The sequence below is a fragment of the Pseudomonadota bacterium genome, assembly GCA_027624955.1.
In the GTDB taxonomy this organism is placed as follows: Bacteria; Pseudomonadota; Alphaproteobacteria; order UBA828; family UBA828; genus PTKB01.
Genome location: JAQBTG010000012.1, coordinates 1 through 85,759, shown reverse-complemented (window position 1 = coordinate 85,759; position 85,759 = coordinate 1). Strand labels below are relative to the sequence as shown.

Annotated in this window: 81 protein-coding genes and 4 tRNA genes; 18 read left to right on the top strand and 67 right to left on the bottom strand. The window is 55.6% G+C overall.

Going from position 1 to position 85,759, the window contains the following annotated elements; all coding sequences use genetic code 11:
- From lpxB to dnaE, 16 genes are all read right to left on the bottom strand, one after another.
- A partial coding sequence (gene lpxB, locus O3A94_06790) for a lipid-A-disaccharide synthase (protein MDA1355959.1) occupies positions 1 to 1,113 on the bottom strand: 1,113 nt, incomplete at its 3' end.
- Complete coding sequence (lpxI, locus tag O3A94_06785; protein ID MDA1355958.1) at positions 1,110 to 1,928, bottom strand: UDP-2,3-diacylglucosamine diphosphatase LpxI; 819 nt, start codon at positions 1,926 to 1,928, stop codon at positions 1,110 to 1,112. The genes lpxI and lpxB, both read right to left, overlap by 4 nt.
- A complete protein-coding gene (lpxA, locus tag O3A94_06780; protein ID MDA1355957.1) occupies positions 1,918 to 2,718 on the bottom strand; it encodes an acyl-ACP--UDP-N-acetylglucosamine O-acyltransferase in 801 nt (266 codons plus the stop codon). Before lpxA ends, lpxI begins: the two co-directional genes overlap by 11 nt.
- Complete coding sequence (gene fabZ / locus O3A94_06775) at positions 2,715 to 3,185, bottom strand: 3-hydroxyacyl-ACP dehydratase FabZ (protein MDA1355956.1); 471 nt, start codon at positions 3,183 to 3,185, stop codon at positions 2,715 to 2,717. The genes lpxA and fabZ overlap by 4 nt, the downstream gene beginning before the upstream one ends.
- 4 nt (positions 3,186 to 3,189) lie before the next feature.
- Entirely contained in the window at positions 3,190 to 4,209 is a 1,020-nt protein-coding gene (lpxD, locus tag O3A94_06770; GenBank protein MDA1355955.1) for a UDP-3-O-(3-hydroxymyristoyl)glucosamine N-acyltransferase, read from the bottom strand.
- Positions 4,210 to 4,218: 9 nt separating this feature from the next.
- Complete coding sequence (locus O3A94_06765; protein ID MDA1355954.1) at positions 4,219 to 4,788, bottom strand: OmpH family outer membrane protein; 570 nt, start codon at positions 4,786 to 4,788, stop codon at positions 4,219 to 4,221.
- Positions 4,785 to 7,109, bottom strand: a complete 2,325-nt coding sequence (bamA, locus tag O3A94_06760; protein MDA1355953.1) for an outer membrane protein assembly factor BamA — start codon at positions 7,107 to 7,109, stop codon at positions 4,785 to 4,787. The genes O3A94_06765 and bamA overlap by 4 nt, the downstream gene beginning before the upstream one ends.
- Entirely contained in the window at positions 7,106 to 8,215 is a 1,110-nt protein-coding gene (locus O3A94_06755; GenBank protein ID MDA1355952.1) for an RIP metalloprotease, read from the bottom strand. Before O3A94_06755 ends, bamA begins: the two co-directional genes overlap by 4 nt.
- Before the next feature lie 225 nt (positions 8,216 to 8,440).
- Positions 8,441 to 9,331: a patatin-like phospholipase family protein gene (locus tag O3A94_06750; protein MDA1355951.1), complete on the bottom strand. Its 891-nt coding sequence runs from the start codon at positions 9,329 to 9,331 to the stop codon at positions 8,441 to 8,443.
- Between the two features lie 3 nt (positions 9,332 to 9,334).
- Positions 9,335 to 10,189, bottom strand: coding sequence for a phosphatidate cytidylyltransferase (locus O3A94_06745; GenBank protein ID MDA1355950.1), 855 nt, complete (start codon positions 10,187 to 10,189; stop codon positions 9,335 to 9,337).
- Entirely contained in the window at positions 10,173 to 10,946 is a 774-nt protein-coding gene (locus O3A94_06740) for an isoprenyl transferase (GenBank protein MDA1355949.1), read from the bottom strand. Before O3A94_06740 ends, O3A94_06745 begins: the two co-directional genes overlap by 17 nt.
- Entirely contained in the window at positions 10,912 to 11,472 is a 561-nt protein-coding gene (gene frr, locus O3A94_06735) for a ribosome recycling factor (GenBank protein ID MDA1355948.1), read from the bottom strand. Before frr ends, O3A94_06740 begins: the two co-directional genes overlap by 35 nt.
- Before the next feature lie 4 nt (positions 11,473 to 11,476).
- Positions 11,477 to 12,202, bottom strand: coding sequence for a UMP kinase (gene pyrH / locus O3A94_06730; GenBank protein MDA1355947.1), 726 nt, complete (start codon positions 12,200 to 12,202; stop codon positions 11,477 to 11,479).
- A gap of 184 nt (positions 12,203 to 12,386) precedes the next feature.
- A complete protein-coding gene (gene tsf, locus O3A94_06725) occupies positions 12,387 to 13,310 on the bottom strand; it encodes a translation elongation factor Ts (GenBank protein ID MDA1355946.1) in 924 nt (307 codons plus the stop codon).
- A 73-nt stretch (positions 13,311 to 13,383) separates the two neighbouring features.
- Entirely contained in the window at positions 13,384 to 14,268 is an 885-nt protein-coding gene (gene rpsB, locus O3A94_06720; GenBank protein MDA1355945.1) for a 30S ribosomal protein S2, read from the bottom strand.
- Between the two features lie 206 nt (positions 14,269 to 14,474).
- Positions 14,475 to 17,942: a DNA polymerase III subunit alpha gene (gene dnaE / locus O3A94_06715; protein ID MDA1355944.1), complete on the bottom strand. Its 3,468-nt coding sequence runs from the start codon at positions 17,940 to 17,942 to the stop codon at positions 14,475 to 14,477.
- Between the two features lie 147 nt (positions 17,943 to 18,089).
- Here dnaE and O3A94_06710 point away from each other — a divergent pair, with 147 nt between their 5' ends.
- Positions 18,090 to 18,740, top strand: a complete 651-nt coding sequence (locus tag O3A94_06710) for a pyridoxamine 5'-phosphate oxidase family protein (GenBank protein MDA1355943.1) — start codon at positions 18,090 to 18,092, stop codon at positions 18,738 to 18,740.
- A gap of 60 nt (positions 18,741 to 18,800) precedes the next feature.
- On the opposite strand, the gene O3A94_06705 is transcribed toward O3A94_06710, so the two are convergent.
- From O3A94_06705 to O3A94_06535, 35 genes are all read right to left on the bottom strand, one after another.
- Positions 18,801 to 19,490, bottom strand: a complete 690-nt coding sequence (locus tag O3A94_06705; protein MDA1355942.1) for an ABC transporter ATP-binding protein — start codon at positions 19,488 to 19,490, stop codon at positions 18,801 to 18,803.
- On the bottom strand, positions 19,483 to 20,727 hold the full coding sequence (locus O3A94_06700; GenBank protein ID MDA1355941.1) for a lipoprotein-releasing ABC transporter permease subunit: 1,245 nt from the start codon (positions 20,725 to 20,727) through the stop codon (positions 19,483 to 19,485). The genes O3A94_06705 and O3A94_06700 overlap by 8 nt, the downstream gene beginning before the upstream one ends.
- A gap of 21 nt (positions 20,728 to 20,748) precedes the next feature.
- On the bottom strand, positions 20,749 to 22,056 hold the full coding sequence (locus O3A94_06695) for a proline--tRNA ligase (GenBank protein MDA1355940.1): 1,308 nt from the start codon (positions 22,054 to 22,056) through the stop codon (positions 20,749 to 20,751).
- A 126-nt stretch (positions 22,057 to 22,182) separates the two neighbouring features.
- Positions 22,183 to 22,617 (bottom strand): hypothetical protein, encoded by a 435-nt coding sequence (locus tag O3A94_06690; protein MDA1355939.1) that lies wholly within the window; start codon positions 22,615 to 22,617, stop codon positions 22,183 to 22,185.
- 36 nt (positions 22,618 to 22,653) lie between these two features.
- Entirely contained in the window at positions 22,654 to 23,196 is a 543-nt protein-coding gene (locus O3A94_06685; protein ID MDA1355938.1) for a DNA-3-methyladenine glycosylase I, read from the bottom strand.
- Between the two features lie 4 nt (positions 23,197 to 23,200).
- Positions 23,201 to 23,434: a DUF1467 family protein gene (locus O3A94_06680; GenBank protein ID MDA1355937.1), complete on the bottom strand. Its 234-nt coding sequence runs from the start codon at positions 23,432 to 23,434 to the stop codon at positions 23,201 to 23,203.
- Between the two features lie 9 nt (positions 23,435 to 23,443).
- A complete protein-coding gene (mce, locus tag O3A94_06675; GenBank protein MDA1355936.1) occupies positions 23,444 to 23,848 on the bottom strand; it encodes a methylmalonyl-CoA epimerase in 405 nt (134 codons plus the stop codon).
- A 33-nt stretch (positions 23,849 to 23,881) separates the two neighbouring features.
- Entirely contained in the window at positions 23,882 to 25,558 is a 1,677-nt protein-coding gene (locus O3A94_06670) for a ribonuclease J (protein MDA1355935.1), read from the bottom strand.
- Positions 25,555 to 26,334, bottom strand: coding sequence for a type III pantothenate kinase (locus tag O3A94_06665; protein ID MDA1355934.1), 780 nt, complete (start codon positions 26,332 to 26,334; stop codon positions 25,555 to 25,557). Before O3A94_06665 ends, O3A94_06670 begins: the two co-directional genes overlap by 4 nt.
- A 3-nt stretch (positions 26,335 to 26,337) precedes the next feature.
- A complete protein-coding gene (locus O3A94_06660; protein MDA1355933.1) occupies positions 26,338 to 27,102 on the bottom strand; it encodes a biotin--[acetyl-CoA-carboxylase] ligase in 765 nt (254 codons plus the stop codon).
- Between the two features lie 13 nt (positions 27,103 to 27,115).
- Positions 27,116 to 28,579: an NADH-quinone oxidoreductase subunit NuoN gene (gene nuoN, locus O3A94_06655; GenBank protein MDA1355932.1), complete on the bottom strand. Its 1,464-nt coding sequence runs from the start codon at positions 28,577 to 28,579 to the stop codon at positions 27,116 to 27,118.
- Between the two features lie 7 nt (positions 28,580 to 28,586).
- Entirely contained in the window at positions 28,587 to 30,128 is a 1,542-nt protein-coding gene (locus tag O3A94_06650; GenBank protein MDA1355931.1) for an NADH-quinone oxidoreductase subunit M, read from the bottom strand.
- A 4-nt stretch (positions 30,129 to 30,132) separates the two neighbouring features.
- Positions 30,133 to 32,055 carry an NADH-quinone oxidoreductase subunit L gene (gene nuoL / locus O3A94_06645; protein ID MDA1355930.1) on the bottom strand — a complete coding sequence of 641 codons (1,923 nt, stop codon included), beginning with the start codon at positions 32,053 to 32,055 and terminating at the stop codon, positions 30,133 to 30,135.
- 9 nt (positions 32,056 to 32,064) lie between these two features.
- Positions 32,065 to 32,373 (bottom strand): NADH-quinone oxidoreductase subunit NuoK, encoded by a 309-nt coding sequence (nuoK, locus tag O3A94_06640; GenBank protein MDA1355929.1) that lies wholly within the window; start codon positions 32,371 to 32,373, stop codon positions 32,065 to 32,067.
- Positions 32,358 to 32,987, bottom strand: a complete 630-nt coding sequence (locus O3A94_06635; GenBank protein MDA1355928.1) for an NADH-quinone oxidoreductase subunit J — start codon at positions 32,985 to 32,987, stop codon at positions 32,358 to 32,360. The genes nuoK and O3A94_06635 overlap by 16 nt, the downstream gene beginning before the upstream one ends.
- 39 nt (positions 32,988 to 33,026) lie before the next feature.
- Positions 33,027 to 33,515 (bottom strand): NADH-quinone oxidoreductase subunit NuoI, encoded by a 489-nt coding sequence (gene nuoI, locus O3A94_06630; protein ID MDA1355927.1) that lies wholly within the window; start codon positions 33,513 to 33,515, stop codon positions 33,027 to 33,029.
- Between the two features lie 16 nt (positions 33,516 to 33,531).
- Positions 33,532 to 34,548 carry an NADH-quinone oxidoreductase subunit NuoH gene (gene nuoH / locus O3A94_06625; protein MDA1355926.1) on the bottom strand — a complete coding sequence of 339 codons (1,017 nt, stop codon included), beginning with the start codon at positions 34,546 to 34,548 and terminating at the stop codon, positions 33,532 to 33,534.
- Positions 34,541 to 36,598, bottom strand: a complete 2,058-nt coding sequence (nuoG, locus tag O3A94_06620; GenBank protein ID MDA1355925.1) for an NADH-quinone oxidoreductase subunit NuoG — start codon at positions 36,596 to 36,598, stop codon at positions 34,541 to 34,543. Before nuoG ends, nuoH begins: the two co-directional genes overlap by 8 nt.
- A gap of 12 nt (positions 36,599 to 36,610) precedes the next feature.
- Complete coding sequence (gene nuoF, locus O3A94_06615) at positions 36,611 to 37,915, bottom strand: NADH-quinone oxidoreductase subunit NuoF (protein MDA1355924.1); 1,305 nt, start codon at positions 37,913 to 37,915, stop codon at positions 36,611 to 36,613.
- Positions 37,915 to 38,505, bottom strand: coding sequence for an NADH-quinone oxidoreductase subunit NuoE (nuoE, locus tag O3A94_06610; protein ID MDA1355923.1), 591 nt, complete (start codon positions 38,503 to 38,505; stop codon positions 37,915 to 37,917). The genes nuoF and nuoE overlap by 1 nt, the downstream gene beginning before the upstream one ends.
- Entirely contained in the window at positions 38,502 to 39,680 is a 1,179-nt protein-coding gene (locus O3A94_06605) for an NADH-quinone oxidoreductase subunit D (GenBank protein ID MDA1355922.1), read from the bottom strand. Before O3A94_06605 ends, nuoE begins: the two co-directional genes overlap by 4 nt.
- Entirely contained in the window at positions 39,677 to 40,306 is a 630-nt protein-coding gene (locus tag O3A94_06600; GenBank protein ID MDA1355921.1) for an NADH-quinone oxidoreductase subunit C, read from the bottom strand. The genes O3A94_06605 and O3A94_06600 overlap by 4 nt, the downstream gene beginning before the upstream one ends.
- A gap of 20 nt (positions 40,307 to 40,326) precedes the next feature.
- The gene (locus O3A94_06595; GenBank protein MDA1355920.1) at positions 40,327 to 40,884 is read right to left on the bottom strand and encodes an NADH-quinone oxidoreductase subunit B; all 558 of its coding nucleotides are present in this window, start codon (positions 40,882 to 40,884) and stop codon (positions 40,327 to 40,329) included.
- Positions 40,875 to 41,249: an NADH-quinone oxidoreductase subunit A gene (locus O3A94_06590; GenBank protein ID MDA1355919.1), complete on the bottom strand. Its 375-nt coding sequence runs from the start codon at positions 41,247 to 41,249 to the stop codon at positions 40,875 to 40,877. Before O3A94_06590 ends, O3A94_06595 begins: the two co-directional genes overlap by 10 nt.
- Before the next feature lie 124 nt (positions 41,250 to 41,373).
- Positions 41,374 to 41,450 (bottom strand) — tRNA-Asp (locus O3A94_06585).
- A 125-nt stretch (positions 41,451 to 41,575) separates the two neighbouring features.
- Positions 41,576 to 41,651 (bottom strand) — tRNA-Val (locus O3A94_06580).
- 152 nt (positions 41,652 to 41,803) lie between these two features.
- On the bottom strand, positions 41,804 to 42,076 hold the full coding sequence (locus O3A94_06575) for an HU family DNA-binding protein (protein ID MDA1355918.1): 273 nt from the start codon (positions 42,074 to 42,076) through the stop codon (positions 41,804 to 41,806).
- A 237-nt stretch (positions 42,077 to 42,313) separates the two neighbouring features.
- Positions 42,314 to 44,728, bottom strand: a complete 2,415-nt coding sequence (gene lon / locus O3A94_06570) for an endopeptidase La (GenBank protein ID MDA1355917.1) — start codon at positions 44,726 to 44,728, stop codon at positions 42,314 to 42,316.
- Positions 44,729 to 44,848: 120 nt separating this feature from the next.
- On the bottom strand, positions 44,849 to 46,117 hold the full coding sequence (clpX, locus tag O3A94_06565) for an ATP-dependent Clp protease ATP-binding subunit ClpX (protein MDA1355916.1): 1,269 nt from the start codon (positions 46,115 to 46,117) through the stop codon (positions 44,849 to 44,851).
- A gap of 197 nt (positions 46,118 to 46,314) precedes the next feature.
- Positions 46,315 to 46,968: an ATP-dependent Clp endopeptidase proteolytic subunit ClpP gene (gene clpP / locus O3A94_06560; protein MDA1355915.1), complete on the bottom strand. Its 654-nt coding sequence runs from the start codon at positions 46,966 to 46,968 to the stop codon at positions 46,315 to 46,317.
- 29 nt (positions 46,969 to 46,997) lie between these two features.
- On the bottom strand, positions 46,998 to 48,530 hold the full coding sequence (gene tig / locus O3A94_06555) for a trigger factor (GenBank protein ID MDA1355914.1): 1,533 nt from the start codon (positions 48,528 to 48,530) through the stop codon (positions 46,998 to 47,000).
- Between the two features lie 86 nt (positions 48,531 to 48,616).
- Positions 48,617 to 48,701: transfer RNA gene (locus O3A94_06550), tRNA-Leu, on the bottom strand.
- 127 nt (positions 48,702 to 48,828) lie between these two features.
- Positions 48,829 to 50,262, bottom strand: a complete 1,434-nt coding sequence (locus O3A94_06545) for a malonyl-CoA decarboxylase family protein (protein MDA1355913.1) — start codon at positions 50,260 to 50,262, stop codon at positions 48,829 to 48,831.
- On the bottom strand, positions 50,259 to 51,758 hold the full coding sequence (locus tag O3A94_06540; GenBank protein ID MDA1355912.1) for an NAD(P)H-hydrate dehydratase: 1,500 nt from the start codon (positions 51,756 to 51,758) through the stop codon (positions 50,259 to 50,261). Before O3A94_06540 ends, O3A94_06545 begins: the two co-directional genes overlap by 4 nt.
- A gap of 18 nt (positions 51,759 to 51,776) precedes the next feature.
- Positions 51,777 to 52,490, bottom strand: a complete 714-nt coding sequence (locus tag O3A94_06535; protein MDA1355911.1) for a class I SAM-dependent methyltransferase — start codon at positions 52,488 to 52,490, stop codon at positions 51,777 to 51,779.
- A gap of 193 nt (positions 52,491 to 52,683) precedes the next feature.
- On the opposite strand from O3A94_06535, the gene O3A94_06530 reads away from it, so the two are divergent.
- From O3A94_06530 to O3A94_06520, 3 genes are all read left to right on the top strand, one after another.
- Complete coding sequence (locus O3A94_06530) at positions 52,684 to 54,000, top strand: amidase (GenBank protein ID MDA1355910.1); 1,317 nt, start codon at positions 52,684 to 52,686, stop codon at positions 53,998 to 54,000.
- Positions 54,001 to 54,058: 58 nt separating this feature from the next.
- Positions 54,059 to 55,180 (top strand): FIST C-terminal domain-containing protein, encoded by a 1,122-nt coding sequence (locus O3A94_06525; protein ID MDA1355909.1) that lies wholly within the window; start codon positions 54,059 to 54,061, stop codon positions 55,178 to 55,180.
- A 381-nt stretch (positions 55,181 to 55,561) separates the two neighbouring features.
- Positions 55,562 to 56,020, top strand: coding sequence for an Hsp20 family protein (locus O3A94_06520; GenBank protein ID MDA1355908.1), 459 nt, complete (start codon positions 55,562 to 55,564; stop codon positions 56,018 to 56,020).
- 70 nt (positions 56,021 to 56,090) lie between these two features.
- On the opposite strand, the gene O3A94_06515 is transcribed toward O3A94_06520, so the two are convergent.
- From O3A94_06515 to parE, 3 genes are all read right to left on the bottom strand, one after another.
- Positions 56,091 to 56,333, bottom strand: a complete 243-nt coding sequence (locus O3A94_06515; protein MDA1355907.1) for an Lrp/AsnC ligand binding domain-containing protein — start codon at positions 56,331 to 56,333, stop codon at positions 56,091 to 56,093.
- On the bottom strand, positions 56,330 to 57,892 hold the full coding sequence (locus tag O3A94_06510) for a DEAD/DEAH box helicase (GenBank protein MDA1355906.1): 1,563 nt from the start codon (positions 57,890 to 57,892) through the stop codon (positions 56,330 to 56,332). Before O3A94_06510 ends, O3A94_06515 begins: the two co-directional genes overlap by 4 nt.
- Before the next feature lie 270 nt (positions 57,893 to 58,162).
- On the bottom strand, positions 58,163 to 60,250 hold the full coding sequence (gene parE, locus O3A94_06505) for a DNA topoisomerase IV subunit B (protein MDA1355905.1): 2,088 nt from the start codon (positions 60,248 to 60,250) through the stop codon (positions 58,163 to 58,165).
- Positions 60,251 to 60,514: 264 nt separating this feature from the next.
- On the opposite strand from parE, the gene O3A94_06500 reads away from it, so the two are divergent.
- The 6 genes from O3A94_06500 to O3A94_06475 all read left to right on the top strand — a co-directional run bounded on the left by O3A94_06500 (position 60,515) and on the right by O3A94_06475 (position 65,987).
- Complete coding sequence (locus O3A94_06500) at positions 60,515 to 61,414, top strand: hypothetical protein (GenBank protein ID MDA1355904.1); 900 nt, start codon at positions 60,515 to 60,517, stop codon at positions 61,412 to 61,414.
- 73 nt (positions 61,415 to 61,487) lie between these two features.
- Positions 61,488 to 62,792 (top strand): aspartate aminotransferase family protein, encoded by a 1,305-nt coding sequence (locus O3A94_06495; protein MDA1355903.1) that lies wholly within the window; start codon positions 61,488 to 61,490, stop codon positions 62,790 to 62,792.
- Position 62,793: 1 nt separating this feature from the next.
- Complete coding sequence (locus tag O3A94_06490) at positions 62,794 to 63,408, top strand: DsbA family oxidoreductase (protein MDA1355902.1); 615 nt, start codon at positions 62,794 to 62,796, stop codon at positions 63,406 to 63,408.
- A gap of 48 nt (positions 63,409 to 63,456) precedes the next feature.
- Positions 63,457 to 64,674: an MFS transporter gene (locus tag O3A94_06485; GenBank protein MDA1355901.1), complete on the top strand. Its 1,218-nt coding sequence runs from the start codon at positions 63,457 to 63,459 to the stop codon at positions 64,672 to 64,674.
- Between the two features lie 37 nt (positions 64,675 to 64,711).
- Positions 64,712 to 65,104, top strand: coding sequence for a RidA family protein (locus O3A94_06480; GenBank protein ID MDA1355900.1), 393 nt, complete (start codon positions 64,712 to 64,714; stop codon positions 65,102 to 65,104).
- A 169-nt stretch (positions 65,105 to 65,273) separates the two neighbouring features.
- Entirely contained in the window at positions 65,274 to 65,987 is a 714-nt protein-coding gene (locus tag O3A94_06475; GenBank protein MDA1355899.1) for an urease accessory protein, read from the top strand.
- Positions 65,988 to 66,074: 87 nt separating this feature from the next.
- Here the strand turns inward: O3A94_06475 and O3A94_06470 are convergent, their stop codons facing one another.
- Positions 66,075 to 66,440, bottom strand: coding sequence for a helix-turn-helix domain-containing protein (locus O3A94_06470; protein MDA1355898.1), 366 nt, complete (start codon positions 66,438 to 66,440; stop codon positions 66,075 to 66,077).
- 305 nt (positions 66,441 to 66,745) lie between these two features.
- Between O3A94_06470 and O3A94_06465 the strand changes: the two genes are divergently transcribed.
- Complete coding sequence (locus O3A94_06465) at positions 66,746 to 67,453, top strand: thioredoxin family protein (GenBank protein ID MDA1355897.1); 708 nt, start codon at positions 66,746 to 66,748, stop codon at positions 67,451 to 67,453.
- Positions 67,454 to 68,253: 800 nt separating this feature from the next.
- Here O3A94_06465 and O3A94_06460 read toward each other — a convergent pair.
- Together O3A94_06460 and O3A94_06455 are read right to left on the bottom strand one after the other, a co-directional pair.
- Positions 68,254 to 68,330: transfer RNA gene (locus O3A94_06460), tRNA-His, on the bottom strand.
- A gap of 112 nt (positions 68,331 to 68,442) precedes the next feature.
- Entirely contained in the window at positions 68,443 to 69,618 is a 1,176-nt protein-coding gene (locus O3A94_06455; protein ID MDA1355896.1) for a pyridoxal phosphate-dependent aminotransferase, read from the bottom strand.
- A 319-nt stretch (positions 69,619 to 69,937) separates the two neighbouring features.
- Here O3A94_06455 and O3A94_06450 point away from each other — a divergent pair, with 319 nt between their 5' ends.
- Entirely contained in the window at positions 69,938 to 70,276 is a 339-nt protein-coding gene (locus O3A94_06450; GenBank protein ID MDA1355895.1) for a P-II family nitrogen regulator, read from the top strand.
- Between the two features lie 47 nt (positions 70,277 to 70,323).
- Positions 70,324 to 71,733, top strand: coding sequence for a type I glutamate--ammonia ligase (gene glnA / locus O3A94_06445; protein ID MDA1355894.1), 1,410 nt, complete (start codon positions 70,324 to 70,326; stop codon positions 71,731 to 71,733).
- Positions 71,734 to 71,913: 180 nt separating this feature from the next.
- Here glnA and O3A94_06440 read toward each other — a convergent pair whose 3' ends face one another.
- From O3A94_06440 to O3A94_06405, 8 genes are all read right to left on the bottom strand, one after another.
- A complete protein-coding gene (locus O3A94_06440; GenBank protein MDA1355893.1) occupies positions 71,914 to 72,258 on the bottom strand; it encodes an iron-sulfur cluster assembly accessory protein in 345 nt (114 codons plus the stop codon).
- A 30-nt stretch (positions 72,259 to 72,288) separates the two neighbouring features.
- The gene (locus tag O3A94_06435) at positions 72,289 to 72,645 is read right to left on the bottom strand and encodes an SUF system Fe-S cluster assembly protein (protein ID MDA1355892.1); all 357 of its coding nucleotides are present in this window, start codon (positions 72,643 to 72,645) and stop codon (positions 72,289 to 72,291) included.
- A 167-nt stretch (positions 72,646 to 72,812) separates the two neighbouring features.
- Complete coding sequence (locus O3A94_06430; GenBank protein ID MDA1355891.1) at positions 72,813 to 73,274, bottom strand: SUF system NifU family Fe-S cluster assembly protein; 462 nt, start codon at positions 73,272 to 73,274, stop codon at positions 72,813 to 72,815.
- A complete protein-coding gene (locus O3A94_06425) occupies positions 73,274 to 74,524 on the bottom strand; it encodes a cysteine desulfurase (protein MDA1355890.1) in 1,251 nt (416 codons plus the stop codon). The genes O3A94_06430 and O3A94_06425 overlap by 1 nt, the downstream gene beginning before the upstream one ends.
- The gene (sufD, locus tag O3A94_06420; protein MDA1355889.1) at positions 74,524 to 75,885 is read right to left on the bottom strand and encodes a Fe-S cluster assembly protein SufD; all 1,362 of its coding nucleotides are present in this window, start codon (positions 75,883 to 75,885) and stop codon (positions 74,524 to 74,526) included. Before sufD ends, O3A94_06425 begins: the two co-directional genes overlap by 1 nt.
- A 1-nt stretch (position 75,886) precedes the next feature.
- Positions 75,887 to 76,645, bottom strand: a complete 759-nt coding sequence (sufC, locus tag O3A94_06415) for a Fe-S cluster assembly ATPase SufC (GenBank protein MDA1355888.1) — start codon at positions 76,643 to 76,645, stop codon at positions 75,887 to 75,889.
- Between the two features lie 27 nt (positions 76,646 to 76,672).
- Positions 76,673 to 78,136 carry a Fe-S cluster assembly protein SufB gene (gene sufB, locus O3A94_06410; GenBank protein MDA1355887.1) on the bottom strand — a complete coding sequence of 488 codons (1,464 nt, stop codon included), beginning with the start codon at positions 78,134 to 78,136 and terminating at the stop codon, positions 76,673 to 76,675.
- Positions 78,137 to 78,155: 19 nt separating this feature from the next.
- Positions 78,156 to 78,635: an SUF system Fe-S cluster assembly regulator gene (locus O3A94_06405; GenBank protein ID MDA1355886.1), complete on the bottom strand. Its 480-nt coding sequence runs from the start codon at positions 78,633 to 78,635 to the stop codon at positions 78,156 to 78,158.
- 71 nt (positions 78,636 to 78,706) lie between these two features.
- On the opposite strand from O3A94_06405, the gene O3A94_06400 reads away from it, so the two are divergent.
- The 3 genes from O3A94_06400 to O3A94_06390 all read left to right on the top strand — a co-directional run bounded on the left by O3A94_06400 (position 78,707) and on the right by O3A94_06390 (position 82,058).
- Positions 78,707 to 79,117 (top strand): hypothetical protein, encoded by a 411-nt coding sequence (locus O3A94_06400; protein MDA1355885.1) that lies wholly within the window; start codon positions 78,707 to 78,709, stop codon positions 79,115 to 79,117.
- Positions 79,118 to 79,231: 114 nt separating this feature from the next.
- Positions 79,232 to 81,184 (top strand): acetoacetate--CoA ligase, encoded by a 1,953-nt coding sequence (locus tag O3A94_06395; protein MDA1355884.1) that lies wholly within the window; start codon positions 79,232 to 79,234, stop codon positions 81,182 to 81,184.
- A 73-nt stretch (positions 81,185 to 81,257) separates the two neighbouring features.
- The gene (locus tag O3A94_06390) at positions 81,258 to 82,058 is read left to right on the top strand and encodes a hypothetical protein (GenBank protein MDA1355883.1); all 801 of its coding nucleotides are present in this window, start codon (positions 81,258 to 81,260) and stop codon (positions 82,056 to 82,058) included.
- 44 nt (positions 82,059 to 82,102) lie between these two features.
- Here the strand turns inward: O3A94_06390 and O3A94_06385 are convergent, their stop codons facing one another.
- Positions 82,103 to 82,567 (bottom strand): YtoQ family protein, encoded by a 465-nt coding sequence (locus tag O3A94_06385; GenBank protein ID MDA1355882.1) that lies wholly within the window; start codon positions 82,565 to 82,567, stop codon positions 82,103 to 82,105.
- Positions 82,568 to 82,907: 340 nt separating this feature from the next.
- Between O3A94_06385 and O3A94_06380 the strand changes: the two genes are divergently transcribed.
- Positions 82,908 to 83,600, top strand: coding sequence for a DsbA family protein (locus tag O3A94_06380; protein ID MDA1355881.1), 693 nt, complete (start codon positions 82,908 to 82,910; stop codon positions 83,598 to 83,600).
- A gap of 11 nt (positions 83,601 to 83,611) precedes the next feature.
- On the top strand, positions 83,612 to 84,070 hold the full coding sequence (locus O3A94_06375) for a RidA family protein (GenBank protein ID MDA1355880.1): 459 nt from the start codon (positions 83,612 to 83,614) through the stop codon (positions 84,068 to 84,070).
- Positions 84,071 to 84,098: 28 nt separating this feature from the next.
- On the opposite strand, the gene O3A94_06370 is transcribed toward O3A94_06375, so the two are convergent.
- Positions 84,099 to 85,283 carry an acyl-CoA dehydrogenase family protein gene (locus O3A94_06370; GenBank protein ID MDA1355879.1) on the bottom strand — a complete coding sequence of 395 codons (1,185 nt, stop codon included), beginning with the start codon at positions 85,281 to 85,283 and terminating at the stop codon, positions 84,099 to 84,101.
- Positions 85,284 to 85,759 lie beyond the last annotated feature (476 nt).

Below are 85,759 nucleotides of genomic sequence, written 5' to 3'. Positions count from 1 at the left end.
GATTCCCAATTGCCGCGAAACGATGCGGAAGCATTCGATTTGATCAGCTCGAGCTGCCGGGTCAAGCAATATGTTCTCGACCGCCGGCACGAGATGACTTGGCGTGCATGCCTCTTGCAAAAACTCGGGGGCTGCACGGCGTCCGGCGACAATGTTGGCCAAAGCGATGTGCTGCACATGCACGACCTTCCGCGCCACCGCAACGGTGACCGGATTGGCGCGATAGGCAACCACCATCGGCACGCCGGCGATCGCCAGCTCGAGAGTTGCCGTGCCTGAGGATGTCAATGCTGCGTTGCTGGCGGCTAGCGCGGCGTACTTAGCCTCTCGTTCACTACCGTCGATGATCACCGCTTTAACATTCCAACTTTCCACGGCCGTTGAGATTTCCTTGCGCAGCGCCGGTACCGCTGGAATGACGGCCCAGCCGAGCGTCTTACGCGCCGCCAGAGAATTTACTGTTTCGCCGAAAATCGGCAAATGCCGGGATACCTCTGAGTGCCGGCTACCAGGAAGGATCGCGAGTAATGATTCACCTGCTGGAATGCCATGGTCGCGGCGAAACGCTGCGCCATCGGCATCGCCAATAAAGCCTTCGGCCAGGGGATGGCCGACAATCGTCGTTTGCAGACCGGTTCCGTCAAAATACTTTTCCTCAAACGGAAATAGCAGCAGCAAATGTGTGAGAAATTTGGCTATCTTGCCTGCCCGCCCGGGACGCCAGGCCCAAACCTGCGGCGCGACATAATGCACGACGGGTATACCACTTCCCTTCAAGCGCTTGCCGACACGGAAACAAAAATCGGGCGAATCTATGGTGACGACAATATCGGACGAGAGATGCCTTGCAGCCCGTTCGGTTTGGCGAATTCGCCGCAGTAGTTTTGGGATGTGGGGCAAGACTTCGAATATGCCCATGACTGAAAGCTCGTGCATCGGAAACAGGCTTTTCAATCCGGCGCGCCGCATGTGTTCACCGCCAACGCCGGCAAATCTGGCCTTTCCGTCCGTCAATGCCTTTAGCGCCAACATCAGGCGCGCACCTATCACGTCGCCGGACACCTCGCCGGCAACCAGAAAAAAAAGCGGAGCCTGCTCTGCGGCGTCACTCACGCCCGAATTCCGGCCACAAACAGGCCGAGCCGGTTCGCCTCCGTAACGACTTCAGCACGATCCAGGATAAGAGATTGCCCCTCTTCGACAGCGATGCCATTCAGCCCGGCTTTGGCCGCGTGCCGCACGGTATCTGCGCCGATGGTCGGCAGGTCGGCCCGACGTTCCTGTTGGGGTTTCTTCAATTTCACCAGAACACCACCCTGCCCTTCACGCTTGAGACCCGCGCATCGTTCCAACAGGGCATCGGTTCCCTCAATTGCCTCGACTCCAAGCACCACACCCTGCTGGACGACAACCGCTTGTCCCACATCCAGAACGCCCAAGGCCTGGGCGACCCTCGTGCCCAACACGATATCTTTTTGATCGATATCACCAGGGATCCGATCACCCAATATTCCCTCGGGCGCCGCTACGTCGTTGAGCAAATCATCCGCACCGACGACCCGGAAACCTTCGTTTTCCAGTTCCTCGACTAAAATTGAAAGAATCGCGTCGTCACCCTGCCCAGCGGCTTTTCGAATTCTGCCTAGCAGTCTGATGGCGCGCATGTCCGGCTTAAGCTTGGAAAAAGAGGGCCGGCGCACCGGGCCGGCAAATACGACGTCCGAGCAATTTTCTGACTTTAAGCGATTAATGGTCGCACCGACCTTGCCGAGCGGCATCCATACGTGCGAAACGCCCTCACAGGTTTTTGGATCCGCTTCATTCTCGAAGGCGATGACGAATACGTCGCGCCCGGCTGCCAGGCATGATTGCACAATACGGGCCGGCAGAGGTCCGCCGCCCGCAAGGATACCAAGCTTAGTTGGCACCGTCTCCCTTCGGCTGACAAATCGGCCGTGTGCTTTCCTCTTGAATAAAATCGACGATATCCATGACCGGTTCAATTTTATTGAAAAGATCGGAAACGTCTGCCAGGCGCTCCGTCATGTTGCCCTCCTGAGCGAAAAGCAAACGGAATGCGCGGCGCATGTCGTGAATGATATCTCTACTGAAACCGCGCCTTTTCAACCCGACCAAATTCAGTCCCGCCAGGCGCGCACGGTCACCCATCACCGAACCATAGGGAATGACGTCATGTTCAACGCCGGTCATTCCGCCGACAATAGAGTGACGACCGATACGGACATATTGATGAATCGCTGATAGGCCGCCCAAAATTGCCCACTCGCCGACCGAAACATGTCCGCCAAGCGCCGCGTTGTTCGCCATGATCACGTGATCGCCGATTTGACAGTCGTGGGCGACGTGCGATGCCACCATAAAGAGGCAGTTGTCACCAATGCGCGTTATCATGCCGCCGCCTTCGGTGCCCGGGTTCATGGTAACATGTTCGCGGATGACGTTGTTTGTGCCGATCTCCAGCACAGAGGGCTCGCCGGAATACTTCAAATCCTGCGGCGGCAGCCCAATTGAGGAAAACGGATAAATTACAGTGCCGGCGCCAATCCTAGTATGACCGTCGACAACTGCATGGGATATGAGGCGAACAGCGCCGCCCAGAATGACATTCTCGCCAACGACACAGTACGGACCAATTGATACGTCGTCCGCCAGCTCAGCTTTGGAATCAACGATGGCGGTCGGGTGAATATTCGTCATGTATCTTCCAAAATCATCGCCGCATATGTGGCTTCGGCGACTGTCTCACCATCAACCTTGGCGGCCGCTTCGAATTTCCAGACGTTTCGGCGTCGATGTTTTTTGCTCACATGCACCATTAGCTGATCCCCAGGAAATACAGGCCGGCGAAAACGGCAATTATCCACCGACATGAAGTACACGAGCTTGCCAGCCATGTCCGGCCCAAGCGTTTTTACGACCAACACGGCCGCAGTTTGCGCCATCGCTTCAATAATTAAAACGCCGGGCATGACTGGCCGGCGCGGAAAATGCCCCTGAAAATAGTTCTCGTTGATCGACACGTTCTTCAAGCCGAGCGCGCTTTCGTCAGGGACCACATTGAGGATCCGATCAATCATCAAGAAAGGATAGCGATGCGGAATCGCCTCGATGATCTGTTCAATATCAAGGGTTTCGACAACCCCTTTCTCGCTGGCTTCATTCATAAAACTACTCGTCCTTGTCGATTAGCTTGGACAGTATGATGCTTTGCCGGTGCCAGTCCCGGATGGACACGGCCGGTGTTCCGCCTATCGTTGCACCTGGTGGAATGCTCTTGGTAACGCCACTTTGTCCCGCGACTTTCGCCCCTGAACCGATCGTAATATGTCCGATCGCACCCGCCTGCCCGCCAAAAAACACAAAATCCCCGACTTTCGCACTGCCTGCAATGCCCACCATGCCCGCGAGGACACATCCTCTGCCCAGTTCCACGTTGTGCCCGATTTGAACGAGGTTGTCGATCCAACAACCCTGACCAATGATCGTGTCGGGCCCACTACCCCGATCGATCGTCGAGTTGGCGCCTATTTCAACATCCTCGCCGACAATCACGCGCCCCAGTTGCGGCACCTTGGTATGCCCACCTGGATCCGGCGAAAACCCGAATCCATCCTGGCCGATACGCGCGCCCGGATATATACGCGTCCGGTCGCCGATCAGACAATGACTGAGCGATGTACAGGCGCCAATCGTCACGTCGTCACCAATCACAACGGACGGCCCGATCACGACATTGGCTTCGATCAAACAATTTTTCCCGACGATCGCATTGGCGCCTATAACGACGCCGTGTTCTATACGGCACGTCGGATCAACGCGCGCGCTGCTCTCAACAAAGGCCGTTTCAGCTATATTTGGTTTCAGCGCCGGCACAGGGTAAAAAGCTTGCGCTGCCAGCGCATATGCCTTGTAGGGATTGGTGGATAGCAATAGCGCCATGTCTTTCGGAGCTCTCGCTGCGAGGCCTGGACTGACGATGCAAGCTGCCGCATCGCTGCTTTCAAAAGCTGCTATATATTTTCGATTATCCAGAAAACTTAAGTGCTCGGCGCTCGCCCGATCCAAAGGCGCGACATCAACAAGCCGCAGATCAGGGTCGGAATTTTCGCCCATTTCGGCCTCAATCAAGGCTGCCAATTCGGCCAATGTGAATGGCCCGGCACATGAATGAAATCGCGGATCTGCCATCGGTCCGTATCAGTTCAGTCCAAATTTCAGCGTCAAATCCGGCAATCGTTCGTCGAGGCGCCGGAGCACTTCACGTGAAATTCTTAAGCTTTTGTCGACAAACAAGGTTTGCACCTCGGGAATGACGAGGGTAATCCCGCGCTCAGTAGCAATTTCAGCGATGATATTCGATAATTCGACTTGCAATTGGCGCACCCCGCCAGCGTAGGCTTGATCCAATTCGCGCCGGCGATCCACCACGATTCGTTGAACCGCTGCAACATCTCCCTCGAACTCTCGTCGCCGCGCGGCATAGGCCTCTGGTGAAAGAACTGAACGCTGCCGTGCGAGCTCTTGCTCAAGCTCGCGTAAGCGGGCTTCCTCGGACGTTATCTCCACTTGGTACTGAGTGCGCTTACCCTCAATTTGCGCTTTTACCGATTTTGCTGCTGCAGCATCGCTCATGATCGCCTGTAACTCCACGACCGCAATGATTACAGGTTCCGTATTCTGCGCTTTGGCGACCGGCGACGCCGCATGAAGTAAGGCTAGCGCCAACAAAACCAGTGGCGCCGAAATGAAATACTGAATCTTGCTCAAAATCTTGCTCCGAAACTAAATCTGAAATTCTCCGTTTGGTCGAAACCTTCCTTTAGTACTGCTCGCGCGTAATCAACCCGTATGGGACCAAACGGAGACGAATAGGCGAAGCCAATTCCGATCGACGCGCGCGGATCACTAACATCCAATATCTCGGCGCCATTATCATCGACTTGAGTAAGTGTGCCGATATCGGAGAATAACGCGGCATCAACATCAAGATCCTTGGTCAAGTTGAGAGGGACAGTGATTTCAGCTGTGGCTGAATAAAATAAATTGCCGCCAAGAGAATCGTCTGTAATACCGTCCCGCGGACCAACACCGCCGGGTTCGAAACCACGCAGAGTTGCGCCGCCCAAAAAGAATCGATCGTTAATGCGTACGTCTTCCCCCAATCCGGTAATGTGACCCTGGCGCAAAACTGCACTGCCAACCCAATCCAACCATAGCGGCACATGGTAGGAAGAGGTGAGCGTATGCTTTAGAAAGTGCACATCCCCGCCCAAGCCCGCCGCTTCCTGGCCAAATTGTACGCGATAACCTTCAGTTGGCTTGATCCGACTATCGCGTTTGTCATATGTGAGGGAATGCCCAATAGATGAGGTGACTGAGGTGCCCGCTTGCTCCCTGATCAGCCGCGAGGCGCCTACATCCACATTGCTGATTTCATCTTGGCGCAAGGTGTATTGCAGTCCGTGGCGAAGATCTTCCGCGACGGTATAGTCGGCGCGTAAAGTGGATCCAAGCGTTTGCTGGTCAAAGGAACTTTCATCCTGAAAGTCGACATCCTTGCGAAAAACGTCGAACCCGGCCGCGACGTCTCGGTCGAGAAAATACGGCTCCGTAAAACTCAAATCGATTTCCTGACGGCGGGTCGAAAATTGCAGTCCTAAGCGCAGGTCTTGACCCCTCCCCAAGAGATTGCGTTCGCGGATGCTGATATCAGCTAGGATTCCGTCAAGACTCGATATTCCAACGCCGAAACTTAGTTCGCCAGTTGATTTCTCTGTAACGGCCACCGTCAGGACCGACTGATCGGGTTGGTTGCCTTGTTCGGTATCGACCTCGACCGTCTCGAACAATCCTAAATTTCTGATTTGCTGACGCGAACGTCGGATCTTAGCGGCGTTGAACGCATCGCCTTCAACCAGGCGAAACTCACGTCTCACCACTTTGTCCAATGTCCGCACGTTGCCAACGATGTTAATACGCTGCACGTAAACGCGCGGCCCTTCCTCTATATCATAGGCCACGTCTATGAGGCGGTCTTCGCGGTTGCGCTTTATATTGGGGCGAATGTCTACAAATGCGTAGCCCAAGTTGCCGACCGCATCCGTCAACGCCTGAATGGTATCTTCCACTTCATCAGCGTCATACCATTCGTCCGAAATCGTGGTTATGAAGGGGTCCAAAGACTCTGCTTGTAGATCGCGCAAATTGGCATTTATGCTTAGATCGCCGAATTTGTACCGCGCACCTTCGTCAATCGTAAAGGTGACGTAGAAATCTTTTCGATCCCGAGTTAATTCAGCCACTGCCGAAATTACTCGGAAATCAGCGTACCCCCTGCCCAAGTAATATTTTCGCAGAAGTTCCCGGTCAAAGGTGAGTCGGTCTGGATCGTAGGTATCGTCAGAAGTTAAGATGCGCCACCACGCAGACTCGCGGGTCTGGATCGCATCGCGCAATTCACCGTCACCAAAACGTTTATTGCCGACAAAACTGATCCGTCGAACTCCAGTCAGCGGCCCTTCGTCGATTTCAAAAATCAGGTCAACACGATTTTGCGCGAGTTGAATTACTTTTGGCTCGATCTGCGCTGCAAATCGACCGCTTCGTCGGTAGATTTCGATCAGCCGCTGAACATCGCTTTGAACCCGCGTGCGGGTATAGACGACGCGCGCGCGAAGCTGCGTCTCACTCTCCAGGGCATCGTCGTCTATCCGCTTGTTACCCTCAAACGCGACGCGGTTGATGATCGGATTCTCAACGACGCGCACGATCAAATCACCGGCTTCGCGACGGATTGTTACATCGGCGAAGAGACCGGTGGCGAAAAGGCTTTTGAGGGAATCGTTTATTTCAATTGCATCGAACACATCTCCGACCGATATCGAAAGATAGGAGCGCACGGTCTCAGCCTCAATTCGCTCGTTACCCTCCACCAACACGTCTTGAACTGTTGTTTGAGCCCTGACCGGCACGGCCGGCAAGACCAACGCAAAAATCATCAATAGTCCGAATAGTCCGGCAAGGGAACGAATTGGGCATGGCACGATGCGCATAATGGTCGAGCGTAATTCCCCGTTAAATGGAATCACGAAGCCAGCCCGAGAATGTCCTTACCCGTTACCCAAACCATGAGGGCAATGATCAGGACGAGGCCGACGGCTTGGCCAATTTGCTGAATCTGTGGTTTGAGCGGGCGCCCCATCAACGCTTCGAAGAAATTAAACAGCAAGTGCCCGCCATCTAATACAGGGATGGGCACAAGATTAATCAATCCGAGGCTGACGGATATCACCGCCAGAAAGAATGCGAGGCCGGCAATCCCGCCGGCGGCAACCTGACTGGACATGACAGCGATGCGAATTGGCCCGCCGAGATCCTCCGTGGACCTTGAACCGCTTATCATCTGCCCCACGGCTTTGCCGGAGGCGCTAATCACGAATGCCGTCTGCTTGACGGCTTGCCATATGGCGGTACCGGGGTCGTGCTGAGTGAAGGTGACCTGCGGCACGCTGATTCCAAGTTGCGGTCTCGATGTTTCGTTTCCGAATGTGTCCTCCGCGACGACCATGCGCGGCTCCGCCCGAATGATCATTTCATTACCATCCCGCAACACGACGATATCGAGCGGTTCTCCCAAATTTAGAAGGACTGTGGACTGAATATCTTCAAAACGGGAAACATCCTGTCCATTTATTTGCAGAAATTCGTCGCCCGACTTCAATCCAGCTTGTTCGGCCGCACTGCCTTCCATTACAGCGCCGACAATAGCTGGCGTAACTTGTTGTCCGACGGTGGCAAACAATATTGCGAATATCACGATCGATAGGATGAAGTTGGCGACTGGCCCCGCCACTGCGACGGCCGAGCGCTGCGCCACGCTCTTATTGTGGAAACATTTCGCCTGCTCCTCGGGCGTCATTTCGTTGACTTCTTCGGTCGGCGACGTGCTCGCAGCGTTTGAATCACCAACGAATTTCACGTATCCGCCGAGCGGCAACAAACTGAATTTCCACCGCGTGCCGTGACGGTCATTGATGCCAAATAGCTCCGGGCCGAAGCCGATGGAGAAAACTTCTACGCTTACCTGGTTGGCACGGGCGACCAAATAATGCCCAAGCTCGTGGAAGAAAACCACGGGGGTGATCACCACGAGGAATGGCCAAATATAGTTTAGCGTATCGACGATATTATCCATTTCTACCTATCGGTATCCGCATGGCAGCGACGTTCGAGGCGATAACGCGTTCGTGTCTTGCCGCACGGGTGTCAAAAGTCTCGCGCCGTTTATCCAGTTCGAAGATTGCCGCAGCGCATACCGGCTCTCTCGTGGCGCGACTCTACATCACACTAGCATGATACTTGAGTCTAGGGTCCGAACCGGCGCTTTTCAAGGCCGCTGCGTACCGGCTAAGAGATTGATTTAAGGAACAGATACGCCGAGAGCCTGAATCGCGTCATCGCGCCCCATTTGGGCACAATCCCAGAGTCGGGCGCGCCCCCGCGTGGTGCGCCCGACCAGCCGCGATTCATCGCTCGGCGCGACCCAAGTGATACGCAGATCACCGCCTAATCTTCCCCGCTCTTGCAGGAGATTCATCGTTTTGTTGAACAGCCCGTCTTCGTCCAACAGTTTGTCGCTCAAAGACCGCGGGTGCCTTGCCAGGACCAGACGGCCCAGGCAACGCTTCAATCCGTCCGTTCTTTCACGTCTGAATCGCGAATTTCGAGTTGTCACAACAATAATATCCGTGCATCCCGCTTCGATCGCCCGGATTAATGGGATGGCGTCGCTAATCCCGCCGTCGACAAATTTTTTGCCGTCAATCTCAATAACGCGGTTATAGAAAACTGGCAACGCGGCGGTGGCGCGAAATACCTCAAACAACAAGTTTCCGCTGGAATCGCGCACCGCAACATCCTTGCTGGATATTTCGAATGGCCGCGCAGTCATGAATTCGGTCAGGATAACGTGCAGAATTGTCGGCGAATCAATGACTGCCTTCACATTCAGAGGGAACTCGGAGTGCCTGAGAATGTTATCGATAAGAAAATCGATATCGACCATTTTGTTTAACCGCCAGTAGCGAATGAAGGGAGAATCGCTGTTCAAGTGATCGGCGTACCCGGCGGCGACCAGATCCGTTTGTTCAGACATCAGATAGGCGGCGTTTATGGCGCCCGACGAAGATGCGTAAATATGAGCGAAGCTGTGCGCCAATCCAGCATCCGCCAGCCCACTGACGGCACCGGCGGAATATATTCCGCGCATTCCGCCGCCTTGAATGACTAACCCACGGATTTCACTGGGCAATATTCAACCTCCCGCCCATAACAGTCGTCCCGAACCGCCGGCGAGAAAAACGGCCAATGCAAGAAGTGGCGCCACAAAAATCAAACTGTCCAGTCGGTCAAGCGCACCACCATGGCCTGGCAGCAAGGAGCCGCTATCTTTGACACCAAACAAACGTTTCACGCTTGATTCGGCTAAATCGCCAAATTGCGCGAAAAGAGAAAAGAGCGCACTGGCGGCAGCAATGGTCACCAGGTTGGGCATTTCTGCAAGCATACCTACGCTGACTAAAAGGATTGTTAATGCAATCCCGAAGAGAATTCCGAAGACGAATCCGCCGGCTGCTCCAGCCCATGTCTTTCCCGGACTAATGCGGGGCGCAATACGAGCGCCGCCTAAGAAACTGCCGATCAAATAGGCGCCAGAATCGGTCGCCCATACGACGACAAACAGCAAATAAACTGTGACGAGTCCGGTACCATTTTCTATGCGCAGCCAATATGTGGAAATCAAAGATAAGGCGAAAATAGCTACACCGGCGGCGACCAAAATTGGGTTATTTTTTTCGAATCTGGCGACCAATCCAACCAGAACGGTGCCAACAACGCCGGCGATCAGCGCCTTCTCACCATCCCAAATGGCGAACATAATGGCACTCGCTAAGGCCGTGACGATCGATACGATCAATGTCGCGCGCGATTGGCCCCGACAACTCATCTTGATCCACTCAAATGTCACAATGACGGCGAGTGCAGTCACAACGGCCAAGAATACGACGCCACCGGCTTCAACCGCGACCACGGCGCAACTAGCCAAAATCGCGCCAGTAAGCAGGCGCCGGCCCAGAAAGGCCCAATTTCGTCTAGTCGCTGCTGCCACCGTAGCGGCGTTCGCGGCGCTGATATTCTTGGACGGCTTGTTCGAGATGTTCGCGCCCAAAGTCTGGCCACAATATCGAGGTGAAGAGAAACTCGGTATACGCCGATTGCCAAAGGAGGAAGTTGCTCAACCGTTGCTCACCGCTGGTACGAATAAGCAAATCTGGGTCCGGCATGTCGGTACTTTGTAAATAGCTTTCAAATAGCTGCTCGTTCATATCTTCGGGATTTAACTTGCAGTCGCGGACGTTTTGCGCGAATAGCCGCGCTGCCTCGAGAATTTCCTGCCGCCCGCCATAATTAAGGGCCACAGTGAAAATCAACCCCTTGTTGTCTTTCGTGTTTTCTTCTGATTCCGAAATGAGACGGTTGATGTCGGCATCGAGACGACTGCGATCTCCGATGAATCGAATGCGTATGCCTTCACGTCCCAGGCTCGCCAGCTCGCGCCGAATGTACAGCCTGAGAAGCCCCATGAGATCATCGACCTCGGTCGCGGGACGTTTCCAATTCTCGGAAGAAAACGCATAAATCGTCAGATAGGAAATGCCAAGATCTGAGCACGCGCGAACAGTCGACCGCACGGCTTCCACGCCCTGCTTGTGCCCGGCGATACGCGGTAGACCGCGCGCCCGAGCCCAGCGCCCATTGCCGTCCATGATAATGGCGACATGCCTCGGCACGGCAATCGGATCGACCAATTCAGGGGCGAGCGCCACCGCCTTAGACTTGGAGAATTTCGCTTTCCTTACTTTCATGCGCCTCAACGATTTTCTTTATCATGTCGTCGGTTATTTGCTGAATCTCATCGGACCAAATTTTGGCGTCATCTTCGCTGACGTCTCCTGACCGTTCCAATTTCTTCAGTTTGTCCATGCCATCGCGGCGCACGTTGCGCACAGAAATTTTGGCCTTCTCGCCATATTTCCCGGCAATTTTTGCAAGTTCTGCGCGGCGCTCCTCATTCAACTCTGGAATCGGGATGCGCAAATTCTGCCCGTCCACAACAGGGTTGAGGCCCAATCCAGAATTCTGAATCGCCTTTTCCACCGCCTTAACCTGCGATTTATCCCAGACCTGAATGCTGATCATTCGCGGTTCAGGTACGTTAACGGTAGCGACCTGATTCAACGGCATTTCGGTATCATATGCCGGGACCATTATAGGCTCGACCAAACTTGCGGAAGCGCGCCCGGTTCGCAAACCAGAAAACTCTTGCCTCAACACTTCAAGAGCGCCGTTCATACGACGCTGCAAATCATCAACATCGGGTTCTTCTGCCATTGGATTACTCCCGTTCACCAATGATTGTATAGGCACCATCTCCCTTTAAGACGGCGCTCAATCCGCCAGGCTGGCGAATCGAGAATACGACAATCGGAATTCGATTTTCCCGTGCCAATGATATTGCCGAAGCGTCCATCACTTTGAGGTCGCGCGACAGAACATCCAAATAGCTCAGTCTATCGTACCGTTCGGCGCTGCTGTCTAATTCGGGGTCGGCGGAATAGACGCCATCGACCTTAGTCCCCTTAAACAAGGCGTCACATCCCATTTCGGCCGCCCGCAACGCCGCCGCCGTGTCGGTGGTAAAAAACGGATTGCCCGTGCCTGCCGCAAATATTACCAGCCGCCCTTTGCCCATATGGTGAATGGCTCTGCGGCGGACATAGGGTTCGCATACGGTCGCCATCGGAATGGCGGACAGCACACGCGTTGTCACATCGATTTTCTCTAACGCGAACTGCATAGTTAACGCGTTCATTACCGTCGCCAGCATGCCAACATAATCGGCGCTAGCGCGTTCCATTCCGGCCGCGGCGCCGGATATCCCACGAAAGATATTGCCGCCCCCTACCACTACGCAAACTTGTACGCCTTGGCGGTGAACGTCAGCAATATCAACAGCGATTCGGCCCACCGTGTCGCTGTCAATTCCGTATGGCTCATCTCCCATCAGCGCTTCTCCCGATATTTTGAGGAGAATGCGATGAAATTTGGTGCCAGGATCCATAAGTACTCCCGAGACTCTACGCAGGATGTGACGTTTAAATTGTCTTGCGCGCCCCAGTGATACCACCCGGGACCCACAGATTAGGCGTGCCAGCAAATTCAGGGCTCAAACCGCCCAGGCAGTGACCTTACATCAAAGATCTCTCCGCCTCCATGTTTCAGAGGCGCGGTGACAGGAATGGACTCTATTTGAGCTGTGCTGCGACCTCAGCCGCGAAATCACTTACTTTGCGCTCGATTCCCTCTCCAAGCGCGAAACGGCGTATTCCGGCGACCTCGACGGTGCTACCCAGGTCTTTTTGCAATTGCTCGATTAGTGATGAGATTTTAGTTTCACCGTCTATGACAAACGTCTGATTTAGAAGAACAACTTCCTCATAATATTTCCGCAATCGGCCTTCAACCATTTTGTCGATGATTTCGGCGGCCTTGCCCGAACCCTCAGCCTGCTCGCGGAGTATAGCGCGTTCGCGCTCCACATCGTTGCTGTCGAGATCCTCGATAGAAACAGCCTGCGGGCTTGCCGCAGCCACATGCATAGCGAGTTGATGCGCAAGCTGGGTCAACGCTTTTTTATCGCCCTCGGAACGAATGGCCACAAGCGCGCCGATCCGGCCCAGGCCCGGCGCCGATGCGGCATGCACGTAGCTGCCGACCACGCCGGTATCGACAGATAGCACGGCTGTACGCCGAACACTGATATTCTCACCAATTGTCGCAATAAGCTGTGTAATTTCGGCTTCGACGCTATGACCCTTGCCGGGATATTCCGACGCGCCCAATTTTTCGATATCGCCACCGCAGGTCAATGCGAGGGCCGCTACGTCGCGCACCGCATTCTGGAATTCTTCATTGCGCGATACGAAGTCTGTCTCAGAATTCACCTCTACGAGCGCAGCTGAATTTTCACCGGCGGCGAGACCGATGAGACCTTCCGAGGCGACACGCCCGGATTTTTTTGCGGCGGCGGCCAGGCCGTTTTTGCGCAGCCAATCGACAGCCGCCTCTAAATCGCCGGAGGTTTCACCCAACGCTTTCTTGCAATCCATCATTCCGACGCCGGTTTTTTCGCGTAACTCTTTGACCAACGCTGCCGTGATCTCGGCCATGATTCCTAACTCCTCAGCTCCAGCGCCGATATCGGGCGGCGCGTTCGTCATCAAAAATTTGTTGTTATCCGCCCTAAGCGGGGCTAGCGACCGGCGCCTCTTGAGATTCTGCCTCGGCGGGTTGCTCTGGCGATTCAGTCTCCGCTTTGGTTTGAGTTTCCGCTTCAGGCGCCACGACTTCCGCCGCCGCGTCTTCAACGGCAGCTTCGGTCGGAATCTCTTCTATCGGTGCTTCAAGTGATTCGCCGATATCGGCGCCAGATGCGGCCAATTCTTGTTGCAGGCCATCAATAATTGCGCGCGAAAACAGGTCGCAATAGAAACTCACGGCCCGAATTGCGTCATCGTTTCCGGGAATCGGATAGGTAATCAATTCAGGGTCGCAGTTGCTATCCACCACCGCGACCACGGGAATGCCCAATTTGCGAGCTTCCAAAACGGCGATATCTTCTTTATTCGTATCGATCACCACGAGGATATCGGGAACGCCGCCCATGTCCTTGATGCCGCCCAGCGCGCGATCCAACTTATCGCGCTTACGGGTGAGCTGCAGAATTTCTTTCTTGGTCAGACCGAGGTTCTCGTCAGCCAATCTTTCTTCGAGACTGATCAAGGTTTTGATCGACCCGGAAACGGCCTTCCAGTTGGTCATCATGCCGCCAAGCCAACGGTGATTTACATAGTATTGGCCACTTCGGCGCGCCGCGTCGGCAACGGGTTCGGATGCCTGACGCTTGGTGCCGACGAACAGGACCCGTCCGCCTCCGGCCGCGACATCGCGAAGCGCCGTCAGCGCCTGGTGAAACATCGGCACCGTCTGCTGCAGATCAAGAATATGGACGCTGTTGCGCACGCCAAAAATATAGCGACCCATTTTCGGGTTCCAGCGGCGCGTTTGATGTCCGAAATGTACGCCTGCTTCCAACAGCTGGCGCATGGTGAACTCTGGAAGAGCCATGTAATTTCCTTCTCCGGTTATGCGTCCGCGAAGTTGGTCCGGAAAAATTTCCGGACACCGGAGCGGCAAGCGCCATATGACGGCGCGCACCGCATATCCGCGTGCGATTTTCCCACGCAACTCACCATGGGAGCGAGACACATACCCCTGCCCTCGGTGCAAGTCAATTCACGGCAGGCTATTCGTAACGGATTAATATGTGGAGATTAAAGGTCTCGAACCGCTAATATTCCTGGAATTGCATCAATTTCAGCGCGAACCGCCGGCGACAATGCGTATCGCTCTTTCAGCCCCACTTCGACATGCCCGCGTTGCGGTGTTCTGACCACGAAACGAATCTGCCCTGGGCCACTGCCCTGACGATCCAAGATACTTCTCAATGGGGCCAATGGCGTACTCTCGGAAAAATGAATTTCCAAGCCCTTCATCCGGCCCACTGCTCGTGCTTCAAGATCGTCGGCGCTCTGAGCCGTTAGCTTGATCATGTCGCCTTCCGCCCGAATATTGACCTGCACCAACAAGAAACGGCCCGGCTCCAACAGCTCCCGCGCACTGCTATAAGCCTCCTGAAAAAAAGCGACCTCGAAGCTCCCGCTCGGATCCGACAGCTGAACGAAAGCAAATCGCCGGCCGTTTGAGTCTCTCTCTTGCACATTGAGAACCACGCCCGCCGCCCTGATGCTGCTTGCGCCTTCATTGGCACGCTCTAAGAACTGAGCGCATGCCGTGGTCTTCAGAGCGCTGAGAGCTGAGCCGTAAGCCTCAAGCGGATGGGCCGATAGATAGAATCCGATCGCCTCTTGTTCATAATTCAATCGTTCCAAAGGCGGCCAATCAGCAACCTCTGGCAGAATGGGCTCAGGCATTCCCATGTTCGGCCCGGCACCGAATAGCGAGTCCTGGCCACTGTTGCGCTCGGCACTCTCCGCATGGCGCAACAGCAGTTCCACGGCTTCGTAGAGTTTCCGGCGACTGGGTTCGAGCGCATCGAATGCACCGGCACGCGCTAAATTCTCGAGCTGCCGCTTGTTGACGACGCCGGCCCCCAACCTCGCGGCGAAGTCGAAAACACTTGTGTAAGGACCGTTGGCATCGCGCTCGGCAACAACCGCGCGCATCGCCACGTCCCCGACATTCTTTATCGCGGCCAAGGCATAGCGGATCGCCTTTTTGTCCATTTCCGCCGTTTCCGACACAGTGAAATTCGCATCGGAGGCATTGATATCAGGTGGCAAGAGGGAAATGCCGATACGTTCCAGTTCCTGTCGGAAGGCCGCCAATTTATCGGTGTCACGAAGTTCGAAAGACATGGACGCCGCCATGAACTCGACCGGGTGGTTCGTCTTGAAATAGGCGGTTTGATAGGCGACCAGCGCATAGGCGGCGGCATGTGATTTGTTGAAGCCGTAATCAGCAAACTTTGCCACCAATTCGAAAATTTGACTGGCCTGCGCTTTATCAACACCCTTCTCGATAGCACCCTGCACAAATATTTCACGTTGGGCATCCATTTCCGATTTGATCTTTTTGCCCATTGCGCGACGCAGCAAATCAGCGGAGCCAAGGCTATACCCGGCGAGCACTTGCGCGATCTGCATGACCTGTTCTTGATAAACAATGACACCATAAGTTTCGCGCAGTATTTCCACCAAACTCTCATGCATGTAGTCCGGCTGCTCCTCACCATGCTTGCAGGCAATGAACTTTGGAATGTTGGCCATGGGACCCGGCCTGTAGAGGGCGACAAGCGCGATGATGTCTTCAAAGGTATCGGGCCGCATGCTGCGCAGGACGTCGCGCATACCTGAACTTTCCAACTGAAACACCCCCATTGAGGCTCCGCGTCCCAGCATCTCATAGGTCGCTTGATCATCGAGGGGCAGCCTATCCAACTCAATTCTGGCGCCGCCGTCACGAATTAGTCGGCAGGCAAATTCCAGAACGCTCAAGGTCTTCAAACCAAGAAAATCGAACTTTACCAACCCCGCTCGCTCGACATATTTCATCGAATACTGCGTTACCGGCATTTCCGATCGTGGATCGCGATAGAGCGGAACAAGTTCTTGCAGCGGCCGGTCGCCGATCACCACGCCGGCGGCATGGGTCGATGCATGCCGGTACAGACCTTCAAGTTGTAGGGCGATATCGAGTAGGCGGGCCACCGATGGGTCCTCTTCCTTCATCACTTGAAATTGCGGCTCGCCTTTGATCGCTTGCTTGAGGGAGACCGGATTGGCCGGGTTGTAAGGGACAAGTTTGGACAAACGGTCGACCTGGCCGTAGGGCAGGCCCATGACGCGCCCGACATCTCGAATGACCGCGCGTGCCTGAAGCTTGCCGAACGTAATGATCTGCGCAACTCGATCGCGGCCATATTTTTCGCACACATGATCTATGACCCGATCCCGCTGCTCTTGGCAGAAATCGATGTCAAAATCAGGCATGGATACGCGTTCGGGATTCAAAAACCTCTCGAACAACAAGCCGAACCGCAAGGGGTCCAGGTCGGTAATGGTGAGCGCCCATGCCACCACTGAGCCGGCTCCCGAGCCCCTGCCCGGTCCGACCGGTATATTCTCCGACTTTGCCCAACGGATAAATTCGGCAACGATGAGAAAGTAGCCGGGATATTTCATATCGACGATCACGCCGAGTTCGAAGTTGAGGCGTTCCCGATAAGGCTTTGCCGCAGCCCTCTTCTCTTCGTCCGACATATCCTGTTTGAAAACAGTGCGCTCGAGACGGTCGTTGAGGCCGACTTCCGCCAAGTCGCGCAGTTCGGCAGCTTCCGACTTCCCCTCCGACATCGGGAAAGCCGGTAGGATTGGCGCATGCTGAGGCGCCATAAAGGCACAGCGTCGGGCCACGGTCAGAGTATTGTCCACAGCTTCGGGCAAATCGGCGAACAGTTCGCGCATATCTTCAGCCGGTCTGAAACAATGATCTGGCGTCACACGAGCGCGGTTTTCATCATCAATATGCGCGCTCTGCGCAATGCACATTAGCGCGTCGTGCGCCAAATATTTGTCGCGGGGGCCAAAATAGACGTCGTTGGTCGCCAACAACGGCAACCCCTGCGCATAGGCCAGATCGACCAGCGCCGCCTCGATGCGGGTCTCGTCTTCCATGCCGTGGCGCATCAATTCTATATAGAAACGGTCGCGAAATATCTCCGCGAGCTGAGCAGAAAACGCACGCGCTGCGTCATCCTGGCCATCTAAAAGGAGCGCGCCGACCGGCCCGCGCGGTCCACCGGAGAGTGCCAAAAGTCCCTGTGAATGCTCCGTTAGGCAGGCGAGGTCGATTTGCGGTGTTTCGCCGCTTGGCGTTTCCAAATGCGCCGTGCTGGTCAACGCCATCAAGTTGCGCCAACCGATTTCATTTTGCACCAATAGAGCTAGCCAATACGGCTCTTCCACCCGTGTTTGCCGCCGGCTATCTTCGCGTGAATTTCGGCGCAGCGCTAGATCGCAGCCCAAAATTGGTTGCACACCCGATTTTATGCACGCTTCGGAAAACTCGATGGCGCCGAACAAGTTGTTCCTGTCCGTGATCGCGACGGCCGGCATGCGCTCCGCCCGACAGAGCGCGGCAAGTTCGTCTGTTTTGATTGCGCCCTCTGACAGCGAGTAGGCCGAATGAACGCGGAGATGGACGAAACTGGCGTGATTCATGTATCCGACTCGCAAAATATTGAGGCAGGACTAGATTCCATACTATAGGGGAAATTGTCACGTTGATTTCGGGCCAGCATCAGCTGTTGGCGGCATCTCAGCGGCGCTGGTATAGTCAGGCAAGCCCAAGATCAAATGAGGTAAGTGATGGACGATCAAAATTCCGACACAGTCGTCGCAAGCGAAGACGAGCTCAGAGGCAGTTACGGCGAGCCGATGGATATCGCCCTTATGAAACAGCTGCGCAAGCTAGATGCACATTGTAAGGATTTCATATCCCGCTCGCCGTTTCTTTGCATCGGTACGAGCGCGGCGGATGGAAAGGCGGATGTTTCGCCCAGAGGCGACCCTCCAGGATTCGTGCAAGTATTGGACGACAACACTATATTCATTCCGGATAGGCCAGGTAACAACCGCCTGGATACGATGAGCAATATCGTCGCCAATCCCGATGTCGGGCTTTTGTTCCTGATTCCAGGTTTTGAGGACGCCTTGCGCGTAAACGGCAAAGCCAAGCTCGTGAAGGACAAAAAAATTCTTGAACGTTGCGCCGTCAACCGCAAGGTGCCGACGATGGGAATCATGGTCGAAGTTGATGAAGCGTATTTGCATTGCGCCAAGGCGGTGCGGCGATCCAAGCTCTGGCAAGCTGAGAGCCAGCAGGACCGCAAGGAAATGCCGACGTTGGCGCAAATGATCTTGGAGCAGGTCGCTACGCCCGAGAAGCAGCCGACCAAAGAAGAGATTAAAGAAGGCGACGAATTCGTCGAGGAAAATTACAAAACCGGCCTCTATTAGGCTCGGAGTGCCAACGGCGGATTGCTCGCCCGACGGGCAATCCGCTGGCCGGTCAGCTAATTAGCGTTGCTCTGTAAGAATTCCCTTGTCCAGCGCCACATGGCGGTCCATACGCGCCGCAAGATCAAGGTTATGTGTGGCAATAAGTGCGGCCAACCCCGTGTCGCGGACCACCGCCATCAACGCATCGAATACAATTTTCGCGTTTTCTTGATCCAAATTTCCGGTCGGCTCGTCGGCCAGCAATAGGACCGGCCGGTTGGCCAGGGCCCGTGCGATCGCCACTCTTTGCTGTTCGCCGCCCGACATCTGTGCCGGCCGATGGTTTTTGCGCTGCAAAAGATCCAGGCGAGCCAACAAATCGTCGGCGTACTTCCGGGCTCGCCGTTTGCCGGCACCGCCGATCATTTGCGGCAGCATGATATTCTCGCGTGCCGAGAACTCGGGCAAAAGATGGTGGAACTGATAGACAAAGCCGAGCTTCTCCCGACGCGCTAGTGTGCGTTGGCGATCGGACATGGCGGTGCAGGATTCCCCGGCGATGCGAATTTCACCGCTATCTGGTTGTTCGAGCAGTCCGGCCAACTGAAGAAGAGTTGATTTACCGGCGCCGGACGGACCGGTGAGCGCCACCACTTCACCGACCGAAATACCAAAGGATACACCGCGCAAAACTTCGATCACGGCGCCCCCCTGAACAAATGTCCGACGCAGATCCGTGAGTTCCAAAACGCGCGCGGCATTACTCATGGCGAAGCGCCACCACCGGATCGACACGCGCCGCTCGCCAGGCTGGATAGAGTGTCGCTAAGAAGGACAGGCCAAGCGCCAAGATCGCTACAACAGCCACTTCGCCGCCATCAATCCGGGTAGGCAGTTGAGAAAGGAAATAGAACTCATGCGGAAAAAGCCGCGTGCCAAACAGGCTTTCGACCGTTTCCCGGATTGGCTCGATGTATACGGCGAACAAGATGCCACCGACAACGCCGGTAGCCGTCCCAACAATCCCGATCAACGCGCCATTCATAAAGAAGATGCGCATGATTTGACCGCGTGTGGCGCCGATAGTTCGGAGTATGGCGATTTGCCGCGCCTTGCTCTTCACCAGCATGATCATGCTCGAAATGATGTTGAACGCGGCGACGATAACTATGAGTAAGAGAATCAGGAACATCACTCTTTGTTCAACTTTGAGCACGCCAAAATAGGTTGCGTTTATCTGTTGCCAGTCGTGTAGCCTAAAATTCGTGCCAAACGCTTCGCGAAGCTCGGGCCGCAACTCGCGCACTCGATCCGGTTTATCGACGGTGATTTCCAGAGTCGAAACCGAACCGCGAAACTTGAAGTGAATCTGCGCCAAAGCGAGCGGCATGAACACAAAGCCGCTGTCATACTCGGACATATCGACGTTGAACGTGCCGACTATCTTATATGCCCGCGCTCGCGGCACGCTGCCAAGCGCAGTCGCGGTTACCGACGGCGCAATGAGGCGAATATCATCACCTATCTCAAGGCGCAATTTATTGGCCAGACGGTGACCGACGATGACACCTTCGCCGTTCGCATATGGCAGCATCGCATCGGCAGATAAACCGGCTACGACCCGTTTCTTGCGGGTGAGGTCCTCGCTGGAAATTCCATAAACGAGCGCGCCTGTCACCTCGCGGTAACCGCGCGCCAAAACTTCCGCTCGGATTACCGGAGCAGCGGTTTCAACACCTTCTATGGCTCGCGCTGTTGTGGCGAGAGCAGCGTAATCAGTGATCGCGCCGTCAATCGAGCGCGCAACGACATGCGGCTGCAGCCCAAGTATTCTTGTGAGCAATTCTTCGCGAAATCCGCCCATCACGGACATCACGACAATCAGCGTAAAGACACCAAACGAAATGCCAAGCAGGGAGAACATCGCGACAAGAAAGGTGAAGGTCTCTCTCCGCCCCGGCCAGAGATAACGCAGCGCAACAATTCTCTCAAAGGTGGAAAGCATATTGGGCTTCCGAACGAGCTCTTACACAAGCCGGGCAAGAGCGGATTCTGCAGATATCTCTTCGCGCTCTCCGCCACGCCGCTTGATCTCTACTGTGCCCGCTTTCACGCCGCGCGGTCCCACTGCGACCTGCCATGGCAGTCCAATCAGATCCATCTCGGCAAATTTTACGCCTGCGCGTTCGTCGCGCTCATCATAAAGAGTCTCTACACTCGCCTTGTTCAAATCGGCGTAGAATTTTTCACACACCGCATCGCAGGCGTCGTCGCCACTACGAAGATTCATGAGACCGACCTTGAACGGCGCCACACTTTCCGGCCAGATTATGCCGTCCTCATCATAATTTGCCTCGATGATCGCGCCGACGAGACGAGATACGCCAATGCCGTAGGAACCCATTTCGACCGCCACTTCTTTGCCTTGATCGTTGCTCACTGTGGCCCCCATAGCGACAGAATATTTGGTGCCAAAATAAAAGATATGGCCGACCTCTATACCGCGCCCGGTATAGAGTTTCGCCGCATCGACCGGGCAATTCTCCGGATCATGTTTGTCATCGGTGGCGGCATAAAGTTCCGTCCATTTGTCGACGATGGGCTGCAAATCTGCTTCGAAATCAATTTCAAGCGCTAACGCATCGGTATCGAGCCAAGCGGAATCACAATAGACAGCGCTTTCTCCGGTATTGGCCAAGACGATGAATTCATGGCTCATATCGCCGCCGATTGCGCCGCTATCGGCCTGCATAGGGATCGGCGTCAAACCCATGCGGGCATAGGTGCGGAGGTATGAAACGAACATCTTGTTATAGGAGCGGCGGGCCGATTCCGGATCAATATCGAAGGAATAATTATCCTTCATGAAGAATTCCCGCCCGCGCATAACACCAAAGCGCGGGCGCACTTCGTCGCGGAATTTCCAATGAATTTGATAAAGGTTTTGCGGCAGATCGCGATAGCTCTTTACGCTGTTGCGGAAGATATCGGTAACGATTTCCTCATGGGTTGGGCCATAGAGAAGGCCGCGCTCATGGCGATCGGTAAATCGCAGCATTTCCTTGCCGTAATCATCATACCGGCCGCTTTCCTGCCACAGTTCTGCCGGCTGTATTGTCGGCATCAGGATTTCCTGCGCACCGGTCGCGTCCATTTCCTCGCGCACGATCTGCTCGATCCTTTTCAGAACGCGGTAGCCAAGCGGCAACCAGCTATAAATACCGGCCGCCGTCTGCCGCACCATGCCTGCGCGCAACATTAAGCGATGCGAGGGTATCTGCGCCTCAGCAGGCGTTTCTTTTAGCGTCGGCATAAAAAATTTGGATCGCCGCATGGTTCTCCCGATTCGCACGAAATTGCTGTGCCGGACTATATGCCCAAAGCTGCATCAAAGCGCAATGTTGCGACCCAAGGATAGAGCCGGTGGAAGTTGGCGACCAATTGATGTTGCAGAGGCTTGTTAGCGCGTCGTCGCGTCCTGCCGCCTCTGACACTCAACGGCGATCGCATGCGATTGGGCGCCGCTCAAGGGCTCATCGTTGAAATAAGCTTGGCCATTTTTGACCGTCACCAGGCCGACACCAATATTGGAATCGCGTATGATATTCAACGTATCGGTGGCAGCGATGGCGAGGACGTTCTCTAAGGGCAATTCTATGGGCAGCCGAAACTCGTGATCGGCGTCGAAGTCGAGTTGTCCGGGTGCATTGAGGTCGGCGGGTGCGACGGCATTTCCGCTAACATCAAGGCCGGGTCGATATGCTACATCATCGTGCGGCGTATGGGCCGTCAAAGTCTGGCAAGCGCTCGGCGTAACGGTAATTTGTTGGGCGCCGAGGGAAAGCGTATTCCCGGCCAACAATGCAAAGACAACGGCAGAAAATAGATGTTTCATAGCAGCTGAGATTAAGGAAAAAGCCTTAAGCTTCGGTTATTGCGTCTGCATCCAGGGTGGGTTCAATCCCTCGACAACGGCGTACACTGGGCATTCCGGACGGTGCGCGCACGGCAGATATCCGGTACTGACGAGGAATTCGCGCACGATCTCAGGCCCTGTGAACTTGAAATTGGCGCGAAACAATTTAACCCAGCTCTCAAGCTCAGCAGGATGATGCAGATCGAGCCACGCCTTGAATGACCCTTCGTTGGCGCGGATATCAAGCAAGCGGCGGGCATTCTCGATCGCCGCGTTCACCTTGAGGCGGTTGCGAATGATTCCGGCGTCGGCCAGAAGGCGGGCGCGGGCGTTCTCATCATAGGCCGCGACGATGGCAATATCGAAGCCGTCATAGGCGAAGGCAAAATTATCTTTCTTTTTCAGGATTGTCGCCCAAGACAAACCAGCCTGATTAATCTCGAGCACAAGGCGGGCGAACAATTCATTGTCATCTTCGATTGGGAAACCGTATTCCCGGTCGTGATAGGGGCCATGCAACGGATCGCCGAAGGCGGCGTCACAATAGTGCTGCGCCACAATATTACTCCCGTAAGTCGATCCACCCGGACAAAACAATCACAACGACGACGGCGGTTATCACACACCCAATACCGGTCGCAATTGCCGCCTTGATTAACAATCGCGGCTTGTCAGGCGCACCCGATGCGTGCCCGGGCTCGACCTTGTCCGGCGCCTTCACGCCGAAGGGCAGTGCCAAGAACCAACCGAGCCACCAGGAGATAAGAAATACCAGCGCGATGTTTAAGACGCTCATGGCAAATTCCTAAGATTCCTCAAGTTCTATCAACGTACCGCAAAAGTCCTTGGGGTGTAGAAATAGGACAGGCTTGCCATGCGCGCCGGTGCGCGGCTCGCCATCGCCCAGAATGCGCGCACCGCCGGCAACGAGCCGGTCGCGGGCCGCGGCGATATCCGCCACCTCGTAACAGATGTGATGCATCCCGCCACTGGGGTTTTTGTCGAGAAACACCTGAATGGCAGACTTCTTACCCAGCGGATGCAAGAGTTCTATTTTTGTGTTGGACAATTCGACAAACACCGTCGTCACGCCATGCTCCGGCAGGTCCTGTTCGACCGAAACCGTCGCGCCCATCATGTCCCGGTAGAGCGTCCCCGCCGCCGCGAGGTCCGGCACGACGATCGCCACATGGTTCAAACGCCCAATCATGTCTTTTTGCCCACCATCACTCTACGCATCATCTTATACCCGAACGAGCTGCACTTCGATGACCGGTCGTTTGCCGTAGAGCGCCACCAAGGTCCGGCGCACCGCCAGGCGCCCGGCCTCGCGCAGCTTCTCATCAGCATTATCCAGCTTGTCGGAATCGAGCGCCTCTTGCACTGCCTCAACCAGCCCTTTCACCACGACAGCCTCGTTTTCCGCGTCGACGATGCCTTGCCCCTGGATGGCCGGCGGTGCGACCAACCAGCCATCCTTATCAACAACCAGCGAAACGAACACCGCGCCGTCATGCATCAGTCGGCGGCGCGCACCGAAAGCTGTGTGATCCGGTGCGATGAGCCGCGTGCCGTCCACCGCAAGTTTGCCAGAAAATACGGTGCCGATTACTTTCGCCGGCCCCGGTCCGAGGCGCAAAACATCGCCGTCGGATATAACCCAGCTCTCTGGCGTACCGAGTGAGCGCGCCAATTCCGCATGTGCGGTGAGGTGGCGTGCCTCGCCATGGACGGGAACCGAAATTTTCGGCTTCACCCAGCCATACATGCGCCTCAGTTCGTCGCGGCGTGGATGTCCCGAAACGTGGATGTCTTTGTGACCCTTTTCATCGATCACGGTAATTCCGCGGGCCGCCAATTGGCTGTGCAAACGGCTGATGGGCAATTCATTGCCAGGGATGATCTTGGACGTAAAAATCACGCTGTCGCCGGACGAAAGATGAACACGCGGGTGGCCCTGAGCGGCAACTTTTGACATCGCCGCGCGTGGCTCCCCTTGGCACCCAGTGCATAGGTACAGCACCTGCGCGGGATGAAGTTCGGCGCCTTCTTTGTCACTGAGCAGGCGCATATCTGAATCGAAATACCCGGTCGCCTGTGCTGCCCTTGCGTATTTCCAGAGCGAGCGCCCAACCAGCACCAATTCACGCCCATTGGCCTCTGCCGCCATCGCAACGCTTTGCATACGCGCAACATTGGATGCAAATTGGGTTACCGCAACACCGCGCTCGCAAGTGGATATCAATTCGATCAATTTCTTCCTGACCGTCCCCTCGGAGCCGCTTTCGCCTTCCGATAGGGCGTTCGTCGAATCGCAAACCATGGCGAGCACGCCTTCATCGCCAATATTCCGCAGCGTCGTTTCATCCGTGAGTTCGCCGACCAGAGGTTCCGGATCGAGTTTCCAGTCGCCTGTGTGTAGTACGACGCCCTCGGGCGTGCGTAGGATGAGGGAATTGGATTCCGGAATGGAATGTGTGACCGATACATATTCCACCGCGAATGGACCAAGGTCGAATTTAGCGCGCAGCGGTATTTCATTGAGTGGAACTTTTTTTATCAATCCGGCTTCCCGCAGTTTTTCGCGCAGGATGGCAGCCGTGAATGGCGTAGCATAAACGGGACAACGTAGTTGCGGCCAGAGATAGGCGACCGCGCCGAGATGGTCCTCATGTGCATGGGTTAACAAAATGGCGAGCAGATTGTCCCTATGCTTTTCGATAAAAGAGATGTTCGGCACCAGGATATCGACCCCCGGCAAGGTGTCGCCGGCGAAGGAAATGCCGAGATCAACCATCAGCCATTTACCGCGGCAAGCGTAGAGGCTGAGATTCATGCCGATCTCACCGGTTCCGCCTAGCGGCAGGAAATGGAGCGCCTCAGAATCGATGATCGGCCCGGACGCGACGGGTATACTCATGCACTGTCTCGCCGGTTGCGACTAAAGATTTCTAGAAGGCCGCGAATTGTGAGATCTGGATCGGTTTTGTCGATGGCCGAAGTGCCGTCGGAAAACAAACTCGCCAGCCCACCCGTGGCGACCACTTGCATCGGCCGGCCATATTCTTCCTTCATGCGCTGAACGATGCCTTCGATCAAACCGATGTACCCCCAATAGATTCCCGATTGCATCGCCGGAACCGTTGATTTGGCGATGACTTTGTCGGGGCGACTAACCGCGATTCTCGGTAGTTGCGCGGCGGCCCGGTGCAGTGATTCGAGTGATAGATTGATCCCCGGCGCGATGATGCCGCCTTCATAGGAGCCGTCTTCATTGATCGCATCGAACGTGGTCGCGGTGCCGAAATCAATAATGATCAGGGGGCCGGAATAGTGCTTTTGTGCGCCGACTGCATTAACCAGTCTGTCGGCGCCGACTTCGCCCGGCTGTGCGACATGAACGTCGATGCCAAGTTCGATGCCCGGCTCGCCGACAACCAGGGGCGTGCAACCACAATATTCTTCGCACAATAATTTCAGAGCGCTCAAACATTGCGGAACTACTGTCGACAGGACGACATGATCAATATCATCAAGGTCCAATTTTTGGCGAGCCATGAGTTGGCTGAACCAAACGGCGTGTTCGTCGGCGGTACGCTGTGCGTTCGTCGCCGCGCGCCATTGGCCGCGCATCGTGTCCCCGTCGAACACCGCAAACACAGTATTGGTATTGCCCACATCGATGGCCAGAAGCATAACTTAGCCACTCCCCTCGAAAGTTACCTCGCCGGCAGTGAACAACTGCTCCGCACAGCCATCTCCCTTCAACCGCAAGGCCCCACTTTCATCAATGCCGATGAACAAGCCACTATGGTCTGCGCCCTCCAGTTTGAAGTGCGCCGCCTTGCCCAGTCCATACGCGTGTTTTAGCCAAGCATTGCGAACGGCTTCAAATCCGCCCTGAAACCACTCTCTCCGCCGCTTCGCAAAAGCAGTTGCGAGAGTTTCAAGGGCGGAAGATACCTCTATCGCGCCGGCACCCTCCGCAGAAAGATTAGTCGCCGGGTGGCGACCGCCGATATCGGGATGGTGGCGCAAATTAACGCCGATGCCGAGAACTAGCCAGTCAACGATACCGCCTCCCGCCGTCGAAGACTCAAGAAGTATTCCGGAAATTTTCCGCCCCCCTACCAACACATCGTTTGGCCACTTGCACGCAATGGAGTCGCAATTGTCTAAGAATGTGGTCAGCATATCGCGGACCGCCAGAGCGGCAACAAATGTCAATTGCGCCGCCTGCAACGGCGCGCAATCCGGGCGGAGAACGAATGACGTATATAGGTTACCGGGATCAGACATCCACACTCGGCCGCGCCGCCCTCTGCCGGCTGTTTGGCTGTGCGCCCAAACGAGTGTTCCGTCGGCAACGCCTGAGCAGGCCAGGCGCTTAGCCTCCTCGTTGGTGCTGTCGACCTCATCCATTTCTACCAACCGGAATTCATCCGGCAGCCGCAACGTTCTCATTTCAGCCTCGCTATCAGGGAAATAGCAGTGCTGCGGCGGCCTGCGCGCCCTCCAAAACGGGCGTAGGATAAGCGAAAAAGAACATCGTGATAACGCCCGTACCGAGTAGGACGCTGGATAGTTCCGCTCCTATCGGTTTATCGAAGCTTTCGACTGGTTTATCGAAATACATCACTTTAACGATACGGATGTAGTAGTAGGCGCCCACCGCGCTGGTGAGCACACCGATAACCGCGAGCCCGTACATGCCCTCCTCTATGGCGGCCAGGAAGACATAGAGCTTTCCAAAAAAGCCCGCCAAGGGCGGAATTCCCGCCATCGAGAACATAAATATTGCCATCGCCAACGCGATAGCTGGGTTGGTTTTGGAAAGGCCAGAAAGGTCTTCGATTCGCTCTAGCATCTGACCGCGCCGGCGCATGGCGAGAATGCAAGCAAACGTACCGAGCGACATGACCATATATATCGCCAAATAGATCAGAACGCCGCGCACACCTTCCGGTGTCCCGGCGGCAAGCCCGACCAGCGCATATCCGATATGACCGATCGAGCTGTAGGCGATAAGGCGTTTGATATTTTTCTGGCCGATCGCCGCAAACGCCCCGAGCGCCATCGACGCAATGGAAATGAAAACGATGATCTGGTCCCACTGCGCCATCAAATCGTGAAACGGCCCGAGCAAGACGCGTAGAAACAGCGCCATCGCCGCAATTTTAGGCGCAGCGGCGAAGAAAGCTGTGACCGGCGTCGGCGCGCCTTCATAAACATCCGGCGTCCACATATGGAACGGTACTGCGGATACTTTGAAAGCGAGTGCTGCGGCGATAAAGACCACTCCGATCAAAATACCGATCGGCGCGGCGCCATGCGCATCGGCACCTTGGTGACCGATCGCGATGGCGATTTCGTCGAAACCTGTAAAGCCAGTAAAGCCATAGACCATGGAACAGCCATAAAGCAGCATCCCCGAAGAGAGCGCGCCGAGCACGAAATATTTAAGGCCGGCTTCGCTGGAGCGCAGGGAATCACGCCGGAACGCGGCGACGATGTAAAGCGATAGGCTCTGCAATTCGAGGCCAACATAAAGCGCGATAAGGTCGTTTGCCGAAATCATCAGCAACATGCCAAGCGTCGCGAACAGGATCAGAATGGGGAACTCGAAGCGATTCATACCTTCGCGCTTCACGTATCCCATGCCCATGATCAGAGTCACCGCAGCGCCAATCAGCACCAAGCATTTCATGAATATGGAGAAACTATCGCTCACAAACATCCCGAAAAATGTAGTGCTATGGGCATGCGAACCGACGAGCACCATGACGAACGCCGCGCCCATAGCGACGACGCACAGCCAGGTGAGCAAATTGGTCGACCGGTTGCCAAGAAAAACGCCGACCATAAGAAGAACGAGGGATACCGCCGCGAGAAACATTTCCGGCAAGGCGGCCAAATAATCCGGTGTAATAAATTCGGCCATAGCCTACCTACCTCAACACTCTGGCCAGCACGTCGGGCAAGAGATCGGCGACAACGTCAGCGCCACCCGCGCGCGCCATCTGTGTTTGCGCGACCAAATTTTCTACCGAGACATGCAGGACATCGAGGAACGGCTTGGGATAAATACCCATGAATAGAGCCAACACAACGAGCGGTGCGAAAAATCCGATTTCACGCACGTTCAAGTCCTTAATCGACTTCAAGTTTTCCTTCGTCAATTCACCGAAAATTACACGGCGATAGAGCCAAAGCATATAGGCGGCGCCGAGAATGACGCCGGTCAGCCCCAACATGGCGACCCAGGTATTGACCTGGAAGACGCCGACAAAGATCAAAAATTCGCCAACAAAACCGCTTGTCGCCGGAAGTCCTATCGAAGCGAGCATGATCACCATAAATACGAAAGCATACACCGGCATGCGGTGAACGAGCCCACCATAGGATGCAATCTCGCGCGAGTGCACACGGTCATAAACCACACCGACGATGAGGAACAATGCCGCCGAGACCACACCGTGACTAAGCATTTGAAAAATTCCGCCTTCGATGCCCTGGCCGTTGAAGGTGAACAGGCCGATCGTGACAATTCCCATATGGGCGACCGAGGAATATGCGATCAGTTTCTTCATGTCCTGTTGCATGAGGGCAACCAAGGACGTGTAAATCACCCCAACGACGGATAGCGAGAACACGAAGGGCACGAAAAATTCGCTGGCATCCGGGAACATGGGCAGCGAGAAACGTAAAAATCCGTAGCCGCCCATCTTCAGCATAATCCCGGCGAGGATTACCGAGCCTGCCGTTGGCGCCTCGACATGGGCATCAGGCAACCAGGTATGAAACGGCCACATCGGCAGTTTGACGGCGAACGATGCGAACAGGGCAAGCCAGAGCCAAGTCTGTACCGCCGGCGCCCAGACCTCGTTCATCAAGGCCGGGATGTCAGTCGTACCGGCTTGGAAATACATGAACAAGATGGCGAGTAGAAACAACACCGAGCCCACCAAGGTATAAAGAAAAAATTTGTACGCCGAATAAACACGCCGCGCGCCGCCCCAGATACCGATGATCAGGAACATCGGTATGAGCTGCCCCTCAAAGAAGATGTAGAACATCAACATATCGAGAGAAGAGAACACGCCGATCATCATCGTTTCTAAAACCAGAAACGCGATCATGTATTCACGTACTCGGGTCTTCACTGCTTCCCAGCACGAGATAATGCAGATAGGCACCAAGAACGTTGTCAGCAAAAGAAAAAATACCGAGATTCCATCGACGCCGAGATGATAGCCAATGCCGAACTCAGGCAGCCATGGCGCATACTCCTCAAACTGGAATTGCGCCGTCGTCGTGTCGAAGTCGGCGATGAGCAACACAGAAATCGCGAACGCTACAATGCTGGTCCACAATGCCACATGGCGGGAATTGCGCGCGATCGTCGCTTCATCACCGCGGATGAGAAGTATGAAAGCCGCTCCGAGCAGCGGCAGGAAAGTGACGGTAGAAAGGATGGGCCAATCGGTCATGTCATCATCCCAGAATAAGAAACCAGGTGATGATGACGGCCACACCGACCAACATCAGAAAAGCGTAGTGATAGACATATCCGCTCTGCAGCTTGACGACGCGTCGGGCAATGGCGGCAGCCGCTGCCGCAACGCCGTCGGGGCCGATTCCGTCGATGACGCCGCCGTCGCCTTGTTTCCACAAACCATAGCCAAGATATTTGGTCGGGCGGACGAACGCCCAATCATAGAACTCATCGAAATACCATTTGTTGTAAGAGAACAAATAGAGTGGCCGCAGGCGCTGCGCTATCACACCAGGCAGGTGCGGCTTGGCCATGTAGAGAAAATAGGCAGCCAAGATACCGATAACCGCAACGATTGTCGGCAATGCCTTGACCCAGAAATCAACATGATGCGCACTCTCAAGAGCATGGTGATGCGGCAACACAAGTATTGAGGTGCCCCAGAAATCCGAATGTGATCCCACCATCGGCATCAACAAATAACCAGAAACGATCGCGCCGACGGCTAAAAGAATGAGTGGCACAGTCATGATCGGCGGCGATTCATGAACATGCGCCATAACTTTTTCGTCAGCTCGCGGCTTGCCATGGAAGGTAAGGATGATGAGGCGCCAGGAATAGAGCGCCGTCAGCACAGCGGCGGCAATACCAGCGGCATAGGCGTAATAACCCAAACCAGTTGCCGCCGCAAAGGCGGATTCGAGGATCACATCCTTGGAGAAGAATCCTGAGAAAAACGGTATACCCGCCAGCGCTAAGCTGCCGATCCACATGAGCAAGTAAGTCAACGGGATGGCTTTCCAGATACCGCCCATTTTGCGCATGTCTTGCTCGTCGGACATGGCATGGATTACCGAGCCGGCGCCCAAAAAAAGAAGCGCCTTAAAGAAAGCATGCGTGGTCAGATGGAACATGCCCGCCGAATAAGCCGATACACCGCAGGCAAAGAACATGTAGCCAAGCTGACTACAGGTCGAATAGGCGATCACCCGTTTGATGTCGGTTTGGGTGATCGCAATTGTCGCGGCAAATATCGCCGTCGTGGCGCCGACAACGGTGACGACGGCGAGTGCGATCGGCGCATATTCGAATAGAGGCGAACATCGCGCAACCAAGAAGACCCCAGCGGTTACCATAGTCGCCGCATGAATGAGAGCCGATACCGGCGTCGGACCCTCCATCGCATCGGGCAACCAAGTATGGAGCAAAAATTGCGCCGACTTTCCCATGGCGCCGACGAACAGCAGAATGCAGATGACCGTCAGAGCATCGAAATTGTGGCCGAGGAAATCGAACTCTGAGCCGGCTAGGTTGGGCGCGGCGGCGAAAACGGTATCAAAACTGACAGATCCGAAGGTTTGGTAAATCGCCAGGATTCCGAGACCGAATCCGAAATCGCCAACGCGATTAACGACGAACGCCTTGATCGCTGCCGCATTTGCGGCCGGCCGCTTATACCAAAATCCGATTAGCAGATATGAAACCAGGCCAACTCCCTCCCAGCCGAAATAAAGCTGGAGGAAATTATCTGCCGTAACGAGCGCCAACATGAAAAAAGTGAACAGCGACAGATACGCGAAAAACCGCGGAATGTGTGGATCATGTGCCATGTATCCGATCGAGTAGACATGGATCAGGAACGACACAATCGAAACGGTGAAGACCATCATCGCCGTCAATTCGTCGATGCGGAGCGCCCAATCGACCACGAAACTGCCCGAGGTCATCCAGTTGAAAAGGTATATCTGCTGAACTTCGCCTTGCATCACCACATTGTTAAAAACGAATATCGACGCCAGCGCCGCCAAACCCATCGCCCCGCAGGAGATGTACTGCGACGCTCGATCGCCAAGCACGCGGCCGAACAGGCCAGTGATTGCTGCGCCGATTAGCGGCAGAAAAACGGGAGCAATATAAAGCAGCACGAGGGTTTAGCCCTTCATCACATTAACGTCTTCAACCGCGATGGAGCCGCGGTTGCGGAAATAGACAACCAGTATGGCAAGACCGATGGCCGCTTCGGCTGCCGCCACTGTGAGGACCAGCATGGCGAACACCTGACCCGCCATGTCATTTAGGAAAACCGAGAATGCGACGAAATTAATATTGACGGCAAGCAGCATCAACTCGATCGACATCAAAATGATGATGACGTTCTTGCGATTGAGAAATATGCCGAACACGCCAAGCGTGAAAAGTATCGCGGCCACGGTCAGATAATGGGTCAGTCCGATTTCCATGACCCCTCCTCGCCTGATTTAATGTCTTTGAGAACCACCGCCACTTTTGGGTCGCGCGCCACCTGATCGGCGATTTTCTGGCGCCGGACTTCGACCCGCCGCCGATGGGTCAACACAATGGCGCCGACCATGGCGACCAACAAAATAAATCCAGCGCCCTGGAACAAATAGGCATAGCGGGTATAGAGAATATTGCCCAACGCCCGCGTGTTGCTCACTTCCTCTGCCGGCGGCATAGCCACCGCAACAATATCTGGAACGTGGATGTCGACGGCGCCGGTAGCAAACACCAAGATGAGTTCGGCTAACAGAATGATTCCGACAATGGCGCCAATCGGCAAATATTGCAGGAATCCCGCACGCAGCTCGGAGAAATTAATATCGAGCATCATCACGACGAACAGGAACAACACAGCCACCGCGCCGACATAGACAATGATCAATATCATGGCGAGGAATTCAGCGCCCAACAGCACAAACAGGCCAGCTGAATTGAAAAATGCCAGAATCAGGAAAAGCACGGACTGTACTGGATTGCGCGAGGCAATAACCATCACCCCCGCGGCGACGGTCACCACGGAAAGAAGGTAAAAGACTATTGTCTCGATAATCATGAATTCATTCGATTTCTCGGCTTCAGCCGCCGATGTTCCTCAACGATACGGTGCTTCAGACGCCAGGTTCGCTGCGATTTCGCTCTCCCAGCGCTCACCATTGTCCAAAAGTTTCTGTTTGTTGTAGAGCAGTTCCTCGCGCGTCTCGGCGGCGAATTCGAAATTCGGCCCCTCGACGATGGCGTCCACCGGACAGGCTTCCTGGCAAAAGCCGCAATAAATGCATTTGACCATATCGATGTCGTAGCGAGTCGTGCGGCGGCTGCCGTCGCCGCGCGGCTCAGCCTCGATGGTAATCGCCTGCGCCGGGCAAATCGCTTCGCACAGTTTGCAGGCAATGCAGCGCTCCTCGCCGTTCGAATAGCGCCGAAGTGCGTGCTCGCCACGAAAGCGCGCGCTGATCGGCCCTCTTTCATAGGGGTAGTTGACGGTCGCCTTGGGACTAAACATCTGGCGAAAGGTGATGGTCATACCCTTCAATAGTTCGGTCAACAATAGAGACTTCACCGATTGCTCTATGAACGACATGATTAACCTTTCCTGCTCATTGCGGCATCCATCCAAACAAGTGCATGGCGCCGGCGGTGATGACCACCCAGGCTAGAGACGCGGGCAGAAAGACCTTCCAGCCCAAGCGCATGAGTTGGTCATAACGATAGCGCGGCATTGTCGCCCGCACCCAAGTGAAGAGAAAGATCACAAAAGCCGTTTTGGCGATAAACCAGACGACACCTGGAATCCATATGAAGGGTTCGACATGGAACGGCGGCAACCAGCCGCCGAGAAACAGAATGACGCAAAGTCCGCTCAACAAAACGATGTTGGCGTATTCGCCGAGCATGAACAGCCCCCAGGTCATGGCCGAATATTCGACCTGATAACCGGCCACCAATTCGCCTTCCGCTTCGGGCAAATCGAACGGCGTCCGGTTGGTCTCGGCTAGGGCTGAAATGAAATAGATGATGAACATTGGCGCCAACGGAATGAAGAACCAGAGGCCTTTTTGTGCTTCTACGATGTCGCTCAAATTCAATGAGCCAGCCACGAGCATCACGGTGACTAAGACGAAGCCGATCGATACCTCGTAGGAAACCATCTGGGCGGCCGACCGCAAGGCACCGAGGAAACCATACTTCGAGTTACTCGCCCACCCGGCGATGATGATGCCGTACACGCCAAGTGAGGACACGGCAAACAGATAAAGTATGCCGACATTGATATCGGCCAGAACCAGATGGGTATCGAACGGAATGACGGCCCAGCCGATGAGACCAAGGGCAAACATAATCATCGGCGCCATGATGAAGAGAACGCGATTGGCGCCGGTCGGAATAATGGTTTCCTTCATCAGCAGTTTCAGGCCATCGGCCAACGGCTGGAACAGCCCAAACGGCCCCACTACGTTTGGCCCTTTGCGGTATTGCATGGCCGCCCAAACCTTGCGCTCGCCGTACGTGACCAGCGCGACGACGAGCAAGATCGGCACGACGATCGCCGCGATATAGCCGACGATCAACAGCAGCGGCAAGATATAGTCCGCCCAGAAGTTAGACTCAGCCATCGGTACCGGTCTTCTGCGCGCCGGCAACAAACAGCGCGCTGCACTCGGCCATGGTGTCTGATGCCCGTGAGATCACATCGGTCGTATAAAAATCACTAACCGGGTTAGCAAACGCATCGCCCGACATATCGCCCGGCGCTCCAAAGTCCCGCCATTCGGCCGCAGTGATGCTGTTTGCGGCGCCAAAGGACGGAGCGATCTTGGTCATGCGCGCCCGCACCGCATCGAGCGTATCGTAAGGTAATGTCGTACCGGTCAATTCCGAGAAGGCGCGGAGAATCGTCCAATCTTCCCGAGCTTCACCAGGGGGATGGACCGCCCGATAGGTCCGTTGCACGCGCCCTTCCAAATTCACGTAGGTCGCATTTTTCTCGGTGTAGGCAGCGCCGGGCAAAACCACATCCGCTGCCGCCGCACCGGCGTCCCCGTGATGTCCTTGATATACAACGAACGCGTTGTTCAATCGCGCCATTTCGATTTCGTCTGATCCGAGCAGCCAAACGAATTTGACAGCGTCGCTCTCTGCGCCTTCGAGAATAGCGGCGACATCACGTCCGCCCCCACTCGGCACAAAACCGAGATCAAGGCCGCCAACCCGCGAAGCCGCACGGTGCAAGACGTTAAAGCCGTTCCAACCCTCGCGCACCATGGCATATTTTTCCGCCACTGCACGGGCGGCGGCCAAAATAGCGGCGCCATCTCGGCGCGCCACCGCGCCCGACCCGACAATGAGCATGGGCCACTCCGCCGCTTCGAGCACTTGGCAAAACTCGTGATTTCCGGCGGCGATTTGACTAAGCGTTTCTGGCCCGGCGCCAAGATGATCATAGGGATAGGTGAGATCTCGGCGCGGGCCAATGACACCGGTCTTGAGCCCACCTTGCCGCCAGCGCTTGCGGATTCTGGCATTGACCAGGGAGGCCTCCCAGCGCAAATCGGCGCCAATTACCAAGATTGCATCGGCGTCTTCGATTTGAGCGATCGTCGTATTGAACAGGTAGCCGGCGCGCGCGCTGCTGAGCTTGGCGCCATCTTGGCGGCAATCAATATTCTGCGAGCCCAAATCGCCCATCAAATCTTTGAGTGCCGTCATCGCCTCGCAATCGGCGAGGTCACCGGCAATGGCGGCGATCTGATCTCCGGCAAGACCGTGAAGCGCCTTCTGTATTGCGTCAAACGCTTGTGGCCAATCCGCCTCTTCTAGCTTTCCGTCTTTACGCACGTAACAACGATCGAGGCGGCGCTTCTTGAGGCCATCGCAGGCGAAACGGGTTTTGTCGGAAATCCACTCCTCGTTCACGTCTTCGTTGAGGCGAGGGACGATGCGCATGACTTCACCGCCGCGCGCATCGATCCGAATATTGGAGCCAACGGCGTCAAGCACATCGATGCTCTCTGTCTTGCGCAATTCCCACGAGCGAGCGGTAAAAGCGTAGGGCTTGGACGTCAACGCGCCCACCGGGCATAAATCAATCATGTTGCCCGACAGCTCGGAAGAAACCGCCTTCCCTACATAGGTGCCGATTTCCATATGTTCGCCGCGGAACACTGCACCGAATTCTTCGACCCCGGCAATTTCATCGGCGAAACGGATGCATCGCGTGCAATGAATGCAGCGTGTCATGATGGTTTCGACCAGCGGCCCGATATCTTTGTCCTTAACCGCCCGTTTGTGCTCATCGAAACGGCTGAAATGGCGGCCATATGCCATAGCCTGATCTTGCAAGTCGCACTCGCCGCCCTGATCGCAAATGGGGCAGTCCAGCGGATGATTGATGAGCAGGAACTCCATCACCCCTTCGCGCGCCTTTTTGACCTCTGGCGTATTGGTGTGAATCACCATTCCCTCGCCCGCCGGCATCGCGCAGGAAGCGATGGGTTTAGGAGATCTTTCCATGATGACCAGACACATGCGACAATTTCCGGCAATCGACAGGCGGTCGTGGTAACAGAAACGCGGCACCTCTGCGCCAACCTGCTCGCAAGCCTGCAGGACCGTTGAGCCGTCCGCGACTTCAACTTCAACGCCGTCGATTGTTAGTTTCGGCATAGTCCAAATTCCTCACGCGGCTTTCGGTGCGCCGGCATCGGTCGGGATGCCATGGCGCGCCAGAATGCGCTGTTCCATTTCGCCGCGAAAATGCCGGATCAGGCCTTGGACCGGCCACGCTGCGGCGTCTCCGAGCGCGCAAATTGTATGGCCTTCGATCTGACCCACCACATCCCAGAGAAGATCGATATCCTTCACCGATGCTTCGCCCGTGACCATCCGCTGCATCATGCGATAAACCCATCCGGTACCTTCGCGGCAGGGCGTGCACTGGCCGCAACTTTCGTGCATATAAAAATGTGAAAGCCGGGATATCGCCTCAACCACATCTGTCGATTTGTCCATAACGATGACGGCCGCCGTGCCAAGACCCGATTTTTGGGCAACCAGCGAATCAAAATCCATCAGCACGTCATCGCAAATAGATTTCGGCAACAATGGCACCGAGGCGCCGCCGGGAATTACCGCCAACAAATTGTCCCAACCGCCGCGCACACCACCGGCATGTTTCTCGATAAGCTCGCGCAGCGGAATTCCCATCTCTTCTTCAACATTGCAGGGCTGGTTCACATGCCCCGAAATGCAGAATAGTTTGGTTCCGCTATTCTTTGGTCTGCCCAACCCTGCGAACCACTCCGGGCCGCGCCTTAGTATGGTTGGGATAACTGCGAGGGTTTCAACATTGTTAACCGTGGAGGGGCAACCATAAAGACCGGCACCGGCCGGAAACGGCGGCTTCAAACGCGGCTTACCTGGCTTGCCTTCGAGGCTTTCCAGCAAGCCGGTTTCCTCACCGCAGATATAGGCGCCGGCGCCGCGGTGTAAATAAAGGTCGAAATCCCATCCTGAACCTGAAGCATTCTTGCCGATCAATCCGGCGTCATACGCCTCATCGATCGCGGTCTGCAAATTCTCGGCCTCGCGATAAAACTCACCGCGAATGTAGATGTAGCCGGCGTTGGCGCGCATGGCGAAGGCGGAGAGCAAACAACCCTCTATGAGAAGATGCGGATCGTGACGCATGATGTCCCGGTCCTTGCAAGTCCCGGGCTCGGATTCGTCGGCATTGACGATCAAGTAATGCGGCCGCCTCGGATCTGGCTCTTTGGGCATGAAAGAGAATTTGAGACCAGTCGGGAAACCCGCACCGCCCCGACCACGCAATCCAGATTCCTTGACTTGATCGACGACCCATTCGTGGCCCTTGCCAATAAGAGTGCTGGTGCCGTCCCACGCGCCGCGCTTGCGCGCGCCGCCGAGGCGCCAATCATGGGCACCGTAAAGATTGGTAAAGATGCGGTTTGAATCATTCAGCATCACGCAGTCCCGCCATCCAGCAATGTGGTCAAGCCGGTCGTCGGCGCCGAAGTCTGTCGCCCGGTTTGCGAACCCGCCGATGGCTGCTCGCCGCGCCGCAACATGGCGAGAATTTCAATCATCCGCGCGGCCGAAAGATCCTCATAGAAATCATCGTTGATCTGCACCATAGGCGCATTCACACAAGCGCCGAGACACTCCACTTCTACCAGCGTGAACATGCCGTCTTCCGTGGATTCGCCGATGCCTATACCCAATTCATTCGTACAGGCGTCGCGCAAATCGTCTGAGCCGCGTAGCCAACAGGGCGTCGTGCGGCACAGTTGGATCAGATGTTTCCCGACTGGGTTGAGGTTCACCATTGTGTAGAAAGTCGCGACTTCATAAACGCGAATTTCGGCCATATCCAGAAAATCGGCGATATAGACCATGGCTTCGCGCGACACCCAGCCACCATTCTGACGCTGCGCAAGATCTAAGAGCGGCAGCACCGCACTCGCCTGGCGGCCCTCAGGATATTTCGCGATATGCGCGTTCGCGAGTTCAAGATTCTCGGGCGAGAATTCGAACTTCCGACTCTCTCCATTCATCGGTCGATCTCCCCGAAAACGATATCCATACTGGCCAAATTAGCCACGGCATCGGCCAACATATGACCCCGGCTGACATAATCGAGCGCCTGTAGATGAGCAAATCCAGGCGCTCTGATCTTGCACCGATAAGGCTTGTTGCTACCGTCAGACACCAAATAAACACCGAACTCGCCCTTCGGTGCCTCGACGGCGGCGTAGGCCTCGCCCGCCGGCACGTGATAACCCTCGGTAAAGAGTTTGAAGTGATGGATCAGAGCCTCCATCGAATTTTTCATCTCGCTGCGGGTCGGCGGGCTGATCTTGTTATCCGCGACCTTCACCGGACCCTCGGGCATGCGCGCGAGGCACTGATCAATGATTTTCACACTTTCGCGCATCTCTTCCATCCGCACCAAATAACGCTCATAGCAATCGCCGCTGGTACCGACGGGTACGGAAAACTCGAGTTCGTCATAAACTTCGTAAGGCTGATTGCGACGCAAATCCCAAGTTACGCCGGAAGCCCGCAACATCGGGCCGGTAAAGCCCCAGTCAAGCGCCTCCGCTGGGCTGGTCGAGCCGATGTCGACGGTACGCTGTTTAAAAATTCGGTTTTCGGTAATCAAGTTTTCGATATCGTCGATGATCTTAGGGAATTTATTGTTCCACAAGCCGATGTCGCGCAGCAGGTCCGGCGGCAAATCGCTGGTCACACCGCCAGGGCGGAAATATGCGGCATGCATCCTCGCCCCCGACGCGCGCTCATAGAATTCCATTAAAACTTCGCGCTCTTCAAAGGCCCAAAAGAATGGCGTAAACGCGCCAATATCCAGAATCATCGTCGAGATATTGAGAAGATGATTGGTGATACGTCCGATTTCGCTATAGAGCACGCGAATATATTGGGCGCGCAGAGGCGCTTCGATGCCGAGCAAACGCTCCACCACCAATGCGAACGCGTGCTCCTGATTCATCGGCGCCACATAATCCAAGCGATCAAAATAAGGTACCGCCTGCAGATAGGTCTTATGCTCGATCAGTTTTTCCGTGCCGCGGTGCAGCAATCCGATATGCGGGTCCGCCCGCTCTACGACCTCGCCATCCATTTCGAGAACGAGGCGCAGCACACCATGCGCCGCCGGATGTTGCGGGCCAAAATTGAGCGTCATATTCTTGATGCGATGTTCGCTCATGCCCCCCCGCCGTCGCCTCCTGGATTTCCGGCTTTTTCGTCTCCCGGCAAAATATATTCTGCGCCTTCCCACGGGCTCATGAAATCGAAGCTGCGATATTCCTGGGTCAGCTTGACCGGCTCGTAGACGACGCGCTTTTGCTCGTCGTCATAGCGCAGCTCGACATAACCCGTTAGCGGAAAATCCTTACGCAGTGGATGGCCCTCAAAGCCATAATCCGTAAGCAGACGGCGCAAATCCGGATGATCGGTGACATAGATGCCGAATAAGTCCCACACTTCACGCTCGAACCAACCGGCAGTACTGTAAAGCGCCGACACGGAAGGGACCGAGCCCTCTTCGTCAACGCCCGCCTTGACGCGAATGCGCATGTTATTGCTGACGCTAAGCAGATGGTAAACCACGTCAAAACGCGGGTCGCGCTGCGGATAATCGACGCCACATATGTCGATCAACATCTCGAAGCGGCATGCACTGTCGTCACGCAGAAATTTGATTATGCGCTCTACTGACGCGACGCGAATTTCGAGAGTCAGTTCGCCATGCACGATCTTGGACGACTGAATATAATCGCCAAGTGTCGCGTCAAGATGTGCTGCGAGTTCTTTCAGCGCCTGTTGATTCATGGTCTTTAAATTCGCGGGCTCTAGCGCGCGATCGTTCCGGTGCGCCGAATTTTACGCTGAAGCTGCATGATGCCGTAGAGAAGCGCTTCGGCTGTAGGCGGGCAACCAGGCACATACACGTCGACCGGCACAATCCGATCACATCCGCGTACGACAGAATAAGAATAGTGGTAGTACCCGCCGCCATTGGCGCAGCTGCCCATGGAGATGACATAGCGCGGCTCAGGCATCTGGTCGTATACCTTGCGAAATGCTGGCGCCATTTTGTTGCACAAGGTGCCGGCAACGATCATCACGTCGGATTGACGCGGGCTGGCGCGGGGGATCATGCCCAAACGGTCGATGTCATAGCGCGCGGCGATCACTTGCATAAACTCGACGCCGCAGCAGGCAAGACCGAAGCTCATCGGCCACAAAGAACCCGTGCGCGCCCAATTGATGAGACGATCGAGCTTGGCAACAACAAAGCCCTTATCGCCGAGCTCGTCGGTTACGAGCTTCAGCGCGGCAGTCTGTGCCTCGCCAGGAGGAATCGGGGCATCAGCCAAATGCGGCGTGCGGTCACTGCTCAATCCCATTCCAAAGCGCCTTTCTTCCATTCGTAGATAAAACCAATGGTCAGGATGCCCAGGAAAATCACCATCGACCAAAATCCGTAAAGGCCAATATCCTTGAATGAGACCGCCCACGGAAACAAGAAGGCAACTTCCAGGTCGAAAATGATGAATAAAATGGCGACCAAATAGAAACGCACATCGAAGCGCCCACGCGCATCGTCAAACGCGTCGAAACCGCATTCATAGGCTGATACTTTATCCGCGTCGGGGTTTTGCGGTGCGGCAATATAGGACGCGGCAATCGCGCCCATTGCGATGACCGCGGCAATCCCCAGAAATATCAAGATCGGTAGATATTCGAGCAAGAATGATTGAGATGCGATCATTGAGCGGTGTCACCATCCATTATTCTTAACTTTCCCCGGAAGCCGCAAAACAAACACATCGTCCAAAGGCGCCAACTATATCGTCTGACCGGCCCCGCATGCTCCGCGGGGGAATCCGATAAGATGGCGGGAGTGACGGGACTTGAACCCGCGACCTCCGGCGTGACAGGCCGGCGCTCTAACCAACTGAGCTACACCCCCGAATTACGGAAAGTCGCTAAAAACCGCGCCGAACCGGGCGGTTTTGTTTAATGCAGTGCGCAAGCCCGGTCAAGGCAATTGCCCTTGTCTCCTATGAGTTTCCTGCGCGATCCCTGGCTCAAATTTGGTGGGCGATGACGGGCTCGAACCGCCGACTTTCTCGGTGTAAACGAGACGCTCTTCCAGCTGAGCTAATCGCCCCCTGACTGGATACGGACAGAACATAGCATCGTAACGGCCTCGCCGTTTCGATTCTTTTGAATTCAAGTAAATATAGTCGGACTTGCCAGGCCAAAATAATTGACGCCGGCCACCAAATTGGCCGGCGTCCGGTAAGCTATCGACACAGATGCTTAGTTGACTGCCTCTTTCAGAGCCTTGCCCGCTTTGAATTTTGGCTGATTTGAAGCGGGGATTTGGATTGCCTCGCCGGTTCTCGGGTTGCGTCCTGTCGTCGCTTTTCTTTTGACGACACTGAAAGACCCAAATCCAACCAAGCGTACTTCTTCTCCGCCCTTTAAAGAATTGGTGATTGCGTCGAAAACCCCTTCCACCGCCCGTGCGGCATCAGCGCTCGACATGTCCGTTGCGTCAGCGACGGATTTAACCAGATCGTTCTTATTCACTCTCAGCCCCCATGATTAATCGTAGATAAATTGTGCAACGCTTTCGGCTCTCGAATACGTATACAACCCGGTCGAGTGTAAGGTGCGAGATTCAGAAACGTCAACGTCATCGAGGCCACAAAACCAAAGAATCCGGGCTTTACAGGGACATGACAGGGCCCGCTGGAGGTTCGGATACCTAATTGTCTGGGAAAAGAAACACATTATCGAGTCGCGACCACGACTCGCTTCAGCAGATTAATGTGTGACGACTCCGTCAGCATCGACCTTGTCATCCGACGAACTGGAAACGGATTTTTTTTCTTGCTCTTCTTCGTCCCATTCAATTGGAACGACTGGCTTGGTAAGTGCGTGCTTCAGAACGTCGTCGACGGTGTCGATGGGAATGATGTTCAAGTTCTTCTTCACATTGTCGGGAATCTCCACCAGATCCTTTTCGTTCTCACGAGGAATGAGCACGGTCTTCAATCCACCGCGCAAAGCAGCCAGCAATTTTTCCTTGAGGCCGCCGATCGGCAATACGCGGCCGCGCAGCGTAATTTCCCCGGTCATCGCCAAGCTCTTGCTGACCGGAATGCCGGTGAGCACCGAGATAATGGAAGTCGCCATTGCGACTCCAGCGGACGGCCCGTCTTTTGGCGTCGCACCCTCGGGTACATGGACATGGATGTCGCGTTTGCTGAACACGGTCGGTTTAATGCCGAACTCCGCTGCACGCGACTTCACATAGCTTTCCGCCGCCTGCACCGATTCGCGCATGACATCGCCAAGTTTACCCGTCGCGATTACCTTGCCCTTACCCGGCAGGAGAACTGCCTCGATGGTTAACAACTCGCCGCCGACCTCGGTCCACGCCAAGCCCGTCGTGACGCCGACCAAATCTTCCAACTCAGCTTCGCCGTAACGATATTTCTTAACGCCCGCGTATTTCTCAAGATTGCGTTTGGTCACCCGTACCCGTTCGACTCCTTTGGATACGATCTCGCGCGTTGCCTTGCGCGTGAGCCGCGCAATTTCCCGCTCGAGATTCCGCACGCCCGCTTCACGTGTGTAATAGCGAATTAGGTCGAGCAGCGAGTCATTCGAAATCGACCATTCGTTCTTTTTGAGACTGTGCTCGCTGATTTGCTTAGGAATCAAATGGCGCCGTGCAATTTGCACCTTTTCGTCTTCGGTGTAACCCGGAATGCGGATGATCTCCATGCGGTCCAGTAAAGCCGGCGCCATACGGAGCGTATTGGCCGTCGTGATAAACATCACGTCGGATAAATCATAGTCGACCTCTAGGTAATGATCGTTGAAGGTCGAATTCTGCTCGGGGTCCAAAACCTCCAATAGCGCCGACGAGGGATCGCCACGGAAATCGGCGCCCATCTTGTCGACCTCATCCAACAAAAATAGTGGATTGGAGGATTTCGCCTTTTTCATGGATTGAATAATTTTGCCCGGCATCGAGCCAATATAGGTCCGCCGATGGCCACGAATTTCCGCTTCGTCGCGCACGCCACCAAGTGAAAAGCGCACGAAATTCCGCCCCGTCGCGCGCGCTACGGACTTGCCGAGCGACGTCTTGCCGACGCCCGGAGGGCCAACCAAACAGAGGATCGGACCTTTCAATTTTCTCGTGCGCTGCTGCACCGCGAGATATTCAAGAATGCGTTCCTTGACCAGCTTCAAGGCGTAGTGATCCTCGTTCAGGATCTTCTCGGCCTGGTTCACATCCTTGTTGACCCGAGTCCGTTTCTTCCACGGAATGTTCAACAGCCAATCGAGATAATTGCGCACCACTGTCGCTTCCGCCGACATCGGGGACATCGTGCGCAGTTTCTTAATTTCGGCTTCCGCCTTTTCGCGCGCTTCCTTGGTCAATTTGGTGTTTTTGATGCGATCTTCATATTCGGCGGTCTCGTCACGGCCATCCTCGCCTTCGCCAAGCTCCTTCTGGATCGCCTTCATTTGCTCGTTGAGATAATATTCGCGCTGCGTTTTTTCCATTTGGCGCTTAACGCGACTGCGAATTTTTTTCTCGACCTGCAGGACGCCTATTTCGCCTTCCATGAGGCCACAGACACGCTCCATGCGCTCCATCAACGAGACGACTTCGAGCAGTTCCTGCTTTTCCTCAAGCTTGATCGACAGATGAGAAGCGATGGTATCGGCCAATTTCGCCGGATCGTCTATTTGATTGACTGAAACCAGAACTTCCGGCGGCACTTTCTTATTCAGTTTTACGTATTGCTCAAACTGGGACAGAACCGAGCGCGACATGGCCTCGATTTCTTGCGGATCGCCGTCATCGCCGGCCATTTGCTCAGCGGTCGCCTGGAAAAAATCTTCATTGTCAAAAAATTTGATAACGCGCGCCCGCGCACCGCCTTCGACCAGCACCTTCACCGTACCATCGGGTAATTTCAGCAGTTGAAGAACGGTGCCGATTGTTCCGACGCTATGAATGTCATCAGTGGTTGGATCATCTTGCGACGCATTCTTTTGCGCGATCAGAAGGATCTGCTTGTCGTCCTTCATGACATCTTCAAGCGCCCGCACGGATTTTTCGCGCCCCACAAACAGCGGCACAATCATGTGTGGAAAAACGACGATATCGCGTAAAGGCAAAACCGGATAGCGTGGATGTTCAGTGGCTTCAGGCATCAGATTTGTTCACTTCTCGGTCATGTTATGCGCCGCCCAGGATAAGCGAACTGCGTTGCTTTTAGGTGGGAGCCCACCTGGGTCCGGTCAAGTCCCAAAAAAATACCCGTGGCACGACACTTATGAAGCCGAGGAACTGGCGTCTTCAGTTCGATCAGCGTAAATCAACAGCGGCGTTGCCCCACCCTCAACCACTTCACGGTTAATGACCACCTCCTCAACATTGTCGTATCCAGGTAGGTCAAACATCGAATCGAGTAAAATTGCTTCCAATATTGAACGCAATCCGCGCGCTCCAGTCTTGCGAGCGACCGCCTTTCGCGCAATGGCGCTCAACGCGTCTTCGGTAAAGCTCAATTCCACTTCTTCCATTTCGAACAGCTTTTGATATTGCTTTACCAAGGCGTTCTTGGGCGCCGTTAAAATTTCGATTAACGCGGTCTCGTCCAAATCTTCGAGAGTCGCGATAACCGGCAACCGGCCAACAAACTCGGGAATTAATCCGAACTTGAGCAAATCTTCCGGTTCGATTTCACGCAAAATTTCTCCAGTCTTGCGCTCTTCGGGTGCACGCACATCGGCGCCAAAACCAATTGATGTCCCACGGCCACGTTGCGCAATAATCTTTTCCAGACCCGCGAACGCGCCACCACAAATAAACAATATGTTTGTGGTATCGACCTGCAGGAACTCCTGTTGCGGGTGTTTGCGCCCGCCTTGTGGAGGAACCGAAGCCACGGTGCCTTCCATGATCTTCAACAGAGCCTGCTGTACACCTTCACCAGAAACGTCGCGGGTAATCGAAGGATTGTCAGATTTGCGCGCAATTTTATCGACTTCGTCCAGATAGACGATGCCACGCTGTGCCCGTTCGACATTGTAATCCGCAGATTGCAAAAGCTTCAGAATGATATTTTCAACATCCTCACCGACATAGCCCGCTTCCGTTAGCGTCGTGGCATCGGCCATAGTGAAGGGAACATCCAGGATTCGAGCGAGAGTTTGGGCCAGTAGGGTCTTGCCGCAGCCTGTCGGGCCAATCAGCAAAATATTCGATTTCGCCAACTCAACGTCATTGCTGTTGCCGCTATGGGCGAGACGCTTGTAATGATTGTGCACGGCCACCGAAAGCACCCGTTTGGCGTGATACTGGCCAATGACATAATCCTGCAATACTTCGGATATTTCCGCTGGTGCCGGCACGCCATCCCGGCTTTTAACGCGGGAGCTCTTGTGCTCTTCACGGATAATATCCATGCAGAGTTCAACGCATTCATCGCAGATGAACACGGTCGGGCCGGCAATAAGCTTGCGCACTTCATGCTGGCTCTTGCCGCAAAAAGAGCAGTAAAGCGTGTTCTTCGAGTCGTTGCCGCTGGACTTGTTCATGCCCACTCCAGTCAGTTCAGCCGCGCGGGGCGCCGCCCCTCACCTACCACCGCTAGCCGCGACAGCAGCTAATCGCGATGGCCATTAATCCGAATCGAGGGTCGCACTCGTTGGTGCTATTTGTCTAGCCTATTCTGCCCTGCCCCCCGCCTTCTCAGCGGTTGGTGCCACTCTAGCGCTGTGCAGATAAAAAACGGTTAAGACTTGCTTTCTGGCTTCGGATCGTCTGGGTCCTCCGTCACAACTCGGTGAACCACCACGTCGTCGACGATGCCGAACGCCTTCGCATCCTCTGGTGACATGAAATTATCTCTTTCGAGATTTTTTTCAATTATCTCAATGCCTTGCTTCGTGTGCTTAACGTAAATTTCATTCAACCTTTTACGTAAAGCAAGAATTTCTCTCGTATGAATTTCAATATCGGTGGCCTGGCCCTGAAATCCACCCGACGGCTGGTGCAGCATGATTCGCGAGTTCGGCAGGGCAAAGCGCTGTCCTTCAGCGCCGGCGGCCAACAGCAACGAGCCCATGGAAGCGGCTTGGCCGATACAGAGAGTCGCCACGGCAGGGCGAATGTATTGAATGGTGTCGTAGATCGCCAATCCCGATGTCACAACCCCGCCCGGCGAGTTGATATAAATGGAAATGTCTTTGTTCGGGTTTTCCGATTCGAGAAAGAGCAACTGCGCAGTTACCAGGCTCGACACTTCGTCATGTATGGCACCGGTCAGAAAAATGATTCGCTCCTTCAAAAGGCGCGAAAAAATATCGTAAGAACGTTCCCCGCGATTTGTCTGCTCAACAACCATGGGAACGAGCGTATTTGCGTAGGTATCAATGATATCGGCCATCGCCGTTATGTCTCCTTAAGAGCCTTTGGCTATTTTTCTTTTGCTGCAGCGGTGGTCGATTTCGCCGTTTTTTGCCCGCTCTTGTCAGATGTAGTTTTTCTTTTCGCAGCGGTGTTTTTCGTCGTCACCTTCGCGTCGGTGGCTTCTGCTTTCGAAGCCGGTTTTTTTACCGCCTTTTTCTTGGCCGCCGGCGTCCCAGATTTTTTGCTAGAGCCCTTAGCGCTCTTCTCCGTGCCCGCTACATCGTCCGGATCGCGGAATAACTCCTCCGGATCAACAACGCTTTCCTTGATATCCGCGAGCTCCGACAAGAAGGCGACCACCTTGTCCTCGAATACCGGCGCTCGAAAGCGTTCCAGGGCATTGGGATTCGATCGATAGAATTCGAGTACCTGTTGTGGATTCGAAAACCCGCGCGCAGATTCAAGTGCGGCCTTGAGAAGATCGTCACGCTCGATCGAGATTTCATTCTCGCGGCCAATTTCGGAGAGAAGCAATCCCAGGCGGACGCGCCGTTCGGCAATTTGCCGATACTCCGCGCGCGCCTCATCTTCGCTTTGGTCCATCGATTCTTCGAATGTTGATTTAGACTTCTCCAAATCGCGCGTGATCTGAGTCCAAATTGTCTCGAATTCCTGATCGACCATGCCGGCAGGAACTTCGAACGTATAGCGTTCCGCCAGATCATCGAGAAGGGAGCGTTTCAATTGCGCCTTGGACGCCGCCTCAAACTGCTGCTCCAATTGCTCACGCACCAGACCGGTCAGGGCGGCGAGGTCGTCCACTCCCTGCCGTTTTGCCATTTCATCATCGATCGTCGTTTCCGTACGCTCGCGCACCTCCTTGACATCGACTTCAAAGAGCGCCGCTTTTCCCGCCGCATCCTCTTGCGGATAATCCGCTGGGAACTCGACATTAACCTGGCGATGTTCGCCTTTCTTGACGCCGATCAGCTGTTCCTCAAATCCTGGAATAAAAGTGCCGCTCCCGAGTTCGATTTCGAAGTCGTCCGCAGACGTCCCTTCCAGATCGACACCATCGATCTTGCCTTTGAAATCGATCAACAAGCCGTCACCGGATACTGCGACGCGTCCTTCTTCCGCGGGTTTGAACTGTTTGTCCGCTTCAGCGATCCGTTTGAGGCTCTCGTTCACTTTTTCATCGTCGGCTTCGGAAACCAATCGAGTGAGCGAGATTTCCGACAAATTACCGATTTCGATATCCGGCAAGATCTCCATATCCATCTTGTATTCGAGATCCTTGCCGTCGCCATAATCGGTTATTTCGATCTTGGGCTGCAGAGCAGGACGCAATTCCCGCTCTTCAATTGCTTTCTGCGAGCTCTTTTGTATAGAGCGTTCCAGAACCTCCCCCAAGACGGATGGCCGATACTGTCGCCGGACGATGGCGAGCGGCACTTTGCCGGGCCGAAACCCTTTCATCTTTATCGTCTTGCTCAGCTCGAGCAGACGGCCTTCGACCTCCGCTTCCACGTCGGACGACGGTACAATGATTGTGAATTCGCGTTTAAGCCCCTCTGACAGGGTCTCATTTACCTGCATGGCTCACCGTTTCTCGCTTCTCGATCCATTCGAACAACGCCAACCGTTATTAACTAAATTTAGTCCATTCGCGCCAAACAAAGAGGTGGTGCGGGCGAAGGGACTCGAACCCCCAAGGCTTTCACCACGTGGTCCTAAACCACGCGCGTCTACCAATTCCGCCACGCCCGCGCGTGCTCACCCCATGGCGATCTATTACAATTCTTCGCCGGAAACGGCTCAACCAGCTGTCCCGGCGGGAGCCATATAACATACGAAGCACCCATGAAGGCAACAACAAGTCCACGGCGTGGTACCGTTATCTTTCGCGTCTGGACAGAAGGGATTTCACCGCGCTGGACGCGACGATACGTTTCGCGCCTTTAAACGCCTCGTGATTGGCCTCGATATCACCTGGTTTATAACGATAATTTACCATCATTCCATAAGATTGCTTCATTCCCTGTAGGGAACTGTCAGCGAGGAAATTAAGCCGTTCGACTCGCGCGCCGTTGCTCAAATGAAAACGCGCGACTCGGTCGCTCGGCTCATCGAACGAATCCCGCGCGGTCAGCAGATAAGTTGCGCCGAGCCGGGTTAACGGCTGCCGCAGGGCTTCCACAACCTTTTTGTCACTCTGCCAGGGCGACGCCAATAGAGTGGACAATCCCTCGCCATCGTCGAGACGGTCTCCGGCCACGCCCTTTAGGGCGCGATGCTCAGCCGTTGTGAGCACAGATTGACTGTCGGTCTCAATGAGGTCCTCCAACCACTTTCTAAATCCTGGCATCGGCGAAAGCGTCGCTGCCGTTTTGATTGCCGGCAATTCCCGTGTCACATCATCGAGTACCCGTTTGATCAAAAAACCGCCGAAGGAAATACCGTTCAAACCACGTTGGGCGTTGGATATGGAGTAAAATATCGCGGTATCCGCAGATTTTATGGCGTTCCTCGGCTCGCTCACATCGAGCAGTTCCTGAACATTTCCGGCCAGGCCTTCGACCAGCGCCACTTCGACAAAAATGAGAGGCTCTTCCGCCATATTGGGATGAAAGAATGCATAAAACCGCCGGTCCGTGGAATCCAGACGATGCTTCAGATCCTGCCACGAGAGGATCGCGTGGACTGCCTCATAGTCGGCCAATTTCTCCAACAGCGCAGCCGGTGCATTCCAAGTAATCCGCTGCAAATTCAAGAGGCCGATATCGAACCAAGACGACAGCAAATCCTTTAGATCCGCGTCCAGCGCCGCGAGATCTGCATCGTCGCCTTTGATCTCGCGCAGTTCCGCCCTCATGTCCACAAGGAACTTCACGCCGTTGGGTAGGGCGCTGAATTGGCGGAGAAGATTCGTTCTCGGCGCCACAAGAGCAGTTTTTAGCCGACGGGACGCCACCTCTCGGCCAATTAGATCAGGCGCCGCAAGCAATGCCTCGGCGGCTTCGTCCAAGATTAAATCGTTCACACCGAAGCGCGCCAAAAGCTTCAAAAATCGCTTTCTTCCGGTGGGATCGAGAGATAAATACGTGCGTCCCAAATCGGCAGCCCGGGTTCTAGCAGATACTTCTCCGCCACGGCCCTCCAGGCAGGCGGTTACTTGGCGCTCAATGCGCTCCAAATCTTCGGGTGGCAGATCGGGCCGGACGGAGCCGGTCAGCGCGACGCGGGCAGAATCCGTCATCTCGCGCCAGGCGTTGCGTATATTTGTTAGGGTCCGGTCCACCAGAGCGCCGGAAGAGTTGCCCGCATTCACTGCGTATGTCCTTGCGCAGCCATTCGTCTCAGAACGGCAAGCTCGGCTGGTAATTGTTCAGACAAGTCCTCGGCGATGAGCCCAGGGCCGAATCGCCCGGCCGTAGCGCCGTGCAGCCAAACCGCAGCGCAAGCGGCTTCGAACGTTTTCATGCCCTGGGCCAGCAGTCCCAATGCGAATCCCGCTAGAACATCTCCGGCCCCGGCCGTAGCTAGCTCGGCCGGAGCATTGGCGTTAATCGCGGCGCGGCCGTCAGGCGCTGCGATGACCGTATCTCCGCCTTTTAGGATCACTACCGCCCCACTTTGCGCCGCCGCCGCGCGGGCGCGACATACCTTGCCGATTTCCTCCCGGTCATTGTGGTCACTGCCGCCGTTAAACAGGCGGCTGAATTCGCCCTCATGTGGCGTTAATATCATTTCTGAATCTATTTGTTCAAACAATTGATTTGGCATGTTTTTGTAGGAAGTCAACGCATCCGCGTCAAGAACGCATCGGCGTTTCGCGGCCAGGATGTCCGACACCCGTTGGCGGGTGTCGGAGCCAACGCCGCAGCCCGGGCCGATCAGCACCACATTCTTGCGAAGGTCGCGCAGTTGTTTGCCCAACTCTTCCAACGGCGCGACCATGACGGCGGTCAATTGCGCCGCGTAAATCCCGAGTGCCGCTTCAGGCGCGATGACGGTGACAAGCCCTGCACCGACGCGTAAGGCGGCTCGCGCCGCTAAACGGGCGGCACCCGAGCTGGCCGCAGGGCCGCCGATCACTAAAGCGTGGCCGCGGTCAAATTTATGCCCATCCGTACTCGGCCACGGATAATTCTGCAGCCAAGCACTAGGATTGTTTTCATGCAACATAATGCCTTTTCCGTCGACGACCGAATCAGGAATGCCGATGTCGGCGCAAACAACTTCACCGGCGCGCAAGCGGCCGGGTAATAGAAGGTGGCCCGGCTTGCGGCGGCAAAATGTCACGGTCAAAGTTGCCTGAACGGCAGTGCCGAGAATTAATCCGCTGTCGCCATGCACACCGCTTGGTATATCCACCGCTACGCACGTGATGTGGCGGCGGTTGATTTCCTCCACCACCCCACGCACATCGCCATCCAAAGCGCGACCAAGCCCGGCGCCAAACAACGCATCTATGACTAGTTCCGTATCGTCGAGAATGCCCATGTTGAGCACTTCGGTGGCGCCCTGCCATTGGGAAGCGGCAATCGCGGCATCCCCCTGCAAACGCTCTACTTCCCCGAGCAACGCCAAACGCACGGGCCATCCGGCATCTTGCAACATACGGGCCACAACAAATCCATCGCCGCCGTTGTTTCCCGGGCCACAGAGCACCGATACTGAGCAAGGCTGCCAGCGCTTGCGTATCTCGCGGGTAATGGCCTGCCCGGCATTCTCCATAAGTTGAATACCCGGCGTGCCGAGCGCAATGGTTTCCGCATCGGCGGCATATAGTTGCTCAATGGACAATAATTCGGATTTTCTCATGGCTATGTGAACCCGCAATCAAGCGCCGACGGGCGCAAAAGTACCAGTGCGGTAAAGATTGACACGCCTAGCCTGCTCAAACTCGAAAATATTTCCTTTGCGGCCCTGCTCGAACACGGTCCTGACGTGCGCACTATTCATGTTCTCGATCATTAACCGAGTTTCGTTGAGGGCCAAGAAACTACCGGCGAAGCTTTCGAAATCAGTAAATTGGCGCTTTAAGACATAGTGAATTTCGCGCACTGAGGAGGCGACATCATGCGGCAACCGTCGCAACGCATCCAGCGCCCATGTCCGCTCGGCGCTGTTGTCATAAAACATGCGCACCATGTCATCGTAAAAACCGCTCGAATCATTGTCACCGACATAAAGAAGCCCATCATTTTCTTTTAAAACGCGGCACGCCTCCGTCAGGCAGTCATCCATATCAACTGCATCCACACGGCTCAGAAAATCCAACATAATCACGCCGTCAACTGTGCCGTCGTTTTGCGGCAGGTTTTGTGCGTAGCCTTCGGCGAGAGTCACCCCCTGAACGCTGCCCAAGGCACGATTTTCCCGCGCCCGTTCCGGATCGCTCTCAACACCCAACATAGACGCCCCACGCTTCGCCAACGCAAACGAGAGCGCGCCATCGCCACACCCGACATGGACAAAGCGCCGGCCCTGGAGAGGAACCAGGCGCGCCAACGCTTCGATGTCAGTGCCGAACTGAAAATGTTCTGAGGTCATTCGCGCCCGACTTTTACGAACCGGAGCAGAACCCTACACCGATTTCACAGCAACGGATGCCATAGATAATTCGCCGCCACCGGACTTTTTCAGTTTACCGCCGACGGACGCACGCACTAGGCTCACTTAATAATCCCGCACATTCAAAGTTAAGATCGATATGAAGAAAAGTACCATAGCCCGGCATTCCTGCATGAGCGCGGCGGAAACAGCCGCCGAAGTCAGATCGGGCGCTTCAAGTGCAGAGCAGCAGGTGCAAGACGCCAAAACCCGGATCTCCGCCAACGAGCGGCAAATCGGGGCATGGCGGCATTTGGACTGGGATCTTGCGGCGAGCCAGGCGGGTGCTATCGACCAGGCGGGCCCAGTGTATGGCGTGGGGGATGCCTTAGGTGGCGCCTTGGCCGGCGTCCCGGTCGGGGTCAAAGATATTATTGATACCTGCGACCAGCCGAGCGAAAACGGCACAGAAGCTGACCGCGGCCGGATGCCGGCGGCGGATGCGACGGTGGTGACGCGGTTGCGACTGGCCGGAGCCGTTATCCTTGGCAAAACCGTCACCACGGAATGCGCCTGCGGCGCTTCGCGCGGCACACGGAACCCACATGATTTAGGGCGCACCCCGGGCGGCTCCTCGAGCGGGTCGGCCGCGGCGGTCGCGGCCGGCATGGTGCCACTGGCGCTCGGGACGCAAACGGCCGGGTCGATTATTCGCCCGGCCGCCTTTTGTGGCGTCTGGGCGATGATGCCAAGTCTCGGGACCATTCCCTGCACCGGCGTGCTGAAACTCTCTGAAACGCTGGACCATGTCGGCGCCTTCGCTAATTCGCCGAACGATTTAGCGCTGGCGATAGATGTGATGTCTGGGGATGACGGCAGCGACCCCTATGCTCAAGGGCAAGCACCGACACGGCTCAGCGCGGCGCTCAAAGGGCAGCTTGCGCGCCCGCGCCTCGCCTTCCTGCGCGGCCCGACATGGGGTGAGATGGAACCCGATTGTGCGGCGCGCTACGAAAAACTGGCAGCTGAGCTCGGCGCCGAACCACGCGACATGGGCAAAAATTTTGACGATATCGTCGAGGCGCATCAGATCGTTATGTTTGCAGAAATTGGGCACAATATGTGGCCACTCATGCAACGTGGTGGTCCGATGCTTTCAGAGATGCTGCGCGCTAGGCTGGTAAAAGGACGAAGCATTGGCGCTGACGATTACCTGCACATGCGGGCGCGGATTTACGCCATGCGAATGGCATTCACAGAGGTCATGGCCGATTTCGACGCCGCAATTACGGCACCCGCGCCGGGCGAAGCGCCGCTTGGTTTGGACAATACGGGGAGCCGCCTCCTCACCCTCGCCTGGACAACGCTCGGTGTGCCCGCAGTCAATGTGCCGGGCCTGGCCGGCGCCAACGGCTTACCGCTCGGCGTTCAATTAGTCGGCCGGGGTGGCGATGATGCAACCGTCCTTCGCGCCGCTTCCTGGCTCGGACAATTCTTGGCAGACGCCTGAATGTGTTATCTCGCCAATACACAGTCATCAAATTTGGCGAAGGAGTTGACGCTGTTCGATGGATAGGTTCACACTCGCCCATGCTTCCGGCACGGATTGGAAAACGATCACCGAGCAGTGCATTGCGGAATTGAGCGGCTTGGAAAATCGCCCTGGATTTGAAAATCTGGGCCTAATTTACATGACCGACAGTTTGTCCGGTGATGCGAAAAACATTCTTGCTCTGTTGCGCAAGAAGACGGCCATCGCCGATTGGGTCGGCAGCGTCGGCATGGGCATATGCGCGACCGGCCATGAATATTTTAACCAACCTGCATTGGCCGTGCTGGTGGCCGAATTGCCGCAAGATGGGTTTCGCTTGCTGGACTCGCTGAACCGCCCGGATACCTTGCCGCCCGCGATTGCCAGTTGGGCTAAATCCCGGCAAAGCAGATTTGCGGTCGTACATGGCGACCCACGCAATAGCGAAATTCCCGAGATCATCGCGGGGCTTGCTGACCAATTGAACGGATTTCTTGTCGGCGGACTGACGTCTTCCCGTGGCGAGCTTTCACAGATCTCCGGTAATGTGTGCGACGGTGGGGTATCGGGCGTCTTGCTGGCTGAAGATGTTCCCATCGTCACCGCCCTCAGCCAAAGTTGCATGCCGATCGCGCCCCGCCATCAGATAACGGCATGCGAAGAAAATGTCCTCATCGAACTGGACGGTCGCCCTGCACTCGAAGTTTTCAAGGAGGATGTCGGCGACCTCCTGTCGCGCGACCTGCAGCGCGTCGCGGGATATATTTTTGCTGCCCTGCCCATCGCAAATTCCGATACTGGCGACTATCTGGTTCGAAATCTTACGGGAATCGACGTTGAGCGGCAGCTCGTGGCCATCGGCGAAATCGTCGAAACCGGACAATCGGTGCAATTTTGCCGCCGCGACGCGCAAGCGGCTGAGGCCGATCTCGTGCGCATGCTGTCCGATTTAAAGAAACGGACGGCAACGACACCGAAGGGCGGTATTTATTTTTCCTGCTTGGCGCGCGGTCCCAATATGTTCGGCAACGCGTCGCAAGAACTAAAAATAATCGAGCGCGAGTTGGGTGACGTGCCCTTGGTGGGTTTTTTCTGCAATGGCGAAATATCTCACGGACGCCTTTACACCTATACCGGCGTGCTGACCCTGTTTACCTAGCCCCATGCCACGATGAAGTCATTCCTCAGGGAATCTCCTCTCGAAGCGTGTATCCCACGGTCGGATTTGCGCCCAGCGTTGGCATACCGGGATTTTCGCATACGGTAGAACTGAATCTGGGACCGTACCGCATACCGTACCTAGCGGAGAGACCTTTTGCAGAGCGCCATTACGGTCTGGCCAGAAAAATAGCGGCCCGATATGTCGAACGATTATTGGCCCTGATAACTGACTTCGACACATCTTGAACGACGCTAAAAACTCCCCACATTCTACTCAGGCAGTCGCCATGATGGGGCTGCTTTTAACAGGCGGGGCCAATATGGCTCGTCCAAAGCGCCATAGTGGCCCGCCAAGATATTGCTCAATGGAGGATATCCAATGCGTTCAGCTTATGACCTCTCTCCCCTGTTTCGCACAGCCGTCGGCTTTGACCGCGTCACCCGTATGCTCAACAATTCGGCTCAATATGCCGATAGCGACATTTCCTATCCGCCCTACAATATAGAGCAAAGCGGCGAGGATGATTACCGAGTCACCATGGCTGTCGCCGGATTCAGGGCAGATGACGTCGATGTCGTCGTGCACGAAAATACCTTGTCCGTGACCGGACGGGCTCACAAACAAGCGGAAAATGATAACAAGGGTTTGCTTTACCAGGGTATCGCCAAACGCGCCTTTGAGCGGCGCTTCCAGTTGGCGGACTATATCAAAGTGGTAAATGCGGGCCTTGAGGATGGGTTGCTCACCATCGTTCTCGCGCGCGAGGTGCCGGAAGAGAAAAAGCCGCGCAAAATTGAAATTGGCAGCGCGGCGCAGCTGGAAACTAAGGCGGCCTAACGCGCCGCCGAGTGGATCACTTCGGGCCGGCTCTCTCCCTAGAGAGCCGGTCCATCCATTCTAAAACGGCTTACGAAAAAGCCTTGAAGGTAATGATGGTAAACGTGTCACGGACGCCCTCAAGGGTCTGAATTTTTTCCGTAACGAAATGGCCGATGTCCTGATCCTCACCAAGATAGGACTTGATGAGCAGATCATATTGTCCCGATGTCGAGTAAATTTCCGAGATTTGTTCGATCGATTCGATGGCGAGGTCGGCGACCTCATAGGCCCGACCTAATTCACACTTCACCATCACGAAGATAGCTTTCAACCCCTACCTCCAGGCTTTGGCTTGGACGGCTCACGTAAGAAGTCGGGGAAATGATCCCCCATCCCGATCACTTTGTCATCATCTCCGCTTTCCGCACGGCCGTATCCTCCGGCACGCTGCTCAGTACCTCTCGGGCGCCGGCGCCTTGCATCATTGTCCGAGGCAATAGGTTCTGGCTTTTCCGTCGAACCTTTGTCCTCTATTCCGGTGCGTCCTCCTGTTCGGCGGCCCCGTGTCCTGTTTCGGCTTTCCGTCGCCTTGCGCGCGATCTTTTCGGCCGCCGGCAGAGTTTCCTTTGGGGTCGCAACTGGGGTCTCAACTAAGGTTTCAACTGAGGTCTCAACTGAAGTCTCAACTGAAGTCTCAATCGGAATCTCAACGGCGGTCTCAACCGCGGCCAAGGCTGGCGCCTGAGTGCCGATAGCGTTTAGCGGGAGAATAGGAATATTAACTCGGATAAGCTTGAAGATGGCATCTACATATTTGGCGTCTTCCGAGGTCACCAAAGTAATGGCCCTGCCTTCGCGACCGGCGCGCCCGGTTCGGCCAATTCTATGTACATAGGATTCGGCATTGTTCGGGACATCAAAATTAAAGACGTGTGAAACACCCTGTATGTCGAGCCCTCGCCCAGCGACATCGCTACAGATCAACAGCTTGATGTCTCCCTTCTTATAGGCGGCAAGCGTTTCCGTGCGGCGATGCTGCGCCATGTCACCATGTAATTCTTCCGCTTCAAACCCGTGCCGACGCAGAGAATTTCGCAAGACAGTTATATCTTTCTTGCGATTGCAAAAGACCAACGCGCTCTGCACGTCTTCAAGCGCCATCACTTGGCGCAGTGCCGCGCGCTTGTCTTTCGGGAGTTTGGGCACCGATATCATGGTGTGAGTAACGCCTTTAGCGATTGAAGCCGGAGGAGCTACGGTAACTTCTTTCGGGTTGATCAGAAATGCTTCGGCCAAAGCGCGAATTTCGGCGCCAAGTGTCGCGGAAAATAAGAGTGTCTGGCGAATACGTGGCAACATTTCCACTATGCGCGTGACGTCGGGAATAAATCCCATGTCGAGCATGCGATCGGCCTCGTCGATAACCAATATCTTGATGCCGCCGAGCATCACCTTGCCGCGGTCAGCCATATCGATCAAGCGGCCCGGCGTGGCGATGATCACATCCGGGTGCTTTGACAAAGTTCGTTCCTGGTCCGGCATGGATTCGCCGCCTATCAGAACTGCTTGGCTGAGTTTGTGAAACTTGTTGTAGGTGGTGAAATTTTCAGAAATTTGCTGCGCCAATTCCCGGGTCGGTGAGATGATCAGGGCCCGAGGCATGCGCGCCCGCGCAATGCCTTGCGCCAGGATATCGATGATGGGCAAGGAAAAAGCGGCAGTTTTTCCCGTCCCGGTTTGCGCGCAGCCCAATAAATCCCGCCCCATAAGGACCAACGGAATCGATTTTTCCTGAATCGGAGACGGATTTTCGTAGCCAGCATCCGCGACCGCCTTCAGCAGTTCCGGACTCAGGCCCAAATCGGCAAAACTGATTGGTTGTTCTGTCACCGTTGCTCAACGCTCCGACCGTCTCGGCCTAAAATTAAGCGCAATTTACCCGCCTTGCCTTGCCTTGCAATGCAATAGACCGACAAATATTCGGATCGATTATTTGGGAGAATGCTTGAAAAAGCATTGGATTTCGTTCGCAGCGTCTTTGAACTCACTTGCAAGGCCCAGCCAAAATGCGGGGCGGCAAGCATTACCGCATATCACCCTTAAAAGCCAACCCGTTCTCGCTTTATCACCTTGCCAATGAAGATAGCATTGGTCGCCGGGTCAAATATCGAGGTCGGAAACAAAACCTGCATGTTCGCGGATAAATGCAAAACGGGTCTCGGGTTTTCGTCCCATCAGTTCCTCGACGCGGCGCGCGGTGTTCTTTTCCTCGCCGTTCGGAATAGACACCTTCAACAAAGTTCGCCGTGTGCGGTCCATTGTGGTTTCACGAAGCTGCGCCGCTGGCATCTCACCCAATCCCTTGAAGCGGCTGATCTCGACCTTCCCGCGTCCACTGAATTCATCCTGCAACAATTCATCCCGGTGTTGGTCGTCGCGGGCGTAAGCCGTCTTGTTGCCTTGAGACAGGCGATAGAGCGGTGGCTGCGCGAGGAAAAGATGTCCGTTGGTGATCAGTTCGTGCATTTCACGATAAAAATAGGTCATCAAGAGTGAGGCGATATGCGCGCCATCGACATCGGCATCGGTCATGATGACGACGCGTTCATAGCGCAATGCTTTTTCGTCGTATCGCGCGCGTGTGCCACAGCCAAGCGCCTGGACGATATCGTTCAATTCCTGATTGGCGTTCAGTTTGTCGCTACTGGCGCTGGCAACATTGAGGATCTTACCGCGCAACGGCAGGATTGCTTGGGTTTTCCGATCGCGCGCTTGTTTGGCAGAACCTCCGGCGGAATCGCCCTCAACAAGAAATATTTCCGTCCCCTCTGCCGTTTTGTCGCTGCAATCGGCAAGTTTTCCCGGAAGCCTCGCCTTACGTGTTGCCGTTTTGCGTTTGACCTCCTTTTCCTTTCGCCGGCGCAAGCGCTCTTCCGCCCGCTCCAACGCATATGCCAAAAGCAAATTGGCCGCGGCCGGATCAGCCGACAACCAGTGGTCAAAATGATCACGCATGGCTACTTCAACTAAGCGGCTGGCCTCCGCGTTTGTCAGTTTGTCTTTGGTTTGCCCCTGAAATTGTGGGTCTTTCAAAAATACTGAAAGCACGATGCAGGCCGCGCCCGTCACATCCTCAGCACTCAATTGTTGGGCGCGTCGATTTGCTGTCAATTCGCCGTAAGCCTTCAGCCCGCGCAGCAAGCCCGAGCGCAGGCCGGCCTCATGCGTGCCACCACCGGGAGTAGCGACTGTGTTGCAATGTGAAGAAAAAAATCCGTCTTCGTCCTCAGGCCACGCAATCGCCCATTCGACCCGCCCGGAATCGCCGTTGAGTTTGGCTTCGCCAAAAAATGGCCGCTGAGTTGCGGTCGTTCGTTTACCGAGTTCCGCAGCCAGAAAATCGCTCAAGCCATGTGGAAAATGCAGAACGTCTTTTTCTGGTACATCGGATTTAGGCTCACGCAATTCTGGCGCACAGGACCAGCGAATTTCTACGCCACGGAACAAATAGGCTTTGCCGCGCGCCATGCGATAAACCGTGGCCGGCCGAAATCCGATATCGCTGCCGAATATCTCTGGGTCCGGATGGAAGGTGATCGATGTTCCGCGGCGGTTGCTGACCTCTCCTTTATGCGTCAGCTTGTCCTTCGCTACCCCCCGTGAATAGGTTTGGCGCCAGAGATTTTTGTCGCGCGCCACCTCAACGATGAGGTCATCTGAGAGGGCATTCACGACCGACAGGCCGACGCCATGCAACCCGCCGGAGGTCGCATATACCTTGCCGCCGAACTTCCCGCCCGAATGCAGCGTCGTCAAAATGACTTCCAGAGCCGACTTATTTTTGAATTTCGGATGCGGGTCCACCGGGATGCCCCGGCCGTTGTCACTTACGCAGGCCGTGCCATCCGCATTCAGCGCCAATTCGATCCATGTGGCGTGACCGGCGATCGCCTCATCCATGGAATTATCAAGCACTTCCGCGAGCAAGTGATGCAGCGCGTGCAAGTCCGTACCACCGACATACATGCCCGGGCGCCGGCGCACCGGTTCCAAACCTTCGAGAACTTCAATATCGTTGGCAGTGTAATCGCCGTTTACATTGTCCTTGGAGACCGTTATCTTGGGCTGCTTGCGCGACCGGCGTGGAGACGGTTGTTCGCCATTTTTGGAAGATTTGTCTTTTGTATCGACGGTCATATCCGTCGCCTCGCTTGTCGCGTAATCAAATAGATCCAATGCCTTGGCCATGCGCGCACCCTTACAAACCTATTCATGTATAGGGTATGCGTGGCTCATTTGACAACGAGATATAGTGCCCAAATGGTAAATTTTCGATCAATTGCATTATTTGCGGGGCTGACGTTTTTGGCCGCGATTTCGGCATCGTCATGGCTCATCGCGGCAAATGCCAGTCGCGCCGAAGAGATTTGGTATCCCGTACCACGCCCACAAATAGTCGGGAACAAAGCTGCGCTTCGAGTGGTTTACGCCAACAATCCTCGCTTTTCGAACATGTCAGATACACAGCTCGATATTCTTCTCGCTGCAGCGCGGCAGGTTACGCTGGATCATTTCGGAATTGAATTAATGTTCGACCAACCGAAAAAAATTAGCATTTCAGAACTGTTCGCCCTGCGCCCGAACTTCGCTGACGATGACGTTCTGGAATGGATATTTGATTTCAAAGGCGACGGTGGAAAACGCGAGCAACTTGTGGCGGATCTGCTTGAAAGACTGCAAATCAACGATAGCCAATTAGAAGAAATATTTGCCTTTGCCGCGCCCCATTTGGCTAAGGCACCGCGAAGCTTGACCGCCGAGGGTTTTGCCGAAGCATTGACCGAAACGCTGCTGAGTCGGCTCAATGTCTGGCGCATCTTGCCGGCGATTGATCGGCAAGCCGTGATAAACGATTCGGTCTATAACGAGTGGACATATTGGGATACGCTGGCGCATGGCGCCCTGCCCTACGATATCGTCATCACCAACCAATTGGTGGCGAGTGCCGAATATTACGGCATGGATGTGCATTCCGCGCTGCGCGGCGGAATCACAGTCGGCACGACCAGCTACAGCCGGGACGGCCCTTTTCACACATACGCCTTCCTCAGCACATTTCCGTTTACCAATGATTATGTTCCGATTGTCCAGTTACGCGGCGGTGCGCGCTACGATGAGGAGCATGCCGCGCGACTGGCCGGCGCCTATTTGGCACATGAAATCGGCCATCTTCTCCTCCACCTCGGCCATCCCTTCAATCAATCTGCGTGCGTTATGAATCCGGCACAGCTCCTCGACTTCCAGACTTGGTACGACAATTTGGATGCAGGTCGCTGCGCGCTCGGTTCATCCGCGGAAATGGTGCCGGGCGCCGCAAAGCTCTCTTACAACGCGTCCTGGGTTCTGCAATAAACTAAAATTGACAGGCAGGCTCCGGCGCGGTCCCCTACACTGGGTGGGAGCAGCGCGTAGGGAGTAACGCATCATGGACAGCGAACAACTACGCCAGACCGGCGAAGACTATTTGATCCGTAGTTCTCTGTTATCGGACGTCGTCGCAGCGGCGGACGGGCCGGTTTTTGTGCGCGCCCAAGACAGTCAGGTTTGGGACCGAGATGGGAAGTCCTATCTCGACTTCAATTCCGGTCAAATGTGCTCCTGGCTTGGGCACAACAATTCGCGTGTGACCGAGGCTGTGCAGCAAGGACTCACACAACTGACCCACGCGTCTTCAGTCTATTACAATGAACCGCAGGTGCGGCTGGCCAAAAAACTTGCGGAAACACTAGATGCGCCGCTCAGGCGCTCGTTATTCATTCAATCTGGCGCCGATTCTAACGAAGCCGCAATCCTGTTTGCGCGCCGGGCTACCGGGAAGAGCGCAATCGCCGCACTGCATCTCAGCTTTCATGGCTACACCGATGTGTCGCGCGCCATGAGCTACATCGCGGCCGCGCCCAACCATGGACCGACGATACCCGATCTATATGCCATTCCCACACCTTATGCCTACCGTTCGCCGTTCGAAAGCGAGCGGGAGGATTGGTGGGTCCCGCTGCTTGATATTTCGTTCGACACTCTCGACCGGCAATGCGCTGGCAACCTGGCCGCCATCATCGTCGAGCCGGTGGTGAGCGCAGGCGGGGTTATTGAGCTGCCGAGCGGATATTTGCGCGCCCTGAAGGAGCGCCTTGAAGCGCGTGGCGCGTTGTTGATATTTGATGAAGCGCAAACTGGCCTGGGCAAACTCGGAGATATGTACGCTTATCAGCAATGCGGCGTCATGCCTGATATCATTACTCTCTCGAAGCATTTTGGTGGCGGGCTGGCAATCAGCGCCATGGTGACCACCGACGAAATAGAGCAAAAGGCGCTGGCAGGTGGCCTCTCGTTCGGCCATTCCCACTCCTCTGACCCGATTGGCTGCACGGCCGGCTTGGCCAGCCTTGAAGTTATCCTCGAAGAAGATGTCGCTGCCCGAGCCGCAGCCATCGGCACCTATTGGCAGGCACGCATGCGCGATTTGCAACAACGTTATGAGTTGATCGGCGACGTACGCGGGCGCGGCTGCCTCCAAGGTATTGAGCTTGTCCGCGACCGCGCCACAAAGGAGCCGGCGGCTGACGAAGCCAACGAAATTTTCCGCCTCTGTATCCAGCAGGGCCTACTATTTTCGGTGCGCGGCGCCCATGGCAACGTCGTGCGCTTCGTGCCGCCTGTGACGACAAGCGAAAGCCAGATTGACCAAGCAACCGATATCCTTGAAAGCGCCATGAGACAGGTCGTTTGAAATGCCACTCAAGGTCCAAGTTTTTTCCGATTACGTCTGCCCGTATTGCTTCCTTGCGGAAGGCCCGCTCAATGAAGCCGTGGCGGAGCTTGAGGGCGCAGTCGAAGTCGAGTGGATGCCATTTGAATTGCGCCCCTATCCCACGCCGACGTTGGAACCCGAGGGCGATTACCTGCAAAGCGGCTGGCGTCAATCGATTTACCCTATGGCAGAGCGCATGGGCGTCCGTATCGTGCTGCCGCGCGTGTCACCCCAGCCCTACACGCGGCTTGCCTTCGAAGGCGCGCTCGAGGCGCGCGATCAAGGCAAAGCCGCTGCTTATAATCACCGTATGTTCACTGCCTTTTTTCAAGACGAACTGGATATCGGAAACGTCGACGTGCTGAGCGATTGCGCGGCGGAAATTGGCTTGGACAGGGAGATCTTCCGTGTCGCGCTGGACAACCGCTTGCACAGCCAGGAATGCGAACAACAACTAAGTCTCGGCCGTGACAGACTGCAAATAAATTCGGTGCCAACCTTTGTGATCGACAACCGCCTCGGCATTCCCGGCCTAGTTCCGAAAGACTCTTTGGTATCAGTTTTTCGTGAACAATTGGCTGCGGTGGCTGAGTAAGTTAATGCGCCCATCGTTCGACCCGGCGACGGCTGAGACTTGCATCCGATGCTGAAGGTTCTCTCCCGTTCTCCGTCTCCCTACGTGCTGGTCGTTTGCGGCGCGCTGATTCTTCTGCTCGCAATGGGCATGCGGAATTCGTTCGGCCTGTTCCTCCAGCCGATGAGCCTGGACCTACAGTTGCCCCGCGAAGTTTTTTCGCTCGCCATCGCCATTCAGATGATCGTCTGGGGTATCAGCCAACCGATATTCGGTGGGTTGGCGGATCGCTACGGCGCCGGGCGAATCGCAGTGCTCGGCGGCTTGTTTTATGCCGGCGGCCTGCTGCTGATGGCCAATGCGACGGGGCCGTTGGGCCTGCATGGTGGCGCCGGCGTGCTGGTCGGACTGGGCGTCAGCGCGGCGGGGTTTGCGGTGGTTCTCGGCCCCGTAGGGCGCGCGTTTCCGCCGGAAAAACGCAGCATGGCGCTGGGCATTGCAAGCGCCGGCGGATCCTCCGGTCAATTATTCATGGCGCCCATCGGCGCCGCTTTGCTTGATAGTCTGGGATGGGCTTCGGCGCTTTTGATCATGGCCGTTATCGCCGCCCTGATCATTCCTCTGGCGCTTGGCGTCAAAGGGAAGAGCACAACCGATACCGTTTCGGCCGACAGCCTGCGCGAGGCCTTGAAGGAGGCGTCCCGGCATTCAGGTTATTGGTTGTTGTGCGGCGGCTTTTTTGTCTGCGGATTTCATGTCGCTTTTATCGCGACACATTTGCCACCTTTCCTATCCGATCATAACTTGCCGCCGATGCTCGCCGCGACGGCCATCGCGATGATCGGATTTTTTAATATACTTGGCACCATCGCGTCCGGTTGGCTCGGCGGAAAATTCCGCCAAAAGCATGTGCTCAGTTACTATTATTTGGCGCGGGCAATTATTATCGCCGGCTTTCTCGTCTTTCCCGTCACGCAAACTTCAGTGTTGATCTTTGCCGGGGCGATTGGCTTCCTGTGGTTGGGCACGGTGCCACTGACAAGCGGCCTTGTGGCGCAGGTTTTTGGTCCGCGTTATCTCGGCGCGCTTTTTGGCATAGTATTTTTCAGCCACCAGATTGGCGGCTTCCTGGGTGCCTGGCTCGGCGGCTACATGTTCGACTTAACGGGCTCTTACGACCAAGTATGGCTCGTCGCTGTGGGTCTCGGTGTGCTGGCAGCGATACTGCATTGGCCTATCGCCGACAGCCCCATCCTTCGCCAAACGCGAACAGCCGAAAATGTCTAACAACACCGCGCGGCATCAACAGTAGGGAAATCGCCACATGCATACATTCCACAACCCGAAGCAGATCGCCGGTCCGTTCGGTCACTATGAGCATGGTGTCGAAACGGCGCTGCCAGGGCGGCTCCTGCATGTGTCGGGGCAGATCGGCATCGCAGCCGATGGCTCTGTGCCCGACGGCATTGCGGCACAAGCCGAATTAGTCTGGCAAAATATCTGTGCCGTATTGGCCGAGGCCGGTATGACGCCGCAAGATATCGTTAAGACGAACAGCTATATCCTGGATCGGGAATACGTTCCGATTTTGGCGAAAATGCGGAAGAAATTTCTCGGCGAAAACCATCGCGGCGCCTCAACCACTCTTGTGGTATCGGGCTTGGTGCTGCCGGGTTGGCTGGTCGAAATTGACGCAGTTGCCGTGGCGCCGATCTGAAGTCGCAACGTAAAGACGGGCGAAATTTTCCGGCGCGAACCTGCAACGGGCTTGCTCTGCTTTCTGAGAAAGCATTGGTCCAGCCTTCCGGGAAGGCATTGATTTCTCCCGTCGTCGCGTGCACAACCGTTCGATAAGATTTTAATCATGCACACCATGATGCGGTCCGATGGGTTCTGTTCTCCTTCTAGGTTTCGTGATCGGACTGCGCCACGCTATTGAGGCGGATCATGTCGCCGCCATCGCTTCCCTGACATCCCGTTCCAAGAGCTTATCAGCGGCAGCGAGACTTGCCGCCGCCTGGGGCCTCGGACATACGCTGATGTTGTTCGCTGTGGGCTCCGTGGTGATTTCACTAGACAGCGTTATGTCGGTAGAGGTCGCCCAATACCTCGAACTGGCTGTCGGCGTGATGCTTGTGTGGCTCGGCTATGACGTCCTCAATCGACTGATCCGGGAGCGCATTCATTTTCACGCCCATCGTCATGACAGCGATGTGACGCATTTTCATGCCCACTCACATGCCGGCGAAGGCGCGCACCGCCGCTCGCAGCACGATCATCCCCACGCCGGGATGCGCTCGCGCGCCTTTGTCGTCGGTCTCATGCACGGCATGGCCGGCTCGGCGGCGCTTATCCTTCTCACCCTTGGCCAGCTCGATTCGCTGTGGCCGGCCTTTCTTTATATCGGACTGTTTGCCGTCGGCACGATGTTGGGCATGGTGCTGCTCTCCGTCGCGATCTCGCTGCCGTTACAGAAATTGGCCGGGTCGCTCACTTGGGCGCACAACGCCCTGAACGCCGTGACCGGCACCGCCACGATCGGCTTTGGAATTTGGCTGATCTACGACATCGGTTTCACAAGTGGACTGATTAGGCTCTAGGAACAATGTCCTAGAGCAGCGTCCGCCCGCGCGTCACCAAACGCAAAAAAGCGTGACATCGGATTTTCAGTAACCAACGCTTTAAGTTTAGGTGGAGAGAGCCTTCACCAATTCACGCAGCCGCTGGCGCAGCAGTGGATTCTGGATGCGGTAATAGGCGCGTACCAGTTTTAACGTCTCCTGATCGGCCATTGGATCGCCTTCAAAGGGCGCGGGCGTCACATCGGACAGTCCGGGAGTCCGGCGCCCGGAAATATCGGCCGGCAAATTGTCGAAGAAATATGGAATGGGAACGCCGAGCACTTCGGCTATTTGGTAGAGCCGGCTCGAGGAGATGCGGTTCATGCCGCGCTCGTATTTCTGTACCTGCTGGAACGTCGTACTGATCGCTTCTCCGAGTTTTGATTGGCTGAGGCCCATCAGAGTACGGCGCGCGCGGACTCGCTTTCCCACATGAATGTCTATTGGATTTGGTTCATTTGCCATGGCCAACAAATACAATAAACAACAGGGCTAGTGAAGTCGTTCCGAATATACAATTTTGACGTGCAAGTTGGCGATAGAGACCTACCGGACGTGTAGATAATTTTCGCACGGTCATACCCGGGCGTATGCGGTAGTCCCTTCGTTGGCAGACGCTTCGCAATTGCCTGTTCAAGAAACCCCACCAGCGCGGAAGCAGTTCCGCTCGTTCACAGCCAGCGCTATACTCCCGATCGCAGCGTGCGACCAATATCGCGCCACAGGAGGGCCAAATCGTGAAGCACAGAATCGTATCATCGGATGAGTGGCTGGCAGCGCGCAAGGCCCATTTGGAGCGCGAGAAAGAACTCACGCATCTACGAGATCGCATCAGTGCGGAGCGACGTCAGCTGCCTTGCCACGAAGTCGACAAGACCTACGTTTTCAATGGTCCAGAAGGCGAGGAGGCGCTTGGCGAACTATTCGCCGGCCGCAGCCAGTTGATCATTTATCATTTCATGTTCGGTCCCGGTTGGGCTCAGGGGTGCCCGAGTTGTTCGTTTCTGTGTGATCATATCGACGGCAGCGTCGTGCATTTGGCGAACCGGGATGTGACCTTGCTTGCCGCCTCGCGGGCGCCGCTTGCCGAGATCGACGCGTTCAGGGCGCGCATGGGCTGGTCTTTCAAATGGGTGTCTTCCTTCGGCAGCGATTTCAATTACGATTATCAGGCCTCGTTTACCGAGGACGAATTGGCTGCGGGCGAGGTCTTCTACAATTTCCGGCCAAACAAATTTCCGAGCGAAGAAGCACCCGGCGCCAGCGTCTTCTTAAAAGATGAGTCCGGCGCGATCTACCACACCTATTCCTGCTACGGGCGCGGGCTCGACGCACTCATCGGCACGTATAATTTTCTGGACCTCGTGCCTGAGGGCCGGGGCGAAGCGGACTTGCCTTGGCCGATGGCATGGATACGCCATCACGACCGCTACGAAGACGTCTAGCCGGCTGGCCGGGGCAACACGGTTGGGCCCCCGCGACTCACTTCCGTGTCCTGCTCCTGACGTTTACGCCGTTAGCAATTAGCCACGTCAGGCGGGCGAGGCGATTTTTCCGCTTGATCGATCAATTTCGTCAACAAATTCACAAATGCAATGAACTCGATTGCGCACTCGGGATCATCTTCGATGAGCTTATGAGCGCGCGGATTTCTGGACGAAGATCTAGTCCGTCGATGGAATGCAAAGACCGACCAGTCTGCGTCTCCCCTGAATTCTAACGCTGTCCTTGGAAGGCGATTAATGCAGCATTTAGATTTGCTTTGGCCATTCTAACGCCGTCATGGCAAGCGGCGTATTTTTGGCGCTCTGACGCTCCCATTATCATTGCGACAAACCAGTGCTCGGGCACATCATATTTCTGGTGTTCCATTGTTTTCGAACCAAAAACCGCTACGAGTGTCGATTCAATCTTCAATTGCGACCCCCGAGCGCGGACTGCAGTCCTTGGCTGGGAAGACCGAAATTGATTTCATTCGACTCCTGTAACCGACGCTCAATTTTTGGGATTCCCGCGCGCGCCCCCTCCAAAATGAGATCGGCAAGCGACGGATTGTGCGGAACAGAAGTTGTCTACTTTGCCTTAGTCACGTCCCTGTATGACCATGAGCCAGAGAACATGGGCCCTGAGACGCCATGTTCGGAAAGTGAGGCCGACCTGCCCTTCTTCTGTTAGCCCTGGGTTAACTTAGAACTTCAATCGACTCTCGGGCGCCTATGTTCAGACTGCTAAATATTTGAAAAACTGGGGCGAGTGAGGGGACTTGAACCCCCGACCCCCTGAACCACAATCAGGTGCTCTAACCGGCTGAGCTACACCCGCCACAGGGGCTCTTTCGAGCGAACTTTGAATAGTACATGGCCTGAGGGGCGTCAAGGAGGGTCTCAGGGTTTGTTCCCTGAAGCGCCGGGCGGGCAAGCCTCGTCGGCTGGCGCTATAGCGCGCGATTAGCTAGGAATTCTCGAATTCTTGTCATCGCCTCAAGGATTTGTTCGGTGCTGGCGGCGTAGGAAAAGCGCAAATATCCCTCCCCGTATTGGCCAAAACTGGTGCCGGCAATGGTAGCAACTCCGGCCTCTTGCAGGAGACCGTCCTGTAATTCTCGCGCACTGATGCCGGTGCCCTCGATGTTGGGCATGGCGTAGAAGGCGCCTTGCGGCTCGACGCATCGGAACCCTTCGATCTGATTGAGCTCGCGGAGGATGATCTTGCGCCGTTCGTTGAAGGCAAGACGCATGGTTTCGACTGATTCTTGTGGGCCCGTCAACGCCTCGATGGCGGCGATTTGCGTCGGCGCATTGACGCAGGAATTGCTGTTTACGGCGAGGCGCGTTGCCTGCTCGGCAAGCTTGCCCGGCCACACGCCGTAGCCGATGCGCCAACCGGTCATGGCGTATGTTTTTGACCAGCCGTCCAGCAGGATCAGGCGATCACGGATCGAGGGGTAGCTGAGCAGGCTGACATGCTCGTTGCCGTCATAGAGCAGCCGCGAATAAATCTCGTCGCTCATGATGGCGACATCGGGGTGCGCCTCCAACCCTTCGACCAGACGGTCGAATTCCGCTCTTGGCGTGACGCCGCCTGTTGGGTTGGCTGGGCTGTTGAGCATGATGAGGCGCGTGCGCGGTGTTATCTTCGACAACACCTCTTCGGCGCTGAAGGAAAAACCGGTCTTCTCGTAAAGCGGTATCGGCACGGCGGTGGCGCCGGAAAATTCGATGGCCGATTGATATATGGGGAAGCCCGGATTGGGATAGAGTATCTCCGCCCCTTCTTCACCGAACATGAGTGCAGCGAAAAACATGGTGACCTTGCCGCCCGGGACCACGACGACGCTGGCGGGATCAATTTCCGCGCCCCGGTATTTGGCGATATCCGCCGCTACCGCTTCTCGTAGCGGCTGGATACCGTTCGCCGGAGTATAGCCGTGATGTCCGTCGGTGAGGGCTTTCCGCGCCGCTTCGACGATGTTCTCCGGCGTTTGAAAATCCGGTTGGCCGATACCGAGATTGATGATGGAACGCCCTTCAGCTTCAAGTGCTTTGGCGCGCGCCAGCACTTCGAAGGCAGTCTCGGTGCCAAGCCGCGCCATACGGTCCGCGATTTTCATTACTATGGTCCCAAATGGTAGAGAAAACGGCCCGCACTATGCCAGCTAATTTCGGCCGCTCATAGACTTAGCCTGTGGTTTGCCGGCCGTGCCAAAATCGACTGGCGCGGAAGTGCAAATTACAGCGTCACTCGCCTGCCTATATTTTGGGCAGCGCGCATTAATAAGCTGCAATATCACCAGGCGGAATCACTCTTACTCTTATAATCAATTATAAATAAACAGTATTTTGATTCCGCTAGTTTGGCACGCGTTATGCAATATAGGAGCTGCGTGGCCCTACTCCACGCTGCAAAAATTGAAGCCAGAAAGGGTCGGCATGAAAAAGATTGAAGCCATCATCAAGCCGTTCAAGCTCGACGAGGTGAAGGACGCATTGCACGAAATTGGACTGCAAGGTATCACCGTGACCGAAGCTAAGGGATTTGGCCGCCAGCGCGGCCACACCGAACTCTACCGCGGCGCCGAGTATGTGGTGGATTTCCTGCCCAAAGTGAAGATCGAGATTATTCTCGAGGAAACCCAGGTCGAGCGCGCTGTCGAGGCCATCCAGCAAGCCGCGCGGACGGGCCGCATCGGCGACGGCAAGATATTCATCACGTCGGTGGAGGAAGTCATCAGAATCCGCACCGGCGAACGCGGCCCCGAAGCAATCTAACCCTTTCACCCGTTGTGGCAGAACCAACCTAACAGAGGATAATTTTCATGAGCGATGCTCAAACGGTTCTAAAAATCATCAAGGAACAGGACATTCAGTTTGTCGACTTCCGCTTCACCGATCCGCGCGGCAAGTGGCACCACACGGCGCAAGCCCTTCGCACAATCAACGAAGCCATATTTAGCGACGGCATTATGTTCGACGGCTCGTCCATCGACGGCTGGAAGGAAATTCATGAATCGGACATGATCCTTATGCCCGATGCCGCCTCCGCCGTGGTCGACCCGTTCACCGCACAGCCGACATTGATCGTGACCTGCGATGTGATCGAACCCTCGACCGGCCAGCCTTACGGGCGCTGCCCGCGCGGCGTGGCGCGGCGCGCCGAAGCCTATCTGTCCTATTCCGGTATCGGCGACACTGCTTATTTCGGACCGGAGCCCGAGTTTTTCGTGTTCGACGATGTGCGCTACGAGACTTCGATGCATCAGATGTATTATCTGCTCGATCAGGAAGAGGGTCCCTACAATTCGGGGCGCGAATATGAGGGCGGCAACACGGGCCATCGACCCGGCGTCAAGGGTGGCTATTTTCCTGTTCCGCCAATCGATTCCATGTCGGACATGCGGGCCGAAATGTTGACCCATATGGGCGGCATGGGAATCAAAGTGGAAAAGCACCACCATGAGGTCGCGCCGAGCCAGAACGAACTCGGCTTCGAATTCGACACCATGTTGCACACCGCCGATTGCGTGCAGATCTATAAGTATGTCGTGCATCAAACGGCGCATTCATACGGCAAGACCGCGACGTTCATGCCAAAGCCGGTGGTCGATGATAATGGCTCCGGTATGCATGTCCATCAGTCGATTTGGAGAGACGGCAAGCCGCTCTTCGCCGGCAACGGCTATGCCGATCTATCCGAGAGCGCGCTCTACTATATAGGTGGCATCATCAAGCACGCCCGCTCCCTCAACGCCTTCACCAACGCCTCGACCAACAGTTACAAGCGTCTGGTGCCGGGCTATGAGGCGCCAGTTCTGCTGGCCTATTCTGCGCGCAACCGATCGGCGTCCTGCCGCATCCCCTACGCGGCGTCGCCAAACGGCAAACGTGTCGAAGTGCGGTTCCCCGACGCCACGGCCAATCCCTATCTCGCTTTTGCCGCTATGCTCATGGCGGGAATTGACGGCATCGAGAACAAGATTCATCCCGGCGACGCGATGGATAAAAACCTCTACGACCTGCCGCCAGAGGAGCTCAAGGGTGTCGCCACCGTTTGTGGAAGCCTGCGCCAGGCGCTCGAATCGCTCGACGACGACCGGGCATTCCTCAAAAAGGGTGAAGTGTTCTCGGACGATTTAATTGACGGCTATATTGCGCTCAAATCCGAAGAGGTTCTGGCCTTCGAAATGACGCCCCATCCGATTGAGTACAAGATGTACTATAGCGTCTGATCTGAACCACCGGGCGGCAACATCTTCTGTGCATTCAGCGCCCGCCCAAGCAGGCGGTGCGCTGAATTGCCGGATTCCAGGAGCAAGATTTTGTAAGAACATCATGGGGGGACGACTGCGTTCGGGTACGCTAAACGGCGAAAGACATCAACGAATATGCTTTGGACGGACTAACCCGAACTAACCCACGGTAAAACTTTCGCCGCAGCCACAGGTCGATGTGACGTTGGGATTATTGAAGACAAAACCCGCCGAGAGTTTCTCTTCTTTGTAATCAAGTTCCGTACCGATCAAAAACATGATCGCTGCCGGATCAATCATTACTTTCACGTCGTCCGCATCAATCACTTCGTCAAGGGCGCCAACTTCAGTAGCGTAATCCATGCTGTAGGTCATGCCCGAACAGCCGGCATTGCGCACGCCGATACGCACGCCGATCGCCGGCGGCTCCTCATCACGCAATTGCATAATGTGGCGGACCCGCGACTTGGCGGACTCCGTTAACGTCAAAATTTGATTCGCCACCAATTTATCTCCTATTCCCGGCATTTAGTTTCATATGAAACCAAGCTCAAGCTGCGCCGCCTCGGACATCCGGTCCTGTGTCCATGGCGGGTCCCAAACAAGCTCTACTGCCACATCGCCCACGCCTTCTACAAAACTGTGCACCGCATGCTGCACCATGCCCGGCATTTGCCCGGCGACAGGGCAGCCCGGCGAAGTCAACGTCATTTGGATGGAAACATCTTTTGTTTCCGATACTGCAACACCGTAAATTAATCCCATCTCATATATGTCGACTGGTATTTCCGGGTCGTAGACTTTCTTGAGCGCCGCTGTGATTTGCTCTTCAAAGGTTCCCGCATTGGCGATGGATTCCAATTCCTCCGCGTTGGCCTGCGGCGTTTCCATCACAAGCTCCGGCGGTTCATATTGAGGCCTGCTATCGTGCGTCGGCGCATGCGTCTCATCATTGCCATCCGGAGACCATGCCTGGTATGTGCTCGATTTGTCTTCAGGCTCGGCGACGACCACAGTCGCCGCGGGCTCTTCCCGTTTCTTGCGCTTGAATAATCCCATCATTCCGTGCTGACCTTTTCGCTACCGCTTTGCAACGCGTCTTTCATCGTGTGCCAGGCGAGGGTTGCGCATTTGACCCGCATGGGGAATTCACGCACCCCAGAAAGCACCATAAGTTTCTCAAATTCGTCACCGTCAAAGCCGCTTTCACAGACCGCCTCGTCTTCTGTCAGGAGATGATGGAAGCGCTCGAATATGGCGCGTACTTCATCAAGCCGCTTGCCCCTGAGAATTTCTGTCATCATGGATGCGGAGGCGATCGAAATAGCGCAGCCGCGGCCTTCAAATCCGGCCTCTTCAACAATTCCGTCATTCAGGCGCAGATAGATCGTGACCGTGTCGCCGCAGAGCGGATTATGGCCGTTCGATTCACATGTCACATGTTCCGGCTTGCCAAAATTGCGCGGCGTCTTACCGTGGTCGAGGATGACCTCTTGATAGAGTTCGCGTAGCGCCGACATCAGTCAAATATCTCCCTGACAGCGCCCAAGGCCCGAACCAGGGCATCGATATCGGCCTTGTCGTTATAAAGGCCGAACGACGCCCTTACCGTACCGGCGATGCCAAAATGGTCCATCACGGGTTGGGCGCAATGATGGCCGACCCGGACGGCAACTCCCTCACGGTCGAGAATGGTGCCGATGTCATGGGCGTGAACGCCGTCCAATTCGAACGAAACGATACCCGCCTTGTGGTCGGCAGTGCCGATGAGGCGAAGCGAGTTAATTTCTTGAAGCCGCTCGGTCGCGTATTCGAGTAAATCATTCTCATGCGCCGCGATCGCCTCCATACCGATGGCACTCACATAATCGATCGCCGCCGCGAGGCCATAAGCGCCTGCGATGTGGGGCGTTCCGGCTTCAAACCGGCCAGGAATATCGGCGAAATCGGTTTTCTCAAACGTGACGCGCCGAATCATATCGCCGCCGCCTTGATAGGGTGGCATTGCGGAAAGAATATCCGCTTTACCATACAGCACGCCGATGCCGCTCGGCCCGTACAGCTTATGTCCGGAGAATACCAAAAAATCGACATCCAACGCCTGGACGTCGACTGGCCCGTGTACGACGGATTGTGCGCCATCGAGCAACACCAGGGCGCCTTGGGCATGCGCCAAGCGGACAATTTCGTCGACCGGCGTAATCGTGCCGAGCGCGTTGGAGGTATGGGTGACGGCCACCAGGCGCGTGCGCGGGTTTAACAGTTTTTCGAATTCCTCGAGCAGAAAGTTGCCGCGCGCATCGATCGGCACGACTTTGATTTCGATGCCAACACGGTCGCGCAAAAGTTGCCAAGGCACGATGTTGGCGTGATGCTCCATCTGCGAGAGGATAATTTCATCGCCCGCCTTGAGCGAGGCGCCACCATAACTCGTTGCCACCAGATTGATGGCCTCGGTCGTGCTTTTGGTAAAGATAATTTCACGTTCGGACGCGGCATTGATGAAGCGTTGAACCTTGATCCTTGCACCTTCATAGGCCTCAGTCGCGCGCTGGCTCAGCCAATAAACGCCGCGATGGATATTGGCATATTCATGCCCATAACAATGGGCAACCGCATCGATGACGCATTGCGGCTTTTGCGCGCTCGCAGCGCTATCAAGGAATACCAGCGGTTTGTCGTAAACGCGCTCAGACAAAATAGGAAAATCAGCGCGCCAACGCGCTACATCGAAGGCTGAACTCTCAGGAACGGCGGCAACAGATTGCATCAACCCTCTCCCGCGGAAAGGCGCTGCGCAAGCCAGACAGAGACAGCTCCACGCAGCCAATCCCGCGCGGCATCGTCGGTTATAGACTGCAAATGTTCTTCCATGAACGCGGCGATCAGAAGGTTGCGCGCTGATGCTTCATCGATGCCGCGTGCGCGCAGATAAAATAATTGCTCGTCATCTAACTCACCGACCGTGGCACCATGGCTGCACTTCACATCGTCAGCGTAGATTTTCAATTCCGGCTTGGCGTCCATAATGGCATCGGGCGATAGCAATAAGGCCCGGCTGAGCTGATTGCCATCGCTCTTCTGCGCATCGCGATGGACGACCGTCTTGCCTTGGAATACACCGTGCGAGTGTTCGTCCAACACGCCCTTATAGGTTTGTCGGCTGGTGCCATTGGGCGCAACATGGTCAACCAGCAGGCGGTTGTCGACCTGCTGTTCGCCGGCCAGCAAGAAGCTGCCGCCGAGTTCGCATGATGCGCCTGAGCCTTTCAACGCAACCTCGATTTCATTGCGTACATATCGGCCGCCGGTCGCGACAATAAAATTCTCGTACGTCGCGCCCGCTGCAAGGCGTGCCTGGGTCAGAGAGGTTTGCCAGGCTCGTCTACTTTCTTCTTGGAGCTTGTAGTGGCGCACCTGAGCGGCTTCACCAAGGCGCATGGCCGTCACGGGATTTGACCAATATTCAAGATCGCCAAGCGACGCATGCTGCTCACCGAGGAGAAGCCGGCTACCCGCCCCGACAGCAATGGAAATATGTGGGTGATAGGCCACGGCGCCGACGTCGGGTGCCGCAACAAACAACAGTTCCAGCGCTAGTTCGGCATCGGGCTCGAGGAGGATGAGGCAACCATCTGCCATAAAGGCGGCATTTAGCGCAGCCAGGGCATGGCCGTTCAACGCCGGGACCGCATCATCCATTTGGGCCTTTAACAAATCACTCTCACCGGTCATCGCATCGGCCAAGCCAATTACGCGAACGCCGACGGGAAGGTTCTCCATCGCGGAAAGCGGGCCATCCAACATGCCGTTGATAAACACCAGGCGCCCTGCGGTGCTTTCTTTAGGAAACCGTTGCGCCACTTCGTCGCGGGCCGCCTCAACCGCTTTCCGGTCAGGTCCGGTAAAGTCGGTTTTCGCCAACGGCGAAAGGTTGGAATATTTCCAATCCTCGACCTTTTGACTGGGCAGGCCAAGTTCCGAAAAGCGCGCCATCGCCGCGTCGCGCCCGGAAGTTATCCAAGGCAGATCCCGGCCGGGCAGGTCCGCTCGAATCGACGCGAATTTAGCCGCGTAAGGCAGATCAATCGATCGGCCGGCGCGCGACGCCCTTGGTAAAACTGTGCCCATATTACGCCGCCGCCTCGGCCTTATCACCGACGCCGGTATAGCCTTTTTCCTCCAGCTCCAGCGCCAGCTCTTTGCCGCCGGAACGTACAATCTGCCCATCGGCCATGACATGTACATAATCTGGCACGACATATTCGAGCAATCGCTGATAATGTGTGATGACGATCATCGCGCGTTCTGGCGAGCGCAGTGAGTTGATACCGTCCGCCGCGACCCTCAGCGCATCAATATCAAGACCGGAATCGGTCTCGTCCAGAACGGCCAGATAGGGCTCCAGTAGGGCCATTTGTAAAACTTCGTTGCGCTTTTTCTCGCCGCCGGAAAACCCTACGTTTAGAGCGCGGCGCATCATCTCTTCACTGATGCCGAGCTCATCGCGCTTTGCGCGCATGATTTTGAGAAACTCCATGGCGTCATATTCTTTTTCGCCACGATGCTTGCGTATCGCGTTGACCGCCGTCTTGAGAAATGTGGCACTGCCGACGCCCGGGATCTCGACCGGATATTGGAAGGCCAAGAAGAGACCCTCGCGCGCTCGTATTTCCGGCTTGAGCGTGAGCAAATCCTGTCCCCGATAGCTCACGCTGCCGGCGGTGATGTCATACCCTTCCCGCCCGGCTAGCACATAAGAGAGCGTACTCTTGCCCGAGCCGTTCGGCCCCATGATGGCGTGCACCTCGCCGGCCGCAACCGAGAGGTCGAAGTTCTTCAGAATTTCCTTGCCCACAACCGAGACTGAAAGGCCTTTGATTTCCAACATATCTTCTTTCCCAATCGGCGCCGGCGCTCAGCCAACGCTCCCTTCCAAGCTAATGGCCACAAGCTTTTGCGCCTCGACAGCAAATTCCATCGGGAGTTCCTGCAACACCTCGCGGCAGAAGCCATTGACGATCAAGGCCACGGCCTCTTCCTCAGCGATGCCGCGTTGGCGGCAATAGAACAATTGGTCTTCACTGATTTTCGACGTCGTCGCCTCATGCTCGAGATGCGCCGAAGCATTGCGTGATTCAATGTAAGGCACCGTATGGGCACCACACTTCTCGCCGATCAAGAGCGAATCACACTGGGTGTGGTTGCGGGCGTTGTCTGCCTTGCCCTGAACGCGCACTAAACCGCGATAGGTTTGATCGGCACGGCCGGCCGATACGCCTTTCGAGACGATGCGGCTTTTGGTGTTCTTGCCGATATGGATCATTTTGGTACCGGTATCCGCCTGCTGGCAGTTGTTGGTAATGGCGATGGAATAGAACTCGCCCTGCGATCCGTCACCCAACAGCAAGCAACTGGGATATTTCCAGGTAATTGCGGAACCGGTTTCCACTTGTGTCCAAGAGATCTTGGAATTCCGCCCGCGGCAAGCGCCGCGCTTGGTGACGAAATTGAAAATTCCACCCTTACCGTTTTCATCGCCGGGATACCAGTTCTGCACGGTCGAATATTTTATTTCCGCGTCATCGAATGCGATCAACTCGACAACGGCGGCATGCAATTGGTTTTCGTCGCGCATCGGCGCCGTGCAGCCTTCGAGATAACTCACATAGGAGCCCTCGTCGGCGATTATCAATGTTCTTTCGAACTGGCCGGTATTGGCGGCATTGATGCGGAAATAGGTGCTCAACTCCATCGGGCAGCGCACGCCCTTGGGAATATAGACGAAAGAGCCATCGGTGAAGACGGCCGAATTGAGGGTGGCGAAGTAGTTATCGGCGTAAGGTACAACGGTGCCGAGATATTTTTGCACGAGTTCCGGATGCTCAGTCACCGCCTCTGAAAGCGAGCAGAAAATAATGCCAAGTTCGTATAGTTTGGATTTGAATGTCGTCGCCACCGATACGCTATCGAACACGGCATCGACGGCAACCCCAGCCAACATCTCTTGTTCCTGCAACGGAATGCCGAGCTTCGCGTAGGTTTCGAGAAGCTGAGGATCGACCTCATCCAGGCTCTGCGGTCGGTCTTCGTCGCGCAACGGAGCGGAATAATAGCTCGCGGCTTGATAATCGATTTCCGGATAGTCGAGATTTGCCCAGCCGGGTGTATCCTCGGCGGTTTCCAACCAGCGGCGATAGGCACGAAGTCGCCAATCCAGGAGCCATTCGGGCTCGCCTTTCTTGGCTGAAATAAAGCGAACGATTTCCTCGCTCAATCCGGGCGGCGCGGAATCGCTCTCAATATCGGTGACAAAACCATATTTGTAGCGCTCTTCGGTGAGCGCCTCCACGGCCCGTGCGGTTTCAATGTTAGCTGCCATAAGATTTGTGCCTAACCCGTCAAGATTGGTCGTTTAAGAACGGTACGGGTGCATCAGCGTCCTTGGTCGGGATCGCCATGCCTTCACCCGGAAATGACCCGGCGATGTCCGCCAGTTTTACTTCTTCTAGCGCCACACGAATGGCGTCGCTCACCTTTTGCCAGGGCCCGCGCACAGCGCAAAAGCCTTCCAGGCCGCAAACACTTCCAGACGCTTCTTGCAGGCAATCCGCAAGCGCGATCGGTCCGTCCACGGCGATCACCAGATCCGCAACCGAAATAGACTGCGGTGAGCGGGCTAGACCATACCCCCCCGCGGCGCCGCGGCGGGATACCAAAACACCGCTGTTGACCAGCAACTTCAATAGCTTACTCGCACTCGGAAGTGGGACTCCCGTGCGATCCGCGACAACCGCGGCGCTATAAAAGGCGCCAGCATCGCGCGCCATGAAACTGAGCGCGACCACGCCGTAATCCGCCATTCTACTAATCCGAATCATACCTGAATCCTATATAGGACTGATTTCGTACCCTTTAAATAGACGATATTGCGCGGCAGTCAATCACCGACTTGGACGGTAGCCAAATCCGGCCATCCGGCGGTGCGCTGAAGTATCGGCCCGACAAGCATATTCTCGCATTTTCGATCAAGAGACTCGAACGGTTGAATATCCAACTGCCCATCCTCTTCCTGGCCAATTTTTATGCAATTCTGGCCAGATGCGGTATCGCGCGCGGCATTTTATCGTCTCACCCCAGGCCCAATGCACATCTCATGGCTGTGAACACCAGACAGCAACAAATAATTGGTACCGGGCACATGCGCGTCGACAGCACACTGGATGTCTTTGCCCGGAGAAATCATGACGACATCTGTGACCTCGTGCGCTCCGGATGCGGAAGGCAAAACGCCGCCACCAACAATGAAACTGGCAAACCCCAGAAAAAAGAAGATTATCTTTGGCATCTTAAAAGCATATAGCGTCATGGAATCCGACAGATGGCACCACAGTGCCGTAAAGTTCTGGCAGATTTTGACATTCCAGGCGACGCCTGGAAAATACTTCGATCGCTTTCGGTCGACGGGAGAAATAGCGTGAACAAGCCACTTTGGCGCCCTAGCAAAAAACGGCAAGAAACCGCCAACCTGGCTCGCTTCATGAGTCAAGCGGCCCAGCGCTGGGGCGTTATCCTCGATGATTTCGAGACGCTGTACGACTGGTCGATCCGGGAGCCGGAACAATTTTGGCTGTCCCTGTGGGATTTCGCCGGGATAATCGCCGAGACTCAGGGCAAACGTATCCTAGTGGACGGTGGCAAAATGCCCGGCGCGCAATGGTTTCCCGACGCGCGTTTGAACTATGCCGAAAATCTTCTGCGCCGACGCGACGAAGGCGACGCGATCATTTTTTGGGGAGAAGAAAGAGTCCGGCGCCGTCTAAGCTTCGGCGAATTGCACGACCAGGTCTCGCGCCTGACACAGGCGCTCAAAGCTCGCGGCGTCGGGGTGGGTGACCGGGTTGCGGGATATCTGCCAAACATGCCGGAGACAATCATCGCCATGCTGGCCACGGCGAGTCTCGGCGCGATCTGGTCCTCCTGCTCGCCTGATTTCGGCGCCCACGGAGTGCTTGACCGTTTCGGCCAAATCGCACCAAAAGCGCTGATCGCGGCCGAAGGGTATTTTTACGGCGGCAAGCAACTCGATTGCCTAGAAAAATTACGCGAGGTGCTGCCACAATTGCCAAGTGTCGAAACTGTCATCATCGTTCCCTATACCCGCGAGCGCGCGAGCCTCGATGGGCTCTCCGGCGCGGAACACTATTCGGACATCATCGCCGAACAGCCTGGAGGAGATATCGAATTTGCGTCCATGCCATTCAATCATCCGCTCTTCATCATGTTCTCTTCAGGCACCACGGGCGTGCCCAAATGCATCGTTCACGGCGCCGGCGGGACGTTAATTCAACACATCAAAGAGCATGTTTTACATACTGATATAAAAGAAAATGATCGCGTTTTCTACTTTACCACATGCGGTTGGATGATGTGGAATTGGCTGGTCAGCGCGTTGGCCTCCAAAGCGACATTGCTGCTCTATGACGGCGCGCCATTTCAGCCTGACGGCAATGTGCTGTTCGACTATGCGGACGCCGAAGCGATGACCCTGTTTGGCACTTCAGCAAAATTTATCGATGCCGCACATAAAGCCGGCTTGGCGCCACTCAAAACTCACCGATTGGAAAATCTGCGCACCATGACTTCGACCGGCTCACCTTTGTCGCCGGAAAGTTTTGAATATGTATACGCCGAGGTCAAAAATGACATTCACTTGGCTTCCATTTCTGGCGGCACCGATATTGTCTCCTGCTTCGCGCTTGGCAATCCGCTCGGACCAGTATGGGCGGGGGAATTACAGGCGCGCGGGCTTGGCATGCGGGTCGACGTGTTTGACGATGACGGCAATTCCATTCGCGGTCAGAAGGGCGAGCTGGTGTGTACCGCTCCCTTCCCGTCCATGCCGGTCTCGTTTTGGAACGACGTTGACGACGAAAAATACTGCGCTGCCTATTTCGAACGCTTTCCCGGCATATGGCACCATGGCGATTATGTGGCTCTGACCGAGCATGATGGCTTGATCATCTACGGTCGATCCGACGCCGTGTTAAACCCGGGCGGCGTGCGCATTGGCACCGCTGAAATATACCGCCAGGTCGAGCAGTTGCCTGAAGTGGAAGAAGCAATTTGCGTTGGCCAGGACTGGCTGGGCGATGTCCGAGTGGTGCTGTTCGTTCGCCTGCGGGCGGGCATCGCCCTTGACGAATTGCTGACCCGGCGCATCCGCGACCATATCCGCGCCGAATGCACACCCCGCCACGTGCCGGCTAAGGTTATTCAAGTGGCCGACATACCGCGCACGCGCTCAGGCAAGATCACAGAGTTGGCGGTGCGCGCCGTTATTCACGGCGAGGAGGTCAAAAACAAAGAAGCGTTGGCCAACCCCGGTGCCCTGGATCTCTACGCCGGCTTGGAAGAGTTGAAGGAATGAGTGGGGCCCGTTGGGCAGCGTCCGTGATAGCAGAAATGCAATTCCCGAAAAATCACCTCAGGATCGATTTGGCATGGCGCAAGATATAGGCGAGCAGGTCATGCAGAAACTTCTGCAAACCCTGTCCCGAGAAGGTGTCACGAACAGCGCTAAGCTAAGTCATAGTCTCAGCCTGCTCGCCCGCTACCGGGCGCGTGAAATCGGCGGCGCGCTCTACGGCAAAGGCGGCTCGCTCGTGCGATCTGGGCCGTTTCAGGGCATGAAACTGCTGAACCGGTCGTCAGAAGGAAACGTGGCGCCTAAATTGCTCGGCTGTTACGAGCAGGAACTGCATGGCGTGATCGAACGCTGCATCGAAACGCCATATGAATTTGTCGTAAATATAGGGTGCGGCGACGGTTACTACGCTGTCGGGCTGGCGCGTTGCATGCCGAACACTGAGATTAGGGCTTATGACCTCCACAAGGGTCGCCGCGCCCTTTGCAGAGATGCGGCCAAGGAAAACAGCGTCGGTGAGCGGATATCAGTCGGTGCGGAATGCGGTGCCGAAGAATTGACCGCCCTCGCTGGTCGCCACGTGTTGGTGATATGCGACATCGAGGGCGGTGAGCGCGAGTTGCTCGACCCGGAACGCATTCCCGCGCTTAAGGGCTTTGATATTTTGGTTGAACTGCATGAAAATCTGGACAGAGCGCTGCCGGAAACAGTCATCGCACGCTTTGCTGAAAGTCATCGAATAGAGCGCTTTCGGCACCAAAGCCGTGACCCCCACGCTTTTGAGGAACTCGAAAAAATCGGCTCCTTCGATCAGTTTCTGGCGCTTTGGGAAGGCCGCCAAGGCCCCACTCCCTGGTCTTTCATGCGCGCCAAATGAAGAATTCAGCTTAGCAGCCCGAGCAGCCTGCCAGCGGCATCAGCTCAACCTGCCAAACGGCCATTAATAGCGTAATTCAATATGCGCACCACTTGAGCCGGTGTTTCGGCAACCGCCATGGCCGCACCGTCAACCTCTTTCAGAGCGTGACCGAGCGAAGGATCGTGAATTGTGACGATAGATTTGCCCTTGGCGGCGGCATATCCGGCGTCGAAGGCGGCATTCCATTGGCGGTATTTGTCGCCAAACCGCACCACCACCACATCGCTGCGATCGATTAATGTCCGGGTGCGAATGGCGTTGACCTTGGCACCTTTATTGTCGTGCCAAAAACTTTGCGATTCTTCACCGAGGATCACCACGCCGCAATCGTCGCTCGATTCATGATCGGTCACAGGAGAGAGAAATTCAACATCTAGCCCTGCAGAAATTGCGCCCTGAATAATATCCTCGCGCCATCCGCTGTGGATTTCGCCGGAAAGATAGACCGTCCAGCCACTACTAGCCATTTTTGATACCCCCAAATTAGAAAATGAAATTTAACTAGCTCAATTAGTTACAAGACTTATCTAAGAAAAAAGGCGATACCCGTCGAAGGGCCGCATTGGTGAAATTTAGCAGCACAAATGGAGTAACAAAACTGCCAATCATATTTCTTCGCTGCCAAGCGTAGTGGCACCGAAAACAAAGGCAGAGTTTATCCATCTCCGTCGTGGCTGACGCTTCTGATCGCTTAAGCTATGCTGGCCTCACTTTTGACGGCAGACAGAATCCAGCAAAAAATGGCGCTAGCTGTACCGCGAACCAGACACTTAATTCCGCGCCGCCTCCACAGGGGCGACTCCAGGAATGGCTCAATTGCTTGTCGACAGGATGAAGGCCGCGACGATGCCACATAAAGTTGAAATCTTTTATTCGTTCCGCAGTCCGTATTGTTATTTGCTGACTGATCGCTTGACCGTACTAGCGCGCGATTACGACGTCAGGGTGGTGATCCGGCCGGTCTATCCGATCGCCGTCCGCAATCCAGAATTTTTCCGTCGGGTTGATCCGCTTTATCGGCCCTATCACCTGCGCGATTCGGACCGGCTGGCGGAATATTTAAGTATCCCATATCGGCGCCCGCTACCCGATCCCATCGTCCAGGATTTGGCGAGCGGCACGATCGCCGCTGAGCAGCCTTACATACGCCACATCACCCGCATGGCCCAAGCAGCGACGGAATCGGGCTTTGGCCTCGCGTACAGCTCGGCGGTTATGAAACTTCTGTGGAATGGTGCGACGGACAATTGGCACGAGGGCAGCCATCTTTCCAATGCGTGTCAGAAAGCAGGCTTGGATTTCGACGCACTAGACGGCCGCGCGCGGTGCGAGGCCGTGGTGCTCGATTCCGAGATCGAACAAAATCAGGAAGCCCAGCGTGCCGCCGGCCATTGGGGCGTGCCGCTGATGGTATTTGCCGGCGAGCCATTCTACGGCCAGGACCGCTTTGACATTCTGTGCTGGCGATTGTCACAACAAGGATTGCGAAAATCCAATTAGGAGACGACGAAATGCTTATCGAAGAAAAGATTAAAGCCCTCGGGCTTGTGCTTTCTCCACCGCCCGCGCCGGTCGGAAACTACGTCGGCGCTATCACTTACGGCAAACTCGTCTATCTCGCGGGACACGGACCGAGCGACGCGAACGGCAATTACCGCAAGGGTAAGGTGCCAACCGAAGTGTCGATTGACGAGGCCTATGCAGCGGCGCGCATGGTAGGTCTTAATATGCTGTCCACGTTGAAAACCGAAATCGGCGACCTGGACCGGGTGCGGCGCTTCGTCAAGGTTCTCGGCATGGTCAATGCTGCGCCCGATTTTGAACAACAGCCAAAGGTGATCAACGGCTTCAGCGACCTGATGGTCGAACTCTTCGGCGAGGCCGGATGCTGCGCCCGCTCGGCGGTCGGCATGGGCTCACTGCCGTTTCAAATTCCGGTGGAAATCGAAGCGATCGTCGAACTGAAGTAGCGCTTGAATTTTGTCCGCCTTGGCGCTGCTAAATGCTGGTGTCGAGGGTCGGCAGACCGAGCAGCACGCGGCCATAATTTGAGCCGTTGATATCCCAATTTTGGGTCATGTGCGCCTGAGCGCATTTTGTATCCCGAAAGGCGCGCGAGATCGGGTGGTCGTCATAAAGCCCGGCGCCGCCCGCAAGCGAAAACATGATCTCGACGGCGCGCGCCGCGAGATTGCCGGCAAATGTGGCGTCGCCTCGCATCCGGCTCTTGCTCTCGATATCAAGTACCTCGCCCGCCGTAGCCACAGCCATCGCCTCATCGGCACAGGCATAGAGCAGTACCCGCGCAGCATCGAGAGACGCGGCGGCCTCGCCGATTTTGATTTGCGTTGTGCCGTAGTCGATCACCCGTTGGCCCGTAACCCGACCGGTGCGCGCCCGCGTCCGTTCGAGGAAACTTTCGAACGTCGCCCTTGCGTGACCGTAAGCAGTAGAGGACTGAACGACAGAAAACATGGCGAAAGTACCAAGGCGATAAAGCGGGCCTGTATTCAGCTTGGTGCCCGGCGCCCTTCCGAACTTTGATTCATCCACAGTCATCGTGCGATGCGTAGGAATGAACAGGTCTGCAACCGAGACATCGTTGCTGCCGGTCCCTTTGAGACCCATGGTGTGCCACGTATCGTGGATCGTTAGAAGGTCACGCGGAAGGGCGAACATCAGGGATTCACGCGCTTCGCTCTCTTCAAAGGCGGAGAGGATGCACCAGTCTGCGCCCATGACACCGCTGGCAAACGGCCAGCGTCCGGTGAGACGCCATCCGCCATCCACCGGCACCGCCTTGCCGCAGCCCGGTATTAGCACGCCGCAGACGAACGCGCCGGGGTTCTCCCCCCACATGTCGCGCTGCGTTTCTTCCGGAAATTGCCCGATCATGTAATTGTGGATCGTGTACTGCGCCAAGACCCAGCCAGTTGAAGCACAGGCCCCAGCAACAGTGCTGATCACATCCACCAAACCGCCGAAATGAGCCTCGGCACCACCAAAGGCGGCCGGCTGCAGGACCCGGTTCAGCCCGGCGGTTCGCAGCTCGTCGAGTGTGTCATCCGGAAGCCGGCGCAGGCCGTCCGTTTGTTCCGCGCGGGCGCGAATTGCCGGGACAAGGCCCTGAGCGCGCTCCGTCAATTCTTCGCGAGTTCCGACAACGGTTTTTGATTCAGCCATGATTTGCCACTTCGAAATGTTGAATTATCGCACTTCCTTCCCGCAGCATAGCCGAAGAAGCCCGAGGGATCAGGTGGCTTGTGCCGCTTTTTCATCGAGCACGCGATGGATCACTTTTGGCGTCACAAAGATCTACGTGATACGCACACCGTGTACATTTTTTATGGCGTTCACGATCGCCGGGATCGGACTATTCGTCACCATCTCGCCAACGCCTTCGGTGCCGAATAGTCCTATTCTGGATTAGATTTCGAGTGCCGCTCATTTCACCTGCCGCATGTCGGCGGCGCCTAGCATCAGATAGCTCTGAAAATCGCCGGGCGTGATCGATGGTAGCCAATGTGGCGCAATAGTTTCTTGAAGAGCGTATTCGACGCCCATCCGTTTCCAGACCCTCTATGCCGACCTGTCCTGCCCCCCTATAACTGTGCCACGTAATTCGTGATATTTTACGAAGATGAGGAGGTATTTGGATG

Coding starts and splice junctions, on each gene's coding strand:
- fabZ (MDA1355956.1), bottom strand. CDS start 3,185: ATGAATGAAGCCAGCGAGAAAGGGGTTGTCGAAACCCTTGATATTGAA.
- O3A94_06530 (MDA1355910.1), top strand. CDS start 52,684: ATGAGCGCGGCGGAAACAGCCGCCGAAGTCAGATCGGGCGCTTCAAGT.
- nuoI (MDA1355927.1), bottom strand. CDS start 33,515: ATGTCGTTCATAGAGCAATCGGTGAAGTCTCTATTGTTGACCGAACTA.
- O3A94_06695 (MDA1355940.1), bottom strand. CDS start 22,056: ATGCGGCGATCCAAATTTTTTATGCCGACGCTAAAAGAAACGCCTGCT.
- tsf (MDA1355946.1), bottom strand. CDS start 13,310: ATGGCCGAGATCACGGCAGCGTTGGTCAAAGAGTTACGCGAAAAAACC.
- nuoH (MDA1355926.1), bottom strand. CDS start 34,548: ATGGCTGAGTCTAACTTCTGGGCGGACTATATCTTGCCGCTGCTGTTG.
- O3A94_06690 (MDA1355939.1), bottom strand. CDS start 22,617: ATGAAACATCTATTTTCTGCCGTTGTCTTTGCATTGTTGGCCGGGAAT.
- glnA (MDA1355894.1), top strand. CDS start 70,324: ATGAGCGATGCTCAAACGGTTCTAAAAATCATCAAGGAACAGGACATT.
- O3A94_06405 (MDA1355886.1), bottom strand. CDS start 78,635: ATGATTCGGATTAGTAGAATGGCGGATTACGGCGTGGTCGCGCTCAGT.
- O3A94_06650 (MDA1355931.1), bottom strand. CDS start 30,128: ATGACCGATTGGCCCATCCTTTCTACCGTCACTTTCCTGCCGCTGCTC.
- O3A94_06425 (MDA1355890.1), bottom strand. CDS start 74,524: ATGCAATCTGTTGCCGCCGTTCCTGAGAGTTCAGCCTTCGATGTAGCG.
- O3A94_06375 (MDA1355880.1), top strand. CDS start 83,612: ATGCTTATCGAAGAAAAGATTAAAGCCCTCGGGCTTGTGCTTTCTCCA.
- O3A94_06590 (MDA1355919.1), bottom strand. CDS start 41,249: ATGATCGCATCTCAATCATTCTTGCTCGAATATCTACCGATCTTGATA.
- O3A94_06475 (MDA1355899.1), top strand. CDS start 65,274: ATGGGTTCTGTTCTCCTTCTAGGTTTCGTGATCGGACTGCGCCACGCT.
- nuoE (MDA1355923.1), bottom strand. CDS start 38,505: ATGAATGGAGAGAGTCGGAAGTTCGAATTCTCGCCCGAGAATCTTGAA.
- lpxD (MDA1355955.1), bottom strand. CDS start 4,209: ATGGCAGATCCGCGATTTCATTCATGTGCCGGGCCATTCACATTGGCC.
- O3A94_06605 (MDA1355922.1), bottom strand. CDS start 39,680: ATGAGCGAACATCGCATCAAGAATATGACGCTCAATTTTGGCCCGCAA.
- O3A94_06430 (MDA1355891.1), bottom strand. CDS start 73,274: ATGTCGGCGCTACGCGAACTCTATCAAGAGGTCATCCTCGACCACGGT.
- O3A94_06520 (MDA1355908.1), top strand. CDS start 55,562: ATGCGTTCAGCTTATGACCTCTCTCCCCTGTTTCGCACAGCCGTCGGC.
- parE (MDA1355905.1), bottom strand. CDS start 60,250: ATGGCCAAGGCATTGGATCTATTTGATTACGCGACAAGCGAGGCGACG.
- O3A94_06540 (MDA1355912.1), bottom strand. CDS start 51,758: ATGAGAAAATCCGAATTATTGTCCATTGAGCAACTATATGCCGCCGAT.
- O3A94_06455 (MDA1355896.1), bottom strand. CDS start 69,618: ATGAAAATCGCGGACCGTATGGCGCGGCTTGGCACCGAGACTGCCTTC.
- frr (MDA1355948.1), bottom strand. CDS start 11,472: ATGGCAGAAGAACCCGATGTTGATGATTTGCAGCGTCGTATGAACGGC.
- O3A94_06710 (MDA1355943.1), top strand. CDS start 18,090: ATGGACGATCAAAATTCCGACACAGTCGTCGCAAGCGAAGACGAGCTC.
- O3A94_06495 (MDA1355903.1), top strand. CDS start 61,488: ATGGACAGCGAACAACTACGCCAGACCGGCGAAGACTATTTGATCCGT.
- O3A94_06665 (MDA1355934.1), bottom strand. CDS start 26,334: ATGCTTCTGGCCATCGATGTGGGCAATACCAATACTGTGTTTGCGGTG.
- O3A94_06635 (MDA1355928.1), bottom strand. CDS start 32,987: ATGATTATCGAGACAATAGTCTTTTACCTTCTTTCCGTGGTGACCGTC.
- nuoK (MDA1355929.1), bottom strand. CDS start 32,373: ATGGAAATCGGACTGACCCATTATCTGACCGTGGCCGCGATACTTTTC.
- mce (MDA1355936.1), bottom strand. CDS start 23,848: ATGATTGGGCGTTTGAACCATGTGGCGATCGTCGTGCCGGACCTCGCG.
- O3A94_06670 (MDA1355935.1), bottom strand. CDS start 25,558: ATGAGTATACCCGTCGCGTCCGGGCCGATCATCGATTCTGAGGCGCTC.
- O3A94_06380 (MDA1355881.1), top strand. CDS start 82,908: ATGGCTCAATTGCTTGTCGACAGGATGAAGGCCGCGACGATGCCACAT.
- O3A94_06740 (MDA1355949.1), bottom strand. CDS start 10,946: ATGAAAGTAAGGAAAGCGAAATTCTCCAAGTCTAAGGCGGTGGCGCTC.
- O3A94_06680 (MDA1355937.1), bottom strand. CDS start 23,434: ATGAGCGTCTTAAACATCGCGCTGGTATTTCTTATCTCCTGGTGGCTC.
- sufB (MDA1355887.1), bottom strand. CDS start 78,136: ATGGCAGCTAACATTGAAACCGCACGGGCCGTGGAGGCGCTCACCGAA.
- sufC (MDA1355888.1), bottom strand. CDS start 76,645: ATGTTGGAAATCAAAGGCCTTTCAGTCTCGGTTGTGGGCAAGGAAATT.
- sufD (MDA1355889.1), bottom strand. CDS start 75,885: ATGGGCACAGTTTTACCAAGGGCGTCGCGCGCCGGCCGATCGATTGAT.
- O3A94_06660 (MDA1355933.1), bottom strand. CDS start 27,102: ATGAGAACGTTGCGGCTGCCGGATGAATTCCGGTTGGTAGAAATGGAT.
- nuoF (MDA1355924.1), bottom strand. CDS start 37,915: ATGCTGAATGATTCAAACCGCATCTTTACCAATCTTTACGGTGCCCAT.
- O3A94_06525 (MDA1355909.1), top strand. CDS start 54,059: ATGGATAGGTTCACACTCGCCCATGCTTCCGGCACGGATTGGAAAACG.
- lon (MDA1355917.1), bottom strand. CDS start 44,728: ATGCCTGAAGCCACTGAACATCCACGCTATCCGGTTTTGCCTTTACGC.
- O3A94_06490 (MDA1355902.1), top strand. CDS start 62,794: ATGCCACTCAAGGTCCAAGTTTTTTCCGATTACGTCTGCCCGTATTGC.
- clpP (MDA1355915.1), bottom strand. CDS start 46,968: ATGGCCGATATCATTGATACCTACGCAAATACGCTCGTTCCCATGGTT.
- dnaE (MDA1355944.1), bottom strand. CDS start 17,942: ATGAATCACGCCAGTTTCGTCCATCTCCGCGTTCATTCGGCCTACTCG.
- nuoG (MDA1355925.1), bottom strand. CDS start 36,598: ATGCCGAAACTAACAATCGACGGCGTTGAAGTTGAAGTCGCGGACGGC.
- O3A94_06500 (MDA1355904.1), top strand. CDS start 60,515: ATGTCAGATACACAGCTCGATATTCTTCTCGCTGCAGCGCGGCAGGTT.
- lpxA (MDA1355957.1), bottom strand. CDS start 2,718: ATGACGAATATTCACCCGACCGCCATCGTTGATTCCAAAGCTGAGCTG.
- O3A94_06700 (MDA1355941.1), bottom strand. CDS start 20,727: ATGCTTTCCACCTTTGAGAGAATTGTTGCGCTGCGTTATCTCTGGCCG.
- O3A94_06485 (MDA1355901.1), top strand. CDS start 63,457: ATGCTGAAGGTTCTCTCCCGTTCTCCGTCTCCCTACGTGCTGGTCGTT.
- O3A94_06705 (MDA1355942.1), bottom strand. CDS start 19,490: ATGAGTAATGCCGCGCGCGTTTTGGAACTCACGGATCTGCGTCGGACA.
- rpsB (MDA1355945.1), bottom strand. CDS start 14,268: ATGGCTCTTCCAGAGTTCACCATGCGCCAGCTGTTGGAAGCAGGCGTA.
- O3A94_06385 (MDA1355882.1), bottom strand. CDS start 82,567: ATGGCTAGTAGTGGCTGGACGGTCTATCTTTCCGGCGAAATCCACAGC.
- nuoN (MDA1355932.1), bottom strand. CDS start 28,579: ATGGCCGAATTTATTACACCGGATTATTTGGCCGCCTTGCCGGAAATG.
- O3A94_06370 (MDA1355879.1), bottom strand. CDS start 85,283: ATGGCTGAATCAAAAACCGTTGTCGGAACTCGCGAAGAATTGACGGAG.
- O3A94_06600 (MDA1355921.1), bottom strand. CDS start 40,306: ATGAATCAACAGGCGCTGAAAGAACTCGCAGCACATCTTGACGCGACA.
- O3A94_06480 (MDA1355900.1), top strand. CDS start 64,712: ATGCATACATTCCACAACCCGAAGCAGATCGCCGGTCCGTTCGGTCAC.
- clpX (MDA1355916.1), bottom strand. CDS start 46,117: ATGAACAAGTCCAGCGGCAACGACTCGAAGAACACGCTTTACTGCTCT.
- O3A94_06390 (MDA1355883.1), top strand. CDS start 81,258: ATGGCGCAAGATATAGGCGAGCAGGTCATGCAGAAACTTCTGCAAACC.
- pyrH (MDA1355947.1), bottom strand. CDS start 12,202: ATGGATCCTGGCACCAAATTTCATCGCATTCTCCTCAAAATATCGGGA.
- O3A94_06595 (MDA1355920.1), bottom strand. CDS start 40,884: ATGGGATTGAGCAGTGACCGCACGCCGCATTTGGCTGATGCCCCGATT.
- O3A94_06450 (MDA1355895.1), top strand. CDS start 69,938: ATGAAAAAGATTGAAGCCATCATCAAGCCGTTCAAGCTCGACGAGGTG.
- O3A94_06535 (MDA1355911.1), bottom strand. CDS start 52,490: ATGACCTCAGAACATTTTCAGTTCGGCACTGACATCGAAGCGTTGGCG.
- O3A94_06435 (MDA1355892.1), bottom strand. CDS start 72,645: ATGGAAACGCCGCAGGCCAACGCGGAGGAATTGGAATCCATCGCCAAT.
- tig (MDA1355914.1), bottom strand. CDS start 48,530: ATGCAGGTAAATGAGACCCTGTCAGAGGGGCTTAAACGCGAATTCACA.
- O3A94_06755 (MDA1355952.1), bottom strand. CDS start 8,215: ATGGATAATATCGTCGATACGCTAAACTATATTTGGCCATTCCTCGTG.